Genomic DNA, 115,343 nt, shown 5'->3' with positions numbered 1-115,343 from the left:
GATAGAAAAACGTTACGGCAATCTGCAATTGCAAGCGACAGAAAATGGCGAGCTGGATTTGAACGCGGTAGCGCAGCAAAAGCAAGATGTGGCAAAGCTCCGTCAACAGCATTTCGCCAAACAAACCATTACTGCTTTTTTTGGGGCGCAAGAGGAGTATGACAATTATAGTGTTGAGATGATTAGAATCAACCAAAACGATCAGCTATCTGACGCCCAAAAAGAAGTGGCAAGGCAGGACTATATTAGCCGTATGCCAAACAACTTAGCCAAAGCTAACATCGAGCAACAAGCCAATCTAAATGCGTTGATCAGTCGTACAGAACAGATGAAAGCAAAAGGCGCAACGGCAGAGGAATTATATAAGATGCGTCGTGAGTTGGTAGGTGCGCCAGCCGCGGCAAGATTGGCACAAGTAGATCAAGAAGATGCGAGTTTCGATCAACGTTTCAATCAGTATCAAGCCCAAAAACAGCGTTTGCTCAGCCAAAATGTAGATAGCGCCCAAGCACAAACCGAGCTTAATCAAATTGAGCAGCAATTGTTTGATGAGAGTGAGCGTAAACGTTTAGCGGGTTACGCTGCTCTGCAACAACAGAAAGCAGCCAATACTAATTAAATGTCTGGCGGTTGAATGAAAGATAGTTTTGAGTATGAATGTTTCTATTTTGAGTATGAATGGCTGTAAGAATAAAATAGCTAAAAAAGTATGATCGTAAAAAACGAATAGCAGCTAATGCTTAGTCTCGCAAGACGCATTAGCAAAACAGTTATAAAGTCGAACAAATATCAGAGCAATCGCATACCTAACTTATAAAGACGGGTAAGTATCAAATGTGCATAATGGCGACATTGTTTAGGTTAGCAAATAAAACAATGAACAAATGATAATAAGAGCTACTATTTAGAATAAACAACATTGCCGTTCTTTATTCTAAGTAAAACTACTAGAGGCATTAAGATGAAAAATATGACAAAAATGATGATGGCTGCGACTCTTGCGGTCGGTACACTTGCTGCCGGTTGCCAAACCACTCCTAGCGTGACGGCCCCAGTCGCTCAGCCTGTGACAAATGAGGCGCTACAAGCGTACAACTGGCAGCTCGTCGATGCCAAACGTACCAACGGGGACAAAATCAGCCAGCTATTTATTAATCCAGCCAAACCATTGACGTTAAACTTCTTTAAAGACAACGGCAATAACCGCGTTAGCTTTATGAACACCTGTAACAATATGGGCGCTCAGTACAGTGTTGTGAATGGCAACGTAGAGATCAAAAATGGTATCAGCACGTTGATGGCATGCCCTGAGCCGCAAGCAAGCTTTGATACAGCGACGTTAGCGACTGTACAAGGCAAATACAGCATCAACAAAAATGCCAACAACACACCTATCTTGACCATCAAAAACGACAGTCAAGTAGCTTATTTCAAAGCCATTGCCAAATAATTAGTCCTTACAGATAAGAAGCTGACGCTCGCAGTTTTTTGGATAAAATTTAAGATGCCTCACTAAAAAGTGGGGCATTTTTTTGTCCAAATAAAAGTCCAATGTACGTTACACTAGATAAAACCTTCTAAGCTCGTAACGGGCTTATAGGGAATTCAATACAAATATAAATGCACTACTACTGAGATAAATTTTGCGTAGCCTCTGTCTATGAAATCACAGTAGGCGATAAGAATTTATCCCAGTAGAACATGATGACCGTATGTACTACTTTCATTTTAGATCGACCATATCTCACATTTATCAGCACTCTATTGGACTGTCTCTCATGGTGAAAACTTCTGTATCAAAACCGACTGTGTTAAGAACAAGTACTTTAAAACCGACTATAAACATAATAAGCAGCACGATTGCTGTAGGTACTCTCAGCGTATTAACAGGCTGCCAGACGCTACCGAATACGGAAGCTTCCAACACTGCGCTCAATACGACCAATAATCTACTTACGGCTCGCATGTCTGCCATAGACCGTCAAGGGTACATCGCTTATGTAGAGGAGCAGGGAGTCGGCACAGCCAAAATATCGACGCTCTATAGTATCCGCCCAGATGGTAGCAATCGCCAAATGATTGACCAATTAAATGGCTATATTTATGCACCGACGTGGTCAGCGGATGGTCAAAAGCTCGCTTATAGCAAGCAAGCCCCGCGCCAACATCCAAAGATTCATATTTATGATCGCAACAGCAAAACGCATCAGCTGATTGTGGATAGCGAGGGTAGCAATCTATCAGCGTCGTTTTCACCTGATGGACAAAAACTGCTGTATAGCTCGACGGTTGGCGGCAATGCTGATATCTATGAGAGGCGTTTGAGCGACGGTAGTACCAGACAACTCACTACCTTGCCCAGCACTGAGGTTCAGCCAAGCTACGCCGCCGATGGCAAAAGTTTCGTCTATACCAGTGATAAAGTCCGCGCTGGCCGACCCAGTATCTATCGTTATAGCTTTGCTACAGGTAACGCCGTACCCGTATCGACAGGGAGTTATGCCGCCAGTCCTCAACTTAGCTTTGATGGTCAGCGCATGGCGTACCTCAATGGTCGCAAGGCAGCGGTCATGACGCTCGCCACAGGACAAATTACTAATTTGGCAGAAACTGGACTTGATGAACCAGCACGTTTGTCGCCCTCTGGACAATATGCTGTTTATCCCACACGCAATTCAAATTTGGGCGGGCAAGTCGGCGGACAGAGCGGTGGTAGTTTGGTCATTCACTCATTGTCTGGTAACACCAGCTATGCCATTAGTAGTAAGGCAGGCGGAGTAATGCGATCACCAGTCTGGGGACGATAAAGGCAAAACCTATGTATTATGTAATGAAATGTATATATAATCATTAACAAAGAAACATAAGTTGATTCTATAGTCTTAAGTTTCTGCGGTTGTTTGTTTGAAAATACAGGGTATCAAAATCGTCTAAGCCAATTGTTATAAAACCCCATCATACCAAGCCCCATCATACCGAGTTGTGTCACCGAATCATAAAGACAGTGAATTGGGTGAACAAAAGGAGCGTACGTAACATGCAAGAATCTTTTTTAGTCTTTATTACTAAAATCAGTTTATACCCCACGGTTATTTTTACAGGGCTTGTGATGTTCGTGACGTTATATTGGGTTGTGTCTTTACTTGGTATGACAGACATGGATACCGTAGACATTGGTGAGTCAGGCGGTGATGCTGATATCGCAAACTTATCTTCAACTGGTTTTTTTACGGGCCTCATGCTCAAGTTTGGTCTGTATGGTGTGCCTTTAATTATCATACTAAGTTTAGTTAGTTTAATTGGTTGGGTACTCAGTTATCTATATACCAGCTTTTTACATCAGAATTTTGACTCTGGCCTTTTGTATTATGTCTTTGGTACAGGGGCGCTTATTTTTGTGTTGGTCATATCGATGTGGCTCACGGGCATGATTATTGCGCCTATTCGCAAAAACATCGCCAATATCCCCAAACGCAATGCCGCTAGCAATCTCGGTAAAATCGCCATCGTGCGCACGCTCAGTGTGACAAACGAACATGGCGAAGCCGAACTTAGCGATGGCGGCGCAGGATTGATTTTAAAAATTCGGTCAGAGACGCAAGACAGCTTGCTCAAAAAAGGCGATGAAGTGGTATTGGTAGAGTATATAGCGGCCGCCAATATTTATCGCGTGGCACCTGTTAAAGTTAAAAAATAAATCATAAATTTACGTGCGAAGGTGGCTTTTTATTATCGTTTTTGCGGTATAAGTCATCTGAAACATAGTCGCACGGCATCGCTTTTGACGCATATAAGAGATAAAAAATTAGTGGGTTTATAAGAAAAGTATTAACGGTTTCAAATTTGATTGGAATGTTTTCATTAAAGGAATGAACATGGACATACTCATTATCGTCGGCGTAGTTGTGGTGCTGGCGTTTGTTTTTATTATGGCAGCACTTTTGATGCTCAAAGCCTTTTATATTAAGGTGGATCAGGGCACAGCACTTATTATTAACGGCGTCAATAAAATCGCTGTACGCTTTGATGGTGGCTTTGTGTGGCCAGTCATCAACAAAAAAGAACTCATGAGAATCTCGTTGCTCACTCTAGAGGTGGACAGACGTGGTAAGGAAGGGCTGATTTGCGCTGACAATATGCGTGCGGATATCACTGTTGCATTTTATTTGCGTGTTAACGAAACCGAAGAAGACGTGCTTAAAGTGGCCAAATCGGTTGGGGTGGACAGAGCCTCAGACAAGGTAGCGGTCAACGAGTTATTTAATGCAAAATTCTCAGAAGCACTCAAGACGGTTGGTAAACAGATTGATTTCGTTAAGTTGTTTGAAAACCGCAGCCAGTTCCGTGACAGCATTGTTCAAGAAATAGGTAACGATCTAAACGGCTATATCCTAGAAGATGTGGCGATTGACTACTTGGAACAAACGCCAAAGACATCATTAGATTCAAGTAATATCTTAGATGCTGAAGGTATCAAAAAGATTACGCAGCTAACGGCTTTTCAAAACGTCATTACCAATGAGCTTGAGCGCGACGAAGAGCTGGCGGTCAAAAAGAAAAACGTCGAAACTGTCGAAGCCATGCTCGAGCTGGAGCGTCAACAAGCCGATGCGGAAGCCAAGCAAAAGCGTGAAATCTCGTCAGTGATTGCGAGGGAAACCGCTGAAACGCGTAAGATCGAAGAAGAAGAGCGCAAAAAATCTGAAACCGCCGTCATCATGGTTGAACAAGACTTGGCGATTCAGCGTGAAAACCAACAGCGCGAAATCGAAGTCGCGGGGCAGAATCGCCTGCGTGCCGTGGTCATCGAAGAAGAGAAGGTGACACGTGCTCGTGATTTAGAAATCGTCTCTCGTGAGCGTGAAGTTGACTTACAACGTATCGAAGCTGAACGCGCGATTGAGCTTGAGAAAAAAGAAATCGCCAACGTCATTCGTGAACGCATCGCGGTAGACAAAACCGTCGCCCAAGAAGAAGAGCGTATCAAAGAAGTTCGCGAAGTGAGCGAAGCCGAGCGTTCTAAACAAACGCGCGTACTGGCAGCAGAAGCGGACGCGGAAGAGATCAAAGTGCGTCAGGTGAAAAAAGCGGAAGCAGAAGAGCTGTCTGCCAAGCATAAAGCAGTCGAAATCACCACGCTTGCCAATGCCAATCTGGAAGCCGCGGCAAAAGACTCGGAAGCCAAGATTAGAATGGCAGAAGGCATCAAGGCAGAAGAATCGGCACATGGTTTCGCTGAAGCTGCTATCCAAGAAGCCAAAGCCGCTTCTTTAGAAAAAGAAGGCGTTGCCAAAGCTAATATTATCAAAGCGACTGGCCAGGCTGAGGCACAATCAGAGCGCGAAAAAGGCATGGCAGATGCCGAGATTATCGCAGCACGTGGTGAGTCGAATGCCAAAGCAGAGCGTGACGTTGGCTTGGCAAAAGCCGAAGTTACCCGTGCGCATTTCCAAGCTGAAGCCGATGGTTTGGTCGAAAAATTCAATGCGATGGGTAGCATGAGCAAAGAAGCACGCGAGCACGAAGAGTTCCGTATGGGTCTTGAAACGGCATTGCAAGAAGCCATGGCATCGATTGATGCTGGTAAAGAGATTGCTAAAGAAAACGCTGAAGTCTTAGCAGTCGCGCTCCAAAAAGCCAAGATCGATATCGTGGGCGGTGAAGCGCACTTCTTTGATAACTTTGCCAAGTCCTTGTCGATTGGTAAAGCCATCGATGGCCTCGCTGGCAAGTCAGACACGCTAAGCGGTCTTATCAATACTATGATGGCCAATCAGGTCATGACCAAAGCCAACAAATCGAATGATGATAAGCCTGCTTAAGTGACGTGCGACGGGTATCAATACGCATTTTGCCGCTTAGGTGGCAAGGTGCTGTAGCCAACTCATTAATAGTATTATCAATACAGTCAGTTCGAAATAAGATCGATATGTTAATAGCTATTTGCTTCTGAGGTAAATTTTCATTGCTTGCTGCTAAACAGAGGTGGCGAAAAATTTATTTCAGGAGCGATCATCTTGCTAATACGGTAACGGTTTTAAAATGAATCGACTATAGTAATCGCGAATATTAACGAGTTGGCTAATCTAAGAAAATCCATTGTTATCAAGGTTTTTTTAGATTAGCCCAGCGCTGCTTTTATAAAAGGTTTGTTTAATAACCTAACTCTTCTCCCAAGTTTTATCTTATTTTCCCTATTGCCTAACAATAAAAATGGACGAGCAACGATGGCGGATACGCAAAAACCAACCGATTCGGCTAGCAAAACCACCGACAATCAAGCTGAGCAAACCGATCAGGCGGTGGCCTCAGGCAATGCCTATGAGCTGATCAAAAAACGCCTAACGGAGCAAGGTAGCCGCCTAGAGCAGCAAACGGCCAAGCTCAATCAAGCGCGTCTGGCGGAGTTTGGCAGCACGCAGATGCAAGTCATTGCTCGCACGCGCATTCGTACCGAATACAACTGTGTGGCGCAGGACATGGTACAAGTCGGCGGCTATTTGTTGTTTGGCTACAATGTCTTTATGGGGCTCAAACGTGCAAGTAACATCAAAGACGTGCTGTCGCTGTATCGTTTGGTCGAACCTGCCGACCCGCAAAACGAGCGTGTGGTAAGCGCTGATCATGTTGATGACGGCAATGACCGCAATAATGATGACCATATTAATGAGCAAGGCGCTAAAACGTCTGACGCCAATGACACCAGCGACAGTGTAAGCAGTAATGAGCAAGACTATCGCTTAGAAGAAGTGGATTTAAAGGGTACTTTTTTAGATCAAGACGCCTTTGTCCAAGATTTCAATGAGCTGTATCGCTATTACAAGCAGACGCGCCTGATTCAGCTGACGGTCAAAGACAGCAAACTGCTATTGGCGTTTCAGATTGGTGAGCGTATCACTGACATCCGCGTCTTTCGTTTTGCGTTGGACTTTAGCCAAGGTACGCCAGAGTCAGCGCAAGTCGCTTACGTGGACAATAGAGGCGAGCGCGACATTGAGCTGCCACCTGCTTATGATTTTGACTGGATTGACACCACGCGCGATCAGATGATCAACGGCAAGTACCCGCATATGAATATCTTGGATACGATATTTGTAGAAACCGTGGGCGGTGATTTGACCATTAAGATTGAGAATAACACGCAATCAGGGCAGGGTATTTATAGCGAGCCTGTCAATGATCGCACCCAGTCGCTGACCGATGCTGAGATTGCTTATGCCAAAGTCGGCAGCTTAATCTTACTCAAGATACGGCCTTATCGCGAAGACAGTTATCGTTATTTTGTTTATAACACCTTGACCGAAGCGGTGCTGCGCCTAGATGCCATTGGTCAGTCGTGTGTCCAGCTCCCAGAAGATCATGGCATTATCTTCCCTGGTGGCTATTATTTGCAGACAGGCGAGTACAAGTTGTTCGACGCCAATACGGTGGGTGCTAAAGACTTAAAGTTTAAACGCAAGATTGTCTCGCCAAATGGTGAAGACGTGTTGTTTTTGTTTTATGACATCGGTTTGGGTATCACGGGTCTGTTCCCTTATAACCTGATCAAAAAACAGTTGGCAAATCCCATTTATTGTAACGGAATGGCGCTGGCAGATAGTGGGCGTTTGGTGCTGTTCAATGATCAAAGTGAGCCGTCGCGCATTCACCCGATGCAGATATGGCACACGCCTTACGCTTCACCTGAATACGTCAGTGAGTTGCCAGAGAGCACCAGCTTCTATGGCAAAATCGGCAACAAAGAGTTGGTACGCGGCATCTCCGACCTTTATAGCATCACCCGCTTAATTGACAATCAAAGCGTGTCGCAAAAGCTCTATGAGGAGTTGGCTGACAATACCAGCCGCCTGTTTGATAGCTATTATTGGCTGTCTGAGCCAGATTTGAGCGAGATTGCAGGCAGTATCAAAGCCGTCACTGCCACCGCCGAGCTGGTCATCGACGAGTTTGCCAAAGTTCAAAGCATTCAAAAGCAAACCCAAACCGCTCTTAGTGACGCTGAGACGCAGCAAGATGAGATATTGCGGCAAATACGCGTCACCACTTTTGTGTCAGCGAGCGACTATGTAGAGCAGCTCTCGGCGTTAAGACGACAAAAAGGCCGCTTGGTGGGTTTAGAGGAGCTGCGTTATTTAGACAGTGATAAGTTGCAAGCGCTGCAAACTCAATTAGAAGAGGCAGAGGGCGAGCTTGCCGAAAAAACCGTGCTGTTTTTAAGCGGCGACAAAGCATTATCGAGCTACGAAGAGATTTTGGGGGATGTGAGTGAGCGTTTAAACACAGCGGAAACCAACGCCGAGCTAAAGCCTGTGTTAGACAAAATCGATGAGACGGCGCAAGGTCTAGACTTACTGACCGAACTGCTCGGAACGTTGGACGTGGCTGATGCCACTGTACGCACGCAAATCATCGACGACATCTCGACCATTTATGCCAATTTAAATCAAAGCAAAGCCAAGCTCAATCACAAGCGCAAAAACTTAGGCTCGGCGGAAGCGGTGGCACAGTTTGGTGCGCAGTTTAAGCTCTTGGGTCAGTCGGTTGCCAATGCTTTATCAATTGCCAATACGCCTGAAAAATCAGACGAGCAAATGGCAAAATTGTTGGTGCAATTAGAAGAGCTAGAAAGCCAGTTCGCAGATCCAGAAACCAGTAACGGCGATCAGTTTTTAGCAGATATCATCAGTAAGCGCGAAGAGGTTTATGAAACCTTTGAAAATCATAAACAGCAATTGCTCGATGCCCGCAACCGCAAGGCGCAAAACTTAGGCGATGGCGCACTACGTATGCTTGAGAGTATCAAAAAGCGCACGCAAAGCACGGGTGTCACGGGTTTTACTGAGGAAGACGCATTAAACACGTACTTTGCGGCTGATGGCTTAGTTCAAAAAGTACGTAACATCGCAAAAGAGCTACAAGCAATGGGCTTTAGTGTCAAAGCCGATGACATCGATGCGCGCCTAAAGGCCATTCAGATTGAAAGCTATAAGCGTCTGAAAGACAAGTCGGATTTGTTTGAAGACGGCGGACAAATCATCAAACTTGGCAAGCATCGCTTTTCGGTCAATACTCAGCCGCTAGATTTAACCTTACTCAGTCGTCAGCAGACCGATGGCAAGCGGGTGCTCAACCTGCATCTTACAGGCACAGACTATTACGAAGTGCTCGACAATGCCGAGCTAAACGCCTTGCGACCGTACTGGGAGATGAACATTGCCTCCGAGTCTCACACCATTTACCGCGCCGAATACTTGGCGTATAGCATCATTGAGAGCGCCAAAAATAACCAAGACGGCCTGACTGAAGCTGAGCTGTATCGCGCCTACGACGAAACCGCCAGCACTATCAGCTCTCTCGATAACAATAGCGATATCGATAGCAACAGCCCACTTGCCAAACTGGTCAAAACCTACGCGACTCCGCGCTATCAGCTCGGTTACGAAAAAGGTATCCATGACCATGATGCCGCGCTGTTATTGATGCAAATATTGCCAACGCTGCGAGAGGCGGGCTTATTGATTTATACCCCGCAAGTTCGCGCATTGGCACAGCTCTTCTATTGGCAATTGAGCCTAGTACAAACGCTCGGTTTAGAGCCGCTGCGTCAGCTTGGCTATGATACTTGGTTAAATGAGGCGACACTTATCCGCATAAGCAACTGGCTAGATCGAGCAGTGACTGCAGAGCAATTGCGCCGTACCTTAGGCAGTGACACCGCCAAAGCCTTATTGGTTGAGGACATGACCCACGTCATGCGTGGCTTTGTTGCCGCTTATCATGATGGGCAATTGGACTTAGAAGCGAAGCAGGACAATAGTGTCTTTATACAAAGTAATGTACAGCTTGCGAGTGAGTACTTGGTAAGCGTGATGGGACAGTCAGCGGCGTCCGATGCCGATGTGCATAAAACGCTCAACTGGCAGACCAGTAGGCAGGCCGAGCAGCTGTGCGAGCAATTGAGCAGCACCTTAAACAGTCCTTCAGGCAACCTCAAACAGACGGCGGGTTTTGAGCAATTACAGTCGGCTATCAGTAAGCTTGGCTTGCAACCCAAATCTGCTTATGAGCTATTAGCCACCTGGTTTTATGCGTTACTCGACAGAACCTATAGTAGCAGCGAGCAAGTAGAAAGCACGGACAATGGCGGCGAGCCACTGAGTGAAGCAGAGCTTGCTGAAATCGAAGAAAAAGCGGCGCTACGCAAGCAGCAATTAGACAGCGGTCGCCATTATGTGCCCGAAGCGATTGCTATCTTACTGACGCAGTTAAACGATGCCCAGCGCGATGCCTTAGTACAACGCCTAATCGATGCAGGCGCAAATCTTGAAAAAGGCGGCGCGAAAAAAGACGCAACTAACGCATCGTCCACTTTGTCATTCTCCTCGACGTCCGCGCTAAGCGGTATCAACAATCCGCTCAATCAAGTACAAAGCTTTGAGCGCAGTACGGGCAAAGTGTCACTTGAGATACAAGTACACAATCTACTAGGCGAGCATGAGCGTATTCACCAGCAGACGCTACGTTTTTCTGTCGATGGTTTTTTAAACCGTTTGCATCATCACGACACGCAAGTGATCCCTGCTTATAAGCGCTACCTTGCCATGCGCTCAGAGATTTTGCATGACGCAAAAGACGCCTTGCGACTGGACGAATTTATGCCACGTCCCTTGTCTTCGTTTGTGCGCAACCGCCTGATTAATGAAAGCTACTTGCCGCTCATCGGTGACAATCTTGCCAAGCAAATGGGCACAGTGGGCGATGACAAGCGTACCGACTTGATGGGTATCCTCATGATGATATCGCCCCCAGGTTATGGCAAAACGACCTTGATGGAGTACGTGGCCAACCGTCTTGGCCTCATCTTTATGAAGATTAACTGTCCCTCACTTGGTCACGATGTCACCTCGTTAGATCCCGAAAAAGCGCCCAATGCCACTGCAAGAGAAGAGTTAAATAAAATCAACTTAGCCTTTGAGATGGGCAATAACGTCATGCTCTATCTCGATGATATTCAGCATACACACGCTGAATTTTTACAAAAATTTATCTCGCTCGGTGACGGTACGCGCCGTATCGATGGCGTCTGGCAAGGCAAAACCAAAACCTATGACATGCGCGGCAAAAAGTTCTGCGTGGTCATGGCGGGTAACCCCTATACCGAAAGCGGCGAGGCCTTTAAAGTGCCAGACATGCTCGCCAACCGTGCTGATATCTATAACCTAGGCGATATCATGAGCGGGATGGAAGAGATCTTTGCGCTCAGTTATATCGAAAACGCGTTGACATCTAACGCGGTATTAGCGCCACTTGCCAATCGCGATCTTGCCGATGTCCATCGCTTGATTAAGATGGCGCGGACGGACAATGCCAATGCGATGCAGGCGCAAAGTAGCGATCTGACCTATCCGTATAGCAGCTCAGAGATTAATGAGATTACGGCCATCTTGCGCCATATGTTTGCGGTGCAAGAAGTGATCCTCGATGTCAACCAAGCTTATATCGCGTCTGCCTCACAAGATGATAAGTATCGCGTTGAGCCGATATTTAAGCTACAGGGCAGTTATCGTAATATGAATAAAATGACCGAAAAGTTATCGGCGGTCATGAACGACAGCGAGCTGAACCAACTTATCGACGATCATTATCTGGGTGAGTCGCAGCTCTTGACTCAAGGCGCAGAGAGCAATCTGCTTAAGCTTGGCGAGATGCGCGGAACTTTAACGCAGGAAGAGTCAGAGCGCTGGGCGCAAATCAAAACCGACTTCTTACGCAATAAAGCCATGGGCGGCGAAGATGGCGATACGGGCGCGCGCATCGTCGCGCAATTGGTGGACTTAGCGAATGGCTTCAATACGATTAGTAGCCAGTTTGATAAATACTTAAGCCAAAACGACCCTGAACAAATCGCCCGCTTGCGAGAATCAGGGCAACAAGTGCAGATAGAGGCGCAACTCGAATCACAAAAAATCCTCGCCGATAGCTTTATTAACAATGCCAAAGTCGTCAGTGACAGCATCGATAATGGCTTTGAAAAAAGCATGACGCAGCTGACACAGCTGACACAGCTCTATAAGCATGATCATAAAGCGGAAAGCGAGTACCTCAAACAAAATCAAGAGATGCAAAAACAGCTGATGGTACAGCTGGTCGGCGCGGTTGAGCAATTGGCGCAAAAAATGGCTGAGAGCTTATCGGACAATCAACTTTATCGTGAAAAGAGAGACGCGCAGCAGGCTATAGAGACAGACACGCCTGACGCAAATGTACCTGATATTGCCGAGCAAACCGCGCTCATGGCAAACGCCCTTAAGCAAGCATTAGAGCCGCTGACGATGCGTATGGATGAGAAGCTTGCTATCGATACCAGCACCGATCAATCCGGTAAGCTGATCGTCAATAGTCTCAACCGATTGAATAAAATATTTGACGACTATGATTAATGGCTATGAGTAGCGCCGTTCTACTGGTATAAATTTTCCTCGCTAGCTGTTCGGGGGTGTGACAGAGGCGTGGAAAAATTCAGCACAGTAGAACGGTATTCAGTTTAAAATGAATGGGCTACGATTCGTACTTATGATCAATCAATCGTAGCGACATGTTATTTATGTAGTAAATCAACCAATGAGAAAATGATGGCTCACAAAAAGAAAAACGTCCGCAAAAAAGAATGTCCTGTCTGCGAGCGTGAGTTTAGTTGGACTAAAAAGCTGGATAAAAACTGGGATAGCATGGTCTACTGCTCAGACCAGTGCCGACGGATTAAAAAGTATGAGGGCTTAGAGCATCAGAAGTAGATAGATAAGGGTATAAGGATAAAGACAATGGCACATAAAAAAGTAAACTTACCGCAAAAAACCTGCCCTGTGTGCCAGCGTCCGTTTACGTGGCGCAAGAAATGGGAAAAAGACTGGGAGCAGGTGATTTATTGTTCGGAGCGGTGTCGGCGGGGGAAGGATAAATCGGATTAAGCTAATATTTGTAAACTTTTTCTCACAGTAGGGTTTTTTAGTCTTATGAGACAGCTATTTTCTGCTTTTACCTCATATGTTAGCTATTCTCTAGAGGGTAGCTAAGGTGAGAGGCGTTCCAACATTCGAGCGACCACTTCTAGCCAAGCCCCCAAAGCCTGTTGAGCAGATAAGGATAACTGCTATAATCAGGGCAAAACTGCATCTCAAGACAAAGTCAGCGTCTAAAATTATTTTAGGTGTCTGTCGTATGGCTCATACAGTCTGATAATCAGACAAATCTACAATAATGTGAAAGTAATTATAATGACCGTGTATGGTTTTAGCGACTCGCATCTTTTGAATGTCTGAAAATTTCTGTGTTAATTCTTTAAAGTCACCAAAATTTTTTAAATCATTAGGAAAGTCAGTTGATATAAAGTCATCTTTGTATGACTCCCAACAGCTATCCACGCTACCAGTACCAATGAAATATATCACATTATAATAATTCTCAATATTAGGGCAGTAATCGTAGGTCTTCTTACTATGAGATTGTGTAACAGATTTGTCTCTACCCGCTAATCGAAAAGGCTCGATTAATGCGAATTTGTTATTCATATGCTGAATTATTAAGTCAGCTTCTCCTGCATCTTGACCACTCTGAGTGAGACCTACTCTTTCTTGATCTGTAACTTGCCAGTTTAAATATTCAAACTTTGATTTTAATATTACAGCTAAAAGGTCATTGTATTGATTTTCTAGCTTATAACTGCCATTGGACTGCTTTTCCCTTACAGAGTGGATTTTTTCCATAACCATTTTCAACGACGATATTAAACTCTCTAATACAAACTCGTTTAATTTGTGAAAGCTGTTGTTAGGTAGCACACGAATAATATCTTTCGGTTTTAGCTTTGGCGTTATTCTTAATACTCTTCGAATTTCTCCTTTATCGGCTGAAGGAAGGTTTTCATCAAGAGCCTGTGATAAAAGCTCTGGTATATCTAAAGATTTGTGTTCATAATGCTCTTCAGCATTAATAATGTATTCACGATATTCTATAAAACGTTCATCTTTAGTAAGTCTCTCAATTACAATAGGGATTAAATATTTATTATATCTATTTTCATCCCTAACTAGATCAAAGTGTTTATAAAAATTATCCCTACCTTCGTCTACTTGTCCGTAAACTATACATTTCAGACTATTTATATAGCTTGAAAATTTATGTAAGAACCCATGTTCATTTGAATCCTCAGATAAAGAATTAACATATGCTTCCCATTCAACTGAAGCATTTCTTTTGTCATCAATTGTTTTGTCAGAATTGTATAATATACATCTAAATAAATCTAACCTTGCCCCAATATCGAACGCTTCAGTCTTAGAGATGCTCCTAAGGAGCTCTTCTGCCTTTGTAAAATCATTAAGTTCTTCTATTTGATATACCGCTTCATATACAAATGAAATTAACCTAACATTTTTAAAATTTATATCATTTCTAAAAGAGATAATTTGTTCTAAATCTTTTTCTTTTAGAGCTAGTAATAGCTTAATACGCTTTGCTAGCAATTTTATACGTTCTTCATCATACTGCCTTTCATTATGATGTTGGACTACCTTATCTAAAAATATTCTAGCATAGGTATAGTTGCTTGAAGAATTAACCGCATGAATCATGCTTTGTTCAAGCTCATCAATAAGGCTAACGTGCTTGCTGATGTACTCTTCAATATCTATATCATCGATTTTAGATGAGATGATTTCTACGATCGCAGGATTTTTGATTTTATTTATAGCTTCAAGCATTAATCCTAAGTCAGTAGAGCTTTCGAAAAAATCAGTAATAAAGTCTGTAGCTACCTGCTCACTCATTTCGTTTATAGCATTAAATAGCAAGTCTCTAGAAGTCTTAGAGTAGCGATTATTATTCATTGGGTGAGGAACACGAAATATACTGTTATAAGAGATTTCCTCATCCTTAAAGTTAGTTGCTAATTCAAGAATAAGTCTTTCCAAAGTCTCGTGATATTGGGGATAATCGAAGTCTTTTATTTCTTTATACTCGTTAGAGTTATTGATATAAGCAAGACAACAAATTTTAAAGAATAGTTTGATATTATAAGTTTGGTCGCTATCTCTAAGTGAAAAATCGTTATAAACTAAATTAGAAGTTACGTGCTCTTGTACTTCTGAAAGCGATGAATGATTTTCAATAAGTATAAATACAAGATTCCAATCTATGAGTTCGACGCCTATTTGACCGTTATATAATTTAGCTTGGCCTAAGCGCCTATTTTCATAATTGTTATGATCAGAAATTTCGACTTCTGTACAGGTAAAATACCAGTTTAGATGGTCAATGAACAACTTTGCTACTAATGTGTTTATATCTTCTGATGATTCCGTACCAGAATGTTGTGGGATTACCGTTTCATAACTTAGTCTAGATTTAATCTTGAGTAGGTCAGTCAAGAGCTGGAAAATTGAGTAATCTAAACTAATAAGGTTATGAGTTTTAGATTTGTAATCAACAAAATTATTACTAATTTCTTTGATAAGCTCATCTAAGAAATTTAAGCTAGAATCTATGCTTACTAGAAGTTCCTCCAGTAATAACATTATTTTTTCATACTTGGTTTTATAATAATTAATTGTAGCGTTTGCAGGGATATTGAATAGCTGTTTAGAAAAATAGTTAAGAGTTTTTGATAAAGGTGTTATATCAGCACGAGTGTAATAAAAGACATCTTTATTAAAACATATATTGAATAATGTAATACATAGTTCAGTTTTAAATTCTTCTAGTTTTTCGTCTTTTTCTATTCTTCCGAAGTTACTCATGCAGTTAATTTTATATAATGAGCTATCGTTGATTTCTAGATTATTAATTTCTTTAAATATAAGTGGTATGTAGTTGGTATTATATAGGACTAGTTGTGGAAAATTATCTATGAAGCTATTTTTTAACTTATCGAAAATTATATAAGTCAAATATGGCTTCTCAGTATTTTCCAAATATACTTTAAGTTTGAAATGTTCTAATGAGTTTGTTTGCTCTAAGAATAGCTGAATAATACAATTGTATATTTTTCTATGTTTCTGCCATTCATAACTAGAATGCGTTATATTTTTTATATAATTAATGCTTTCAATAACCTCTATTGTATTCGATGTTGCAATACTATAGTTTGGATAGTTTTCTAAGTCAAAATTTTCATACCTATGTGTCCTTGAGTCAGTTTCATATTTTAACCATTCAATATTACTCATATCTAGATCTTCTTCTTTAGACAAAAGTTCTATAATATGATTTAGAAAGTTACTATCTTCTTTGATAAATTGTATTAAATGAGGTAAATAATATCCAAAATTCAAAAATTGAACCAAGTTTATAAAGTTTAAGACTTGGTTTTCAGTCAGATTGCCATTATTACATAGCTTAAAATAAATATTTATTAGTATGTCTTTAGCAAAATGCTTGATAGGATTTGAATAGTTATCGCCTTCAAATATGAGTTTGTTTTCATTAAGTTCAAATAAATTAGAGTCTATCAGCTTTGTTGCTAACGTTTCATCATTCAATCTGCTAGTCAGTATTTCTCCTTGAGATGGAATAGTAAGTTGATAATCTAATAGGAAACGAATAGCAGTCTGCTGAACCTCTGACAATTGAGCTAATTTTTCATCAATATTAGTATCTTGTCGGTAACTCCATAGAGCAGATGAAATTTGAGTAGCTATATAAACTTGGTTAAAAACAACCCTTATCAAACCCATTGACAGTAATATGTCTTTAGTTAAGCTATTACCAGAATATTCATTATTCTGATTGAACACATCTAATTTATTTTGTAGCATTTCTAGTGAGCGGTCAGGAAAAACCATATCTATAAATATATTTGTTAGTATCTCTACTAAGCCATTTTGAATAGCAAACTCGTAGAATACAATATCATCAGAAGATATATAATCAGGATAAGAATCTTTTTTTTGATAGAAACTTAGGGTTTTTCCAAAAATTTCAAGATTGGTTTTTAGTTTGTACATACTATTCCAACTTTATAAATGTTTTTTATTTTATATAATATCTACAAAACACCATAATAGTAAATAGAAAGATTTCTAATCTTGAAAATATTCTTCGACAATGTATGCCAAGACCTATAATGTCATAATAATGAAAGCAACTCTATTACAACATTAATCCATGGCTTTTTGTTGAAATTTAATCCGTTATCTCACAACAAAAAAACTTTGTATCGAAAGAGCAGTTTAGCAGTAGGAAATTTTCTGCAAATAAGATAGAAGCCAAAAACGTAAAATCCTAGAAATTTGGATTTAACTACTTCTAAGCAGTCTTTATACCCCAATCTTCGTATTCAGCACCAGCCCGTAACTAAACTTACCTACATTTGAGTACTTACGATCAAACCATAAGTGATAAAGCTCCTATCTACCATCCCTCTTCGCAAAAATATTCGCAACCAACGCCCCACTAAAGTTATGCCACACACTAAATATTGCACTCGGTAAGGCTGCGACAGGATTGAAATAAGTCGCGGCAAGGGCAGCGCCCAGACCAGAGTTTTGCATACCCACTTCCACCATAATGGCGCGGCGCTGTCTCTCCGTAAATCCAGACAAGCGCGCGATTACATACCCCAAGGTATATCCCAACATATTATGTAGAGCAACGACGATAAAGACGATGGCACCGCTATCTAAGATGGTCGCTTTAGACACCGCGACCACAGCTGCGATGATAATAGAGATACCCAATACCGACACCATCGGCAATACTTCGGTGACGAATGCGATCTTACTACCCAAAAACTTGTGGAAGATGACGCCCAATAAGATAGGCAAGATGACGATCTTGGTAATGGTCACCATCATACTCGCCAAGTCGATATCGATCAGCTGACCGGCAAATACGTTTAATAAGATAGGCGTCAAAAAGGGCGCAAGTAGGGTAGAGATAGACGTAATCGCCACGCTCAGTGCCACATCCCCTTTGGCTAAGAACGTAATTACATTACTGGACGTGCCACCTGGGCAACAACCGACCAAAATCACGCCAACCGCGATTAAAGGATCAAGGTTAAAGATGACAGTGAGTAAATAAGCAATCAAAGGCATTAAAGTGAACTGTGCTAATAGTCCGACCAACACAGGTTTGGGGCGTTTGACGATCTCTAGGAAGTCTTCGGTTCTAAGCGTCATGCCCATACCAAACATAATGATGCCAAGAATTGGCACAATCAAAAACGCTAGAGACGCAAAAAACTCAGGAAAAACGAATCCTAAAACGGCACTGACCAATGCCCAGATTGCAAACGTTTTGCCAATCCAACTAGAGAGTAATGCAATCTGATTCATAGCCTGTCTCACAACGATAGTAATAAAGTAGACAATAATTTAGCATGGTTATTGGCAGCAAATGATAAAAGTATTTTGTGATACGTGCAGCGATAAGTTTGCTGAGAGCAGATAGAAGAAGGCGCAATAAAAAAGGCTTACCCATCATAAATGAGTAAGCCAAGAGATAATTATAAAATGTCTATCGTTGATACGCTTTAAAGGCGTTGTAACGCTACTAGGATGAATTTTACGCAGCCTCTGTCGGCGTAGGCACAGTAAGCAAGTAAAATTGTACTAGTAGCGCATTTCAATTTATATAGCCATTTTATTTTCAACTGACCATAAGTACCAACCAATTTTTAAAAGTCTACAAATTCGGATTTAGCCACTTCTCAGCCGTTTTTATATCCCAGTCTTTACGCTCAGCATAGCTCTCTAACTGATCGCGGCTGATCTTACCGACGTTGAAGTACTCACTATCAGGATGCGAGTAGTAGAAGCCGCTGACTGAGGACGCAGGCCACATAGCGTAGTTTTCAGTTAGAGTCGTCCCAATCGCATCGACCGTACCAAGCCAATCAAACAGTTTGCCCTTTTCGGTGTGCTCAGGGCAGGCAGGGTAGCCGGGCGCTGGACGGATACCGACGTATTTTTCTTTGATCATCTCATCGTTGGTGAGTGACTCAGTTGGCTGATAGCCCCAATAGTCTTTACGGATTAATTCATGCAAGTGCTCGGCAAAAGCTTCAGCAAGACGGTCGGATAATGCTTGTACCATAATGGCATTATAATCGTCGCCCGCCGCTTTGTACTTTTCCGCCAGTGCTTCTGTACCGACGATAGAGACGGTAAATCCACCCAAATAATCATTATAAGCGTCCGATGGCGAGATGAAGTCTGCCAAGCTAAAGTTCGGCTTGCCGCTGGTTTTGTCGCTTTGCTGACGCAGATGTTCAAACTGATGGGTCGGCTGACCGTTTTGTTGCGGGTCGTTGTCGTAAACGGTGACGGTATCTGCGCCAGTACGGCGAGCTGGCATCAGTTTAAACACGCCTTTAGCAACGATTGATTTTTCCTCAATCATTTTGTGTAGTAAGTCTTCGGCATTACCAAACAAATCGCGCGCTGCTTCGCCAACCACGTCGTCTTGCAGAATTTTAGGGTATTTACCCGTCAGTCCCCAAGAGATGAAGAAAGGCGTCCAGTCGATATAAGGCAGTAGGTTAGTGATGGGGTAATCATCAAATATCACTTGCCCCAGCTTGTTAGGTACAGGCGGTACGTAGTTTTCCCAGTCATATTTGAAGCCAATTTTCACCGACTCGGCATACGTTACCTTTGCGGCTTTTGGTTGGCGCTTAGCGAGGCGCTCACGCACTTTGACATACTCTTCGCGTGTTTCATCGATGAGCGCTTGACGGTGCTCTTTTGACAGCAGCTTGGTGACCACGCCCACTGAGCGCGAGGCATCAGACACATAGATGACGCCATCGTTTTGGTATTGCGGCTCGACCTTGACCGCCGTATGCGCTTTTGACGTGGTCGCACCGCCGATCATCAGTGGTAAGTTCATGCCGCGCTCTTGCATCTGCTTGGCGACGTAGACCATTTCATCAAGACTTGGGGTAATTAAACCGGACAGACCGATGATGTCTACTTTTTCTCTGATAGCCGTATCGAGGATGGTCTCACACGGCACCATCACGCCCAGATCGACGATGTCATAGCCGTTACAGCCAAGTACCACGCCGACAATGTTTTTACCGATATCATGGACGTCGCCCTTGACGGTCGCCATCAGGATTTTACCTTTGACTTCGCCTTCGACTTTTTCCGCTTCGATGTACGGGTTGAGCCACGCAACAGATTGCTTCATCACTCGCGCAGATTTCACCACCTGCGGTAAAAACATTTTACCCGCGCCAAATAGATCACCGACGATGTTCATACCGTCCATTAATGGCCCTTCGATGACCTCCAGCGGTCTAGGATATTTCTCCCACGCTTCTTTGGTGTCGGCTTCAATAAAGGTGGTGATGCCTTTTACCAGCGCATGGGCGATGCGCTCTTCTACCGTGCCTTCACGCCAGCTCATATCGACGGTACTGTCTTTTTTCTTACCGCCGTCTTGATAGTTTTCAGCGACGGTCATGAGTCGCTCAGTGGCATCTTGCCCCGTCTCACCTTGGTTACGATTGAGCATCACGTCTTCGATGGCATCACGCGCCTCAAGAGGGATGTCGTCGTACAATTCAAGCATGGCAGGGTTGACGATACCCATTGTCAGGCCGTTTTTGATCGCATGAAACAAGAATACGGAGTTGATCGCCTCACGAATGGGGTTACCACGGAAACTAAATGAGACGTTGGAGACACCGCCCGACACCATGGCGTTCGGCAGGTTTTCGGTGATCCAGCGCGTGGCGTTGATAAAATCCGCGCCGTAGTTATTGTGCTCAGTGATACCGGTTGCCACTGCAAAAATATTAGGGTCAAAGATAATGTCTTCGGATGGGAAGCCTACTTCATTGACTAAGACGTCGTAGCTACGCTGACAGATTTGAATTTTACGCTCGTAAGTATCGGCCTGACCGTCTTCATCAAATGCCATGACGATAACGGCAGCGCCATAGCGCATACATAACTTGGCGCGCTCAACGAACTCATCGTAGCCTTCTTTTAAGGAGATGGAGTTGACGACACATTTGCCTTGCGTGCGTTTTAGACCTTCTTCGATGATGTCCCATTTCGATGAGTCAATCATCAACGGCACACGGCTGATATCAGGCTCACCCGACACCAAGTTGATGAAATGAATCATCGCCTGCTTGGAGTCAAGCATGCCTTCATCCATGTTGATATCGACGATCTGCGCGCCGCCTTCGACCTGATCGCGAGCGACATCGAGTGCCTCAAGATAGGCTTCGGTTTTAATCAAGCGCAAGAACTTTTTAGAGCCTGTGACGTTGGTACGCTCACCCACGTTGACAAACAAACTCTCAGGCGTGATGGTAAAAGGCTCAAGTCCTGACAGACGGCAGGCAGGTGGAATCTCAGGAATGACACGCGGGGCATAATTCGCCACCATGTTAGCGATTTGGCGAATGTGCTCAGGCGTCGTACCACAGCAGCCACCCACGATGTTTAGGATGCCCGCTTTGGCAAAGCCTTCGAGTAGGGCTGCGGTTTCATCAGCCGTTTCATCATACTCGCCAAACTCATTGGGCAGCCCCGCATTTGGATGCGCGGACACATACGTGTTGGCAATGTTTGACAAAGTTTGAATATGCGGACGCAGCGCATCAGCCCCAAGCGCACAGTTAAAGCCAACGGATAAGGGCTTGGCATGACGAATTGAGTTATAAAAAGCCTCAGCCGTTTGACCAGAGAGCGTGCGACCTGAAGCATCCGTAATCGTCCCCGAAATCATAATTGGTAATTCAAAGCCAATGTCCTCAAACACACCCGTTACCGCAAATATCGCCGCTTTGGCATTTAGCGTATCAAAGATTGTCTCGATCAAGATAAGATCGACACCGCCTTCCATCAATGCCAAGGTCGCTTCTCGGTAATTGAGTACAAGCTCATCAAAGGTTATGTTACGAAATGCAGGATCATTGACATCAGGAGACAGCGAACAAGTGCGTGACGTCGGGCCAATGACGCCCGCCACAAAACGCGGCTTGTCAGGCGTCTTGGCAGTGAACTCATCAGCCGCTTCGCGCGCGAGCTTCGCCGCTGCCTTATTCAGCTCAGGCACCAGATATTCCATGTCGTAGTCGGCCATCGACAGACGCGTTCCATTGAAGCTGTTGGTCTCGATGATATCAGCACCAGCGGTCAGATGATCTTTGTGAATCTCCTTAATCATTTGCGGCTGCGTGAGTACCAGCAGATCGTTATTGCCCCTCACATCTTGGCTGATGTCCGCAAAACGCTCGCCACGATAATCAGATTCTTCCAACTTATAGTTCTGAATCTGCGTGCCCATCGCCCCATCCAACATCAAAATTCTGGACGCCATTTGCTCAGTGATACGCGCACGCGCCGTCAATTGCTGTTCCTTATAAGGAAACACAGCAGGCGGTGTTAGAATAAAGCCATCCGTAGAATGTGATGAGCTAGGAGTGGTATCCGTTTCGGAAGAAGTTTGTGGAGTCATCGTTTGATTCATAGGAGCGCTGCTTATATCGTCAATATTATGAAAGGAAGGTATAGCAAATGGCGTGCGAAATCTTATAAAAGGAACAGGCAAATCCGCATTATTCTAGCATGAAAATCACATAGCATACGCACAGTCCTTATGCTTCTTTGACCGTAAGAAATGCCTTAAAATTACTGAATGACTAACCTGCTATTGAGGCTTTTTTTATAAAAGTTAAGACATAAATGACAATCATTTCGGTTCTTAATTACACAACTTGCGGATCTTGTAAATCAAAGCAAACGGTCACTCATAAAAGACAGACGGTACTTACACCGTTACTACAAAAAATAGCGTAAAAATAAATTTATAAATAATTTTAATATGTTAATTTAATTTCAGAAGGATTGGTTTTTCGTAAGCACTACTTACTAGTGGGTGTGGTTGATTTTATTGGCTTCCTAGCAGTGTCTTTCATACACATCAATGCTGGTAAGTGTTTTAGGAAAAAACAATCTGATCTGTAAGACAATAAGATCGACGTTCAAAAATACTCAATCATTAAGGATAATGTTATGAAACTTACTAAAATTGCCACTATCGGTACACTCGCTATTTCAATCGCTGGTCTAAGTGCTTGTAATAATATGATGCCAAACAAAAGCGCTGATATGAAAGCGCCAATGCATAGTCAGTCTATGGCAAAAATGAACGTGGTACAAGTTGCCCAAAGCAATCCTGACTTCTCAGTATTGGTAGAAGCAATACAAGCTGCTGGCTTAACCAGTGCATTGGCCAATCCAAATGCTAATTACACTGTGTTTGCACCGACCAACGCGGCATTTATGCAAGCGTTAAAAGAAACAGGCATGACTAAAGAACAACTATTCGCCAACAAGCCGATGCTAACCAAAGTCCTAGGCTATCATGTTATCAACGGTGATATGGCAATGTACAAAAAAGACGTGAAGCCAGGTAATGTCATGACACTTAGCAAAGACACGTTAATGGTAACGACCCAAGGTAAGCTGATGGACGAAATGGGCCGTACTACTAATATCGTAAAAACTGACATTGCCGCCAATAACGGTGTAATCCACGTGATTGACAGAGTATTGATGCCTAAATAAGTACTATTTAAAAATACTGTCTGTACTTCTTTATGATGGAGCTGGTATAAGTACCAGCTTTATCTGTCATAAGCCAATAATAAGACGACTGCTATTTAATTAGATTGGTTAAATACTATTATTGCTGCAACCGTCTTATTGTTATTACTATCGACTTACTCTGAATTTTTTTCTAGAAAGCTTTCAGACTGTTGGAATAAACTTCTCAATATCTCTGACAAACCTGTATTTTTTGATACTAAAAGTACAGAAGTGGTTATGAGAAACGCTGTCTTTATCACTATAGTGCTGACTATACAAACTAATTTTAAATCTATACACGTGATTTATACAGTCTCGCTACCTAAGTAAGCAACAATTTAAAATGAATCCGTTAGAATCATAATTATCGGTATAACAGCATTAAAGTCACTGAACTGGGTGGCTGACATTGTTTATCAATACATATCATTTGCTGTTATAGATACTCATTAAGAAGAATAGTCTGCTTAATAAACAATTTAATTCATTATTTATAAGGAAATACTCATGTTGAAGAAGAATTTACTATCAATCGCAGTTGTCACAGCGGCTATGTCACTAGCGGCTTGTAATGACACCGAAACAGTTGCTGATCCTGCTGCAACTGATGCCACTACTGAAGAAGCAGTGGTAGAGCCAGCGGTAGGAACTGCACCAGTGGCTGAAGCTGATCCAGTCGTCGATCCAATGGCTGAAACTGATACTGTGGGAACACAAACGATTGCTGAACTAGCAGCTGGTAATGAAAACCTAACTATCTTGACAGCAGCGCTTCAAGCAGCAGGTCTTGATACCATGCTAATGGAAGACACCAAATATACAGTATTTGCACCAACTGATGATGCCTTTGCTCCAGTACTAGAAAAATTAGGCGTGACTAAAGAAGAGTTGCTAGCTAACACCGAGCTACTCAAAAAAGTACTTCCATATCACGTAGTAGCTATGGAAGTTAAAGCTGCTGATATTCCTTACGGTACTGATATCGAAACTGCCAATGGCGCAACGATTTCTATCAGCGATGCTAACGTCATCACTGATGCTACGGGCGGCACGGCTAACATCACAGGTACTGATATAATGGCAACGAATGGTGTTGTACATACTATCGATGCCGTATTAATGCCTGAGTAAGCTCTTTTTTCAAGTCAGATGTCTATAATAGATTGATACATTAAAGAAGCCTAGCCGATGAGCTGGGCTTTTTTGTGTTTGGATTTTGGCCACATGATAAACGCGTACAAGCCGGTATTTGAATAGTTTCACGTCATACACTACTTTGCAGTGTCTAGCTTTGACCGTCAAAAACATACAAATAAAAAAAGCCCGAGACGGTTGTCTCGGGCTTTTTATATACTACTCAGATGATTACTATCTTAAAGACAATTACTTAGGTTCTTTACGTAGTGGATCAGCTGCCAGTCTTTGTTGCTCTTTTAGATGACGCTCTTCCCAATAAGGTGCGTTTTTGATACCGAACTTAGCTGGATCAAAGCTATAGTGCTCAACACCAGATTTAAGTTGTGCTTCATAGTCTTTAAGCATAGTGAGGGTTGGACGTGCCACAAAGAAGATAACAAGGATACCAACAATATTGAGCCAAGCCATAAGGCCAACACCAATATCACCAATCGCCCAGATATAACCGGCTGAGTTTAGAGCACCGTAAGCAACCATTACCATGATTAAGATTTTTACTAAGAATAAGCCTGTTTTATTAGCACCACGACCGAGAAAGCGTGTCAAGTAAGCCACGTTTACTTCAGCGATGTAGTAGTAAGCCAAAATTGTAGTAAAGGCAAAGAAGAATACAGCGATTGCGATGAATACATTACCAAACGTACCGTATACTGATTCCATTGCCATTTGCGTAAAGGCAGGCGAATTGATTTCGGTAGTAGCGGCTACATTTTGAAGAATGAACTGACCTTCTGGTAAAGTACCCTGAACATTGTACATACCAGTAGATAAAATCATAAATGCAGTAGCAGAACAAACCAGTAGTGTATCAACATATACTGAGAACGCCTGAACTAGACCCTGCTGTGATGGATGCTGAACTTCAGCAGCAGCAGCAGCGTGAGGACCTGTACCTTGTCCAGCTTCGTTTGAGTAAATACCACGTTTGACACCCCAACCGATCGCCGCGCCAAAACCAGCTTGCGCCGTAAAGGCATCACTAATGATCAAACCAAATACATCTGGGATCAAACTGAAGTTGCTGAACATGATAATTAAAGCTAAGGCAATATAACCGATTGCCATAAATGGAACGGCATATTCAGTAAAGGTTGCAATACGCTTAATACCACCAAAAATGATGACACCTAGTACGACTAAGATAATGGCTAAGCCGACCAGACGCATAGAACCGACTTCTAGGCCTGCAACGTTCATGGTAGTACCTTCACCCATAAGTTGCGTGAAAGCACTGAGAACGCCATTTGCCTGTACACCTGGTAAGAACATACCACAAGCTAAGATAGAAGCGATTGCGAAGAGGATACCGTACCATTTTTGACCAAGCGCCCGCTCGAAGTAATAAGCAGGGCCACCACGATATTCGCCAGTGATGACGTCTCTTTCTTTATAGATCTGTGCGAGTGTTGATTCAACATAGGCAGTAGATGCGCCTAAGAATGCCACAACCCACATCCAAAATACCGCACCAGGGCCACCGAAGCCGATAGCAGCAGCAACACCTGCGATGTTACCCATACCCACACGCCCAGCTAAGGCTACTGCCAGTGCTTGGAATGAAGAAATACCATCTGCACTGGATTTACCAGTGAATAGTAGTTTGATCATTTCACCGAACAAACGCACTTGTACGAAGCGCGTCATAATGGAATAAAATAAGCCTGCACCCAAACACAGATAGATCAGTGCGGGGCTCCAGATAATTCCGTTTACTAAGTTAACTAAACCTTCCATATTTATATCCCTAGTACTGTCTCAAAGCGGCTCTGTATGCTAGGAGTAAGCTAACTGGTTAACTTACTTATTTAAGTTAAGCAGTTAAATTAGCTACATCGACTTATATCAGTGAAGTCTCATACGTGCTTAGCCACTAAGAATCGACTGTAGTTGTCCGTATTTATCCGCTTGGCTCTCTGGCAGTATTGACTGCTTACATAGAGCTTATTATCCATAATATTAGTAACAGCTGCATGTACAACACTTTTGCTACCTTCATTACTCTGCTATCTTATTAGGAGGTAATAAATAAGATAAATAATAAGTAGAGCAGCGAATAAAATAGGCGGTTATATTATTAAATACTTGTAGTATTCAACTCACTATGAGCGATACCAGTTGATTACACTGCTGGCGTGGCTGATCAAATCATCGAGCAACTATATAATAGTCAATAGATACTTTTATATAAAAATCAGAAGCTGTCTAATACTAATCAAAATATAAGTCCACTACCAAATGTATTCAAAACGTACAGCTAAGTAACTGCAATTTGCCACATTTTTATCCTAATTACTACAATTTTCTTTGTACCAGCAAAATATTTCTTTCCTTTAATGTAACTAATGTACTGCTGAGTAACCTTTAGAAGAATAGACGTAATAATTGAACCTGTTAAATGGGCACATCAAGCTGAACATAAGTTAGAGCACGTGCCGTATGTCAGTTGCATGTATTGTGCCATGTTTCTTTATATAAGCACTTAAAAGCAAAAGCGTGACGATATTTTGCGGTTGTGTTTTGGTAACGGTGAATTGTAAAAGCGCCTTTATAACGCCATTATTGCAGTATGTCTTGTAGGTGATTATGCGTATGCAATCATATTAGATACAGGTTGAGAGCGCGACTGGCCATTTCTGCCTTTAATCCCTACACCTATAAGACCCTTATATATGCTTTAAAAATTTATGAAAAAATGAGCTACTGGTTATTTAATATTATTAGGAGAAACATCGATGACGCGTCAATCAATTGTAAAACCTCTGTTATTGGCAGCTGTACTAGCAACCTCTACGGTTGGTCTAAGTGGTTGTGGTTATAACAACCTTCAGGCTCAAGACGAGCAGGTCACCGCTTCATGGTCAGAAGTGGTCAACCAATATCAGCGACGCTCTGATTTGGTGCCAAACTTGGTCAAAGTGGTGCAGCAATATGCGACACAAGAACAAGAGGTCTTTACCCAAGTTGCTGAAGCTCGTTCGCGTGCGGGTGGCATTACAGTAACGCCTGAGGTGCTTAATGACCCTGAAGCCATGGAGCGTTATGCAGCAGCTCAAGAGCAGATGACAGGTGCTTTGTCACGTTTAATGGCAGTGTCTGAGCGTTATCCTGAGCTAAAATCGGATGCTTTGTTCCAAGACTTGCAAGCCCAGCTTGAAGGTACTGAAAACCGCATCGCTGTTGCACGTAATCGTTATATTCAAGAAGTACAAGCTTACAATACGTCTGTGCGCCAGTTCCCAACCAATGTCACGGCAAAAGTATTTGGTTTAGATGCCAAGCCGAACTTTAGTGTTGCCAATGAAGAAGCTATCTCGACTGCACCAAGTGTCGACTTCGGTGGTGACAGTAATAGTGCAGCGGCAGCTGAGTAGTTTTGATAGGGTAAGCACAAAAATAGAGCGGTAAGCAGTCATTGCCGCTCTATTTGTTTGGACAATAGGCCAGACTTGTTTTGTAGATATTAAGGTGTTGATGGATATGAATGCCTATTAATTTAGTACAGAGGTCACTTGAGGTGGTATAGATTAGATGAATAATTCAAAAGCAATCTTATCGACATTATTGTTTACACTCAGCATAAGTGGGGCGTCGGTGCTGTATGCTGCGCCTACTGCTGATGTTGAAAATAGTGCAGTGGCTACAGATAACACCTCGACCATGCAAGATCGTAGTGTTGAGGATTTGGTGGCCATTGCCAAAGCTGGTGAATCCAATGAAGCCATCAACGATGCCGTATTGGGCAATGAAGCAATCAATGAAGCCATACTCGGCAACGATGCCATTAATCCAAATGCAGCTGGCAGTGAGGAAGCTGCAACTGGGGCATCAACACCCAGTCGACCTCCTGTACAATCAAGTGCCCCTAGTGTTGATGCGAGTAAACTGATATTAAATGAGCCAGTAATTGATCAGGCAAATGTCTTAAATCCGCAAGAAAAACAACGCCTAGAAGCGCAGCTTAGAAGTATCTATCAGCAAGGTTTGGCTCAAGCGGCGGTCGTCATCGTACCTACGACCAATGGGGTACCTATTTTTGACTATGCCTTACAAGTGGCAGAAAAATGGCAGCTTGGTGACAAAGACATCGACGATGGTTTGTTGATGGTCGTCGCCGTCAATGACCGTGATATGTATGTTTTAACAGGCTATGGACTAGAAGGCGTGCTACCAGATGCTGCCGTCAACCGTATTATTCGTGAAGATATTACTCCGCTATTCAAACAAGACAATTATGGTGCTGGGATTTTGGCAGGGGTGAATGCACTCAAAACCCGTTTGACTGCCGATCCTGAAGTATTAGCGCGCGCCGATGCGCAAGCGGCTGAACGCAGTGATGCTCAGCAAGGATCAGATGAGCTACCAATGCCTGTCTTCTTGTTTGTGATGTCGATGATATTTGGTAGCTTCATTACTAGTATCTTTGGGCGAGTATTTGGTTCTATCCTAACGGCTGGTGGTTTTTTTGCAGGCTCATTGGCACTAGGCGGCGGTTTCTTCATGACATTGATTATGGCAATATTCATATGGATGTTTTTGATTGCACGTGGCGGCGGTGGCGGTAAAGGTGGTGGTGGTAAAGGCGGACGTCGTGGCAGTAGCATGATTTTCCTCCCTGGTATGGGCAGTGGTGGCGGCTTCGGCGGTGGGGGTTTTGGTGGCGGCGGCTTTGGTGGTGGTGGTGGCGGCTTTGGCGGCGGCGGTGCTGGCGGCTCATGGTAGACCCATTCACGAAACGACTGTCAGCAATGACATATTTGAGGAAATAATATAATGTCAGAAAACAATGCTTCAAATCCCAGTTTCGCCCGCTGGTGGCGTCAAGTTTTGTTCGTCCCTGTATTGCACAGTAAGTGGCTCACAGCAGACGCAAAGGCGCGTTTGACGAATAGAGTCACAAGTGCTGAACGAGGGCACCGCGGTGAGGTGTTTTTGATAGTAGAAAATCACCTACCTATTCAAGAAGCTTACTATATCGGCTGCCGCGAACGTGCGATTGATTTGTTTAGTGACTATCATGTTTGGGACACTGAAGAAAACACAGGGGTTTTGGTTTATGTCAATATCTGTGAGCACAAGTTAGAGATAGTGGCCGATCGCGGTATCAGCGCTCATGTTAGCCCAACGGTTTGGCGTGCGATGTGTGAAAAAGCGGTGTCGGGCATTGCCAGTAAAAAAACAGAAGAAAGCGTGGGTGAATTGTTAGAAGAAGTCGGGCAAGTGCTTCGCCAGTATTATCAGCTTGAAGACAATCCGTCAGGCAATGAGTTGTCTAATACGGTGGTATTCTTGAAGTAGATGATGTGATAAGTCATATCTATAAATTCTCTCGTTAATAAGATATATAGATTTTAAAGGTTTGTTTTAGTCTATAGGGTTTTGATAGTAATTCAAATATAATAGTGCCTCTGGAAACAGAGTGCCGCTGTACATATGCGCCGCTTTCACGGATGTACTTTATTTGCCTTACTATGCATTCGTCCTACCAAAAAACCAGTACTGGAACCCTATGATTGATTTGATAAAGAAACTACCAAAAGCTGAACTTCATTTGCATATTGAAGGCTCATTAGAGCCTGAGCTTATGTTCAGATTGGCTAAAAAGAACCATGTAGAGATTCCTTATAAGGATATAGAAGATGTGCGCAAAGCATATAATTTCACCAATCTACAAACCTTTTTAGACATTTATTATGCGGGTGCTAATGTCCTGCTCACAAAAGATGACTTTTATGATTTGACATGGGAATACATTCTCAAGTGTGTCGAAAACAATATCATCCATACTGAGATATTTTTTGATCCGCAAACGCATACGGCAAGAGGAGTTTCTTTCGATGCAGTGATTACTGGTATCAAAGAAGCGCTAGACGATGCCAAGACCCAATACGGCATTACTTCTTGTATTATTATGTGTTTTTTAAGACATTTATCACAAGAAGAGGCATTTGAGACATTAGAGGAAGCCTTAAAGTACCAAGACGATATTATTGGTGTCGGCCTTGATTCCTCAGAGCTTGGCAACCCGCCTTCAAAGTTTAAAGACGTCTTTAAAAAGGCAAGGGAAGCGGGCTTTAAGTTGGTCGCTCATGCTGGCGAAGAAGGGGATTTTTCGTATATCTATGAGGCATTAAACTTGTTGGACATTCATAGGATCGACCATGGTGTACAATCTATAAAAAGCCCAGAGCTCATGCAACGGTTAAAAGAGGAGCAAATGCCACTGACGGTATGTCCGAATTCAAATATTGAACTCAAGGTTTTTGAAACCTATCAAGAGCATAATATTAAAGAGCTTTTGGATTACGGTCTAAATGTCAGTGTCAACTCCGACGACCCTGCGTATTTTAAAGGCTATATGAATCAGAATTTTATCAATCTGCATGAACACCTAGATCTGTCAGAGGCTGATATTGTGGCGTTGGTAAAAAACTCTTTTAGATCAGCATTCATTGATGACGAGTTGAAAAAGGAATATTTAGCGAGAGTTGATCTTGCCTTACAGTAGGATGAATAAAAACTATAGTCAGTTCTAAATAAAATAGATACGTTAATACTGTTATAAATTTTTCTGGCGTGCTGTTGATACAGAGGCTGTGCAACATTCATCCCAATCTCACTGTGTTTCTTTCAAAGTGAATCGATTATAAATGCTAGCAGTTTGATAGTCAGTAAAAAGGCTTAATGGTTGATAGTCGCCATTAAGCCTTTTTTTATGGATTTGTTAAAAGTAGATAATCATAATGCTATTCTATATAGAGCTTAATCTGAATGTTTGTGCCTATGTTTAGAACTGTAATGCAGTCATTTGCGCTATTAGTACTGGCATAACCACCCCTGCTTTTTCTGCCAATGTGATATCAACGATGGTATTCGGTGTTGGATCAGGATTTATTTCTATGACTTTGGCGCCATTCTGCTTTGCCAGTTGTGCCAGCCCTGCCGCAGGATAGACAAGACTTGATGTGCCAATACTGATAAATACCTCACAATGCGCAGCTGCCTCTTCTGCCGTCTGCCATGCTTGTACTGGCAGGGCTTCTCCAAACCACACAATATCTGGCCTAATATAACCATCGCAGTGCGGGCAGGTGAGTAGTAACTCGTCAAAGTTAATAGTATCCTCACTATTCTTTGAGCCTTCTAAGTCGTTTATATAAGGTATGTGGCATTGACTACAACGATTGCGCCAGAGATTACCGTGCAGATGCGTCACTATGCTACCAGCCTGCTCATGTAGATTATCAACATTTTGAGTAATGAGCGTCAGCTGTTGCTGGTTTGAAATTGTGTGCTGCTGCCACTGTGCCAATGCATGATGAGCAGGATTCGGTGTTTTATCCGCCACCAGCTTTCTGCGCCACTGATACCATGACCAAACCAGCTTTGGATCGCGAGCAAAAGCATCTGGTGTCGCCAAATCTTCGGCTTTATAGTTCTCCCATAAGCCCGTCTGCTTGTCCCGAAACGTTGGAATGCCACTTTCTGCTGAAATGCCTGCACCTGTCAAAATACAAATGCGTCGTTTTGATGCCAAGAGTTTGGCGGCATCTTGCACTTGTGCTATTAACGGCGGCGATAATTCTGCTAACATGAACCAACCCTTCCTAATAATGGATACCTTTCTCATGATAGACGGAATTTGGTGGCTTGTCATATTGTTCGCCGTAATCATAGTTTTGTGGTTAGTAGCAAAGTCACGCGGCTCAAAAACAGGTGAAGCAAACACTAAGCAATCAAAAGCACCTGTTCATGATGGCCTATACAAAACTGCGGCTATATTAAAGCAGTATTTCCCTAATTATCGGGTCACCCGGAAGACCAATCATTTATTACTCAGTGAGCAAAACCAAAAGATTGCGATGATTACCATTGATAAAAAGATCGCCATAGGACAGCGCCGATTGGGAGACGTACCTGTGATTAATTATCATCGCGTACCAAGCCGTGCACAGCTGACAGCCAATCTGCAAGATGTCGAGTAGCGTCAAAACCTACTATCCAAATCTAATTGTCAACGGTACGTTGTTAATTATTCAATATAACCACTCTTACTCTTTTATAGCGTTGATAGTAAAGTACGTTTATGCCCAATGGCTAAACCATTTACCTTTAATAAAACGCTATGGAGTAATCACAAATGAACACATCACTGTTAAATAAAATACTAGATACCAAAGCTGGATATGCCGCCTTGGTGCTTCGTGTGCCAGTCGGTTTGATCTTAATGGCTCATGGTGCCCAAAAACTATTTGGCTGGTTTGGTGGTGGCGGACTGGCGGGTACGGCTGAATGGATGAGCAGTATCGGTATTGAGCCTGGTTACTTAATGGCGTTGTTGGCGGGCAGTGCAGAGTTCTTCGGTGGTCTTGCTCTTGTATTTGGGCTGTTGACTCGTCCCGCTGCATTGGTTGCAGCTTTTACTATGTTGGTCGCTATTTTTTCTACCCATATCAGTAATGGATTATTTGTATCGGATGGTGGTTACGAATACGCATTAACCTTAATGGTGGCTTTGATTTCTCTTGCGATACAGGGCGGTGGTTACTTGAGCATAGATAGAGCCTTGTCAGAAAAAACGGACCGCATTTAATAAAGGTAATAAGCGATAAATAAACAGTTTTGCAGTGTCATATCTGTATTTATCGTTATTTTATCGGCCGCCCCATCATAAATAACAAGGTAGAAGCTTATGAGTCTTGAATCAACGTCAATCACGCAGCCTGTGTTCTTTATTCCTCATGGCGGCGGGCCTTGCTTTTTTATGGATTGGCAGCCTGCCGACACTTGGACCGAAATGGCTGAATTTTTAAAAAGTATCCCAACTCGTTTGCCAGAGCAGCCCAGCGCTATTTTAATCATCAGCGGACATTGGCAAACCTCGACATTTAGCATTACTGCTGGCAAGCGGCCAGATCTGATTTATGATTATTATGGGTTTCCTGAGCATACTTATGAGCTGACTTATCCAGCCTCAGGCGAGCCTGCATTGGCTGAACGAGTCAGTCAGCTGCTTAGTGACGCAGGTTTAGACAATGAGCAGGACACTGTCAGGGGATTTGATCATGGTGCATTTATCCCACTAAAAGTGATGTTCCCCAATGCAGACATTCCAGTCATACAGCTGTCATTGCGCCATGATCTTGATCCTAAAACACATCTGATGGCAGGCAAGGCGCTTGCCACTTTACGCCGCGAGGGCGTATTGATCATTGGGAGCGGCATGAGTTTTCATAATATGCGCGGCTATGGGGATGCAAACTTTACCGCGCCTTCAGAGCAGTTTGATGAGTGGTTGACCAAAGCGGTCGAAGCTGATCCAAGTGAGCGATTCACAGCGCTCTCTAATTGGGCACAAGCGCCTCATGCTTTGGATGCTCACAAGTTGGGCGAAGAGGAGCATTTGCTCCCGCTAATGATCGCAGCAGGCGCCGCAGAGAACGATAAAGGTTGTAAAGTGTATTCTCAGCAAGTGCTCAAAACGCAGTTATCTGCTTTTCAATTTGGTTAACTTGTGAAAAGTGAATACGATGGTTGTAGAAGGCGTTAGAAATAATGCTAGGAAAGGGGTAAATACAATGATTGGTGCGCTCGGCGGGAATCGAACCCACGACCCTCGGCTTCGGAGACTGTAAATATAAAATATCTTGTTACAATACTTTACATTATTTTCGGTCTAAATAATCGTATTCGCGTTCTTTTGAAGGGATTTTCATCGGTGGAACTGCCATACCACCAGAAGGAGGCATTGGGTCAGGTCTAGGAACGTGGGTAGGTTGTGGGTCAGGTTCATCATCTATATGGATATGACAATGAGGACAACAATTATCCTCATCATCTTTAGGAGTACATAATCTAACAACTAGACCGCACCACCAAGCAACAGCAGGAACAGTTAAGAAAAACAGAAAAAACTTAAGGAAATACTTTATTTCTTCTAGCCTTTCAAAATTAACATATTCCATAAAGAAACCTAATCTATTAAGTCAACGGCATTCACTAAATGCGAGTAATCAAGGTGAGCATAACGCATTGTACTTTCAATATCGCCATGACCCAACAAATCTTTGACAGTATATATTCCTACACCATTCTGAACAAGCCATGACGCATAGGTATGGCGCAAATCATACATAGTACAATTTACCCCAGCCCTTTTTTTGCATAGCTGAAAACCCTTACTATAACTTTTTACCCTATCACCAGTCCTGTGATTAGTGAAAACGTAATCGCCTATCGCTTGCGCTTGTCTCTCCAATAGCAAGATCAAGGCGGTATTGTTCAAATACTTATACATAGTACGCTTAGATTTACTATAGTAATTCCTAACAACAAACTGCATTTTGTCCAAATGAACGTTCGACCATTTGAGCGTCAACAACTCTATAGGCCTACAGCCTGTCATGGTCAACAAAACGATAAAATCATGCAAATCATTATTGCCAGTATCCAAGGCAGACTTGAGCAACCTTTCATACTGTGATCTATTCAGATAATTAGCGATGTAATCATCTTCGACAAACTTCACATTCTCAAACGGATTATTAATTTTCAATTCATAGTCCTCATTGACCCTGTTAATCGCAGCACGAGCAAACGAACACTCACGATTGATGGTGGCATTGGAGACATGAGCGCGCCTTAACTGCGCATACTGCTTAACGTCTTTTTTTCTCAAATCCTTCAAACGATAGGCATCAAAAAAGCGGAGGTTATCCGCTCTATACTGATACTTATTGTCTGTTAAATGATAGTCCTGATAATACTCAATGACTTGCGATAATAAAGTGAACATAAAAAACCTTAATAAAATGAATAAGGTTCTAGAGTATTGAAGAATCAACTAATGCCTAACGCTTGCCCAAAACGAAAAGATGTTTTGCGCGCTACGGCTACACTTCAAGAACTATGACTGCTCTATAGAAAAAGAGGTTAACTGTGGAAAAAGAAGCATTAAGAAGGGGTAGGTTTTGGTGCAGTAGCAACGGGAGGTGAGGCAACAGAGATAGAATTACCGACTTTGGGCAACATACCTTTTTCCGACAAATACCGAACACAATCATCATAGGAAATATGAAGAAGCAAAGCACCATTGGAATTGTACAAAGAACAACGACCAGCGAATTGCATACCCGACACAGGCACGAGGTTAACATCTTTGATGTAACCACCGCTTAAAGGATCAAAAACACCGTCAGAGGAATCAGGCGTCAAAGCATCAGGCAAGATAGAATCGGAAGGCTTAGGAGAAGAATCAGAAGTGCCCTGGATACTACTATTTTTCATAGGGTTATCGATAACATCAACAGCAGCAAGCGCAGACGCTTTCTTTTCATCACCACCAAACATGGCAGACTTAGAACCACCCATAAGGGACGTAATAAAAATAGTAATGCCAAGCAAAATCAAAATACCAAAACCAAATAACTGCTTATACGGAATACGCTTTTTGTGGGTGTCAATCGTGGTAGATTTATAGAGCTTAAACAAACGATCAGGCGGAGAAAAATAAAACTTCGTCTCACAATTAAACTTGTTCGCCATTGTATTGGGATAGGCACGAGTAGAACCAAACTGATAAACACGGGTCTTTACACCATAAGGCACAGTCAAGTGAAAATGAACACCGATAAGGTCTTTAATCGTGGGGTGTAAAAGGCTGGGGTACTGAGTAATGAACTTAAAATCAAAACCACGATGCCTATGGATCGTTAAATCTTGAATGATAGGCTCATTCCTATTTTTAACTTGGTCAAAAGGCGGAACTAACTGCACTTCGTCAATAACGATAATAGAGCCGTCAGGTGCTTTGCGCCAATCAACAAAACCGTTTTCATCAATCAATTCGGACAAGGAACGAACAAAGGGAGTTTTAAGGGCGTTAATGTTGGAATAGATGGTACGGACAGGAAGAATAAACTTAAACTTCTGCTCACCTTCACGTTCGTTAATACGTTCAATAATCTCATTAAAATAAGAGGCACGTTGATAATAAAAATCAGGGCGTAAGTCGTCAAAATCCTCGAGAAGAAAATCAAAATAGTCGTCAGGCAAAACCTCAATCTCACGCTTTAACGTATGAGCACCGCCAACCTCAAACTCACGATAACCAAAATCAGAACGGAATTTATCAACAAGTGGTAAATTCTGCTTATACAAGGTAATGTTTTTCAACAAATTAACCTGATTATCACGCTCCGCTTTATCAAGCTTTGAAACTGTGAATACGGTTTTTTTAGCGCCTGGTGTGCCTGTAATTAATTCTAACATGACTAAATCCTATGATACGCGCTGCTTAGTGCTCGTCGTCGTCGCCTCCTCCTCACACGTAACGCAGCTGCTTATTTTCCTCTCAACACTAGGTTTCCTGAGTTGAGCGTCATACGTGTAACATATGCACCGAAAATCAAACTAAAAAAGAGGTCAAAACCTGCAATATGGGCAAGAGATAAAATATCGACAGGAATACCACCAAGATTGTTTTTAAAGATATTCAACATCTGTGAAAAAAGAATCATAGATGCGCCAGCAGTAGCTAGCGTAAGACCTGCACCCGATAGAACATCTTTAAGCCAACCCTTGTTAACAGACTTTAAAAGACCTGCAAAACCGCTAAACATCTCTGCGACCTCCAACAATCAAAATAGCCATATAAGAGCCTAAAACAACAAGCACAGGCTTTATGTATGTATCAAGCAAAGGACAAAACTTAGAAAAAGGCATCAAGACAAATTCAAACTGAAAAATACGGAAATCAGCGGTAAAAGCAAGATCATCAGGACAAGAACCACCAAAATTAATGTCCGTATCAACATCTTCAGTATCAGGTTCGGGCAAATCAATCTCTGTATCAGAATTATCAGGTTCTTCCTGATACCAATCCATAAACTCACAAACGGTAGAAGCCCAATCACAAAATGCGGGAAATTCAATACCTGTTTGCTCAGTCTTAACACAAGTGCCTGAAGGCTCTTTGGTGTAACCAGCAGGACAAGAAGGTTCGGGATTTGGGTCAGGCTCAGGATTTGGGTCAGGCTCAGGATTAGTAGTAGGGTCGGGGATTTCTTCGGGGTCGGGCTGTGGGATATCAGACGCCGCATCAAGCGCAGCATCTAACAAACCAGCTTCGAGCATGTCGAGAGCTGTATCATTCATTACTTGCAAAGCAGGGGCGTTACCAGCTTCAGCATCTTTGATGACTTGCTGAGCAACTTGGTCGATTGGTATATAGCTAGGGGCATCGGAAGGCTCAACAGCAAGACAACTAGCATAATTCCCACGATAGAAAACTTTATAAGAACAAGTATCACCAACATTTTGACAAGCTTCACTGGACAAGCCCCAACCTTCTTTTTCAATGTCAACAAAACCATACGGATTGGGCGCAGCATTAGACGCTTGAACAGCAGCAAGAGGGCTAGTGTGAACAGTATTACCAAACGTCGCAGTACATTCTAAAGACAAACCAGTGGCACCACCGTCTTTATACTTAACAGCATTATTTTCGGGGTCAAGAACCCAATCAACAGATTTACCGAGCAAAATTAAAAGAGCGTTAGTGATAGCAATTTGAGGGGCACGTTTAAAAAGAGACTTACCAACGCTGTTAGCATTAGCACCTAACTTAATTGTAGATTTGGCAGTACGGCTGATAGGCTTACCATCAGCCCCAAGCGTAGAAATAGGGTATGTTTTAGCAGCATCAACTTGTACAGTTGATTTATTAATAGAGTCATTAATAATACGCTCACGTTGCCATTGATTAGGCTTACGAAAGTCATTAGGATCAGCAGCGAAAGACGGTACAGAGATAAAAACAAGAACAAAAGACAATAAGAAGGCAAATAAACGCTTAATCATAATAGAAACCTTTTTATTGTTTTTTAGAACGGAGAACACCAACGAAATAAGAAACGTTATCTATAAAAACCCTAACCATGTGAATAAAGACAAGAAAGCAAACAACGAACATGAAAAAGAAAATAGGAAAAAGAGCGTTAATAACTCTAATCATTTCATCATGGGTAACATATTCAATCATCGGAAAACCCCAATCAAAACATAAAAGGCATAAAAGATAAGAAGAATAGGAATCCACCAAAAGATAGAAGCATCAGACGAGGCATCAACAACAGCAAACATAAAAAACTCCTAAAAATTAGGGCTGTGAGAAAACCCACAACCCCAAAGGAAAAATAAGAAAAACTTAGGCGCTATTGGCACCACGCTTCATGTAACGATAACCTGCAAACATAGCAAGCAACGTAGCACCAAGCGTCATAACAGCGACAATAATCAACTTACCAGCATCAAGCTCTGCGGTTAAGTCAGCACCAATCTCAGCCAAAGCAGCATTACTAGCAACAGGCATAGCAGCGGTAACAGCAAAAGCAGAAGCAACGGCAACCCAAGACGCAGGACTAACCTTTTTCTTTTGCTCAACAACAGCAGGGGTATTATTTTCAGACATAACAAACTCCATTACATTGATTTAAGGGCTTTAAACAACATGACAAAACCCAAGATGATAGACAAAATAACACCAACATCATGACCTATAACAACCATCTGCTCTTTGGTTATCGCTAACTCAGAAAGAAAACTATAATTGTCATAGGGCACACATTCCAAATACGCTTGACTTGCTTCGTCGAAAGTTTGACAAACGTACATGAGAATTCCTTAACTAATTTTTCGGTGTGACAGATGCGACAATAGGCTGAACATCAACAACAACCATCTTAGAATTCTTACCACTTGTCACAATCTCCATATCAACTTTTGCTTTGATAGGGAAATCCAAATCTTTTAACTTATTGAAATTACTAGAAGCACCCCAGCTATATTCGCTAGTGGCAAAACCAACCATTTCACCGCTTTGGTCATTCATCTTTGTTTGAACATAAATCTTAGTAGAGTCATAAGAACGACCCTCAAATTCACCAGATGAAGATTTAGCGCCAGTAATAATCATTTCTTGAAACATGGTAATAATCCTTAAATAGGTATCTCGCACCGACTGCGTTGATCTGCCCATGGTGCGTAGGTGGGCGGATTCTTTATAAACTTCTCACATACTTTAAGACGTGGCGGATAATAATCAGCTTTATCAGTGACCAACATATCTAAGATTTTTGTGTCATCAGGGACTAAACAGCCTTTATCATCTTTTTTCACGAACAACTCACGATAGACGGCGAGATAACGACCAGCTTGTGTTTTCCAAATCGCAATAGACTTATCGACAGATATTTCAGATTCTTTTTGTACTGACGGAATACGTGAGACATTTTCAAATATTTCACCATTAGCAGCCTCGACAAGCTCCAAGCAGTACGGATAAGCACCAGCAAAATATTGTGTAGGGCTAATAAGCATCTCTAATTCAAGCAAGTGACCAGTAGAGCCGAACTCAACTTCACTACGAAACCACGGACTTTCAGCATCGCCAAACTTTTTACCTTTTTCATAGCCTCGATAGAGCTTGCCGTTCTCACGTTTGCCTATTTGGAGAGTACGACCAGCGCCTTTATGACGTTTCCAGTCACCTAAATGCTGAACAGTAGGCAGATTATTGGTAAGGGCAAACATACCCTGACTATCAGCATCATCAGCTATTTCAGGCGAGGAATAAGCACCGTTAAAATCATCATGAGCGTAATCAATACGTGTGAGCTTGGAACGGTGTGCGTCATACTTAAGCCAGTTATATAGGTTATATTCCCAATATTCGTTTCCATACTGGCAACCCGTACCCGTTATCATTACTAGGATGGTATTGTTTTGACCACCGAAACAGATATGACCTAGCTTTGCGTCATGGTATCCAATCGTGAAAGCAAATTCATAAAAGTTACGACCAGAGCCGTTATAAGTAATATTTGAGAAGTCACTGCCAAAAATATCTGCTAATTGTGCGGAAATATGAAAGGCAAACTCTTGGGCGTGTGGTTCTTTTTCTTCTCGTGTTAATTGTGGATCGTTAAAAATATTTGAATAAAAATCGCCAATCGTTTCTACACCGAAAACAAAGTTACAAGCGTCAACGATGACTTGTTCAGAGCCACAAGGAATACGGACGGGAATTAATAGATCATTGCCTTTTTTGTCTTTCACTAATAATTGTTGTGTAGAGGCAATTTGATTAATCTTTTCTCTATAGCCAGCAGTGTCATGAATAAGGCCAAGAGATTTTGCTTGTTCCGTCAAGATTGTGCGTAAGTCTGGTTGAGCTTGTGAATCTGACATCCGTAACCCCCGTGTTACTATTGGGGGTTTTGAAACTTCCGTCCCCCCGATATAATTCGTTTTTCTATTGGTCAAATATGTTTAATAGTTCTTGGTTGTGTTCTGAAATAATGTCTGTATATACGTTAATGGTTGATGAAGTTAAGCCATTGGTTAAAGCAACTGATTCAAGATAGGTTAATGTTTGTTGTCCTATGTCTGCTACGTTGCCAGTAGCTATGGTTTCACTTGCTTTTTCAGAGACGAGACGAGCTACCCAATCTATAGCAGCTTGTTCAAAGTCTTTTTTATTAGCGAAATAGTGCATAGTGAAACCTTTTTAGCCTAAGTAATATTGTGTTGTGGGTACTGCCTTTTTACTGGTTGTCTTATAACTTTATAAAGACCGAATAACGTAATATGCAAAGCCATGAATAGATAGAAAGTAAGAGCAATGATAAAAATGAGATAGATTTTGTTTTCTTGTAGAGCTTGGAGCATTGGATCAGAGACTAAAATATTCATGTCATAGAAAGGCTGATAGTTCATAACGATTAATCCGATTTAAAATGAAAAATTAGAATCAATAAAAATACAGAGTAAAGAGGCCAAAAGACCAAGAACAACCATTGTGGAAAAATTCATTGGTATTACTCCCCTCGATCATCAGAAGGGAAAAAGCAGTCATAACATGAACCTAAATCATCACGATAAAATGTAGAGCCACATTCACAGACAGGTACAGATTCTTTTAATAAAGCATGACGAGCAAGGATGCCCCCACCCACTTCATCCAATGGAGAAGTTTCAGGAGGGCAGGGGCAAAAGGCTTTAGGGTAATCCCTAAATATATGGTTTGCTTTGGCAAATTTGAGTAAGTCATCAATAGAAGTGAAAGCTGCTAGATTTTCATAATCACAACGAGCAAGAAAATAATGAAAATGAACCTCTTTGGAAGCGTCATAAGAATGAACTTTGATATAGTCCTCAACTTGGACAGTTACTTCAACGCTTCTGCGATTGCCTTCCAATACAAAAGATTTCATTTTGAACACCCCTGAATAGTGTAAAATCAAAAAATGATACCCATATTTGGGTTATCCCAAAATTGGGACATTAAAAGGCAAAAAAATATAGCCCAAATCACAAACAGATATTATCCCAAAATTGGGATATTGACAAGGGGTGCAAAATGCTTAAGAACATTATAGAAAAAGCAGAAACAAAGGCAGGTAGTCAAAAAGAACTGAGCGAAAGATTCAAAATCAACTACAGAAGATTATGTGATTATAAGGCAGGAAGAAGAACACCAGATGATGCAATAGTTATCAAGATGGCGCAATATATAGGGATAGACCCGATAACAGCATTGTTTGAAAGCAAAGCAGAATACGATATTGATAATGCGGAATTATGGAAATGGTGCGCTCGGCGGGAATCGAACCCACGACCCTCGGCTTCGGAGACCGATACTCTATCCAACTGAGCTACGAGCGCATGATAACAACAATCAGGACGTACTATATTAGTCAACGCGCTGCTTAAACGAGCGTTATAAGCGGCTATGGTGTCGAAAAATAAAGACGGCCTAGTCTAACAAATAAAAATCATAAAGCCAATGAATGAAGCCTGTGATTGATGTTTTTTGAGAAAAAACAGGATAGTCATTAAACAGGCATGGCAATTTACCTGCCTTTTCCCTTATAATGTCAGGGAGAATTCATATTTATAATCACCGATTACAAGTGTGCTGACACGCGGGATGGCTGTTTGCTATTGATGACGAGCGCTCATCAAAGGAGGACAGACAGAATGTCTGAGCCGTGTGGGCCTTTGTATACGTAATAAGAGAACGTGACGAATGAGAAAAGTAGTTATGTTATCGGCAGCTGCCATTCTAGGAATCGCTAGTATCGCGGTGAGCCAAGCTGAAGATATTGCAGGTACTTCTGCTGTAACTGTCGCTAATGTAGCAGAAGGGCAGGACGTTGTAGAGAACCTTCCTGAAAAATTAGGTGACGAACCTAAAGCCGCTGCTGTTACGACAGATGGTGCCGCGCAGGTGGACGGCGCTGCTCCTGCTGATGGAGCTACAGAAGTAGATGGCGAAGCTGCTGAAGAAACAGCCGCTGCAGCGCCTGCTGCTGAAAAAGAACCTATTCCGGAAGATACACCGCAGGTACAAAAGCTGATTGCGCTATATCCTAATTTGATCGCTCGTATTCAGCCTGTTGCCAAAGTTTGTTTTGAAGAAGACGAAGTGTGTGATGTGACTGCACGTGCAGCAGGACCAGCGCCAGGCGATGGCCCACGTGATGGTAAAGCAGTATACAATGCTGTATGTCACACTTGTCATGCGGCAGGTCTACTTGGTTCACCAATCTTAGGTGATGCTGGTGCATGGGGACCACGTATTGCAAAAGGTAAAGACACCTTGTACACGCATGCTATCAATGGTTTCAATGCCATGCCTGCAAAAGGTGGTGCTGATATCCCTGATGAAGAAGTCCAAAATGCGGTAGATTATATGGTTGGTGAAGCAAGCTAGTCTTTAATTATTCTATCACTAAGCTTTCACGACCTAGATCTATAAAGCGCCTATTTCATTTAATGAGATAGGCGCTTTTTTTAGTGATAAGTAATATCAATGTGGTACTTCTGATACGTTACAGTTGAAATTCGCAGACGACAGCCTCACTTTAGGGCATAAGATTATTCCTTCTAGATATCAGGGCGTGTTGAATAGTTATAAATGGCCGTTGCTAAGATGGTCATAGTCGCATGTTCAACACGCCCTGATATTCTATAAACGTTTTATCACATTCATAACAAATAAAGAGGTATTCATGTCTGAAGTACCAGCACTTGCTATCAAGAATTTGTCCAAAACTTATAGCAATGGGTTTTCGGCACTCAAAGATGTCAGTTTAACCGTTCCGCAAGGTGGATTTTTTGCATTACTTGGACCAAATGGTGCTGGTAAATCAACGATGATTGGCATTATTAGCTCGTTGTTTCAGCCCACTACAGGTAGCGTAAAGATTTTTGGCACCGACCTATTAGAAAACCCTTCCATTGCTAAGCAGTACTTAGGAATTGTGCCACAAGAATTTAATTTCAATATGTTCGAAAAAGTTGAAGATATCTTAATCACGCAAGCCGGTTATTTTGGTATTCCTGCCAAAGAAGCACGTCCGCGAGCGAAGAGATTGCTGACAGCACTCGGACTGTGGGATAAGCGTAACAGTAAGGCGCGTGAGCTATCAGGCGGTATGAAACGCCGTTTGATGATTGCGCGTGCCCTCATTCATAAGCCAAAGCTGTTAATTCTGGATGAGCCAACAGCTGGGGTTGATATTGAGCTGCGCCGCTCTATGTGGGAGTTTATGCAGCAGATTAATATTGAAGAAAACACTACGATTATTTTGACCACGCATTATCTTGAAGAGGCCGAGCAGCTGTGCAAGCGCATTGCGATCTTGGATCATGGCGAGATTCGTATCAATACAGAGATGAAGGACTTATTGTCGCAGCTGTCGGTTGAGACCTTTGTCTTTGATTTGAATACACCATTTGTCGGTCAGTTGGCTTTGACTGGGGTAACAGGTGTGTCCCAGCCCGATGACCAGACGCTTGAAGTGACTTTGACAGAAGGTGAGTCGCTAAATAGGGTCTTTAATCAACTGTCTGAGCAAGGCGTCACGGTGGCGAGTATGCGCAACAAAGCCAATCGATTAGAAGAGCTATTTATGCGCTTAGTAGACAAAAACATTCAAAGTACAGACAGTATGAAGGAGGCGGGATTATGAGTCAGCAAATGATGGATCATAATAAAACCATGTCGTGGAGTAAGAAGTGGATCGCTTTTCGTACCATCTGGCTAAAAGAGATTCGCCGGATTTTGCGTATTTGGCCACAGACTTTACTGCCGCCTGTTATCACCATGAGCCTGTATTTTGTGATCTTCGGTAAAATGATCGGTTCGCGTGTGGGTGAGATGGGCGGAGTGCCCTACATGCAGTTTATTGTGCCCGGTTTGATCATGATGTCGATCATCACCAACAGTTATTCTAACGTGGTATCGAGCTTTTTTAGTGCCAAATTCACATCCAGTATTGAAGAGCTTTTGGTATCGCCTGTCTCTAAACACGCTATTTTGATGGGGTATGTCAGTGGTGGTATTTTCCGTGGATTGGCAATTGCTATCATTGTCTCGATAGTGGCGCTATTTTTTACAGAGCTGGGTATTGAGCATTTATTTGTAACGATATTTACCGTTCTTGGCACGTCTATCTTGTTTTCGTTAGGTGGCTTTATTAATGCGGTATTTGCCCGGTCATTTGATGATATTTCTATCATTCCAAGCTTTGTATTGACACCTCTGACGTATTTGGGCGGTGTGTTTTACTCGATGGAAAACCTGTCACCATTTTGGCAAAATATCTCATTGTTGAACCCTATTGTTTATATGGTTAACGCATTCCGTTACGGTATCCTTGGCTACTCTGATGTCAATGTATGGTATTCAATGATCGCCATCTTCGTATTCTGTGCGATATTTTATGTTATCTCTTATCGCTTGCTGGTTAACGGCTCGCGCGTGCGACTGTAATCGCAATATGCCTGATTTGCTGAAAAATGTCGTTTAGCATAGATAGCTTGTAACTGATAGACGGATACCTTTATTATAAAAGCCTAACTTTGTTGGGCTTTTTTTATGGTTAAAATTTTAGTAAGTAGATGGTTGATCTAGAGTCAGGTTGTATACAAGAATTTGAGGGTTCATATTTTAAAATGAATGAAGGCGATACTGCTGCTTATCGAGTGCGCTTTAACTATGTAAAACCAAATCCTGCATCAGAATGGCAAATTACTGTTATGTAATTACAACGGGTTAATAGTGAGAAAGATAAGACTATTAATTGCGAATGTCCCTCATTAACACTATAATTCTCATCTTTTAAGATAAAAGGTAGTTTAAGTCTGCCTTTGTAATTGAGATAAAAAATGACCCAATCCGTCAGCGAACAAATCATTCGACAACAACGTCGCATAGAATCAAAACGCCGATTGGTATTATTGGCACTTGCAGCGGCGTGTTTAGTGGGTTTAGTACTTGATGTGATGACAGGGCCTTCAATGCTACCGATGGGGGACGTCGTTAGATCTTTATTACAGCTAGACAGCTTAGATGATACATCACATACCATTGTTTATGATCTGCGGTTGCCTATTGCGTTCATGGCTTTGCTAGTGGGAGCGTCGCTCGGTGCCGGTGGTGCTGAGATGCAGACGTTACTCAATAACCCAATGGCAAGCCCTTATACGCTAGGACTTGCGGCGGCGGCAGGGTTTGGAGCTTCACTGGTCATTGCGTTTGGTAGTTTCGGTTTGCCACTGCAATATGCCGTGCCTATCGGGGCATTTTCGATGACCATGCTCGCCTCTGCGGTGCTGTTTTTGTTTGCCTCATTGCAACAGTTTGCCGCCTCTACTTTGATATTAGTAGGCATTGCCCTGCTATTTATCTTTCAGTCGCTACTGTCCTTGGTACAATTCACCGCCTCATCTGAAGTCTCACAGCAGATTTTGTTTTGGCTATTTGGTAGTTTAACCAAATCCACTTGGACAAATGTGACGGTGGTCGCCGTCGTAAGTAGTATTTGTATCCTATTACTCATGCGAGACAGTTGGCAATTAACAGCGCTAAGACTAGGTGAAGAGAGAGCGTCAGCACTTGGTGTTAATCTGACTCGTTTACGCATCAAAACCTTGATTTTAGTGGCTATGATGACAGCAACAGCGATTAGTTTTGTTGGGGTAATTGGCTTTATTGGTTTGGTTGCGCCGCATGTCGCAAGGCTGCTCGTTGGTGAAGACCAACGCTACTTTTTGCCTGCAACCATGCTCGCTGGCGCAGCGTTTTTATCATTTTCATCAGTATTATCAAAAGTGATTATCCCAGGAGCCTTGTTTCCGGTTGGGATTGTCACGTCGTTTGTGGGTGTGCCTTTTCTATTTTGGATTATTTGGAGTAAGCGGTGAAAAACTGGATTCGTGGGACAATGGCGTTAAGCTTGATGTTAACAGCTTTAACCGCTCAAGCAGAAGTCAAAACCATCAATGATGTGCTAGGGCGTGACGTACAAGTCGATGTACCTGCTAAGCGGGTCGTGTTGGGGTTTTATTATCCTGACTATATTGCCGCCACAGGGGCCGAAAACTTCGAGCAAGTGGTCGGTATTTCACGAGAGTTTTGGGAAAAATTTAATCCTGGTAGCTGGAATCTATACAACCAAAAACTACCCAATCTAAATGGCATGGGCGATATCGGGAACGTGAATACCGGTACGTTTTCTTTTGAAAAAACCTTGGCAATGAAGCCTGACGTGGTGGTATTAGCCAAATGGCAATATGACACGCTAAAGGCTGAAATGCCGCGTTTTGAAGCAGCAAACATCCCAGTAGTAGTAGTCGATTACAATGACCAGACTGTGCAAAACCACACCAAAAGCACCCAGATTTTTGGTGAATTGGCGGGTACCGAGCAACGTGCCAACCAAGCCGCCCAAGAATATGCTGACGGCATCGCGGACATCCAAAAACGGGTAAAAGCGGCTCAAAGTGCCAAGCCTAAGATCTACATCGAGTTTGGTGATAAAGGTCCGCAAGAGTATAGCTTTACCTTTGGTAAAAATATGTGGGGCGCGATTGCCGATACGGTAGGCGGTGATAACATCAGCAGACCCTTTGTAGAAGACTGGGGCCCCATTAATCCTGAACAAGTCTTGGTAAGTAAACCTGAGGTTATTATTATCTCAGGCACTGAAGTGGGCATGAACCAGCCTGATGCTATGGCAATGGGGATTGATATCCCAGTTGAAGAAGCCCAACGTCGCTTAAAAGGCTTCACCACCCGTAATGGTTGGGAGAACTTGCCAGCAGTGAAAGATAACCGTGTATACGGTATTTACCATGTCGCTTCTCGCTCGCTGTCAGACTTGGCATCAGCGCAATTCATGGCAAAAGCCTTGTATCCTGAGACCTTTGCTGATGTTGACCCTAATAAAACGTATGCAGACTTTCACCAAAAATATCTACCGATTCAGCCCAAAGGCACATTTTTTATTCAATTAGGCTGTAAGGCAAGCGTTTGTGATGACACTGCTAATGACAATATCACAGCATCGACAGCAACGACCGAAGCTGATTCTACAGCTATTGCGTCTGAAAATACGACGTCTGAAAATGTGTCATGGTTCACGAAGCTAACTAACTGGTTTAAAAGTTTGTTTGCTTAATTGGTTTTTGAAAACTTGATAGAAGAAGTCGCTATGCTCAAGCTTGACTGTTTAAACATCCAATATGGTTCGCTCACCGTTGCTCATGCCATTGATGCCCAGTTTGAAGCGGGCAACATTTATACCATTTTGGGTGCGAACGGGGCGGGTAAGTCCAGCTTGCTCAAGGCGATTTTTGGTGAGCTGGCATTTTCTGGCGCTGTCTCTTATCAGGGCACTGCACAGAGAAAAGCCCATCTGAACGCATGGCGAAAACCAATTGCTTATATGCCGCAAGACAGCCACACTGACGCCGAGCTTAATACCCTTGAAGTGGTGCTACTCGGCCGTATGGATGCCTTGACCCGTCATATCAGTGATGAACTATTACACGAAGCAGTAGAATTATTAGAAGAGCTGAATATTTCCCATTTGGCACATCGTCCTATCCGCTTATTGAGTGGCGGACAGCGGCAGCTGGCTATGTTTGCCCAAGCCTTACTTCGTCGTCCTAAGATTTTACTACTGGATGAACCAGTCTCAGCACTTGACATGGCCCATCAAATTAACCTATTGGACAAAGTTAGGCATTACACTAGGCAACATCAGCTGATTTGCATCATGGTCTTGCATGATTTGAGCCTAGCCGCTCAATTTTCGGATGAAGTCATGTTATTATCTGATGGTAAAATTCAAGCTCAAGGTACGCCTAAAGCCGTATTGCAACCCGAGATTTTACGCCAAGTGTATCACGTGGATATTGAGATTCTGACAAGTCATCAAGGTTCACCAGTGATTCATCCGTATCGCAAGCGGCAAGCTAGCGTCTAACTGTTTTTCGGTCAGGCACGCTGCTAACAATCCCTGCCAAAATGACCGCCACAATCCCTAAAATCTCTAACCAGCCAATCCTTTCGCCTACAAAAATGACGCCATAAATTGCCGAAAACACGACCGTTAAATATGATAATGCAGCGACCGTGAATTTTTGCCCCACGTGATAAGCATGAGTCATCGCCAGTTGCGCGAGCAATCCCGTCACACCAATGCCTAAGATGTAAGGTAAACTCTCGCTCGTCAAACGACTCCAACCAAACCAGGTTGCCGCTATGGCTGAAACAACGGTCGCCACTGCCGAAAAGTAAAACACAATCCGCCACGCAGGTTCTCCCCTTAGGGATAATTCTCGCACTTGCAGCAGCGCAAAAGCTGTAAAAATACCGCCACTTAAAGTAATCAAAGTATCCAATAACCTATCGGTGGCGAAGGCCGGTTGTAACATCAGGCAAATACCACCCAGCCCCATCAGCAGAGCGATCCACGTTTTTAACGGCGGTTTTTCTTTGAGCCAAAAGATGGATAGTAAGGCAATAAAAACGACAGAGGTATAGTTCAGCGTCACAGACGTTGCTAGTGGTAAATGGCTTAAGCCATAAAACGCCAATAACAATGCCATTGTGCCTGCCAAGCTACGCTGCATATGACTCCAAAAAAATGGCGTCTTAAGGGTTTGTTTGCGCACAAGTGTCGCGCCAAAAATAGCCAGAGCAGGTAGCAAGGAGCGCCAAAAGGCCAACTCATATTCATTCATGTGCAAGTGAGTCGCGGCATTTTTGACCAAAATGCTCATCATGGCAAATAAGAATGCCGCAATAATCATCCAAGCTGAACCCAAAGGGAATCTTTTTATCATAAGTAGCGACAAGCAAAAAAACGCAATTGTAACACTCCAAGCCTTATACTTTTTGGCTAATTTAGGAAACGAATGATAATGATATTTGGCAATGGTTTGATTACCAAAAGGCGCACACATATAGGTCGTTTGCGGTAAAATAGCGACCTGTTAATACAATTCACATTATTTGGTAATCAAGGCAGTTTATGAGTATTCACGGTATTTTAGGGGAACAAACTACGGACTATCCCACTGAGTATAGCCCAGAGACGTTATATCCGATTGCGCGCAGTATGGGACGTGATGTCATCGGTTGGCACACAGAACAATTGACGCTCGGCGTCGATTGGTGGCAGGCTTTTGAGATGTCGTGGCTCAACACGCAAGGTATCTCGCAAGTCGCTATAGCACGCTTTAGCATTCCTGCCAGCTCGCCATGTATCGTCGAATCAAAATCGCTCAAGCTGTATTTGAACAGCATCAATTTTACTGAGTTTGCCACTTGGGAAGCTGTCAGAGTATTGATTGCCAAAGACTTGTCAGCGTGTGTGCAAGCGGATGTTACAGTTGAGCTGTTTGGCTTAGAGAATGATATATCAAGCCTATTGATTGCCCAGCCTGAAGGCGTTTGTATTGATAATGCCCTAGATGCCCTGTCAGACAGCACAGGCAAAGTTGCGCTATGCGAGCACCCGGATGCGTCCTTGTTGCAGGATCAAACGCAGGTAGATGATAGTAATTTAGAAGGTGGCAAGCCTCAGCCTTATACGTTTTACTCTAATTTGCTACGCAGTAATTGTCCGGTGACCAATCAACCAGATTGGGGTACGCTGGCTGTTTCGATAACGACTGACAAGCCCTTTAGTAATGCCAATATGTTGCGTTATATATTAAGCTTTCGTCAGCACAATGGCTTTCATGAGCAATGCGTGGAGCAGATATTTGCGGATTTGAGTCAATACTACGCGCCAAGTAAGCTCATGGTACGTGCTTGGTATACGCGCCGCGGTGGTATTGATATCAATCCGTGCCGCGTCAGTGACATTGGTTTGATGCCGAAGCCAAGTCGTTTGATTCGTCAATAGATAACTGTAGTAAGGTCAATATAAAAAAGCGCCTATCTCATTTAATGAGGTAGGCGCTTTTCGTTTTATATTCTTTGCTAATAAAGCTATTTACCGCTTACTTTTGCCAATACTTCTTCACGGCTTAGCATTTGCTTCTCTGTCTCACGGCGATTGACGTATTCGTACTTGTCTTCGGCAAGATTGCGATCAGAGACGACGATACGATGCGGGATACCGATCAATTCTAAATCGGCAAACTTCACGCCTGGACGCTCGTTACGATCGTCAAGTAGCACATTGATGCCTTGAGCTTTTAGCTCTTCGTAAAGCGCTGTCGCCCTTTGCATGACCGTCTCTTCTTTTGACTTCATCGGTATGATAGCCACTTCAAAAGGCGCTAGTGAATCAGCGACTGCTGGCGTATTTGGCCACATGATACCGTTCTCATCATTGTTCTGCTCGATGGCAGCGGCAATAATACGGCTAACACCGATACCATAGCAGCCCATCATCAGCGTGACTGGCTTACCATCTTCACCTGATACGGTACAGTTCAACGCTTTTGAGTACTTGTCACCCAACTGGAAGATATGACCCACTTCGATACCGCGTTTGATTTTTAGGCTGCCTTTGCCATCAGGAGAAGGGTCACCTTCTTGCACATTACGCACGTCTACAACGCGAGTGATGCGAGCATCACGCTCCCAGTTCAGGCCAGTAGTGTGTTTGTTCACTTCATTGGCACCAGCCACAAAGTCAGACAAAGCAGCCGCCGAACGATCGACAAATACAGGCATATCTAAATCAACGCCGATATAGCCTTTATGCAAACCTGCAACCTTTAACTCGTCATCAGACGCCAAAGTTAATGGTACATTGGCTTCTTCGATTTTTTCGGCTTTGATGGTATTGAGCTGATGGTCACCGCGTAACACGATGGCAATCAGTTGCGGCTCACCGTCTTCTGTATGACCATGCACGATCAAGGTTTTGACCGTTTGCTCTAAAGGAATGTCTAAATGTTCAGCGACCATTTTACAAGTGGGCATATTTTCTGTTAAGACGTTCTCGCGCTCTTGGCTTGGCGCTTGACGCTCGGCTGTGCTTACCGATTCAGCCAGTTCAACATTGGCTGCATAATCAGAGGTGTCTGAGAAGGCGATGTCGTCTTCGCCGCTGTCTGCCAATACATGGAACTCATGAGAGGCAAAGCCACCGATAGAACCTGTATCAGCCTGTACCGCACGGAAGTCTAGACCCAAACGGGTAAAGATACGCGTATAGGCTTCATACATGTCATGGTAAGTCTGCGCTAGCGATGTTTGGTCAACATGGAACGAGTAGGCATCTTTCATCGTAAATTCACGCGCGCGCATTACACCAAAGCGCGGGCGAATCTCATCACGGAACTTACTTTGAATTTGGAAAAAACTAATCGGTAGCTGTTTATAGCTGCGTAGCTCGCCTTGAGCAAGGTTGGTGATGACTTCTTCATGAGTGGGACCCAATACGAAGTCACGATCATGACGGTCTTTAAAGCGCAATAGCTCAGGACCATAATCGTCAAAACGTCCCGTCGTCTGCCAAAGCTCTGCTGGCTGAGTCATCGGCATGAGCACTTCTTGCGCGCCCACATTTTGCATCTCTTCACGAACAATACGTTCGACTTTTTGTAAGACGCGTAGCCCCATGGGCAGCCAAATATATAACCCAGAAGCAATTTTGCGAATCAGACCGGCACGTACCATCAACTGGCTTGAGGCGATATCGGCATCACTTGGGGTTTCTTTGAGTGTGGCAAATAAAAATTGACTGGCTTTCATAAATAAAGCGTAACCTTATCAACGATAAAAAATAAGAAATAGAAGGATGTTAAGCGTATGGCTAATCGTTTCGTTGCCGCCGCAAGTTTACCGTTATTACTTAGCAATAATCTGGGATATGTCATAGCGACTAAAATGCTTATAAAAAGCACATGAACAAAACCGCTCTATTAAAAGAGGGGTGGATTCTGATTGATGTATCAATATATTTAGTGGTTCATAGACTAACTATTGGTTCAAAGACCTAGTGAATTCATCTATGCCGACATTTTATCAACGCAATCTGACTATGTTAGGTAAAGTTCGTCTGAGACGCAATGATTTTTTATTTTTTCAAAGCGAACCTAGTCTAAAGCGTCAAATAAGAGACTTCTAACCGGATTTTTGCTCAGTTTAACTATAAAGAAAGACCGTTATAAGCAGTCTTGGTCAAAGAAAACAATGAACAATTATGTAAAATATTGGTAGCTATTACTTGAAGTTGAGATGTAAAAACGGCATTAATCTCTTAAATCGTTGTTTTTTCTGCATTTTATAAAAATAAACGTCAAATTTTAAGGTAGCTTATATGAAAAAACCGGATAATCGATCTTCTATTGATCACAATGCGACCAACTCACAAGCAAGAAGACCCATTGCGATGATGTCATGGGTAATATTGCTGATTGGATTAGCAGCGATTGCCTTTGCTATTTATAGTGTTCAAAATATCACCGAAGAAGAACCCATAGAGACCATCACTCGTGAGGGTGTGATCACGCAAATCCAGCAGCTTAACCGCTTGCAGACAGTCGCGTTTAGCGTAGATACCGTAATCACTAGCGAGCGTCCCGGTAGTTGGATGAAGCTTTGGCAAGATGAACAAAAAGGCTTGTTTATCGCTCGTGGTCGCGTAGAGGCGGGGATTGATTTGAGTGCATTGACGCCTGAGATGGTCCAAGTGGTGCAGCCTGAACCGATCAGTGGAGATGATGTTCAAAATACAGAAGCTGCCTCTGCATCGATGATGTCGCAAATCAATATTACCTTGCCGCCTTCAGAGATATTTTCAGTCTATTTGGACGACATTGAAATTTATGACTGGCAGACGGGCGCCTTTGGGTTGATGCAGGTTGATCCTAAGATTTTAGCGCAAGCACAAAGCATGGCAAAAAAAGAAGTGCTTGAACGTGCTTGCCGCGGTGATGTCATGAACATGGCGCTACAAAACGCACAAACACAGTTGCAGCAGTTATTTGCACTCACTGGAGCTACAGTAACGGTCACTACGCAAGGTGCAGGCGCATGCCAGTTGCCCGCAACCACTTCAAAAGCCAGTTAAATGAGCAATTGGTGTTATTGCTTTTTAAACTCTGCAATCGCAAGCTCGCGTGCTGCCTTGTGCTCGACCATCGGCACAGGGTAGTCAAGCTTGGCAAATTTGCCGCCCTTACTCAATGCTTTACGCAGTTTGTCTTCTGAGTGCAAAATACTGGTAGGAACCTCTTTTAATTCAGGTAGCCAAGTCTTGATAAACTCACCATTAGTATCATGATTTTTGGCTTGGCTAAAGGGGTTCATAATGCGAAAGTAGGGCGCAGAGTCTGTGCCGGTAGAGGCGCTCCATTGCCAGCCACCATTGTTAGAAGCAAAATCTCCATCGATAAGCTGCTGCATAAAATAGCGCTCGCCCAATCGCCAATCAATCAATAAATCTTTGGTCAAAAACATGGCAGTCACCATCCTTAGACGATTGTGCATAAAGCCTGTTGCACTGAGACTCCTCATCGCAGCGTCAACCAGTGGCACACCAGTTTTGCCTGAGCACCATGCTTCAAAATCCTCATCATGATATGACCAATTGATATTTTTATCTGTCTCATCTTTATACGCTTGATGACGGATTAGCTCAGGCTTGTCGACTAGAACATGACGATAAAAATCACGCCATGCCAGCTCACTGATCCAGCGATTGATATCGTCATTATCACTATTGTTGTCGCTATCATTGCCGTGCAATGCTTCTTGCGCCTTGTTTGCTTTTAGATAGCAAAGTCTGGGACTGATCGCCCCAATTGTCAGGTAAGCGGACAGTTGACTGGTTGCATGTAGGCTTGGCACATCACGGCTCACATCATAGTTATGAATATCATCAGCGACGAACGCTTCTAGACGCTGGCAAGCAGCCGTCTCTCCAGCAGGATAAGCATCACGTGCTTGTTTAAGCTGTGCTTCCATATCGATATGCTGTAGCGACTCAGAGTCTTGCAGCGACCGTTGATACTCGTCAGTTATCTTTTTGCCAAGAGTTTCTATTTCTTTGACAGTACTTGCACTGTCTTTTGATGCCTTTAAGTCAAGGTTGTTGTTTTTGACCGTTGGTGCTTCATGAGCTTGAATGGTACTGACATCCAAGGTATGACGCCATTTTTTATAAAATGGCGTAAATACTTGATACATGGTGTCGTCGTTGGTGGTAATGCTATTTGGTGGCAAAACACATTGATCGTGCCAGCGGACAAACTCAATGTCGTTGTCTGCAAGCTGTTTGGTGAGTTGTTCGTCACGTCCAATCTCATTGCCTTCGTATTCGTGATTGGCCATGACACAGCTAATGCCATTTGCCGTACAGAATTCGCTTAGCGCATCAATACAGTCAGAAAAATTGGGCGCAACCTGCACGGTTAGTTGGATGTTTAATTGCGTTTGTAAGGTTTGTGCGAGTACGGGCAAGGTACGGGCGATATGATCCATCTGTGCCAAAGACATATCATGCGCTTGCCACTGCTCAGGCGTCAGAAAAAATAGCGCACTGACTTGAGCGTTGTCTTCGTCTGCCCGTTCACAAAGCGCGGTCAAGGCCGTATTATCATGGACTCGTAAGTCACGGCGGAACCACATCAAATAATGCGGCGGACTTACGCGAGTATGCTTATTGTTGTTATTCTTTTGGTCAGCCGTTGCCGTCTTAGACATTCAAGTACCCTTATCTCAATCATAAACAAAATTAGGAATAAAAGTATGCTAGGATAAGTTTTTTGATGCAATGGATTTGCCCCTCAATTAACAAATTGTCATCATAGCCACTTTGTTATAGCTACTTTGTCGCATTTGGCATTATTTAGTTTGACACTGTCATATTTTAGCACTGTCATACTAAGTGTCGTATTCAAGGTTTCAACATGTACGTTAAGTTCTGCGGTTTTACTCAGCTTAGTGATATCCATACAGCAACACAATTGGGTGTGGATGCGGTGGGTTTGGTGTTTTATCCACCAAGCCCGCGCGCTGTGACGCCTATGCAAGCGAAGACACTAAGCGCGGCTGTGCCAGCTTTTGTGAGTGTGGTGGCATTGGTTGTGAATATGCCAAAAGATGAGCTGATTGAGCTGGCAGATACGGTGCCTTTTGATATTATCCAGTTTCATGGTGATGAGACTCCTGAAGAGTGCGAGCAGCTCGCAAGCGCCATTAATAAGCGCTGGATTAAGGCGCTGCGTATCAATGCCGAACAGCACACACTTGATAGCGTTCGCGCTCAGATTGATAAGTTTGCAGCAGCAGGGGCGAGCAGTATTTTATTAGATGCTTATCATCAGCATAAATATGGTGGTACGGGCGCACGCTTTGATTGGAGCTTGATACCAAAGGATAGCTCACTGCCTATTATCTTGGCAGGTGGACTAGACTCGGAAAATGTTGCTGCGACATCAGCGCTGCCTATTTATGCAGTCGATGTCAGCGGCGGTATTGAGCAGGATAAAGGTAAAAAAGACGCTGCTAAAATGCGCGGCTTTATGAAAGCGGTAAAACGTGATCGATGGCAAAACGAGACGCTTAGCGAACTTTCGAATATAGAGTAGCCAGTCCATCCCAATAAAATGACCCACTACTCAACCTATTTCTCCCATATTTATACTAAAAAATATCCCTTATTATATTAGGAATGATCATGAATCATGTTGTGAATAAAGATTTATCTAATACTACGAAAGCCGTCAATACCTTTACCAATCCTGAAAACGTGCAAGACTTTAACCAGTACCCAGATACGAGCGGACATTTTGGTGTACACGGTGGGCGCTTTGTCTCTGAAACCTTGATGGCAGCACTCGAAGAGCTAGAGACGTTATATACCAAAGTGAAAGCCGACCCTGCGTTTTGGGAAGAGTACCACAATGATTTGGTCAATTATGTCGGTCGCCCAACACCGCTATATCATGCCAAGCGTTTGAGTGACGAGATTGGCGGCGCGCAGATTTATTTTAAACGTGAGGATTTGAACCACACGGGCGCGCACAAGGTGAACAACACCATTGGACAAGCATTGCTTGCCAAGATGTGCGGTAAAAAACGCATCATCGCGGAGACAGGTGCAGGACAGCACGGTGTGGCAACTGCTACGATTGCAGCACGTTTAGGACTAGAGTGTATCGTCTATATGGGTGCTGACGATGTCGAGCGTCAGAAGATGAACGTCTATCGTATGCGCTTGCTTGGTGCGACCGTCGTGCCAGTCACGTCAGGTTCTCGTACGCTCAAAGACGCGATGAATGAAGCGATGCGCGACTGGGTCACCAATGTCGATAGCACCTATTATATTATCGGGACAGTGGCAGGCCCGCATCCTTATCCATTATTGGTACGCGATTTCCAAGCGATTATCGGTAAAGAAGCACGTATCCAGCATTTAGAAAAAACAGGCAAATTACCAGATGCCTTGGTCGCCTGTGTCGGTGGTGGCTCAAACGCCATTGGTTTATTCTTTGACTTCCTAAATGATCCTGAAGTCAAAATGTATGGCGTTGAAGCAACTGGTGATGGCATCGAGTCAGGTCGCCATTCAGCGCCATTGGCTGCGGGCCGCATCGGTGTGCTGCACGGCAACCGTACCTACCTGATGGCAGACGATGATGGTCAAATTCAAGAGACGCACTCTATCTCAGCAGGACTTGATTACCCAGGCGTAGGCCCTGAGCACAGTTTCTTAAAAGACATGAACCGTGTCGAATACGTTGGCTGTACGGACAAAGAGTCGCTAGAGGGCTTTCATGAATCCACGCGTAAAGAAGGCATCATCCCTGCGCTAGAATCCGCTCACGCGGTTGCTTATGCATTGAAGCTTGCTAAGACGATGACACCTGATCAAACGATCATTGTTAATATGTCTGGTCGAGGTGATAAGGATCTGCATTCAGTGATGAAAGCGGAAGGGATTGAGCTGTAGTTGTCAGTATTTTGATATGCTATTGCTTCATTACCGATAAGAAAGACCAATAAGAAAAATTGCTTAGGACCCTTTATTTTTGGATATTTTATATTTAATAAAGGGTCAACTAAGCCACTGTATATGAATTAAGAGAATCCTATGACCCGAATTGAAAGCACTTTTGCAACGCTTAAAGCACAAAACAAAAAAGCCCTGATTCCTTATGTGATGGCAGGCGATCCGAATCCTACAATCACTGTAGGCTTGCTGCATGACTTAGTCAAACATGGCGCGGATATGATTGAAGTTGGCTTGCCGTTTTCTGATCCAATGGCAGATGGTCCAGTCGTTGCCTTAGCAGGCGAGCGCGCGTTAGCAGCCGGTACGAGCACCCGTGACGCTTTAAAAATGGTGGCAGAGTTCCGTCAGCAAGACACACGAACACCCATTATCTTGATGGGCTATCTCAATCCGGTTGAGATTATTGGTTATGATAATTTTGTCGCGCTATGTGAGCAGTCAGGCGTCGATGGCATTTTGATGGTGGATCTGCCGCCTGCAGAAGCAGGTAGCTTTACTCAGCATTTGACTGAGCATGCGATGAATGAGATTTTCTTATTGTCACCTACCACTTTGCCGGAGCGCCGTGAGCAAGTACTGACTCATTGCGGCGGCTATATCTATTACGTGTCTTTAAAAGGGGTGACAGGTTCAGCCACCCTCAATACAGACGATGTGGCAACCCAAGTAAAAGCAATTAAAGCCGAGACAGATTTGCCCGTCTGTGTGGGTTTTGGTATCCGTGATGCCGCGTCAGCCAAAGCGATTGGCGCGCATGCAGATGGTGTGATTGTAGGCAGTGCCTTGGTACAGAACTTTGCGGACATAGATGCCAACGATGCCACTGCGGTTGCAAATGCACAGCGAAACATTATGGATAAAATGGATGAGCTGCGCGCGGCTCTTGACAGTTTGAGTGCTTAGCTTCGTTTGAAAGGTATAAGTATTAAAAGATACAATTTTTGGGATGTCGTTATGGCTGAGGTTTTTATTAATAGAGCGTTCAACACTTGGTTGTGTAAGTGGGAACGTTCAAATTTATCAAAATAAAAACCGCTGAGTAGAGTGAGTCATTATTGCTTTTGGGAAAATGTTTATAAAGACAGTGTTAAATGGCTTTGCTAAACTTAGTTTACGTGTGTAAACTAACCTCACCTATAAATTGTTACAGTTGCACAAAAGTGTGCCTTATAACTGCTCATGTTATGACTGTGTGACTCTTAAATCTACTCTTAAGGACAAGTGAATGAGCCAACTTGCCGTAAGCCTTTAATAGTGGCGAATAATATGACTGATACGATAACAAAACCCGATTCTAGTAATAATAATGCAACTGGCCTTGAGCAAAACAGCAATATGGCTGGACAATCATGGTTCAATCGATCAATACCTGGTATCAAGCAACAGCTGACTGCACCATTGACCGCAGTAGAGACCGAACCTTCTACTGAGTGTAGCAGTTGCCATTCAATGATTACCAATACTGCGCTGATTTTTAACTGTTACGTGTGCCCGCACTGCGATCATCATTTGCCGATGAGTGCTCGTGAACGCCTAAACTGGTTACTTGATCAAGTTAATGGGGAGCTTGGGCAAGAGTTTACTGCCAAAGACCCGCTCAGCTTTGTGGATAGTAAGCCATATCCACAGCGCATGGCAGAAGCACAAGAGAAAACGAAAGAGAGTGAAGCACTGATTGTGATGTATGGCAAACTGCGCAATCTCGATGTCGTCACTTGTGCGTTTGATTTCCGCTTTATGGGCGGTTCTATGGGGTCGGTGGTCGGTGATCGGTTTATACAAGCAGCCGAAAAAGCTCTCGAAGATAAAGTGCCTTTGATCTGCTTTGCCGCTTCTGGTGGGGCTCGTATGCAAGAAGGTCTATTGTCCTTAATGCAAATGGCGCGAACAGCTGCTGCTATTGAGCGTTTAAGAATTGCAGGCATCCCTTACATTGTGGTATTGACCAATCCCGTGTATGGCGGTGTGACTGCATCGCTTGCGATGCTTGGTGATATCCACTTGGCAGAGCCAAAAGCGATGATTGGTTTTGCGGGCAAGCGCGTTATCGAGCAAACCGTGCGCGAGACGCTAGAAGAGCCGTTTCAGCGCGCAGAGTTCTTATTGGAGCATGGGGTAGTGGATGAGGTGGTACATCGTCATCAGCTTATCGATACTATTTATCGTCTATTGGCCAAGTTATGCCGTGTACCCAATGTAGACGCTCAATAGGCACATGAGTCTATTTTGTGTATAACGATTTAGCGTTATGCTAATATCTGCCAAATAGGTAAGACCCACGAATAGCATTTATCGTCATATCACGGTAAATGCTATTTTTGCTTTCTGCCAAGCCAGTTATACTGTCTTTGTTTTTTATTCTCAATGTTTATAAGCATCTCTAGATAAAATTGATACGTTAATAATCGCGTGCGACTGGTATAAATTTTTTTGCGTGCTGCTAACACAGAGGCTGCAAAAAACTCATCCCAGTCGCACTGTATCGTTGTTAAATCGAATCGACTATTCTAATGCTTGATGACCAACGTTTATATAGGTTGCGCCCATGTCTGACTCTTTACTCTCTTCTACTCAAACCCCAAATAACGAAGCCAGCTTAACTGAGTGGCTTGATTATATGCAGCAGATACACGTCTCTGCGATAGATATGGGGCTATCGCGAGTACTGCCAGTCGCTGAAGCGTTAGGGGTTGTGCAATCTGCAAAAGACGACGCTTATGTATTTACGGTGGCAGGCACCAATGGCAAAGGCTCAACGACTGCTGTCATCGCGCAAATGTGTCAAGCCGCAGGTTATAAAACAGCACTATATCAATCCCCACATTTAAGTGTGTTCAATGAGCGCGTACGCATCAATGGCGAGATGGTCAGCGATCAGACTTTAATTGAGGCCTTTAATAAAGTAGAAGCAGCGCGCTTACAGTGTGATTTGACGTTGTCATTCTTCGAGATGACGACACTGGCAGCATTGCTCATATTTGCCGAAGCGGATTGCGACGTTTGGGTATTAGAGGTTGGGTTGGGCGGACGTTTAGATGTGGTCAATATCATCGATCCTGATATGGCAGTGATTACCAATATTGGTATCGATCATGTTGATTGGTTGGGTGATAATGTAGAAGCTATTGGCGCAGAAAAAGCAGGGATTTTACGTGAAGGTATCACTTTGGTTTATGGTAGTAAAGACATGCCAAACAGCGTGCTGCAAGCCATTGATACCCATCAAGCGACTTGTTATCAAGTCGGTCAAAATTTTGATTACCGCGACATCGATTCACAGACATGGCAGTACAGTAATGCGTCTGTTACCATGCAGCTACCGCGTCCAGCCCTATCGTTAACGAACACGGCCAATGCTTTATCAGCCGTATTGGCAAGTTCATTAAATGTGGATATGCAAGCCATTGAACAAGCACTGCAAACAGTTAAGTTAGCAGGTCGATTTGATTATCGTGAGGCAAAAGAGCGTCATTGGCTGTTTGATGTGGCACATAATGAACAAGGCGTTGAGTTTCTATTAAAACAGTTGTTGCCATTTTGGCAGCAGCATTTGGTCAATCAAACCAGAGACAGCCAAGCACCTGCAACGATTAAAATGCTATTTTCAATGCTGGGTGATAAAGATATTGATAAAGTCGTACAGCGCTTGACCGAGGCGGGTTTGCCTATTAGTGAATGGTTTATTGCTGAAATTGATTACCCACGTGCAGCAAGCACTGAACAGTTACAAGGCGTCTTAGTGAGCTATATTGATGAGACTCAGATACATGAGTTTGAGCGATTAGCAAATGCAACACAAGCGGTTATCAATGCCAGTCAACCACAAGACTTGATTGTTGTTTGTGGCTCTTTTCATACCATTGGAGAGGCATTAACGGCTCTCGACATATGATAATTTAACTTAAAGCAACAGTGATTTAATGTTAACCTTAGCATGAGCATGGTAGCAGACAGTATGAAAAATATGCTTTATAATCAAAGTGCTTTAGACAGACTCAATAAAGTTTGAGAAACAATGGACGTCATCGACAGTAAGGTCTGCTGATCAACGCTATCTAATCATGTGTTTTTGAGACGATAGCGACGCCACTCAATCAACCATATCACCAACTAAGAGACGTAAACGGATGAATTTTTCGAGACAAGCCTTATTGGGCATTGGGATGATTATAGGCGGTAGCGTGATGCTATACGCGATGGTACAACAAATTGGTGACAATCATAAGCCACACCTACCGTCCGCATTGATAGATAAGCCAAGTAGCGAGCAAGACTCTCTACAGCCATTAACAACGGATATCGAGACCGAAAAACGTATCTTGGCACAAAAACAAAAAGAGCGTGCAGCTCGCGTCGCTGAGCAAGAAAGACGTGCTCAGCAGTTTTTGACAGAACAAGAGGCTGCTGAAGCGCAAGCTTTAGCGAAAGCGCATGCTGAAAGTCAGCAATACGTTGCTAGCACTACACCAGCCGCTGAGGACAGCGATAGTACAGAGTCCGCACAAGGAACCACTCCTTCAGCAACAACAGCGCTGACATCGCCCATAACCCCAGAGGCTTCGCAAATCTCAGAAGCGTCGCAGCAACAAGAAGCCCAGCGACAAGCCGCTCTTAGAGAAAAAGCGGCTGTGGAAAAAGCCGCCGAAACTAAAAGAGAAGCGGAGGTAAAAAGGCAAGCCGAAGCAAAAAAGCAGGCTGAGGTGCAAGCGTTGGCTGAAAGGAATAGAGAAGCTGCAGAAGCGGCTAAAAAAGAACCACCAAAATCACCTTCTGATTATCAAGTCAAAAGAGGGGACGGACTTATTAAGCTGGCAAGACAGTACAATATGCCTGTAGAGGTCTTGGCTCAAGCGAACAATATCTCACCGTCAACCTCACTAAAGCTGGGTCAAAGCATAAAGATTCCATCGCGCAGTCAAGTACAGCGTTTAGAGCGGGAAGCCGCCGCTGCTGAAAAGTCAGCTGAGGCGAAACGTGAAGCCCAGCAGAAACTCAGTGAGGCACGTAAAGAAGTCAAAGAAACCGATGCCAAGGGCAGCTTTGGTGTACAGGTAGCGTTGGCAAATGATCAGGGTAAAGCGGATGAGTTGGCAAAAAAACTCCAAGCCGCAGGTTATCAGGTAAAAACCAGTCCTACCAGTCGCGGCGTCCGAGTCATTGTCGGGCCTGAGCGCGGTAAGATTGCTGCTTTGGCCTTAAAAGATAAGATCAACAGTGATCCTAAGGTCAATACAAGTGGTGCGTGGGTTTTATACTGGCGCTAACATCATATATGAGTTTCGCTAGTGAGGTGGTCTTTTGATCGACTCAAATAATTAATATTTATATAACCAGTTGCCTTATTGCTTTTTTATGATCAAACACGACACTTGCTGTCGTGTTTTTTGCGTTATTGTTTGCCGATTGGCGCAAGCTTAGCTACGATGAGTAGTGATTTTCTTTATTTTTTTTCGTATAACCTGCCAGCCTACAAAGGCTGTTTGGTTGTGACTGACTAACTGATGAATGTCTTAAGTAAGGTTATGACAGATAGCCAGTCACTCTCACATTGTATAAGGTAAAACCATGTCATTTGGCGTTATATTTTTAATCTTGGCCGTCGGTTTCTTGGGGCTGATTGTCTTACCCAAATTGTTAACAAAACGTCAAAGCGTTGAGCCTGAGCCACAGCCTGTCCGCGGTGATGATTTAGCGATTTGGCCATTTGCACCCATGCCTATTATGACTGACACTGAGGTGATATTTTTTAAGAAGTTAAAAAACGCCTTGCCGGAATATCATATCTTTGTTCAAGTTCAACTGTCACGTGTCATTGAAGCCAACAGTGATGAGACGTCCGAGCGCAGCTTTTGGTTCAATCGTATCTGTCGCCAAAGCGTCGATTATGTGATTGTTGATGTGGATGCTCAGACCACGCTGGTTGCCATTGAGCTTGATGACTGGACACACAGTAGCAAAGCCCGCCAAAAAGCGGATGACAAGAAGGACAAAGCTTTGGCGAGTGCAGGCATTCCCATTGTCCGCTTTCATGCGGAGCGTATGCCGAGTGCTGATATGCTCAGATATGAGCTGATGCAGGTAATTGAGACGTATTAATAAAGGCGGCTTTATGACGGTTTATCAATAGCTACTTATGAACAGTCACTAGTGCCTTTTAAAACTTAACTCGAATCCTATCTGGCTGTGAGTGATAAATAACAATTGGTCTATCGCCTTCAAAGTATAGTCCGGTTCTGAGTGGTTCGTCTTTAGAGTAGGTAAGGGGTGGCTGGTATCTGTCATGGTCATCATAAAAGCTGCGTTTGTTAAACCATTCTACATAGCGCGCCTTTCGCAACCTAGTTATGTCAATTGTCGCAAGATTGATCAGATCGTTTTTATCGCACCACTCATGTATTGGGAAATTAGGTTGCAACCAAGTGGGCCAATCATGATGACCAAAACTGGTGGTGTTGATGGGCAAAAAGAACCGTCCTTTAATAATGCCATAACGCTTACCAATTCTGATGCGTCCATGATCCTCGGTATCGACCCAGACGCTACGAAACTGTTTGGTCTGCATGTGAGTCATCTTGCGCTGCAAATTATCATTGGAGTTGATCCCAACCCAATTCTCAGGGGCAAAAGGCGCGGAACCCATAAAGAACTTTATGGCCAGCTCCCAATGCTCGGTAATCTCTTCCTCATGATTGTACAAGATTAAATCCAGCTCACCCGTTGTTTGCTTACCGTTGTATAACTGCACATTATTGGCCAACGTCTCATATGAATGCAGCTTACGCGCGTAGCCATCTTCTAACCAAAATGATAATAACCCTTCAAAGTGAAATCCCAAACGGTTAGGACTGGGTCTTTTCATTAAATAGCGGGTCAGCTCTTGATAAGCGTTGGTTGTGTCCAACTCTTCTAGACGCCCTTGATACGCCTCAAACTGCGCTTGCCAAAAGCCAACGCTATGCACAGCAACTGTATGGGTGTTTTGATGCGGTGCAAAATCTAGCCATGTCGTTAAGACATTGGGACATGCCAGTACGTACGCCAAATCACGGACAAAAGGACGCTGATACGCATTCCAAGGTGTGTCATCTGTCAGGGTAGGATCAGGCGTGGCGAGAGTCTCGGGCATAGGATGAATCACATAATAATAAAGCATTTACCCTAACTGCTCACCTACTAAAAGTCTAGTTATCGTGAGTATCAGTCAGGGCAGTGTACGTGTTGTCGCTATGAAGGAAGGGCGACAGTAATGTGGTAAATATAAACACTGATATCGGGCGGTGATAGTAGGTAAGGCAATAGAATACTGAGCACTGTTCTGAGTAAAAAACGCTGCCACTTTTTTGGTTTGCGGGGTTGGATGTTAGGTAGCTTTTGTGAGTTCTTGTTTGGGTGGGTCATTGTGTGTAGCTCCATGTTGCGCCGTAATAATGTTCGGCGGGTTACATGAAGATTAATGCTAAGGGTATGGTGTGTAGCAATGGACTGTTCTTAAAAAAGGGGTATGATATGAGGGTATGCTCCTCATAGATTTATTAGTTTTAGACAATAAAAAAGCATCGTACTGCTATAAGTTACCTATTTCCTTACGAATTTCACTTATTATAAAGCCTGCTACAAATCCTTCAGCATTCGCTATATGCTTGGCTGCTTGATACGCGCTTACCTTTTTAGTGCTGTCTTCACCGTACTTAAGAGGCGTTAAGTAATACTTAGCTATAGCACTGTCGCTCATATTTTCAATATATCTTAATTGCAATACTTTACCTTCTACTGGCTTATACTGACATAAAGTTGTTATAAGATTTTCAACTCTTAGAGCCTGATCATCAGTTATAAATATGGTAGTACGTGTTTTGCTCCTTTCCCCAACATGTTCCCGTATTAGTCTAGCCATAGGACTAGTATATCCTAGCCCTGTACCATCTGCTAAAACCCAATGTCCCCACGCTGCTAACAAGTTTTGTACTTCTGAATCTAAACAGATTGTCATATCCTAATACCTCATAATTGTATTTTAAGATAGTAAGGGTTGCTCATAAGGTTTAGGCAATAAGCAGTTTCAAAGAAGTAGTATAATGTTATGGGCTGTCATATCAATTTGCTGATATATTGATATGCTCAATGGCTTGTAATTGTTCAGCTAATTCACTTTGCTTTTTCTTAGTATGAGCAGTATTTATTACCATTCTTACACGCTTTCCTAGTGTGCTTTTTGGATTAAGATTAATCTTCTTAGCTATTGCCTCAAACTTACCATTATGTGAAGTGATATGGCTGTCTTTTAATTCATTATCCCAGTAAATACGTTGCCATACCATCAATGCCAGATGTAATTCAGGCGGATAGATGTGCTCACTCATGTTTTGCCAGTCAAAGGGCTGGGCTATGGATACAGATTTAGTGTTTGTTAGTATCGTATTGGCTATGTTTAGTTGCTCTTTGAGTTCGGCTATAGTGGTTTGCGCTTGATCTTGGTCGGTAGTAAGCTGTTTTATCTGCTCTTTAAGATTGTCAATAATTTGTTCATTGGTTTTGGGTTCACCTTGTTCTAATGTGGAGCTGCCCATCATAAAGCTAGTATTAGCTTCCTTCTCCGTTAGTTGACGTTCTAGCTCAGCTATACGCTTTTTGTCTTCCTTAGATAGGTCATTCAGCTCACTAGCTACATGGGTTTTGAGCATATTATCTAACTCTAAATCTTCTAATTTATCAGTTAGATTAAGTACTTTAACGTGTGCTGCTACACCTTCCTCTTTCATTTCTGCCATTTGGTCAGCATAGGTTGGTGTACCGTCATTGAAACCCCTATAGACAAAGTTATTGTTTGCTAGCCATTCCTTAACCTGTTCGGTTGATATTTGTTCTTTTTCATTGATAGGTTTCAAAACATCAGCTTCTATTGCATTTTTCACCATATCTAAATAAGCACAATACATATTACTATTTTGTTCATAGGCTGGGTTTTCGTTAGATAGAAAGCATGCTATATGATGAGGTGTAAATAGGGCGTAGCTGGCTAATATCTTTTGATTTCCTACCAAGCTTAATTCACTTCTACGAGAAATTTCAGCACTTGCCCTTTCTTTTATAGCGTCCATAGCACCTAAATAAAAATCAAATTCATTTTGTGCTGTTCTTTTTTCTTGCTTTATGTCAAAAACAGTTATTAGTTCGTTCCTAGAAAAACGTACGTCGTCAAAGTCAATCTGAGAATACTTAAGCTCATCGAGTTTATCAAGTTCTCCGATAGGAGGGTTCTTGAATAAAAATACTTTATCATGAACTTCATATGCGCTGCTTTGATGTTTAATAATATTTTGAATGGTAAACGGTGAATGTATTTCTATCCATTCTGGAACATCAGCATCACTATGCATCGAGTAAGACTCATAGTTCCTAGTTTGGTGTATGAAAAAATCATCATGTGTGAAATAGGCTTTCATTTTGTCATAACGTATGCTGTTCTGATCAGGATAACCAATATAGCCACTAAATAGGAATACTGGTGTAAGCTGTTCAACATTACTTAACTCCTCAAGGGTTGACCAGTCTATTTTTTCGCCTGTCAATTCAAAAACAAAATCAACGGTTTCTCGCATAGATAGATATGGCTTCACTAGCACAATACACACCTCTACACCCTTAAATCAAAGTTAGATATAAGACAAACCAACCTAAAGGTGTGTGAACGGCTGGCTTTCGAACACTTATCGTGCCTTGCAAGGTTTTTATTATTTCTTCCTCAAATACATCATACAATCCCTAGCCAAATTTAGCACAAAAAAAAGCCAACCATTGAAAATCAATGATTGGCTTTTCTTATTACTACTATGTTTGGTCGGAACGGCAGGAAGTAAAGCAAAGGCTGTATGCCTTGAAATATATAGGTTTTATTGGTTCATATATTAACGATACCAACAATAATACCAACAATAGATTTTAATAATGCCCTTTTTTGGCTGTTTGCTGCTTCATTGAATATTATTTTGTAATTGGTGAACTAGATATATAGTTATTGAAGCTGTTTCTGCAAATCAAGTAATTCTTTTAAGCTATCAATTTCATTTGGATAGCTTTTAGCAAAGTTCATTACGGCTTGTTGATCTGTCAAGTCTAATTGTTCAAGCTCTTTCATTGCAGCTAGATGTTTTTTGTAGGCTTTCTTTTCCTCTCTCGCTTTGCGTATATTTACACCATCTTGATAGGACTTCGCTAAATCTAATTTATTGAAATCAATAACAGCACTACTATAGTCTAAAGGTGCGTTATTAACAGGAGTTACACTATAGGCAGAGCCAGCTACAAGGCAGCCAAGTATAAAAACTGATATCTGTTTCATTGTCTAACGCCTTTTTACTATATGGTTGATAATTTGACTATAACGATATTTGTATAGCTAGGCAAGAGTAATAGTGAGCTTAAAAATATCAATTACATGGGGTTGTTTCTCTAATGACTGCACGCGCTCAATTAATACCGCTCTAATAGGTGCAAATAACGCGCGTTTTCTTTGCATCTGCCAATTCACGCCATTGGCGGTTATCTGCTCAATAGGTTTTTGAGCGTTATAAAAAAGGCGTTCACTTGTCGCAAAACTACCTTTAACCTGCTTTAACTTCTTTTTGAAACGGTTTTTATTTTGCGCGTGTAAATAGAGGCGCTCTTATGTGGTTTGCCTGTTTAATCTCGATTTATAGCCCCCCTTGATACCTGTGCGAAAAGTCCTCTTTTTATGGACTCCGAAAACTAGGCAACGGCAAGGTTCAAGCCAGCATTGCGCGGTGTGTGATTTGGTTTTGAATGTAAGGTTTTATAAGGTTTGCGATATTAGCAATGTACGGTTTTGTACGGTTCTCAATAACAAGTTTTGACAAGTCGGCATGGTCTGCCAACGTTAACAAATGTTAACAGGCAAAGCGGTGCTGTTCACTTTTCGATGTTAGGTTTTGTTAGGTTCTTAATTCCGCATTTGGGGTGCGGAACGTTGGGTTTTATTGGGTAGTGAGTGCTGCCAATAGGCAACATTAATATGAGGTTTTATGAGGTCATAACCCTTGTGGTGATCTTGGGGCGATCCTCACGCGTGTACTGTTCCATAAACTACCCCTTTTAAGGACTCCAAAAACTAGATAAACCCAAAATAAGGAGCATCTATTTCAGCGTTTGTTGGTGGCTGATTTAATTTCGAATGTAAGGTTTTGACAGGTTCTAATGTTTTTGAAAATCATAAATAGCTTATCGCTATGATACGCGTCAATGTTGGTTCGGGCACAAATATTCATACATGGTTTTCATATTGAGATAGTAGAGGCTTAGATATAAAAAAAACTAATGATAAAACCAATATTGTGATAGTTTACTAAGTATCAATACTTTGTTTTTTCTCATATAGTAGAGTCTTTATTAATCAACTATAACGGAATAATATTATGAAAAAATTATTAATAGTACTCTTTACAGTGACATTTGCTTCTAGCGCTTTTGCTCATAGCGGTGGAACTAATTCTGCAGGTTGTCACAATGATACGAAACGTGGTACTTATCACTGCCATTAAGTACTAAACTGCAATTTATTTTTCGTAGTACGGAATTGAATGCGGTATTTTTGAGTCGTAAGGATCTGTTAAGAACCTTGCGGCTTTTCTATATTTTTGAAATAAAAATAAAACCTTAGGGAAATCTTAGGGTTTTTGGACTCCATGAAAAGGGCTTGGCAGTGATTGCCTACGTTGTCCGAAAATTCAAGTTTTATCAGGTGATAGAACCATAATCGGTTTTATCTGTCATGTGATACGGCTATGGCATAGGGTTTCATCTGTACGCCTTGTACTGTCTTCCCATGCGTTAATTATATAATGCTACTAAATGCTGACCTCGTATCATGTGGTATTAAAAGATAGGCTCAAATCTGGGCGTATCTATTTAGGTTTACAGCCCCTTGCTAATTTGACGCTAAAATAACCTCTTAAACTATATCTAGCAAGCGTTTGCGCTTCATTCGTGTTTTAGTGATCCGTAAACACTGGTAAACCTAAATCATGCTTAATACCCCCACCTTTGGGGTTATCTTTGACCCGTTACAGCCCCTTGCTAATTTAGCCCTAAAACTGCCTTATAGCCCATGATTGGTAAGTGTTTGCGCTCCATTCACTTTTTGGCAGTTCGTAGCGGAATAGTTAACTTGAACCACGCTCAATACGCGCAAAATTGCTCATATCTCATTTTTGACGGCTTTACCCTGTTTTGGTGACATCATGGCGCTGTGGGCTAATGGTAGTAAGGTATCACGCTAACGCTTACACCATTGGGGGCTGGTGATCGGTAAAACGTGGTAAAAGTAATGACACTGTTTGGCTGTGTGGTGATCTTCTCCATAAAGGTTTTAAACCTTAACATAACTTAACATGCTGGCAGCCGGCAAACTGGTTTGAATGTTAACAAATGACAACATGCAGCCCGTGTTTATTGAGCGCCTAACCTTAGGTTTCCCCTAGGTTTTTGCAGCCCATAAAAAAGGCAGACGATAAACGGCTGCCTTTGGTGTCAATAATCAAAAACAGTTAAGCTTCTAGTTCTGCCTTAGGGGTTAGGGTAACCTGTAAGCCCATACCATCAATAATCTTTAGCATAGTGTCAAAACGTGGCTTCTCTGCCAGCTCGTTCATACCTTTTGTGCGTGCGACATCGTTTAGTGCTTCGATAAACTCACTAGGTACACCTCCAGCTAATACTTCGTTTAAGTAGGCAATGATTAAAGTTTCATCTGTCAGGTATTCTGCGACATCAAATTGGCTTGTTTTACCTAACTCAATAGACTGGGTTAATACTTTAGCGTTGTCAGTCATTGGTTATTGTCCTTTTGTATTAAGGTTAATTATTTTTGCCGTACCTTATGTTTTTGCATGGGACAGACGGGACAGACGGGACAGCCCTTACGTGGTATGGATTACAGCCGTCCCGTTTATGTTTTTAGCAATGGGACAGACGGGACAGAAAAGCTAAAATGTAAAATCCTGTCCCGTTCGTCCCGTTTTGGTTTTTAACAATGGGACAGCGCAATCCCTTGCTGCATATAGCCTGTCCCGTTCGTCCCGTTTGTCCCGTCCTTTTTCATAGGTTCACAACAAAGTATGTTAGCAGTAACCGCGTAAACAGATGGGCGGTGCTTGCCATTAAATAAAGTATCAGGCGTTTTGTAGATTTTACGGTCACCTTGATTAAGTAGTAACAAGTCGGCTTCCTCTAATACTTGCAATACTTTGCTTTTGCTAAAAGGCGCACATACGCTGTTAAAAGTTTCTTTGGAAAAGTAATAGTCCCCCGTGTCCATATTGCGATAACCTACACGGTTGGGGGTTCTCTCCTCAAAGTCTAAGCGTGTATTTCTATAACAAGGCTGAAAGCGACTTGATCCGTGCTGTTCAATAAACGCCTTGATATGTTCTATGATTTGGCGCTGCTCATGCTCACCATCACGCCCATAGTTATCAAGCCAATTATCTAAGCAAGTCATCACGGCTGCGGTTGCTTGTCCTACTTGCCAGCCTGTTATACCTGCCTGTGTTGCCAGTTCTCCAGCTGCGCCCACGATAGCGAACCGTTTAGCCACTCTATGCGCTTGTGCTGTCAGGTCGCTATATTGACTCATAAAGTCACTGACAAGCTGACCTGCGTTGGCGGTGGTTGCTGTCTTGTCACTGGTGATATGTTCTAGCCATGCTATGCCAGCTGATCCATAGTAAGCGTGTGATAACTCGTTGATCTTATCGGCTTGGGCTTCGCTTGTGTCTGCCAGCACCAAACTATCAAACGTCTTTAACCCTTTGCCAGCATCAGCATTTATATGCGCCACTCTAACCTCAATACCTGCATTGGTTTTCTGTGCTGCTTGTGCCATGAAGTTTTGTAGCGACTCCTCACCATTAGACAAAAAGATAATGCGCCATGTTTTAGCTATGCGATTGTGTCCAGTGGTGGTGCTGCGTCCCTTACCTTGACCATTAGCCAACATATAAACGGTTTTACCTACTATTTTGGGATCACATTCGCTGATTTCATCAAGTGGTAAAAAGCTGTCGTTATGCTCGCTTGCTGTGCCCTCCAGTGCGTTATCAGTGCTACGCCATGTCTTAACGTACCTGTCAGGGTTGCCCCATACGCTAGCAGCCAATTTTAGCGATAGGGACTTACCCATGCTTGATGATCCTAAGAGGTGAAAACCGCCCCCGTCATACTCTAATAACTCCAGTAATTGACCAGCGAACGCGCAAGCAATAGAGAAAACAAAACGGCTTTGTTCGGCAAGTGGTTTGCATAAGTTATCACGCCATTGATCTAACGTGCCTTGCTGCGCTAGTGTGCTGTTTATGGCATTAGCAGACTGATAGACGATAAGCTGCTCACCATCGCTGCCTATTGCTCTGTCAGGTAATACATATTGCTTATCATGCCAGCCCAGCTTATCCACGCATAACGCCCGTTTATGAATAGGGTAGTTTTGAATATAGGTGTCTAAGTAATTGCGCTGTTTGGGGCTGGTGGTAATGTTCAAGCCTTGACTAGCCAGTTCTTTGCGGTATTCCCTTGCATCACCTTGTAGCAGCGATAACGGCATTGACCATGTATGCAATACGCTGTCATCATCGCGCCACTGCAATAACCGCCCCCATGTACCGCTGCTTGTGTCCCGTGTCTTAGCGATAACCTCAATCGGTGAACAAACAAACGCCTTAAACTTAAACCTTATGTTTGCTGGGTCATCATCGTTATACTTCACAAAAAACAGCCCGTCATGGTATAGCTCAAAACGCCCATCACTGTATGTCATCGGTTCATTAAGCTGTGGATCATCGCGCCATTCAGTATAATAGGCAGTGTCTTGTAAATTGATTAGCTGGGTGTCATCAGCTGCCAGTATCGCTTCATAGCTGTCATCTTGTAGCATGGTGACGATATGAGCCACCGTAACCAATGCTTGCGCCTTTACACCTGCCAATAGGTTGATTAAACCCTTATCATCAAGCGTCATAGGTACAGTAACCTGTGATCCGCTGCTCCAGTGCTGCACCATCTTTTTGAGGGACTGCTTTGTTTTTTGAGGGCTGACAATGATTGTCTTGTCCATCAGATGGCTGTAAACATCAATACCGCTATCAGTGTCATTAAAGGCTATGATCTCATTGGCTTTGTTTGGCTCACCAATGACGATAGCGCCATACCCTGTAGGATCAATGACAATGGGCTTTGCTTTACTGTTTGGTGTGTAGAATACCGCGCCTACAATATCGCCTTGTTTATCGGTCAAACGTAAGGCTATCGTGTCAGCTGTCGGTACTAAAGACGCGTCATTTGTAGTAAGATCGTCTGTAATGCTTAACAAGCTATTGGGCGGTAATAGCTCATATAGCTTTGTCAAAGTAGGATCATCTGCCAGCCCTTGCCGTGTGGCTGCATCAAAACTATTTATTACCACTGGAAAGCCTGTGCTAGATGCACGGGCTTTTTCATGGGTGGCTGTTTGTGGTGTGGTGGTCATCTAGTCCCCCTTGCTTGTGACTGTTTCGGCTGGCGCTGCTCTCTATATTTTTTATAGTAGCTTTTGCGCTTGGCGTGCTTACGGCTTTGCTTTGGTGGGTAGGTTTTCATTATTTACCCACCTTGCTATAGCCAGTCATTACTAGGGTGTCGTTAATGCGCTCTAATTTTTCATATAGTAAGCTTGCCCATGTGTCGGTAGCATCATGTGCTAGGCGTGCCAGTGCTGGCGCTGTGTGCGCTTCTATCTTCTCATAGTGTATGAGTGCTAGTAACTGTCCAACATCATATAAGGCAGTAGCAGCCCCGTTAATGTCACAAGCAATATCTGATAAATCATGTGACGACATTAAAATCACTTCGTCATCATCGGCGGTAGTAGTGTCTATTACTGTGCGCTGGCTTGATTGGTTGCCACTGTATAGCGTGGCTATTGCTTGGCGGTTGGCTGGCGTGTCGTGGAATAGTGACGGCTGATAATCGCCTGTTTCTTTGTCGCTTGCTGGGACAAAATAGCCTTGCTTGTCATAGTTAAAATAGCTGCCATCGTGAATAAGTGCCAGTAAGTCACGCTTACCGCGTGGATCATTGATAAGTACAAACGGATTAAGGCTTAATGATAGGCACAGAACGCTGTTACCTGCCTTGAATGGGGCTGGTGTGCTGTTGGTAGTGGTTTGAGTGTTTGAGGTCGTACGGATTGATTTACCCATGATGGATAACTCCTTGCGTTGTTTTTTGAGTGAATGCCACGCTATACGGTAAAAGTATAGGGTGACGGGTCTTACTCTCGGTCACGCAAGCAACCGCCCTGCATATTCGCCTTACGGCTATTTTATTTTGCAGCGTCAACCCGTCATAGTCGGTTAGCAAATAATTTGCTATAGATATGATGGTTTGCCCCCTTGTGGCGCTTAGGTGCGCTTGTGGGGCTGTGCTTGAATGGATAGTGACAGCTTGAGAGGCTGCGCTATTATCAGGCACAAAAAATGCCAATGGATAACGGTATGGCTTACCGCTTGCGTGTTTTCTTGAGAGGTCTATATAGTAACCATTGTTGGTATTGGTTGCAATCGGTTTTGCATTGACTGGCTGGCAAGCGATTAATGACAGTAATAAGCCAATACCTGCCACCCATGCCATGAATATGGTAAAGCTAAGTAGTAAGCCACGTTTATGTGGCTCATTGCGATTGTGTGTCCCGTGGCTGGCTCTTAAACTGGTTCTGTTATCGTTGGTCATTTCTTACGTCCTCCACGTTAAAGGCGATTTCTGCTATGTTTTTCGATAGCTCTTTTAATGACTCCACTTGTCGGCTGCCTGTTGGTAACAAGCTACCTAGCATCTGCGTTTCTATTTCTGCTAATTGGGTCATGGTGTTAATGATGGTCACATTGGCGTGCAAGGTGGTGATAAGCTGATCTATAAAATCATCAGCTATCATTAAAAAACCCTCACCCTTTAACCTGTCTATAACCTCGCTTACTAGGTCATCATTACTCATGGTCTGTTACCTCCGTTTGGTACGGTAATGCGTGCTCACAAAACATGTCACTAACAATACCTGCCAGCTCGCTATTGGTCAGTAGTGCTGCTTTGACTGCCACAAGCACGCCTTGGCTAACATCGTCTTTTGTATTGATAGCATCTAGCGCGGTGGCTAGGTGGTCAGTATCGCGGTAAATGTCCTGTATGCGGTCATTCATAAGCCGTAAGTACAGACTATCTACAGTCACTAGGCGGCTGGCTGGGGTGTCGATTGATATGCTAGGGTGGTTATTCATTTAGTTCACCTCGCTGTTAGATAGTTCGCTTTCAAGTAATGTCTGTTCATCAAGCCAATAGACCGAAAAACGCTTGTCATTGTGCGTGACTATCTCGCTTTGAATGGTTAGCCCTGCGGTTCTTAGGTCGTGAATGCGCTGTGCTAGGCATGTGATTTGATAAAGGCGGTATGCGTCCCAAGTGGTGATCGTTGCCCCTGTCATCAGGTGCGCCCTAACAATATCAATCTGTGTCTTAGGTGCTGGCTGGTTAGTCACTGTGGCGGTAGCGGTGGCTGTAGTAGTCATGGCTCTATACCTCGCTAGTGGTTGAGGTGTGAGAGTTAAGCCATTCGTGTATGTCTGCGTAAGCCCATGCGGTCATAGTAGGGCTTAGCTTCTTGCCAGCTGGGAAACGTCCATCTTTTGACCATTCAAACAAGGTGGTTTTGCTAAAGGGTAGGAATGGTAAAATGTCCTTTGCTCTGCCCATGCCAGTAGTAGGCAGTTGCATAGCTGGACTGTTTGCGGTGGTTGGTTCTGTATCGTGCGAGGTGTCACCAGTAAAAGGAATAACTGGCGTGTTTTGGGTGGGGTGTGTCATGTTCATAGCTCCATGTAGTTTGTTGAGCCGTAAAGGTGTTCTACGGCTTACATGGGCTATGTTATGGGGTGGGTGATTGTAGCTAAATACTTATGCATGCATAAAATGTTGAATGCATGAATAGAGTGTTGAATGCATGCATACGATATTATTTTATGAGAAATTACCTTTATCAGCCTCGCTTAGTAAACGACATACAGTAGGAAATGAGGGTTTTTTGTCTGTATCAACATGCAACTTAATGTAGGTAGCTGCATCGGTATAAGTACTAAATCCTTTATCTTTCATAATTTTAAGGTATTTCTTTTTACGTTCTTTTTTTTCCTCTCTATGGGGTTGCCACCTTGCATCAGACGCTTTTTTACTTCTAGCTGAAATTTCGTCTTCTAGATAATCAGTAATATCAACTTGTACATCAACCATTATTCCACCATACATAACGATTGCTACTTCATGATGTTTGAAAGAAATATCATAAAAGCCAAGATTGTAAGCTAGATATGACAGACTTTTATACATTATAATTCTTAGTACCTCAGCGATATTACAGCTCAATAATCTATGTTGTTCTTCTATTGTAAAATCAGCTAATACACTATTTACTAAAGCATTATTTCCCTTTATATCTAAATCAAATTGCCGCGCTATATTCTTAAATGCAGACATAGCAAAGACATTTAAACTGCATTCACAGTCATAATCACACCCGCAATCAGGGCTACCATTAAACGTATTGTCTTTTTTATAGTCTATTTCACTATTTTGTACGTACCTATTTATAGCTTCATCTATGTTAGTTAAGAAAGTATAGTTATTTTCGCGTTGGGCATCAGTACAATCATTATCAAAGAAGACTAAATTTGCAATTTGTTCATAAGTTGGTTTTGATAAATTAAGTTCAAAAGCTGTATTTAATAATTGATACTTACGCGCTTCATCTTTATACGACACAATTCACACCCCTACACCCTTTAAAAATAGGTGCAAGGCAGTGACAGCATAAGGGTGTGTAAATAGCTGTCGTTCGGGTAATTAGTCCTAGCCTTGCATAGTTGGTGCTAAGCCTTAGCCTAGCTTTTGTTTGTGTTGCTTAAAGTCTGCACGGATCACGTTGTCCAACTTGCCAGCGTAAGCATCATCAATGAAGTTTGCCCATTCATTCATCATCTTGGTTCTGTAGGGTAAATGCTGCGCTCCGTTGTATGCTTTGCTGATCTTGTTCTCTTTTTCATGTGCCAGCTGTAGCTCTATCGCTTCGTGCATGTATTCTTGTTCGTGTAGGGTAGTGCTGGCAAGTCCACGGAAGCCGTGCCCTGTCATACGTCCTTTATAACCCATGCGCCATAGGGCAGTGATAAAAGCATTGGTACTGTATGGCTTACGGGTTGAGGGATTAAAGAAAACGTATTGATCCGAAAACCCTAGCGCCTTGATCTGCTCCAGTAGTGCCATTGTTTGCGGTGCAAGTGGTACTAGGTGCGGTCTATCCATTTTCATTTTGTCGGCTGGTATGCGCCATAACTTAGCTTTATAGTCTATCTCTGACCATTCCATGAAGCGCAATTCTTGAGTACGCACAAACGTATAGCATAAAAACCATAAGCCTAGCTTTACCAGTAGATCACCATCATAGGCGTTAATGTCTTGAAGTAGTTTAGGTAATTGCTGGCTAGTCACACGGCTGTGGTGCTTCACCTTATGCGGTTTTAGTGCTTCGGTTAGGTCTGTGGCTGGGTTATGAGTTACTAAGCCCTCGCGTATGGCTTGTTTGAATATCTGCCCCGTTTGACGCATTGCACGCCTTGCCATATCAGCTGCGCCCCTCGCTTCGATAGCTTTACCGATAGCCAAAACATCAGGCGCGGTTATGTCCTCTATGTTCATGTGACCAATGACGGGCTTAATATCGCGCTGGTACTGTGAGTAGTCACGGCTATAGGTAGTAGGGGCAATATGTGCTTTGCGGTCACCGTGCCAACGCTGGGCTATAGTATTGAACGCCCTTGATCCGTCATTGTCGGCTTGTGTCTTTTTCTTATCGTCTTTTGGGTTGATACCATCAGCTATGAGCCGTTTAATCTCAATATTGCGCTGGCGTGCATTTTGAAGGCTCATTACTGGATAAGTGCCAATAGTGAGGGTTTGCTGTTTGCCTTGCCAGCGGTAGGCGCTGATCCATGACTTCACGCCCGTATAACGCACCCATAATTGCAGCCCGTTACCATCACTGTGTTTATCAGGTCGTTTTGTGGCTATAGAGGTGCTACTAGGTTGTAGCTTGTTGATACCTGTATGGGTTAGGGGCATGGGTCTATCCTTTGTTGGTATTGTCCATGTTGGTATTGCTCGATACCAACAATAATACCAACATTCTATATGGAACGCCATACACCTATAAGATAGTGAAAACCTGAAAAACGCCCAAAATAAAGGGCATACGGTCTGTGACGGTATGCCCTAATATTGTGTTTGGTCGGAACGGCAGGATTTGAACCTGCGACCACTACACCCCCAGTGTAGTGCGCTACCAGACTGCGCTACGCCCCGAATGACTGACTATTTTACGCAAAATTTGGCACATTGCAAGGGCTATTTATAGTAGCCAAAATCTACCATGGCGTTTTGCTTATCATAGCCAGCATGACTACTGATTAACAGATACCCTTAACCCAATAGCTCTTTTAGGATCTGATTGACTTGCTGCGGGTTGGCACTACCGCGACTCGCTTTCATGACCTGTCCGACCAGACCGTTAAAGGCTTTTTCTTTACCGCCGCGATACTCGTCGACCATCGCTTGGTTTTTCGCAATCACGTCTTCTACGATGGCTTTAATAGCGCCTGTATCGGTTTCTTGCTTGAGACCTTTGGCTTCGATGATTTTGTCAGCTGCGTCATCTGCGTCGCCACCTTCGCGATCATATAATGCCGTAAAGACTTTTTTGGCCATTTTACCGGACAGTGTGTCATCATTGATACGTTTGAGCAGTCCTGAGAGCTGCTTGGCACTGATAGGTGCCTCAACGATGTCTGTATCGTCTTTATTGAGGGCACCAAGTAGTTCACCCATGACCCAGTTACCAGCCATTTTGGCATGCGCTTCGCCCACATCGGCGACGACATCTTCGAAGTAATCAGCCAGCTGACGGCTTCCCGTTAGGATGCGAGCGTCATATTCTGATAGACCAAGCGCTTCTTCAAAGCGCGCGCGGCGAGCAACAGGCAGCTCAGGCATCGCCGCTTTAATCTCGTCAACTCTATGCTGTTCAATAACCACAGGCAACAAGTCAGGGTCAGGGAAGTAGCGATAATCGTTGGCATCTTCTTTGGTACGCATGGTACGCGTTTCATCACGCTCTGGATCATAAAGCATCGTGGCTTGGACAACCTTGCCGCCGTCTTCGATAATGTCGATTTGACGCTCGATTTCACGATTGATGGCGCGTTCGATAAAGCGAAACGAGTTTAGGTTTTTTAGCTCAGTACGCGTGCCAAGCTCATCACCAGGCTTACGCACAGAGACGTTACAGTCACAGCGGAACGAGCCTTCTGCCATGACCGCATCCGAGATCCCAAGCCATGTGACCAGCTGGTGAATGGCTTTGATATAAGCAAGCGCTTCATGGGCTGAGCGCATATCTGGCTCTGAGACGATTTCAATCAATGGCGTGCCAGCACGGTTCAAGTCGACACCCGTCATACCGTCGATCGCATCATGTACAGATTTGCCCGCATCTTCTTCTAAATGCGCGCGGGTGATGCCCATGCGTTTCGGATATTCATTCTTCTCACCTTCGTTGACCACGACATCAATATAACCCTTACCAACGATAGGGTTGGCCATTTGGGTGATTTGATAACCTTTCGGTAAGTCAGGGTAGAAGTAGTTTTTGCGATCAAACGTATTGTATAAACCCAGCTCAGCATTGACACCAATACCGAATTTTAGGGCGCGATCAACCACGCCGCTATTTAATACTGGTAACACGCCAGGCAGACCTAAATCTACAAGACTCGCTTGACTGTTTGGCTCATGGCCAAAATCTGTCGGCGCGCTTGAGAATATTTTACTTTCCGTATTAAGCTGACAGTGAATCTCGATGCCGATGACCACTTCATACCCATCGACGAAAAGCTCTTTACGAACGGTATGGTTATCAGTAGTTGCTGTGTTCATTATACCGTCTCCTTTGCGATGGCAGAGTGTTGTAAATGGTGGTCTGTGTGTTGCTGGAATAGGTGCGCGGTAGACAGCAACTCACTTTCGTGCCAATGTTTGCCGATCAACTGCAAGCCGATAGGCAAGCCTTCTGATGTAAAGCCAGCAGGATGACTGAGCGCAGGCAAACCGGCCAAGTTGACAGCGATGGTATAAACATCACCTAAGTACATGGTGGCAGGATCAAGTTCTTCAGCAAGCTTGTAAGCAGCGGTTGGAGCAGTTGGACTGGCAATGACATCACAATCAGTAAAAGCGTCTGCAAAGTTTTCAACGATCAAGCGGCGTATTTTTTGAGCTTTAGTATAATAAGCGTCGAAGTAACCAGCAGAGAGCGCATAAGTGCCTGTCAAAATACGGCGTTGTACTTCAGGGCCAAACCCTTCAGAGCGTGAGCGCGTATAGAGATCGATTAAATCCTTTGGGTTTTCACAACGATACCCAAAACGCACACCATCGAAACGTGACAAATTAGAAGAAGCTTCTGCTGGTGCTAGCATATAGTAAGTGGCAAGGGTGATATCAGGATCGATGATGTTCACTTCTACGATTGTAGCGCCTAGCTCTTCATATTTTTTGAGAGCCGCACGTACCGCTTGTTCAACCTCAGAATCTAAGCCATGACTAAAATATTCTTTTGGCACACCAATACGGAGACCCGCGAAAGGCTTGTCGCCCGCAGCTGCTTCTGCATCTTCAATGTCTTGTATATAGTCAGGGATCTCATGTTTGATAGAGGTTCCATCGAGTGGGTCATGACCGATCATGGGTTGCAGTAGATACGCACAGTCTTTGGCGCTGCGTCCCATGCTACCTGCCTGATCGAGACTTGACGCGTAAGCAATCATACCAAAGCGTGATACGCGGCCATAAGTCGGTTTGATACCAGTCAAACCACAAAACGAAGCGGGCTGACGAATAGAGCCCCCTGTGTCACTACCGGTTGCGACAGGGACGAAGCCTGCGGCAACGGCGGCGGCGCTACCACCTGATGAACCACCAGGGACACGTTCCAGATTCCAAGGGTTTTGCACCGTACCGTAGTAAGAGCTGCTATTGTCTGAGCCCATCGCAAACTCGTCCATATTGAGCTTGCCTAAGCTAATCATTCCCGCTTTTTGAATATTAGAGACGATAGTAGCGTCATAGGGTGAGATAAAGTTATGTAGCATCTTAGAGCCACAAGTGGTCAGCACACCTTGAGTACAAAAGATGTCTTTATGGGCCATAGGTAAGCCTAATAACAGACGATTATCGCCTTGTACTCGCTTCTCGTCCGCCGCTTTTGCTTGTGCGCGTGCTGTCTCAGAGGTATGAGTGATAAAGCTGTTGACCTTACTGTCTAACGCATCGATACGCTTGATATAATGGTCAGTCAACTCAAGGCTGCTAAATTGTTTGTCTTGCAAGCCGGTAATAAGCTGCTCGGTACTTAGTAGATGAAGCTCAGACATAAAGTGTCGTCCGTCAAAGTGTTAATAAAATAAATAAAATGTGATAAAGACCAAAGAGAGATAGCAGCCTATTCAATCACTTGTGGGACAAGATATAAGCCTTCTTCAACAGCAGGTGCGACTGACTGATTGCGCGCACGGTCAATATCATGATTAGCGAAATCAGCACGCAACTCTTGGCAAGTTTCATGAATGTTTGCTAGAGGTTTAACATCTGTCGTATCAACGTTGCTGAGGGTAATCATCATCTTTAATACTTTAGTGATTTCGTCAGCATAACTGTTTGCTGTACTTTCATCGACACCCAAACGGGCAAGGTTAGCAATTTCTAAGATTTCTTCACGGCTGACGGTGCTGTCAGACGTTGATAGTTGTTGTGACATGGTTTCTCCAGTTAAGGACAGTTTTCATTAAGTGTAGGTAATAAATAGTCACTGATATAAACGAACCTTAAGGTATGCAAATATCAGCGTTAAAACAGCCCAACAGTAAAATAAAAGCGTTTATAGAGTTGGTTTATTATAAAGCATCTGACCCAATTTTACAGAGCATGACGCTTGATTGATGCACAATACCAACCAAGCCCTCAGAATTTGCAAAATTAAGCCTATAATTCAAAATTACCGCGTAATTGCTCACCAATTACGTTCTGAAATACGTTACAGTATGCACATGCTATAAAGCAAAATTATCATCTGCCTGTAGAACTTTGTTAGTTATTGAAATAAATGATGTTTCATGAATTTAAATGGTAGCTATTACTATTTCAAACTTTGTAACAACTTTTAGCGTCTAAGACCAAAATCCTGGCTTCCTGATGTAAATATCTGTGTTTTTTTCGAGCTAAATCGGTATAATTTAGCTCAGTTTTGTCATTTCATCATTATTGCTTAGGTTTGACGTGTTGCGATGCTTAACTGTCGCGACAAATAATGTCTATCGACGACCTGCTCAACACTGACGAGTAACACCTCAGTCAATCTCATTCGCCTCATTCGTAAGACGCTGGATACATTAGCCATGAACCTGTTTGGATTTTTATCAAATAATATCGCTATCGACCTCGGTACTGCAAACACCCTTATTTTTATTCCTAACAAAGGCGTCGTACTTGACGAGCCTACGGTGGTTGCGTTACGAAGTAATCGTACCCAAAACCCTACCGTTGCTGCTGTCGGTATCGATGCAAAGCAAATGCTTGGTCGTACGCCTGCTAACATCACAGCCATTCGTCCATTAAAAGATGGCGTGATTGCCGACTTTGAAGTAACACAAAAAATGCTTAAGCATTTTATCGCCAAAGTAAAAGCCAAGCGCTTTATGGCACAGCCTAATGTGGTCGTTTGTGTGCCTTGCAAGTCTACTCTGGTTGAGCGTAAAGCGATTCGTGAGGCGGTATCATCAGCAGGCGCGAGTAAAGTATTACTGCTTGAGGAACCAATGGCGGCAGCAATTGGGGCTGGCATGCCCGTTCATGAAGCCAGTGGGTCTATGGTAGTAGATATCGGCGGCGGCACAACTGAGATTGCAGTTATTGCACTGTCAGGCTGCGTGTATGCCGAGTCGATTCGTATTGGCGGCGATATGTTTGATGAAGCCATCATTACACATGTACGTCGTACGCATGGTTGTGTTATTGGTGAGACGACCGCTGAACGTATCAAAAAAGAAGTCGGCTCTGCCTTGAATGAAGACAGCCAGTTAGAAGTAGAGGTTCGTGGTCGTAGTATGGCAGAAGGAGTGCCAAAGACCTTTATCGTGAACTCAGAAGAAGTGCAAAAAGCATTGAGTGACCCATTAAGCGGTATCATCAGCGCCGTAAAAGCAGCACTTGAGCAAACGCCACCAGAACTGTCATCAGATATCGCTGAGCGTGGTATTGTATTGACAGGTGGCGGCGCACTGTTACGTGACCTAGATAAGTTGATTTCAAGAGAGACTGGTCTGCCTGTGACCGTTGCCGAAGATCCACTGACTTGTGTTAGCCGTGGCGGTGGTATCGCGCTTGATTTCATTAATAACAAAAGCTTAAATATGATTTTTGTCTAAATCGTTTTAGTGGAGCATGGCTCTACTACAATCATATTTGTCATGCTTGCTTGTGGTTGGCATCAGGTATCGGGTTAAAAAGGTATAAAAATAAAGGTAGCCAATTGCGCTGCCTTTAATTACATTAGCAAACGCTAGAACCCAGTAATGGTAACTGATTGTTCTACAATTTATGAGTTAGATAACTTATGATCCCAAGTATTTTTGCCCGCCAGCCGTTAGCACTTCGTAAGACTGCCATTGTATTGATAGCGGCCTTAATACTGATGTGGTTCGATAGCAAAAATCCAGAATGGTTTAATCCAATACGTAGTACCAGTCATGCCGCCATGCAACCTATTTATGAGCTGTCATTATTGCCGAGTTATGCTAAGCATTGGGCAAGTGGCAGTGTGCAGTCTAAAGAAGCGTTACGTCGCGAAAACATGCAGCTAAAATCACAACTGATCCATGCACAAGCCAAGCTTCAGCAGCAAGATTATATCTTGGCACAAAACGCGCGTTTGCAAGGCATCTTATCCACCACCAAGCCTGAGCAGTTCGATCTCAATTTGGCACAAGTCATTGGCACTGATGCTAATTTACTCAGACAAATTGTGGTACTTAATAAGGGTGTTCAAGATGGCGTGCAAGTTGGGCAAACGGTCATTGATGAAAATGGCATATTGGGACAGATCATTAATGTCTATCCCAATACTAGCCGTTTACTTCTCATTACTGATGAACAGCAATCGGTTGCCGTCACGGTAAAACGGACAGGTCAACGTGCCATCGTTACAGGGAAGGGCATACCAACCTCATTAAGTCTTGATTACGTCTTCAAAACCTCAGACGTACGCGTGGGAGATGAGCTAATTTCATCAGGGTTGGGTGGACGTATACCAGCGGGATACCGCGTCGGCCGTATCGCTCATGTTGAAGATGTACAAGCGGCCAACTTTCGAAGCATAGAAGTGACGCCAACAGCGAACTTTATCGACAATGCTTATGTCTTGATTCTTCAAGATAAGCTAGTAAACAAAAATAACATCGGCATCAATAAACGCTGATCAAATAGCAACCTGCTCATAATCACTCGTTAGCCTGTTTCTGTTTACCAACGGCTTTTTAACGGTAGCGTGTGTCTCATTACTGGTTTATCACACTTTAATGGCAGTTGTTCATATTCCTAAGGTAAGTAGTCATGTCGTATCCTGATTCTGAGAATGCAACGGTACTTTTGATTACCACCATTATTCTAAGCTTTATCGTTGCCTCATCGCTCAATATATATCCGCTCAATCCAAGTATGGCATCATTGCGCCCTATGGCGCTAATAATGGTGCTGATCTTTTGGTTGTTATTTCAGCCGCGTTATGTTGGTATCTTTACAGCATTTACCATTGGTCTTATCGCTGATTTATTGATGGATACTCATTTGGGACAGCAAGCTTTTGCGGCTGTGGTCGTCGCTCTTTTCATCAAAATTACCAGCATCTACGTTAGACAATTAAACACTCTCAGTGCATGGCTGATAGCAAGCTTAGGATTGATTGTTTTTCAATTGAGTCTGTGGATACTACAGATGTTCATCCAAGGTGTTTTCGTTGCACAGTTCGCCATATCCTTATTGATAAGTATCATAAGCTGGCCATTGGTACTATTGGCGCTACGAAAATTTGTGCGTTAGCTATTTATACGTTAAAAATTGCTACAACCGTAGTAGTGACAATTGCTAATGACCTATTCCGATTTGCTCATTCCTAAAAGCTGGGTCCTAGAAGTATAGTATAGACACACTTATAAATTTATATATTAAGAGAAGAGTAATGGATATTATTTTAGCTTCTGGTTCGCCGCGTCGTCGTGAGCTACTAGCAAGAGCAAAGCTGGATTTTAGTCTTTTAAGCGTAGATATTGATGAGACGCAACAGCATAATGAGTTGCCAAAAGCCTATATTGAGCGCATGGTAGCGACCAAAGCAAAGGCTGCGATACAAGAGCTGAATACAGCCATCAAAATAGGTGAAGAGCACTTTGCTGAGCAACTTATCATCTTAACCTCAGATACGATTGGTGTGCTGCCAGATGGTCAGACAGTACTTGTAAAGCCAATTGATCGCAATCACGCTTATAGTATGTGGCAGCAGATGTCAGATAACGTTCACGAAGTGTGGACAGCCGTTCAAGCAACAAGGGTATCTTTACTGCCTGCGCTATCTAATGCACCAGACAAAGCATCAAACTATCAGGTTATCCATCAAAAACAAATCACTGAACGCACAGAGGTAAGTTTTATACCGCTAACAGTAGATATGATGAGCGAGTACTGGAATAGTGGTGAACCTGCTGATAAAGCAGGTGGTTATGGTATTCAAGGCTTGGGTGCAGCGTGGGTCAGTCGCATCAATGGCAGCTATACCAATGTCGTTGGATTGCCATTGGCGCAAACATTGGCTCTAATTAAAGAGATGCGCGAAATGAATATAGCATCTGTTAAGCCTTCAAAGATGGATAACTAGTCTGTTGCACATAATGACACGGTAGGATAATGGGCAAGCGCGAGTCGCATTTGTTACACTGTATGGCTAATAGACGATCAACACCTAATAAAGAAGCTGAAAGATAAGAGAATACTATTATGTCCGAAGAGCTGCTGATTAATATCAGTCCAATGGAATCCCGTGTCGCAGTATTGGATAACGGCATCTTGGGCGAAATTTATATTGAGCGTCACCATAAACTGGGTTTGGTTGGCAATATTTATTTAGGCACGGTTGTACGTGTCTTACCCGGTATGCAGGCGGCATTTGTCGATATTGGTCAGTCGCGGACAGCATTTCTACATGTTAATGATATGCAACGTGAGCCTCGACCAGTGGCAGAGACCAAGCCTAAAGCTGGCGAAGATAGTACCAAAGGTAAAAATAAAGACACTGATAAAGACAGTGCGATTCTAGAGGCCTCTACCGACGGTAGGGATTTTGCACCACCTATGGTTAGTACGCAAAGTACTGAGATAATACCTGCTTCTAAAACACTTATTCAGCACCGCTTGCATGAGAGTCAGCGCATTTTAGTACAAGTAACCAAAGATCAGCTAGGTAGCAAAGGCGCTCGTCTGACAACCAACATATCGCTACCATCACGTTACTTGGTTTATCTGCCATCAAGCGAACATATCGGTATATCGCAGCGTATCGATGGGGAAGAAGAGCGCACGCGTTTAAAGACTGAGCTTAGTAGTTTGATGCAAACGGTCAATCTAAAAGGCGGTCTTATTGCTCGTACCGCCGCTGAACGTGTGCCTGTCGACAAGCTAGAAGAAGATATCTACTATCTATTGCAACTGTGGCGTACTATTTGCGCCCGCCGTCAAGAAATAAATCATCATCAAAGCTCAGAGCTAATCTATCAAGAGCTGTCACTACCACTACGATCTATCCGCGATTTGGTACATGCGGATACCGAAAAAGTCATCATTGATAATACGCAAGTCTATGAACAAGTAAGATACTTTGCTAAAGAGTTTGTCCCCTTTGTATACGATCGAATCGTACATTACACCGCAGAGCAGTCGCTATTTGACGTAAATCGTGTCGAAGATGACTTGCGTGACGCCTTAAAGCGCCGTGTTGATCTAAAATCTGGTGGTTATCTGATTATTGATCAAACTGAAGCAATGACTACTATCGATGTCAACACTGGCTCTTTTGTTGGAGGACGTTCGTTAGAGGACACTGTCTACAAAACCAACCTAGAGGCAACTCATGCCATTGCTCGCCAACTACGCCTGCGCAATCTAGGCGGTATTATCATCCTAGATTTTATCGACATGCTTGAGCAACAGCACAAAGACGATGTGCTTGAGAGTTTACAATCGCAGCTTGCACAAGATTATGCGAAAACCAAAATCACTCAAGTGAGCGAGCTTGGCCTAGTTGAGATGACGCGCAAGCGTACTCGTGAGTCGTTAGGGCAGCAGCTATGTGAGCCGTGCTCAACCTGTCAAGGTCGTGGTTTTGTAAAAACTGCAGAGACGGTTTGCTTTGAGATATTCCGCGAAATCATGCGCTGCGCCCGTACTTATAACTCTCCTAAGAAATTCACCGTCGTAGCCCACGCAGCAGTTATTGATTTACTGTTAACTTCAGAATCGGATACAGTGGCAGACTTAGAATATCTATTGGGTAGAGTCATTACTTTTGATGTGGAAAACCTCTATACTCAAGAGCAATATGATATCGTTTTAGACTAATATTTACTGATTTTGGAACAGGCGCAGATAGGGTAGGCATGGGTAAAAAAGCTCATATGTTCCCATTAATATCTGAAATCATTGTAAATATTGCCCTTGCAATGATAAGAATACTATGTATAATATACACCACTGAATTATATATGCGCAGCAAATAAAAAAGCTGGCGCTATGACAGCTAGAGCATCGTTTCTAGCACTATTTCATTATGCCTTTGCTGCTTTCCAATATATAGGAGGGTCGGCGGGGCTTTAAACTATTTTGCTTTTGGCACGCTATAAGTTCGGATAAAGAACTCATTCTGGTTAAGAACAGAAGGCCGCTTGAAGTGAATATTTAACCAAACTGCTTTTGATCATAATCTTGCGAAGCAAGAATGACAAAAGCACATATTAGGAGCTTGCTGGCATGGCTAACCAGAGAATCCGTATCCGTCTTAAGTCTTTTGATCATCGTCTAATTGATCAATCTGCACAAGAGATTGTTGATACTGCAAAGCGCACCGGTGCGCAAGTTTGTGGTCCTGTACCGTTGCCGACTCGCATTGAGCGCTTCAACGTTCTAACCTCACCACACGTTAATAAAGACGCTCGTGACCAGTACGAAATTCGTACTCATAAGCGTATGGTTGACATCGTTCAGCCTACTGATAAAACTGTGGATGCGCTAATGAAGTTAGATTTAGCGGCGGGTGTTGACGTTCAAATTGCTTTGGGTTAATGCACATTACTCACCCAACCCATTAATATAAGATATAAAGAGGTCTAAAATGGCGATCGGTTTAGTCGGTAAAAAATGCGGCATGACTCGTATCTTCACTGAGACAGGCGTATCTATCCCTGTAACAGTAGTTGAGGTCGATGCAAACCGCATTACTCAAGTAAAAAATACTGATGTAGATGGCTATCAAGCTATCCAAATTACCACAGGTACCCGTCGTGACAGCCGCGTAACAGCCGCACAAAAAGGTCACTTCGCTAAAGCTGGCGTTAAAGCTGGCCGCGGTGTTTGGGAATTCCGTGCCAACGAAAGCGATCTTGAAGGTCGTGAGATTGGTGGCGAGATTCTAGCTGACTTGTTCGAACAAGGTCAGATGGTTGATGTTACAGGCCAAAGTAAAGGTAAAGGTTTCCAAGGTCCTGTAAAGCGTCACAACTTTAGCATGCAAGATGCTACTCATGGTAACTCAGTATCTCATCGTGCACATGGTTCAACTGGTCAAAACCAGTCACCAGGTAAAGTATTCAAAGGCAAAAAGATGGCGGGTCAGATGGGTAACAAGCGTGTTACTGTTCAAGGCCTAGAAGTGATTTCGGTTGATGCCGAAAAAGGGTTACTTGTCATTAAGGGTGCTATCCCAGGCGCCACCGGTGGCGATGTCATCGTACGTCCGTCAGTCAAAGCCTAAGCAAGGGGATTAACGTGGATTTAAAAACAGTTACAGGTGCGGCGGTTGAGCTTTCTGATACGGCTTTTGGTCGTGAATTCAACGAAGCATTAGTGCATCAAGTCGTCACCGCATATCTTGCTGGTGCTCGTCAAGGTACACGTGCGCAAAAAACCCGTGCCGAAGTTTCTGGCGGTGGCATTAAGCCATGGCGCCAAAAAGGTACTGGTCGCGCTCGTGCAGGCTCTATTCGTAGCCCTATCTGGCGTTCTGGTGGTCGTGCATTCGCTGCAAAACCGCAAGATTGGTCACAGAAAGTAAACCGTAAAATGTATCGTGGTGCGATGCAGTGCATCCTAGCCGAATTGATTCGCCAAGAGCGTTTGATTTTGGTAGAAGAGTTGAGCGTTTCTGGACCTAAGACCAAAGAGTTGATTGCAAAGTTAAATGAGCTTAATGCACCTCGTGCACTAATCGTCACTAAAGAAGTTGACGAAAACTTATACTTAGCTGCTCGCAACATTCCACACGTCAATGTACTTGGTACAAGTGAAGTGGATCCAGTGAGTTTGATCGCTTTTGATAAAGTGATCATGTCAGTTGAAGCTGCGAAACAATTTGAGGAAGCACTAGCATGAACAACGCAAGACTTTATCAGGTCTTAAGAGGGCCTGTATTCTCAGAAAAATCTCAAATGCTTGGCGACTCACTTGGTGTGCAGGTATTTAAAATTGATTCTAATGCTACTAAGCTTGAAGTCAAGAAAGCAGTTGAGTTGATGTTTGAAGGTGTTGAAGTCACTAAAGTGAACACTTTGAATGTTAAAGGTAAGACAAAGCGTTTTGGTAAAAGCATCGGCCGTCGTAACGACTATAAAAAAGCCTATGTTACCTTAAAAGCTGGTCAAGATGTACAAATGGCTGATGCTGGTGAAGACGTAGCGAATACTACTGCTTCTACTAGTGAAACAGCGAACAACGAATAAGGATTACACTCATGCCTATCGTAAGAGCAAAGCCAACATCACCAGGCCGTCGTTTTGTTGAAAAAGTGGTGCATCCACACCTTTACAAAGGTCGTCCTTATGCAGCGCTTCTCGAATCAAAAAGTAAGTCAGGTGGTCGTAACAATAATGGTCGTATAACTACTCGTCACATTGGCGGTGGTCATAAGCAACATTATCGCATCATCGATTTCAAACGTACTAAAGACAATATTCCAGCAACGGTAGAGCGTATTGAATACGATCCTAACCGTACTGCTCATATTGCATTACTTAAATATGCTGATGGCGAACGTCGTTACATTATCGCTGCTAAGAAACAAGCAGTTGGCGATACAGTAATGTCAGGCGAAACATCTCCAATCCGTCCAGGTAACTGCTTACCACTGAAAAACATCCCATTGGGTACTGTGATTCACAATATCGAACTTAAAATCGGTAAAGGTGCACAGATGGCTCGTTCTGCGGGTGCCAGTGTTCAGTTATTAGGTCGTGATGGTATTTATGCAATTCTTCGTATGCGTTCTGGCGAAACACGCCGTGTACACGTAAATTGCCGTGCGGTTATTGGTGAAGTTTCTAATACTGAAAACAACTTGAAATCACTTGGTAAAGCCGGTGCTTCACGTTGGCGTGGTATTCGTCCTTCAGTTCGTGGTGTCGCTATGAACCCGGTTGATCACCCACATGGTGGTGGTGAAGGTCGTAACAAAGGTCGCCATCCAACCAGCCCTTGGGGTCAGAAGTCTAAAGGACTTAAAACGCGTCACAATAAGCGTACTGACAGTATGATCATCCGCCGCCGCGCCAAGAAGAAATAAAGGAAGAATTTCATGCCTCGTTCATTGAAAAAAGGTCCATTCATAGACGCGCATTTGTTTGCAAAAGTTGAGAATGCATTAGATACCAACTCACGCAAGCCAATTAAGACTTGGTCGCGCCGCTCGATGATTTTGCCACAAATGGTTGGCCTAACCTTATCTGTTCACAACGGCCGTACTCATGTACCGGTTATCGTGAGCGAACAGATGGTTGGTCATAAACTAGGTGAATTTGCCCCGACTCGTACGTATCGTGGTCACGGCATTGACAGAAAAGCTAAGAAATAAGGTGCTTACCATGGAAGTAACTGCAAAATTACGCGGTGCCGCCATTTCGGCACAAAAAGTTAGACTCGTTGCTGATGAAGTTCGCGGCAAATCTATTGAGCGTGCTTTGGATATCCTAACGTATAGTAATAAAAAAGGCGCTGTATTTGTTAAGAAATGCCTTAACTCAGCCATCGCCAATGCCGAACATAATCACGGTTTAGATATTGATGACCTTAAAGTCTCAACCATCTATATCGATGAAGGCATTACGCTAAAACGTATCCTACCACGTGCCAAAGGTCGCGCTGATCGTATCAGCAAGCGTACTTGTCACATCACTATAAAGGTAGGAGAATAAGTTATGGGTCAAAAAGTACATCCAATCGGAATTCGTCTTGGTGTTGTAAAAAAGCATAATGCAAACTGGTATGCTAACCCTAAACAATACTCAGAATACCTCATTAACGACATTCAAGTCCGTGAGTATCTACGCAAGAAGTTAGATAATGCTATGATTAGCAATATCATGATTGAGCGTCCTACTGGTGCTGCTAAAATTACCATAGCCACTGCGCGTCCTGGTATTGTTATCGGTAAGAAAGGCGAAGATATTGAAAGACTTCAAAAAGAATTGACCAAAATTATGGGCGTACCTGCTCAGGTCAATATTGAAGAAATCACTTCACCTGATCTTGATGCACGTTTGGTAGCAGACGGTATCGCAAGCCAGCTTGAGCGTCGTGTTATGTTCCGTCGTGCGATGAAACGCGCTGTACAGAACAGCATGCGTTCTGGTGCTAAAGGTATTAAAGTTGAGTTGTCTGGCCGTCTTGGCGGTGCTGAGATCGCTCGTACTGAATGGTACCGTGAAGGTCGTGTGCCATTGCATACACTTCGTGCTGATATTGACTATGCGTCAGTACGTGCAGAGACAACTTACGGCACTATCGGTGTAAAGGTTTGGATTTTCCGTGGCGAAATCCTTGACGGTATGAACAGTGTTTATAACCCCGTCAACGAAGAGAAGCCTCGTGCGCCAAAACGCCGTGGTCGTGGAAACGGAAACCGTCGAAACTCAGACAGAGGTTAAACTATGTTACAGCCAAAACGTACCAAGTTTCGTAAAATGCACAAAGGTCGTAACACTGGGCTAGCTCATCGTGGAAGCACCGTTGCATTCGGACAAATTGGTCTAAAATCGTTGACTCGTGGTCGTATGACTGCCCGTCAAATTGAAGCAGCACGTCGTACCATCACTCGTAAAATTAAGCGTGGCGGTAAGATTTGGATTCGTGTATTCCCAGACAAACCAATTACTAATAAGCCATTAGAAGTACGTATGGGTAAAGGTAAAGGTCCAGTCGAGTATTGGGTATGCGAAATCAAACCTGGTAAAGTGCTATATGAAATTGAAGGGGTACCAGAAGAGCTTGCACGTGAAGCTTTCACGCTTGCTGCAGCAAAACTGCCCTTTAAAACTACCATTGTTAAGCGGACGATAATGTAATGAAGATCAGTGAATTACGTGATAAATCATTAGAAGAACTGACCCAGTTACTTGATGAAAAGCAACTTGATGCTTTCCGTATTCGTATGGCTAAAGCAACTGGTCAGTTGGGTAATACCCATGAAGTCAGAGGCAATCGTCGCACGATTGCTCAGATTCAGACTTTGATTAACGAGAAACAACGAGGCGACTCATGAGCGATAACAATCAAACAGCTACCAATGCTAGCGTATTGACAGGACGAGTTGTCAGCGACAAGATGGACAAATCCATCACAGTTTTGATTGAGCGTCTGGTTCGTCATCCTTTGTATGGCAAGCAGCTTCGTCGTTCTACAAAAATCAAAGCCCATGATGAGAATAACGTTTGCCAACAAGGTGACCTTGTCCGCATCAAAGAAACGCGTCCAATTTCTAAAACCAAGTCATGGACTCTGGTTGAAGTGGTTGAAAAAGTAGAAAAAATCTAAGTAAATTGCATTAAAAGCCAGAAGCTGTTAAAATAGCCGCCTTTTTAAGGATGCTGATTGCGCCGAGCGTATATCACTCACATTAAGAGTAAGCAGCGGTTATTAATATTAAAATGCCGACTACTCATACTGTGCTAGCGGCAGCAACTGGTTTTTATTGCTCATACGTGTGGAGTAACGCTATGATTCAGGTTGAGTCAATGCTGGAAGTTGCAGATAATAGCGGTGCAAGGCGAGTTCAGTGCATTAAAGTACTGGGTGGTTCTCATCGTCGTTATGCATCAGTTGGCGACATTATTAAAGTAACGGTTAAAGAAGCCATTCCTCGTGGTCGTGTTAAAAAAGGCGACGTGATGAATGCGGTAGTTGTTCGTACCAAAAAAGGCGTTCGTCGTCCTGATGGTTCAGTGTTACGTTTTGATGACAATGCTGCGGTATTGTTGAACCAGAACAAAGCACCTATTGCAACTCGTATTTTTGGACCGGTAACTCGTGAACTACGTGGTGATCAGTTTATGAAAATTGTATCACTAGCACCAGAAGTATTGTGAGGTAATCCATGTCAAAATTACGTAAAGGCGATACAGTTATCGTGATTGCTGGTAAAGATAAAGGCAAGCAAGGTACTGTACAAGCTGTAAAAAACGATCGTATTAAAGTGGAAGGCATTAACATTGTCACAAAACATCAGAAGCCAAATCAGGCAACTGGCGTTGAAGGTGGCATTCTTAAGCAAGAAGCTTTTCTGCATATCTCAAATGTCGCAATATTAAATGCGCAAACCCAAAAAGCTGATCGTATTACTTATCAATTCGGCGAAGACGGCAACAAACAACGCGTCTATCGTTCGAACGGTGAAGTAGTGGCGACTGCGTAAGACACTAAGGGTGTAATGGTAATGGCAAGATTAAAATCTTTATATAACGATGAACTAAAGCAGCAAATCAAAGAAGAACTTGGTTTGGCGAATGTGATGCAAGTGCCTAAAATCACTAAAATCACATTGAACATGGGTGTAGGCGGCGCGTCTCAAGACAAGAAATTACTTGAAGGTGCAGTGGCTGATATGACTGCAATTGCTGGTCAAAAGCCTGTTGTCACTAAAGCGCGTAAATCAGTTGCTGGTTTTAAGATTCGTGAAGAATGGCCAATTGGCTGTAAAGTAACGCTACGCGGTGAGCAAATGTACGAATTTTTAGATCGTCTCGTTGCCATTGCAATTCCTCGTATTCGTGATTTCCGTGGTTTTTCACCTAAAGCCTTTGACGGACGTGGTAACTACTCATTGGGTATTAAAGAGCAAATCGTATTCCCAGAAGTAGATTTTGACAAGATTGACCGTATCCGTGGTATGGATGTGACAATCACCACGTCAGCTCAGTCTGATGAAGAAGGTCGTGCGTTGCTTAAAGCATTCGGCTTCCCATTTAAATAAGGTAAAGACGTTATGGCAAAGAAGAGCATGATTAACCGCGAATTAAAGCGCGAAAAAATGGTTGCTAAATATGCTGAAAAGCGTATTAAGCTAAAAGAAACTATCAGTGATATGAATGCAAGCGACGAGACTCGTATGGAAGCGATGTTAGAGCTACAAGCTCTTCCACGTAACTCATCACCAGTACGTCTACGCAATCGTTGTGCTATCACCGGTCGTCCTCATGGTTACTTCCGCAAGTTTGGCTTGTCACGCAATATGCTGCGTGAGCGTGTCATGCAAGGCGATGTGCCTGGTGTTCGTAAAGCAAGCTGGTAAGGAGTAACTATATGAGTATGCAAGATACCGTTGGGGATATGCTAACCCGTATTCGTAACGCACAAATGGCTAACAAAGTATCGGTAGCAATGCCGAGTTCTAAATTACGTAAATCAATTGCTGATTTGCTGGTTAGCGAAGGTTATGTGGCAAGCGCTGTTGTTACTGAAGAAGACAATAACAAAGCAACCCTATCTATCGAACTAAAATACTTCGAAGGCAAAGCTGTCATCGAAACTATTCAACGTTTTAGCCGTCCTGGTTTACGCCAGCATCGCGGTAAAGACGCTATCCCTACTGTTAAGCAAGGTATGGGTGTTGCTATCGTATCGACCAGCCAAGGTATCATGAGTGATCGTGCTGCACGCGCTGCTGGTATCGGTGGTGAAATCGTCGCATTTGTTGCCTAATTAGCTTTATTGCTTTAGGTAATAAAACGATAAAGTCTATTTGAACCCATTTAAGCTTTTAGAATCTGTCAAGATCCGCTAAAAGCTTTAGGTAAGCTAGACATCTGATGTTAATAAAATTGAATGATGTTTAATGGGTACAATTATGCTAAACTAGCAGGCTTTTTAGCCTGTTAGTTTTTTCGCTAATATAAAGAAGTTAATTTTTTAAGGAATATTCCTATGTCTCGTGTGGCTAAAGCCCCAGTGACGCTACCAAGTGGTGTAAGCGTTACTTTGAACGATCGGCAGGTCGAAGTTAAAGGCAAGAACGGCATTATGTCTTTACGCCTGCATGAATTGGTCGAGCTGAAACAGGAAGATGATGCTATCATTTTCTCACCTACAGTCGATTCGAAAGAAGCCATGATGCACACTGGCACCATGCGCGCTTTGCTTAACAACTATGTTAAAGGCGTGAATGAAGGCTTTGAAAGACGTCTTCAGTTAATTGGTGTTGGTTATCGCGCTCAAGTTGCTGGTAATAAGGTAACCTTAAACGTAGGTTATTCTCATCCAGTAGAATATACGTTGCCTGAAGGTGTGTCAGCTGAAACCCCAACGCAAACTGAAATCATTTTAAAATCAAATGATAAGCAGCAGCTTGGTCAAGCAGCGGCTAACATCCGTGGTTTCCGCCCACCTGAGCCTTATAAAGGTAAAGGTATTCGTTATAGTGACGAGCATGTGATTCGCAAAGAAGCTAAGAAAAAATAAGGTGAGTTCAAATGTTTGATAAAAAAGCAGCTCGTCTGCGTCGAGCTAAGAAAACCCGCGCGCATATCCGTGTCTTAGGCGCTCATCGCTTAACGGTTAATCGCACGCCAAAGCATATTTATGCCCAGATTATCTCTCCGAACGGTGGTGAAGTGATTGCTCAGGCATCTACCTTGGACAGCAGCTTGCGTTCAGGCGCAACTGGCAATGCTGATGCAGCAACGTCTGTAGGCCAAATGATCGCAGAACGCGCAAAAGCAGCTGGTATTACTAAAGTTGCATTTGACCGTAGTGGTTTTAAATATCATGGTCGAGTAAAAGCTTTAGCGGAAGCTGCTCGCGAAAATGGATTGGAGTTTTAATCATGGCTAGAAATGATAAAAATGATAAGAACGAACAGACTGACGGTCTAGTAGAACGCTTGGTTACCGTTGATCGCGTTGCAAAAGTTGTTAAAGGTGGTCGTATTTTCTCTTTCACTGCATTGACTGTAGTGGGTGATGGTAATGGTCGTGTTGGTTTTGGTCGTGGTAAAGCACGTGAAGTGCCAGCTGCTATTCAAAAAGCACTAGAAGCTGCCAAACGCAATATGATTACTGTTGAGCTTAATGATGCAACTTTGTATCATCCGATCAAAGCACGTCATGGCGCAAGTAAAGTCTATATGCAACCTGCATCTGAAGGTACTGGCGTAATCGCTGGTGGCGCAATGCGTGCTGTATTAGAAGTTGCTGGTGTCAAAGATGTTTTGACTAAATGTTATGGTTCTACCAATACTGCTAACGTTGTTCGTGCAACGTTTAACGGTTTACGTGATATGTCAACTCCAGAGAAGATGGCAGCTAAACGTGGTAAATCTGTAGACGAAATCTTGGGTTAACTTAGACTAGGTGAGTTACGATGAAAAAAATGAAAGTCACTCAATTTAAATCGGGTGCCCATCGCCTAAAGAGCCACAAAGCGAGCTTGAAAGGATTGGGTTTACGCCGTATTAATCATACTGTTGAAGTAGAAGATACTCCTTCAACTCGTGGTATGGTCAATCGCGTTAACTACATGGTAAAAGTGGAGGAAGCGTAATGGGACTTAGATTAAATGAATTATCACCAGGTGTTGGCGCAAAGAAAACTGCCCAACGTCGTGGTCGTGGTATCGGTTCAGGTCTTGGTAAGACTGGTGGTCGTGGTGTAAAAGGTCAGAAATCTCGTTCAGGTTCTAGCATTCGCTCAGGATTTGAAGGTGGTCAAATGCCTTTATATCGCCGTCTACCAAAATTTGGTTTTACCAGTAAATTAGCAATGAAGACAGCTGAAGTGCGTTTGTCTGAATTGAATAAAATTGATGGCGATGTAGTTAGCATTGAAACACTTAAAGCTGCTAATCTTATCCGTCATGATATGAAGCGTGCTCGTGTTATGTTGTCAGGCGAAGTTACTAAAGCTTATACTTTTAAAGGTATAAAAGTAACTAAAGGCGCCAAGCAAGCAATCGAAGCTGCTGGTGGTAGCATCGAGGAGTAGTAACGTGTCAAAACAATCAATGTCATCGACTGGTATACCGCTTAATCCATTTGCTTTCATACGCAAGTATGACGAACTATGGACACGATTATTATTCTTAATCGGCGCATTGATTGTTTACCGTTTAGGGTCACATATTCCAGTACCGGGTATTAACCCAGTTAATCTAGCTGATCTGTTTTCGCGCAACGAAAATACCATCTTGAGCATGTTTAACATGTTTTCAGGTGGTGCACTAGAACGTATGTCTATCATGGCACTTGGTATCATGCCATATATTTCAGCATCAATTATTGTACAAATGATGTCTGCAGTATTGCCATCGCTTGAAGCTCTCAAAAAAGAGGGTGAAGCAGGACGACGTAAGTTAAACAAGTATACCCGTCAAGGCACACTTGGTTTAGCACTGGTACAGTCGTTAGGAATGTGTGCGGGCTTAATCAGTCAAAATCTTACCTTATCTAGCGGTCTTACCTTCTATATCCCAGCGGTTACTTCTTTAGTAGCAGGTGCAATGTTCTTAATGTGGCTCGGTGAGCAGATTACAGAACGCGGGGTTGGTAATGGTATTTCAATGCTCATTTTTGCGAGCATTGTGGCTGGTACCCCAGGTATGATTTCGCAATCTATCGAACAGGTCAATCAAGGTCAAATGAACTTGATTGTACTATTTATTTTTGTGTTGCTAGGCATCGCGGTTACTGCAGGCATTGTTTATATTGAACGTGCTCAGCGCCGTGTCCCCGTAAACTATGCACAAAAACAACAACAAGGACGCAAAATTTACGCTCAACAGCAATCACATTTGCCATTGAAGCTTAATATGGCAGGAGTTATTCCCGCTATTTTTGCCAGTTCATTATTGTTGTTTCCAGCAAGTCTAGGGCAGTGGGTTGGTCAATCAACTGATCCTACTTTCACACAAAAGATATTACAAAATATGGCATTGGTGTTGTCTCCAGGGCAACCGCTGTATTTAGTATTGTTTGGTGCGATGATTATTTTCTTCTGTTATTTTTATACGGCATTGGTATTTAGTCCGCGTGAAGTAGCTGAAAACCTTAAACGTAGTGGTGCGTATATTCCAGGTATTCGTCCAGGACAACAAACTCAGCGTTATCTCGATCATGTGTTAAACCGACTGACCTTTATTGGCGCGATGTATATGACGGTTATTTGTTTAATGCCAATGGTCGTCCAGTCATCGTTTGGTGTACCGTTTCAACTCGGTGGTACGTCTTTACTGATTATGGTGGTTGTGGTAATGGATTTCATTTCGCAGATACAAGCGCACTTGATGACTCATCAATATCATGATCAGACGTTAATTCAATCGCCCACTCAACCTTAAATGAGCGGTACGATATTTCAAGGAGCATGCTATGAAAGTTCAAGCATCAGTTAAGAAGATTTGTGGTAGCTGTAAAGTTGTGCGCCGTAAAGGCCGTGTACATATTATTTGTACCGCAGAACCTCGCCACAAGCAACGTCAAGGTTAATATCTAGTAATATAAGGTCATAGACTTTTGTTACTATTTAAATTAATACTTGAAAAATGACGGCGGATGGGATATCATCCGCCACTTGCCGTGTTTATGCAGAATGTTTTAAGTTACTATTTACTAATAGATTTTTAAGTAAGTCAAAACAGCAATAGTAGTTATAAAAATTCTAGCATTAACAGCAACAAATCTGAAAAATAATGCCTTATTGATAAATAACGCTTATTTTTTTTAATGGAGAGAAATAAATGGCTCGTATTGCCGGCGTAAACATTCCGGATAATAAGCATGCTGTTATTTCATTAACTTACATCTTTGGTGTAGGTCGTACCACTGCTCAGAAAATCTTAGAAGCAGTTGGCATTGCCCCTACTACTAAAGTTAGTCAGTTAGATGATACACAGTTAGATGCTATCCGTGCACAAGTTGCAAACTACATGACCGAAGGCGATCTTCGTCGTGAAGTTTCAATGAATATCAAGCGTTTAGTTGATCTTGGTTGTTACCGTGGCATCCGCCATCGTCGTAACCTACCAGTAAGAGGTCAGAACACCAAGAACAACGCTCGTACTCGCAAGGGTCCGACACGTCCTCTCAAAAGATAATTAACTTAGGAAGCTAAAAGATGGCAAAAGACACTCGCAGTCGCAAAAAGGTGACTCGTCGTTCAGTATCGGAGGGCATAGCCCATATCCATGCGTCTTTTAATAACACCATTGTTACGATTACCGATCGTCAGGGTAATGCATTGGCTTGGGCCACTTCAGGTGGACAAGGCTTCCGTGGTTCACGTAAATCTACACCATTCGCAGCTCAGGTTGCAGCTGAAGTCGCTGGTAAAGCGGCTCAAGAATATGGTGTTAAGAATATCGACGTTTTGGTCAAAGGACCAGGACCGGGTCGTGAGTCTGCGGTAAGAGCACTAGGTGCATTGGGTTATAAAGTTAACAGCATCTCTGATGTAACCCCAATCCCACACAATGGTTGCCGTGCGCCGAAAAAGCGCCGCGTCTAATATTAAAGACGAAGCTTTTTATCCCAAAAGCTTATAGGAGACATAAACATGGCCCGTTATATTGGACCAAAACTAAAATTATCACGTCGTGAAGGTACAGACTTAGGTCTTAAGTCTGGCGTTAAACCATACGACGTAAAAACGAAAAAAGCTGGTCGTCCACCAGGTCAACATGGCGTTAGCCGTAATAAGACCTCAGAATATGCTCTACAGTTGCGTGAAAAGCAAAAAGTTAAGCGTATCTATGGTGTATTAGAACGTCAGTTTGCTAATTACTATAAAGAAGCTGCTCGTAAGCGTGGTGCTACTGGTGAGAACCTATTAGCTATGCTAGAGAGCCGTCTAGATAACGTGGTATATCGCATGGGCTTTGGCTCAACTCGCGCTGAAGCACGTCAGCTAGTCAGTCATCGTACTGTTATGGTAAAGAAAGCTGGTCGTGATGAGTTTGTTCGTGTAAACATTCCATCAATTCAGCTTCAAGATGGTGATGTCATCGCTATCCAAGAGAAGTCTCGCGAACAGCTACGTATCAAAAACGCTATTGAACTAGCGACACAACGTGGTATTCCAGAATGGCTAGATGTTGATCACAGCAAACTACAAGGCACGTTTAAAAATGCGCCTGATCGTATTGATCTACCTGCTGAAATCAACGAAAGCTTGATCGTTGAGCTATACTCTAAATAAATAACGTATTGCTCAATGTTATGAAAATGGCATTGGGCTGTTAACGTTAATTAAACCAGTTTAATAAATCGAGGTGACATCATGATGCTAAATGCAACTGAGTTTCTAACGCCGAACGCCATTAATGTGGATACGGTTAATGAAACGATTGCGAAAGTCACGCTCGAACCGTTAGAACGCGGCTTTGGGCATACCCTAGGTAATGCCTTACGTCGCATCTTGTTATCTTCATTACCGGGTGCTGCAGTCATTGAAGCTGAGATTGATGGTGTTGACCATGAATACTCTACGCTTGAAGGGCTACAAGAAGATGTGCTTGACTTGCTTTTGAACCTAAAAGGCTTGGCAATCACGCTTCATGACCAAAATGAAGTATTTTTGACCTTGGATAAACAAGGTCCAGGCACTATTACTGCTGCAGACATCGCGTTGCCGCATAATGTAGACATTATCAATCCAGAATTGGTATTGGGTACATTAAGCGATCGTGGTCATCTTAAGATGCGTTTGCGTGTAGTGATGGGTCGTGGATATGAGCCAGCAAACCAGCGCCGTGAAGATGGTGATACTAAAGCAATTGGACGTTTGAAGCTTGATGCAAGTTTTAGTCCTGTGCTTCGTGTTGCTTATCAGGTTGAGAACGCTCGTGTAGAGCAGCGTACTGATCTTGATCGTCTTATCATTGAGCTTGAAACTAATGGCACTATAGATCCAGAAGAAGCAATTCGTAAAGCAGCCACTATTTTACAACAACAGATTTCTATCTTTGTTGACCTAGAAGCTGAAGAAGCGCCTGAGCCTGTGAAAGAAAAAGAAGAGGTTGATCCGGTGCTATTACGCCCTGTGGACGATCTTGAACTAACGGTTCGCTCAGCCAACTGCTTGAAAGCTGAAAACATTTACTATATCGGTGATTTGGTACAACGTTCAGAGACTGAACTATTAAAAACCCCAAATCTTGGTAAGAAATCATTAACGGAAATCAAAGACGTTTTAGCGTCTAAAGATTTGGAGCTTGGTATGCGCCTAGATAACTGGCCACCAGCTGATTTACGTGTTGATGATCGCTTTTCTTATCGTAGCCGTTAAACTTTAAGGATTTTTGACTATGCGCCATCGTAAGAGTGGAGTCAAGCTGGGTCGTACCGGCAGTCATCGTAAGGCAATGTTTCAGAACATGACCAACTCATTATTTGAGCATGAACTGATCAAAACAACTTTACCAAAAGCGAAAGAGTTACGTCGCGTTGCTGAGCCATTAATCACTATGGCTAAAGAAGACAGCGTTGCTAACCGTCGTTTAGCATTTAGCCGTATGCGTAGTAAAGCTATGGTAGGCAAATTATTTGGTACGTTAGGTCCTCGTTACCAGACGCGTCCAGGTGGTTATTTGCGTATTGTAAAATGCGGTTACCGTGATGGTGACAATGCGCCAATGGCTTATGTAGAATTGGTTGATCGCGACTAATTTTATACTGATATTATAAGTTATAAAAAAGCTCCAATTGAATTGGAGCTTTTTTTTGTTTGATATTTGGTAATATTTTTAGCAACTACAATAATAACGAGTCGACATTAGCAGCACCTTGTCTGATCACTTCGGGTTGGCTACTGGTCATGTCTACAATAGTGGTCAACTTCGTAGTTTTTATACCAGCATTGATTAAACCATCTATTTGATTGCCTAATAATTCTTCAATCTCGAACGGATCATCAAGTATGTCATCTCTGTTTGGTAGTATCAAAGAGCTGGTTAAAATCGGCTCGTCCATGGCTTCCAAAAGTGCTTGAGCGATAGGGTTACTTGGCACTCTAATGCCAATAGTCTTTTTCTTAGCATGGGCAAGTTTTTTTGGCACGTCCTTTGTAGCATTTAGAATAAAAGTAATGGGTGCAGGTGTATGTGCTTTTAGTTGTTTGAATTGTATATTATCTACAGTGGCATAATTGGCAATTTCACTTAGATCACGGCAAAGCAGTGTAAATTGATGTTTGTCGTCAAGTTCTCGAATCTGTTTAAGCTTTTCTAGCGCTTCTTTCGCACCTAAACGACAACCAAAAGCATAACTGGTATCGGTAGGGTAAATGATGAGCTGGTCTCTACGTAGCAAATCAGCAGCTTGCTCAATGAGACGAGGTTGTGGGTTATCTGGGTGAATATAAAGTACTTGCATAATCGTTCCTCATTTTATAATTATTGATTCTTAGTCAGATGAACATAATGTTGTCTATCAAATTAGTCTGCATATATAAGGCTTGTTAGATACACATTAGCTTCATTCAGAAAAACTGATACATCCATCAGTATAGTGCAAAGCGGATGCAGGTTTAGTGGTAAGGCGTTACTGTCCGTAGAAAATCGTTAACGCAAAACAGATGAATAGCATATAGTTAAGACGATACATTTCCTTTAGCGTAGGTTAATTAACAGTCCAAGTGTACTCATCGAAAGTACAAACGCTAAGAAAGGCACGTAATAAAATTTTTGCATCGCGTGGTAGAGTATTTGGTTTTGTAATATATTTTTCAGCTTGTAAGTAGACGTCGTTGGCGAACGTACTACCACTGGTATCGAACGTCGCAAACAAGTTGTCTTGTGAAACTTGAAATTTGCGTCCGCAAGCCAAAGTGAACAGACATTCTAAGGCTTGCGGCTTAATCTCTACGTGCTCAAAAGCTTGCTGCTGAGTCGCAGAACGACCATCTGGTGCGTACCAGTAACCAAAGTCGCTAACAGTCCTACGAGCTTTTCCTGCAACGCACCAGTGACTTATCTCTAGTAAACTCTTAACTATAAATGTACATTACTAAGTTATTGATTGATAAAGAAGTAATTGTAATGATGTAAAATCAGCTTCTTGATAAAAAAATGTACAATATTCCTCATAAAAGGAGATATTGTACATTAAGTGAGTCATTGGAATTATCACTTTTCAAAGCACTAAGAAGCTTATATTAGCCGTGTATATACAATCGAGACATATCAATATTTTATTTTTGATGAATAGATCGGGACTTTTTGTTGGTTCTTCTCTTAGTAGATATTCTTTGTTTTTTCAATAAAATTGGGAAGGCTAGAATATTTACTATAGTTATCATCGGCTGAATAGTAGCCTGATGAATATACTTCACATGACTGCTTTGAAATTTTAAAATTAAGTAAGTATGAATTTGCAATATGTAGTTAATAAACTAATTATCCCTTAACGTAGAAAAATCTGTATGCATTAATGTTTCTAAAGCTATTCTAGCCGTAGGAGGAGGATTCGTAATCATCTCTTGATAATTAACTTCTAAGTTTTTTAGAAACACCTCTGATATCGGTCGACCTGAAAAATCATCAAAGCTAGGTGAAAAATGTATACCTATAGCTTCACACATAGCCTTTTCTAAGCCTTGAGGTCTTGCTTCAACCAATTGAAATAGCTCTTGCTCTTCACTTGTTCTACCACATTCAGTATACCAGTAACCATAGTCATCTAATTTGCGTCGTTTTTGCCCTGCCAAACAGTAATGAGCAATTTCATGTAATAGGCTTCTTGGGTAGTTTTCTTTAAAAAAGATCTTCGCATTTGTATCTGCTTTTGGCGCTTCATAGTAGGGTTCATCTACTCCACCAATTATGGTTAGAGTAGGAAAAAGATGTTCAAATAAAATTTTTAGTTTGTTACACAAATGATCGTCATTCATAGGAATACTTTTAAGGCATCTTAATAGCCGTAATATGAGAAATAAAGCTTTAGAGAGGCTTTATTCATAGATTGTATTTGAGCTAAACAGGAACAAGATTAAGCTATTTATTAGATCTTTTCACTAATCTTATATGTGGAGAATCTGCTAACTCTCTTTGAAGTTCAAAATTCTGTCTTAGAATGTTAAGATAATCTTGCATTATAATGTCATATTCTTCTTTTATCATGTCGTATTTCAAATTAGCTTTGATTTTGAGCTCTTTTTCATGTTTTAACTTAGTAGAAGTATTAGGTTTTTCTTGAGCACGATTTTTGCGTTCTTCTTCCGCTTTTGTTATTGCTTCGCAAAGTTTTGGATATCTCTCATTACGGACATACCCTTTTCCTTTACCTGCCTCTCTACCTACAGCGTCTCTAGTAAACTTAAACCGTGATGACTTTGTATTGACAATTTTGGCTGTACCATCTTGTAGACGATTCAAAGCATCCCAATAAGCCTGTTCTGCCTGGCTAGTTTTCATGTTATTTCTCTTGATTTACTTCTAATACTGAAAGAAGACTGTCTATTTTTTTAATACTCACTTCGTATTCATGATGAACACGCTTTGGAATATCTAAAGTGAGTTGAGACTTATAAAAATCTTTAGTTTGTAGCAAAATACTTTTGGATTCTGGTGAAAACACCGCATTTTCACAGCTAATACAAGCAGATGCCAATACACCAGCACCTTTATCACAAGGTTTAATAGACATACATCCGCCAACTAAAGTAGATCGATAACGAATTTTGCCATTTTTGACTGCTTTCTTAGTACTATTTCTATTATCTAAGAACTTAGGAAGCTTATTCTCTACTTTTCTTTTTTGTAGATTTTTACCAGCTGCACCAGTTAGTGTCACCCTGCTATCTAACAATTCATGCAAATTATCTGACTCTACTCTTGCTTGGGCCTCCTGCCATTCCTTTTGCATAGCTTTGACTTCAGGGCCGTTGCCTAAAATATTTATCGCTCTAGAGTTTGAGTCCGTGTAATAGACTGTCATCATCATGCTTATATGTTTTAGCTGGGATTTAAGAGTAGGATATGAAACATAACCACTAGAAGCAGCATACACGGCTAAGGAGCGTCTAAACTGATGAAAGCCTAAAGGCCAAGGCTTACCTAATTTAATATTATTAGATATTTCATCGCCGTATAAAAATTGACTGACTTCCTTTAAGTCTTGTTCTGAAATTAATAAGTGCTCTGATGACATTATTTTTTGAATGAGGTTGCTATTTAAGGCAGTTGTTGCATAATCAAAATGCGGATGAGGCTTTCCAGATTTCCCATTTTCAATTGAAAAAAACAACGGTAACTTACTCTCATCTTCTGCCACCTGACTCTTATTAGCAGACCAGTTCAAAGCTCCTTGAGTGATAAATTTAGCTGCTTCAAAAGCTTCTTCAACAATTGAACCTGTTACCCATTTTGTAAATCTTGGTACTCCATTACTTTCCAATTTTGTTGTAGTTGACCATACTACAGGTATATTCCCAGTATCGGAATGAATATGTCTTAGCCCGTTGAAAGGGATAGATAGTAATTCATTTTTACGCATACCTGTAAACGCAGCTATAACAAAAGCGCTTTTCATCTGTATTTGACCTAAGCTGATTGTTAAACTTAACCAATTAGCATTCTTGATGATGTTTAAATCTGTTAATTCTGCTAAAATCTTAGTTAGCTTTGTATCTGTCTTCAAAGCAGTTTGCCAATAAAATCTGATTAAGCTTTTTTGTGATTTAGTAAGCTTACTCATAGGTACACTCTGATCTAATCTTAATGCTTCATCTCTTACTTTAGTACGTGCAGAAAAAACATATGAGATCTGCTCAGCGTGCTTATTAAAAACCTGCAAACTTTCAATGGTATCTTTTAGCAGGTTCTGATAAATACGTGAAGGAATGATCATGGTTTGAAGACTTTGAGAAGTCTCAGGGAAAGATTTTCTAGTCTTTCTTAGTTTGCTTGAAAATTCTTTTGAAGGTTGCATGTTACACCAAAAATTACTTTGATTTAAAACAGATGCTGTATCAATAAATCTTTGTATCTTGCCTAAATGCAAACCTATTTGTTTCTCCGTCGAACTATTAGTTACTAGGAAGTCGATTGCACTACTGTCAGTAAATATATTATTAAAGTCAATATTATTGTTTACACAGTAACTAATTAGGAAGGATATAGCGACTATATCACTATTCAATTTTGACATAGAACATCCATTCATCTCACAATTCCAATTGAGAGTAAATACCTTCAAAAACTTAACTGCTGATTTGAATTTTTTGCCGTCGGTATTAATAGATGAGGATAGGTTCCGAATTTTAGTTCTAAAATTAATAGTTCTATGTGAATTGCTAGTAGCACTATAGTCCCAAATATCATCAGAGAATAATGATAAAGCATCTCCACTCTTGGAAAGCGTTACAATCAAACCAGATGATGGGTTTTCGATTAGGTCTTTAGATATTGGTTGTATCTCTTTAACGAGGGGTTCACGCATCATTGTCTTGGTCATAAACTTAAGCTTTTTCTGTTAGATTCTGAGGCTACAGTGAGAAAATTTATATGCTCATCCCAATACTCATTATAAATTTGCATTTTTATTTTTTGTTCAGCATCATCAACGAGTTCAATTACTCTATTATCTTTTCCTTTAAGAATATTGATAATCTCGTCAATTCTAAATAGTGATGGTTCTATAGAGAGAAGATGATATTCAGGATCATCACGAATCATAGAAGACTTTAGTAGAGCCTCCTTCAAACTTAATAGTTTATGTATATCTTCAAAATCTATATGAATTGCAAAAAATTCACAGAACAAACAACTTTCAAATGTAGCACAGGAAGGGTTGGGGGCTTCATTATTAAAGCCCAATGCCTTAACAGGATCATTATCTGATAGGTTAGAACAAGATCCTGCTGGTATTTTCTCCGTATCATAGTTAGTTGAAGTCTTGATAGATATAGTTTGTTCATTAGTTCGATTAGACCTAAGAACTGCGGTAATCATTTTTTCGTGATAATGATTCATCTCTATTGCTTGAGACTCAATATCGATCGAAGTGTAAGATTTAGCTACTGTAGTTAAAGAGTTATTCAACTTCCTAGCTACTAATGACAAATTTCCTTTAGAATGTTTTATGTAGTATTCCGCACATAGGTTTCTAATGTCTCTAGCAGTAACCCTTTTAACCCCTTTAAAAAGTGGAGTATTGTCGTCAATAGAACTGACAGAGCTACGTGCAAAACGCTTTAATTGACGATGTTCTCCAATACGCATAAACAAGTATTCTTGACAGTCTCCAGGAAGATGAAGGTTATCAACCCACTCTCTAAGTTTCAAATACTGTATGAGATAACGTTTTAAGTGAGAAGGAGCGGAAAATTCAATCTGTCTACCTGCTCGATATTTATGTTTTTTAGCAAAAGTTGATAAGCCAAGGTTTTCCAAATTTAAATCAGATATTTTCAAATCAAGTGTGGGTTGTATATTAGCAGCAGTGAAAGAAAGGTAAATGTAATAAAAGCAATATGTACATAGGTTATAAGCATAAATTTTTCTAGAGTCTAAATTCTCATTGATCCATGTATTTCTGTTGTTTATTAATGTGTTTTTATAGAAATCTTTCTTAGTATGCTCACAATTATAATAATTTGATAAAGCATTTTTTACCTCATTAAAGGGTAAGGGTTCACCACTATTGTAGAAGCAATTAGGTAGTTTCTTTATGCCATATTTTCTAGTTGAATCCCAATAATAATCATTACTTGATGATTTTGCTAAAGTAATAGGTATAGGGTAGATTTTATTTAATATGGCGTATGAGAATTCATTAAAGTATGTAATGCAGGTTTGTAAGAAGTTTTTGAAGTCTTCTAATGAGGAGTCTCTTTCTTTACTGTTATGCCCCATATGACGATGCTTGGGAATAATACTAAGTATATCGATATCAGATAAGTTATAAGCGATTTTTATGAAATCTCTTGCAGTATTTAGCTTGTCATAAAGAGTTGTAGTGCTTATAGATTTTGCACCACTTAAACGCGCCTTTTGATAGAGATTAATTTGATAATATTTATAATTAGATGCTAAATCATCTAAAGTAAGAGGCTTAGAGCCTTCAAAATCACAAAAATCAAAAAAATATCTTAAATTATGAAGGTAACCTCGCACCGTTTCATCTCTCAACCCTTTTTGAAGGATTTCCCTAAGGTACCTTCTCAACCATTCTACACGTTCTATAGACAATGTTGATTCATCAACTAGGCCCGTAATATAGCTCTTAGTTTTATCTCGGGAATGACCAGAATCGTTCTCTCTATTGGTATAGCAGACTCTACCAATATCGACTTTAAAGGACACACCATCAGCTCTTGAACCTACAATTACTGTGTATTGAGGATCAACGATATCTTCTATTTGCTTAGTGCTTATCTCAATAAGCTGCCTGTCATTGAAAGAATTAGACATTATATTCGCCCTTATCAAATGTTACGCCGAACGTATCTTGTATATCATTGAATTCTTTTACTTCCGAGTCGAATTTTAGATAGGCCTCAGTGGTTGTTAGGCTTCTATGGTTTAACCTTTGTCTGACATGATCAAATATCTTAGAATCAGGGTATTCCTTAGCTCTAAGGTTTCTTACGATATTCATCCCATAGGTAGCACGCAAATCATGGAATGAAAAATTTTGAAGACTTGGTTCAAATTTTTGAACCTTGGAAATGAATTTTTTTAATTCATTTCTTAAAGATTGGCCGTTTTTAGGTACCATAACGGGCGCTTCAGTGTTCCAAACTGGTTTAGGGTTGTTACGATTACGATCTATAATTTCTCTTTCAGCAGTTAAATAGGGGTTTCCAGTTCGAGTTAAAAACACATAGTTATCGTCAGTATTTGCATAAAAGCTGTTTATATTTTGTCTTCTATGTTCCGCTCTTTCGCAATCTATATATGTTGCTAAATGATCAATTAGGTTACGTGAAAACATTAAGCGGTTTAGTCGCCCACCCTTTGAATCTGTTCTGTATTTATATCCAGTATTTATCACGGCATAATTTGAATCAGCATTTTGTTCTAAGTAGTGGAGAGCAGTTTTGATACAAGCAATAGAGAGAGTGCATACGCTTTGTTGTCTAGCTCCTGTTCCGAGAGCTATTCTTATCATTAGCTCTAACTCTATTGACGCATAGTTTTTATCAAATGCCCTGAAAATAATTTCTTGTTCTTCAGAGCTTAAAGGACGCAGACTGCCTCCATCTCTCAACTTACCTAGTGATGGTAAGGGTTTTCTGCTGCTTCTTAGCTTGAGATCATTTGTAATAACACTAATATTCCTCATTATTCCTACATTATTATGAATAGGTATAGAAACCTTCCTTTCTCTAAAGGGCTTATTCTCTATATCAGACTGAGATACGAATGATTGATGCTGTATATAATTATAGAAATGAGCAACAGAGGACAGAATGTTATTAATGTATTGAGAGCTAAAGTCGTGCTGTTCTATTACAGCCTGTAAAAAAGCTTTGAATTTGCGAGGAACTCTTTGCTGATACTGGGTAGGTAAGTCTAAAAAGTGTTGGTTACTATGTTCTAGGTACTGTAGATAGTATTTTAGGTGGATAGCTCTTGCGGATAACGTTTTCATATTTGAAAGCGCAGGAGTGTCTAGTTGTCCCATGAGATATAGGTTACCTATTTTCCAAGGTAAACCATCTGATTGAATGATAACAGGCATTCTGAAGTGATAATCTGAGTTAGCTAAAGAGCTAAAAGTGTAATCGTAATCATTAGCCTGAGCAGTCTTTGACCAATTTGCATTCTGCAATCTAAACCGTCTTAGATAAATTACTTTTGCATTAGAGTCAAAAAGGTCTTTAAGAGAAGGTTTCATCTCTTTTCTAGTTCACTGAGTTCTTTGGCTTTAAACATAAGCTTTTCTATATATTGAGATAACGAATGGAACTGGTTCTTTGCATCATTTATGGCAAAATTCTTAAGTTCTTTAGGTACCCGGACGTTCATCTGAACCTTCTGATTTGACATGTATTTACCTCTTTAGGGTTTGTTACATAATATGATAGCATTATGCTATCATTGCCGCAAGTTCCTTATGGTAATATTATTTGTTTTAAATTCAATATTCTATTTGGGCTTTAAAATGTCAAAAAATGTGCAGTTTAATTTAAGAATTCCTACTGAATTGAAAGCCCTGATCTCCGATGCCTCAAAAGTTAGTGGACGTTCAATTAATGCCGAGGCACAGTATCGACTAGAAAAATCTTTTGAAGGTCAAGAAGGAAGTTATATCGAAGCTATCGACGATTTAAAGAGTTTTTTTGATGCTCATTTACGTAGCGATCGCTTAAATCTACTATCTGGCAAACTAAATTTCCTCTTGAGTGAAGCTAAGGCAACTGATAGTTTTCATACCCCAAGTATTTCTAGAGTTGCTGAGGCCCTGGGATACAATAGTGTGGGCGTTACTGAGGATTGGTTTGAAGGGCGAAAAGAGCCATCGTTTAACGAATTAGAAAAATTAGCCACATACTTTGGATGCCAAAAGAATTGGCTCGTTCATGATGAAGGAAGGCCTTTCGCAAAAGAAACATTTGAGTTTGGTTATGATATTGAAGAGAATGCTAGAAGCTTATTAAAAGGTAATAATGAAGATGAGGTTAAGTTGGTCTGGTTTGCTCGGAACAATACTGAAAACGGTGAACTAGTTATTATCAAGCATTACGATAGTTGGCATGGTTTGGTTCTAGACTCTCGTGTGCATGTCAGTGACAAAGTAGGTATAGGTGGCTCTGAAGACAGAGCGCTCCTATCCTTAACATTAAAGTATCTTTGTAAGTACCATATCTCAAAGATCAGAGGAGCAATAGTTTCAGAACCAGACTTTAACGAATTAATTTGGGCCAAACAAAATCCGATCAAAGTAATTGATAAGTATCGTCACAATTCTTGGATTGAAGATATTTGGGATAGGTCAATGTATTCAAAGAAAGCTAATAGTTACTGGAAAGGATGGAGTGAGATGTGCATGTCTAATGAACTTTATATTAGTGGACATGAGATTTTATCTAAAATATCTATAAAGTAATTTGAGATAAAATAAGTATGCCATACTAGGGCGTGTCATCAATTAGCATAGATATTTCAGAATAAGCTATACTTAGATCGTATTTAGGAATTTGAGCTCAATGACTATGACAAGACGACATGCCCTACGTGATGACCAATGGGAGAGAATTAAAGACATTCTACCTGGTAAACCAAGTGACGTTGGTGTTACTGCAAAGGATAACCGCTTGTTCGTAGAAGCGGTTCTGTACCGTTACAAGACCGGCATACCTTGGCGTGACCTACCTGAACGCTTTGGCGACTTCAGAGTGATTCATACTCGTTTTAGTCGCTGGTCAAAAAAAGGCGTATGGAAGCAGGTTTTTAATCAACTCTCTGAACAATCCGATGACGAATATGCCATGCTAGATGCCACGATTGTTAAAGCCCACCAGCACAGTGCTGGAAAAAAAGGGATCAAGCCATTGGACGCAGCAAAGGTGGACTGAAGACTAAAATACATACTCGAACAGATGCATTAGGCAATCCTACTGGCTTTTATCTAACAGGTGGGGCAGCTCATGACCTGTGTGGCTCAGATGAATTGCTTGATGTCAGTATTAGCCAAACGTGGCTTGCCGATAAAGCTTACGATGCTGATGCCCGCGTTATTGAACCGATTAAAGCAGTGCAAGGTAATGCAGTTATACCATCTAAGTGTCATCGGCTGCAGCCAAGAGACTTCGATAAAGAGCTTTATAAAGCGAGGCACCTAATAGAGAACTTCTTTGCCAAGATTAAGCAGTATCGTGCGATTGCCACTCGCTATGATAAGTTAGCCAGTCATTTCCTTAGTGCCATTCACTTAGTTTCTTGTGTCGTTTGGCTTAATTGATGACACGCCCTAAAGAAAATCAATAAATATGGACGTGCAAGGTAGCCATTACTCGTGGTAATGCGCCTTTAGCAATGTTGCTTTATTGTAATGAAAATAAGGGCACTATACTAGCGTTATTGCGAGCAAATACTGATGTAAATAATAAGGTAAGTAGTAATAAATAATGCTAAACCAAGGATTTAGCGTCTATGTTAAAAAGGCTATTTAGTAAGATTGAAAAAGACAACGTCCTATTATCAAAGGACGTTGTCTTTTTAATGGGTAGAAATGATGTGGAATTTATCTACATTTAAACGATTAATTTAGCGCGGTTAAGGTTTGCTCAAACGCTGCGCGCCCGATTTCACCCACTTGCTGATTGACCAATTGCCCGTCTTGATAATACAGCAATGCTGGCGGACCAAATAGTTTATAACGCGCTAAGATTGCTTTTGAATCAGCCGTAGTCTCCGTGATATCAAGTCTGACCAATTGCCAATCTTGCATTTGCGCAGGGCGATTATGAAATAAGTTTTTCTCCATAATCCGGCATGCAATACACCATTCGGCGGTGACATCGACCAGCACTTTAGGATTGGCGGCGACAATGGCATCTAACTCAGCAAGCGTAGTAACAGTTTTATCTGTTGCATTACTCATGGCTGGTTGATCAGCAGTCGTCTGCATCACCGGCGCGGCGCTTAATGACGCGAGCGGATGCAAGCTGTCGTCATTGCCCAATGCGGCGCCGACGATTAAACACGTCGCCCAAATACCAGCGATTAAGCCTAGCGCTTGGGTCAGCATCCGACCTTTGCCTAGCCAGCTCCACGCCCACATCGCCACGACCATAAACCACAGCGCCCAAACCATCAGCATCACAGGCGAGATAAAGACGCGTTCAATTAATAACAATGCCACGGCAAAAAGCAACAAAGCAAAGCCCTGCTTGACCCAATTCATCCACTCGCCTGCTTTTGGCATGATTTTACCTTGGGTCGCGCCAATTAAGATAAGCGGCGCCGATAAACCAAAACCGAGCATAAATAAAGCGGCAAAGCCAAGGAGCGGACTTCCAATCGTTGATACAGCAAGCAGCGCCCCAAATAAGGGTGCCGAAACGCATGGCGATACCACGAGCGCCGATAAGAATCCCGCAATTAAACTGCCACCCGTACTACCAAGTTTGCTATCCCCCGCTTGGCTTAGACCCTGCATTTTACTACTGATAAATCTCGGCAGACGAATGCTAAATACGCCCAACATATAAAGGGCTAATAAGACAAAAACGATGGCAAACCCAATTAAAATAATCGGATTTTGTAGCCAACCGATAATGCCTAACGATTCGCCAAATACCGCAATGACCGCGCCTAAAATACCATAAGCGATGGCAACACCAATAGCGTAGCTGGTCGTTAAAATAACACCGCGTTTTACCGTTGGATTGTCTTCACGCGCGACGATATTGGCAACAATCGGTAGCATCGGTAACACGCATGGCGTCAATGCCAAGACCAACCCTGCCAAGAACAATAACACCAATGCCAACCACGGATGCGAAGCTAAGCCAAAAGGGTCACTATTAATGGCGTTATCAACGACAACGGTATTGTTTGTTGCAGTTGTAGCGCTATCGTTTGCTGGCATATTACTTGTGACATTGTCGCCTACAACTTCTTCATCGGCACCAGAGATGGTATTGCTAGTACCAAGCTCTGCATCTAATGCTTCATCATCTAACAAAGCGTAATCAATCACCTCGTCATCTGGCGTAGTTTGCTCTGTAGCAAGACGATCAGTATCAGTCGCCTCTGTAGATGCTTGCGCAGTTTCTGCATTGCTGTTATTGCTCGCAGAAACTGTAGCAGTGCTACTTGAACTATTGGCTGCCGATTGTGACGCAGCAATTTTGACCGTGGTTTTTATTTTCTCCGGTGGATAACAAAGTCCTGCTTTGGCACAGCCTTGCCAACCTATCGTTACAGCGGCATTATTTATCGCCTTGCCATTACTACTGCTCAAAACGGTGCTAGCAACCATATTGGCTTGGTCAAAGACCAATACTTGACCAAAGGTCGGATCATCTATGGAGATAGGCTTTTGGCTAAAGCTAAAAGGTGCAGCGCTCACGCCAGCAGGCAACGTTAGCTTAATTTGGTCTTTATAAACATAGTGCTCAGGCGTAATGTCAAAGTTAATGGCTAAGCGCGTGCCATTATTGACAGGTTTACTACTGCTACTGACCTGAAACGCTTCATCAACAGGCAAAAATTTCGGTTGGGTCGCGCTTTTATCACTGCTAAATAAATCGCCCAATCCTGCCGCTTGCGATGCCACTGGCACGGCCGTCAGCCCAGTCGCTGCTAGCCCTGTCAATAATGAACCCGCGCTGAAAGCGAACGCCAACAGATAAGATTTTTTCGACGATTTATTTTGCGTTAATGACGGAGACTTTTCTGCGCTCTTAAGGGACATGAAGGGCTACCTATTATTTCCAATATTCGAATTGACCAATTCACTGTCTGTATGGACTTGTCTATTTAC

At 42.5% G+C, this 115,343-nt stretch carries 111 protein-coding genes, 2 tRNA genes and 2 pseudogenes (1 of these 115 running past the window's edge); 68 read left to right on the top strand and 47 right to left on the bottom strand.

The annotated features are described in order from the left end of the window. From ACT3TH_RS10520 to ACT3TH_RS10485, 8 genes are all read left to right on the top strand, one after another. A protein-coding gene (locus tag ACT3TH_RS10520; RefSeq protein WP_444755782.1) for a lipase secretion chaperone crosses the window boundary here: on the top strand, window positions 1-619 show its 3' portion. The gene continues 491 nt to the left of window position 1, outside the view; the window shows 619 of its 1,110 coding nt (coding positions 492-1,110); its start codon lies beyond the left edge, outside the window; it ends in the stop codon at window positions 617-619. Between the two features lie 342 nt (window positions 620-961). Beyond that, window positions 962-1,450, top strand: coding sequence for an META domain-containing protein (locus tag ACT3TH_RS10515; protein ID WP_444755781.1), 489 nt, complete (start codon window positions 962-964; stop codon window positions 1,448-1,450). Window positions 1,451-1,778: 328 nt separating this feature from the next. Continuing rightward, entirely contained in the window at window positions 1,779-2,807 is a 1,029-nt protein-coding gene (locus ACT3TH_RS10510; protein WP_444755780.1) for a Xaa-Pro aminopeptidase, read from the top strand. Window positions 2,808-3,037: 230 nt separating this feature from the next. Beyond that, the gene (locus ACT3TH_RS10505; RefSeq protein WP_444755779.1) at window positions 3,038-3,697 is read left to right on the top strand and encodes a hypothetical protein; all 660 of its coding nucleotides are present in this window, start codon (window positions 3,038-3,040) and stop codon (window positions 3,695-3,697) included. 178 nt (window positions 3,698-3,875) lie between these two features. Then, a complete protein-coding gene (locus ACT3TH_RS10500) occupies window positions 3,876-5,822 on the top strand; it encodes a hypothetical protein (protein WP_444755778.1) in 1,947 nt (648 codons plus the stop codon). Between the two features lie 405 nt (window positions 5,823-6,227). After that, a complete protein-coding gene (locus ACT3TH_RS10495) occupies window positions 6,228-12,440 on the top strand; it encodes a DNA repair ATPase (RefSeq protein ID WP_444755777.1) in 6,213 nt (2,070 codons plus the stop codon). Window positions 12,441-12,629: 189 nt separating this feature from the next. Beyond that, a complete protein-coding gene (locus tag ACT3TH_RS10490) occupies window positions 12,630-12,794 on the top strand; it encodes a DUF2256 domain-containing protein (RefSeq protein WP_444755776.1) in 165 nt (54 codons plus the stop codon). Between the two features lie 27 nt (window positions 12,795-12,821). Beyond that, window positions 12,822-12,968 (top strand): DUF2256 domain-containing protein, encoded by a 147-nt coding sequence (locus ACT3TH_RS10485; protein WP_371532732.1) that lies wholly within the window; start codon window positions 12,822-12,824, stop codon window positions 12,966-12,968. Window positions 12,969-13,223: 255 nt separating this feature from the next. On the opposite strand, the gene ACT3TH_RS10480 is transcribed toward ACT3TH_RS10485, so the two are convergent. From ACT3TH_RS10480 to metH, 3 genes are all read right to left on the bottom strand, one after another. Further along, window positions 13,224-17,000, bottom strand: coding sequence for a hypothetical protein (locus ACT3TH_RS10480; protein WP_444755775.1), 3,777 nt, complete (start codon window positions 16,998-17,000; stop codon window positions 13,224-13,226). Between the two features lie 402 nt (window positions 17,001-17,402). Continuing rightward, a complete protein-coding gene (locus ACT3TH_RS10475; protein WP_444755774.1) occupies window positions 17,403-18,332 on the bottom strand; it encodes a bile acid:sodium symporter family protein in 930 nt (309 codons plus the stop codon). Between the two features lie 349 nt (window positions 18,333-18,681). Then, window positions 18,682-22,476 carry a methionine synthase gene (gene metH, locus ACT3TH_RS10470; RefSeq protein ID WP_444755802.1) on the bottom strand — a complete coding sequence of 1,265 codons (3,795 nt, stop codon included), beginning with the start codon at window positions 22,474-22,476 and terminating at the stop codon, window positions 18,682-18,684. Window positions 22,477-23,033: 557 nt separating this feature from the next. On the opposite strand from metH, the gene ACT3TH_RS10465 reads away from it, so the two are divergent. Further along, window positions 23,034-23,588 carry a fasciclin domain-containing protein gene (locus ACT3TH_RS10465; protein WP_444755773.1) on the top strand — a complete coding sequence of 185 codons (555 nt, stop codon included), beginning with the start codon at window positions 23,034-23,036 and terminating at the stop codon, window positions 23,586-23,588. Between the two features lie 528 nt (window positions 23,589-24,116). Then, window positions 24,117-24,740: a fasciclin domain-containing protein gene (locus ACT3TH_RS10460; protein WP_444755772.1), complete on the top strand. Its 624-nt coding sequence runs from the start codon at window positions 24,117-24,119 to the stop codon at window positions 24,738-24,740. Between the two features lie 252 nt (window positions 24,741-24,992). Here the strand turns inward: ACT3TH_RS10460 and ACT3TH_RS10455 are convergent, their stop codons facing one another. Next, complete coding sequence (locus tag ACT3TH_RS10455) at window positions 24,993-26,540, bottom strand: alanine/glycine:cation symporter family protein (RefSeq protein WP_444755771.1); 1,548 nt, start codon at window positions 26,538-26,540, stop codon at window positions 24,993-24,995. A 998-nt stretch (window positions 26,541-27,538) separates the two neighbouring features. On the opposite strand from ACT3TH_RS10455, the gene ACT3TH_RS10450 reads away from it, so the two are divergent. The 4 genes from ACT3TH_RS10450 to ACT3TH_RS10435 all read left to right on the top strand — a co-directional run bounded on the left by ACT3TH_RS10450 (window position 27,539) and on the right by ACT3TH_RS10435 (window position 31,311). Next, window positions 27,539-28,177, top strand: a complete 639-nt coding sequence (locus tag ACT3TH_RS10450) for a LemA family protein (RefSeq protein WP_444755770.1) — start codon at window positions 27,539-27,541, stop codon at window positions 28,175-28,177. Window positions 28,178-28,334: 157 nt separating this feature from the next. Further along, entirely contained in the window at window positions 28,335-29,525 is a 1,191-nt protein-coding gene (locus ACT3TH_RS10445; RefSeq protein WP_444755769.1) for a TPM domain-containing protein, read from the top strand. Window positions 29,526-29,576: 51 nt separating this feature from the next. After that, window positions 29,577-30,101, top strand: a complete 525-nt coding sequence (locus ACT3TH_RS10440; protein ID WP_444755768.1) for a TPM domain-containing protein — start codon at window positions 29,577-29,579, stop codon at window positions 30,099-30,101. 211 nt (window positions 30,102-30,312) lie between these two features. Beyond that, window positions 30,313-31,311: an adenosine deaminase gene (locus ACT3TH_RS10435; protein WP_444755767.1), complete on the top strand. Its 999-nt coding sequence runs from the start codon at window positions 30,313-30,315 to the stop codon at window positions 31,309-31,311. A 279-nt stretch (window positions 31,312-31,590) separates the two neighbouring features. Here ACT3TH_RS10435 and ACT3TH_RS10430 read toward each other — a convergent pair whose 3' ends face one another. Continuing rightward, entirely contained in the window at window positions 31,591-32,397 is an 807-nt protein-coding gene (locus ACT3TH_RS10430; protein ID WP_444755766.1) for an SIR2 family NAD-dependent protein deacylase, read from the bottom strand. A gap of 34 nt (window positions 32,398-32,431) precedes the next feature. Here ACT3TH_RS10430 and ACT3TH_RS10425 point away from each other — a divergent pair, with 34 nt between their 5' ends. The 3 genes from ACT3TH_RS10425 to ACT3TH_RS10415 all read left to right on the top strand — a co-directional run bounded on the left by ACT3TH_RS10425 (window position 32,432) and on the right by ACT3TH_RS10415 (window position 34,314). Continuing rightward, window positions 32,432-32,788, top strand: coding sequence for a hypothetical protein (locus ACT3TH_RS10425; protein WP_444755765.1), 357 nt, complete (start codon window positions 32,432-32,434; stop codon window positions 32,786-32,788). Window positions 32,789-32,943: 155 nt separating this feature from the next. Beyond that, window positions 32,944-33,396 carry a DoxX family protein gene (locus tag ACT3TH_RS10420; protein ID WP_444755764.1) on the top strand — a complete coding sequence of 151 codons (453 nt, stop codon included), beginning with the start codon at window positions 32,944-32,946 and terminating at the stop codon, window positions 33,394-33,396. Window positions 33,397-33,495: 99 nt separating this feature from the next. After that, complete coding sequence (locus ACT3TH_RS10415; RefSeq protein WP_444755763.1) at window positions 33,496-34,314, top strand: DODA-type extradiol aromatic ring-opening family dioxygenase; 819 nt, start codon at window positions 33,496-33,498, stop codon at window positions 34,312-34,314. Between the two features lie 154 nt (window positions 34,315-34,468). Here the strand turns inward: ACT3TH_RS10415 and ACT3TH_RS10410 are convergent, their stop codons facing one another. The 12 genes from ACT3TH_RS10410 to ACT3TH_RS10355 all read right to left on the bottom strand — a co-directional run bounded on the left by ACT3TH_RS10410 (window position 34,469) and on the right by ACT3TH_RS10355 (window position 42,527). Beyond that, window positions 34,469-34,768, bottom strand: a complete 300-nt coding sequence (locus ACT3TH_RS10410; RefSeq protein ID WP_444755762.1) for a hypothetical protein — start codon at window positions 34,766-34,768, stop codon at window positions 34,469-34,471. 8 nt (window positions 34,769-34,776) lie between these two features. Next, window positions 34,777-35,598, bottom strand: a complete 822-nt coding sequence (locus ACT3TH_RS10405; protein WP_444755761.1) for a tyrosine-type recombinase/integrase — start codon at window positions 35,596-35,598, stop codon at window positions 34,777-34,779. A gap of 158 nt (window positions 35,599-35,756) precedes the next feature. Beyond that, on the bottom strand, window positions 35,757-37,073 hold the full coding sequence (locus ACT3TH_RS10400) for a zonular occludens toxin domain-containing protein (RefSeq protein WP_444755760.1): 1,317 nt from the start codon (window positions 37,071-37,073) through the stop codon (window positions 35,757-35,759). 71 nt (window positions 37,074-37,144) lie between these two features. Then, on the bottom strand, window positions 37,145-37,423 hold the full coding sequence (locus ACT3TH_RS10395; protein WP_444755759.1) for a DUF2523 family protein: 279 nt from the start codon (window positions 37,421-37,423) through the stop codon (window positions 37,145-37,147). Then, on the bottom strand, window positions 37,416-38,663 hold the full coding sequence (locus tag ACT3TH_RS10390; protein WP_444755758.1) for a hypothetical protein: 1,248 nt from the start codon (window positions 38,661-38,663) through the stop codon (window positions 37,416-37,418). Before ACT3TH_RS10390 ends, ACT3TH_RS10395 begins: the two co-directional genes overlap by 8 nt. A 346-nt stretch (window positions 38,664-39,009) precedes the next feature. Then, window positions 39,010-39,273, bottom strand: a complete 264-nt coding sequence (locus ACT3TH_RS10385) for a hypothetical protein (RefSeq protein WP_444755757.1) — start codon at window positions 39,271-39,273, stop codon at window positions 39,010-39,012. Window positions 39,274-39,284: 11 nt separating this feature from the next. Beyond that, window positions 39,285-39,476: a hypothetical protein gene (locus tag ACT3TH_RS10380; RefSeq protein ID WP_444755756.1), complete on the bottom strand. Its 192-nt coding sequence runs from the start codon at window positions 39,474-39,476 to the stop codon at window positions 39,285-39,287. A gap of 13 nt (window positions 39,477-39,489) precedes the next feature. Continuing rightward, window positions 39,490-39,789, bottom strand: coding sequence for a hypothetical protein (locus ACT3TH_RS10375; protein WP_444755755.1), 300 nt, complete (start codon window positions 39,787-39,789; stop codon window positions 39,490-39,492). Between the two features lie 11 nt (window positions 39,790-39,800). Next, window positions 39,801-41,051 carry a replication initiation factor domain-containing protein gene (locus ACT3TH_RS10370; RefSeq protein WP_444755754.1) on the bottom strand — a complete coding sequence of 417 codons (1,251 nt, stop codon included), beginning with the start codon at window positions 41,049-41,051 and terminating at the stop codon, window positions 39,801-39,803. A gap of 64 nt (window positions 41,052-41,115) precedes the next feature. Beyond that, window positions 41,116-41,358, bottom strand: a complete 243-nt coding sequence (locus ACT3TH_RS10365) for a hypothetical protein (protein ID WP_444755753.1) — start codon at window positions 41,356-41,358, stop codon at window positions 41,116-41,118. Between the two features lie 322 nt (window positions 41,359-41,680). Beyond that, window positions 41,681-42,076, bottom strand: a complete 396-nt coding sequence (locus ACT3TH_RS10360) for a hypothetical protein (RefSeq protein ID WP_444755752.1) — start codon at window positions 42,074-42,076, stop codon at window positions 41,681-41,683. A 374-nt stretch (window positions 42,077-42,450) separates the two neighbouring features. Continuing rightward, window positions 42,451-42,527: transfer RNA gene (locus tag ACT3TH_RS10355), tRNA-Arg, on the bottom strand. A gap of 364 nt (window positions 42,528-42,891) precedes the next feature. On the opposite strand from ACT3TH_RS10355, the gene ACT3TH_RS10350 reads away from it, so the two are divergent. The 6 genes from ACT3TH_RS10350 (at window position 42,892) to ACT3TH_RS10325 (ending at window position 49,141) form a co-directional block, all read left to right on the top strand. Continuing rightward, on the top strand, window positions 42,892-43,578 hold the full coding sequence (locus tag ACT3TH_RS10350) for a c-type cytochrome (protein ID WP_444755751.1): 687 nt from the start codon (window positions 42,892-42,894) through the stop codon (window positions 43,576-43,578). 298 nt (window positions 43,579-43,876) lie between these two features. Beyond that, window positions 43,877-44,839, top strand: a complete 963-nt coding sequence (locus tag ACT3TH_RS10345; RefSeq protein ID WP_444755750.1) for an ABC transporter ATP-binding protein — start codon at window positions 43,877-43,879, stop codon at window positions 44,837-44,839. Between the two features lie 29 nt (window positions 44,840-44,868). After that, on the top strand, window positions 44,869-45,642 hold the full coding sequence (locus ACT3TH_RS10340) for an ABC transporter permease (protein ID WP_444755801.1): 774 nt from the start codon (window positions 44,869-44,871) through the stop codon (window positions 45,640-45,642). A gap of 395 nt (window positions 45,643-46,037) precedes the next feature. Beyond that, complete coding sequence (locus ACT3TH_RS10335) at window positions 46,038-47,075, top strand: FecCD family ABC transporter permease (protein WP_444755749.1); 1,038 nt, start codon at window positions 46,038-46,040, stop codon at window positions 47,073-47,075. Beyond that, window positions 47,072-48,331 (top strand): ABC transporter substrate-binding protein, encoded by a 1,260-nt coding sequence (locus ACT3TH_RS10330; protein WP_444755748.1) that lies wholly within the window; start codon window positions 47,072-47,074, stop codon window positions 48,329-48,331. The genes ACT3TH_RS10335 and ACT3TH_RS10330 overlap by 4 nt, the downstream gene beginning before the upstream one ends. A gap of 33 nt (window positions 48,332-48,364) precedes the next feature. After that, window positions 48,365-49,141: an ABC transporter ATP-binding protein gene (locus tag ACT3TH_RS10325; RefSeq protein ID WP_444755747.1), complete on the top strand. Its 777-nt coding sequence runs from the start codon at window positions 48,365-48,367 to the stop codon at window positions 49,139-49,141. Here the strand turns inward: ACT3TH_RS10325 and ACT3TH_RS10320 are convergent. Then, a complete protein-coding gene (locus ACT3TH_RS10320) occupies window positions 49,131-50,003 on the bottom strand; it encodes a DMT family transporter (protein WP_444755746.1) in 873 nt (290 codons plus the stop codon). The genes ACT3TH_RS10325 and ACT3TH_RS10320 overlap by 11 nt on opposite strands. 188 nt (window positions 50,004-50,191) lie before the next feature. Here ACT3TH_RS10320 and queF point away from each other — a divergent pair, with 188 nt between their 5' ends. Further along, window positions 50,192-51,070 (top strand): NADPH-dependent 7-cyano-7-deazaguanine reductase QueF, encoded by an 879-nt coding sequence (gene queF / locus ACT3TH_RS10315; protein ID WP_444755745.1) that lies wholly within the window; start codon window positions 50,192-50,194, stop codon window positions 51,068-51,070. A gap of 86 nt (window positions 51,071-51,156) precedes the next feature. Here queF and ACT3TH_RS10310 read toward each other — a convergent pair whose 3' ends face one another. After that, window positions 51,157-52,875, bottom strand: coding sequence for a proline--tRNA ligase (locus ACT3TH_RS10310; RefSeq protein ID WP_444755744.1), 1,719 nt, complete (start codon window positions 52,873-52,875; stop codon window positions 51,157-51,159). A 568-nt stretch (window positions 52,876-53,443) separates the two neighbouring features. On the opposite strand from ACT3TH_RS10310, the gene ACT3TH_RS10305 reads away from it, so the two are divergent. Beyond that, complete coding sequence (locus tag ACT3TH_RS10305; RefSeq protein ID WP_444755743.1) at window positions 53,444-54,196, top strand: DUF4230 domain-containing protein; 753 nt, start codon at window positions 53,444-53,446, stop codon at window positions 54,194-54,196. Window positions 54,197-54,210: 14 nt separating this feature from the next. On the opposite strand, the gene ACT3TH_RS10300 is transcribed toward ACT3TH_RS10305, so the two are convergent. Continuing rightward, on the bottom strand, window positions 54,211-55,830 hold the full coding sequence (locus ACT3TH_RS10300) for a cryptochrome/photolyase family protein (RefSeq protein ID WP_444755742.1): 1,620 nt from the start codon (window positions 55,828-55,830) through the stop codon (window positions 54,211-54,213). Window positions 55,831-56,036: 206 nt separating this feature from the next. On the opposite strand from ACT3TH_RS10300, the gene ACT3TH_RS10295 reads away from it, so the two are divergent. The 7 genes from ACT3TH_RS10295 (at window position 56,037) to ACT3TH_RS10265 (ending at window position 64,240) form a co-directional block, all read left to right on the top strand. Next, window positions 56,037-56,717 (top strand): phosphoribosylanthranilate isomerase, encoded by a 681-nt coding sequence (locus ACT3TH_RS10295; protein WP_444755741.1) that lies wholly within the window; start codon window positions 56,037-56,039, stop codon window positions 56,715-56,717. An 89-nt stretch (window positions 56,718-56,806) separates the two neighbouring features. Then, a complete protein-coding gene (gene trpB / locus ACT3TH_RS10290) occupies window positions 56,807-58,081 on the top strand; it encodes a tryptophan synthase subunit beta (protein WP_444755740.1) in 1,275 nt (424 codons plus the stop codon). A 141-nt stretch (window positions 58,082-58,222) separates the two neighbouring features. Then, window positions 58,223-59,047, top strand: a complete 825-nt coding sequence (gene trpA, locus ACT3TH_RS10285) for a tryptophan synthase subunit alpha (RefSeq protein WP_444755739.1) — start codon at window positions 58,223-58,225, stop codon at window positions 59,045-59,047. A 432-nt stretch (window positions 59,048-59,479) separates the two neighbouring features. Next, a complete protein-coding gene (gene accD, locus ACT3TH_RS10280; protein ID WP_444755800.1) occupies window positions 59,480-60,355 on the top strand; it encodes an acetyl-CoA carboxylase, carboxyltransferase subunit beta in 876 nt (291 codons plus the stop codon). 334 nt (window positions 60,356-60,689) lie between these two features. Continuing rightward, window positions 60,690-62,036, top strand: a complete 1,347-nt coding sequence (gene folC / locus ACT3TH_RS10275; RefSeq protein ID WP_444755738.1) for a bifunctional tetrahydrofolate synthase/dihydrofolate synthase — start codon at window positions 60,690-60,692, stop codon at window positions 62,034-62,036. Window positions 62,037-62,271: 235 nt separating this feature from the next. Then, window positions 62,272-63,408, top strand: coding sequence for a LysM peptidoglycan-binding domain-containing protein (locus ACT3TH_RS10270; protein WP_444755737.1), 1,137 nt, complete (start codon window positions 62,272-62,274; stop codon window positions 63,406-63,408). Window positions 63,409-63,709: 301 nt separating this feature from the next. Further along, window positions 63,710-64,240, top strand: a complete 531-nt coding sequence (locus ACT3TH_RS10265) for a DUF2726 domain-containing protein (protein WP_444755736.1) — start codon at window positions 63,710-63,712, stop codon at window positions 64,238-64,240. A 58-nt stretch (window positions 64,241-64,298) separates the two neighbouring features. Here ACT3TH_RS10265 and ACT3TH_RS10260 read toward each other — a convergent pair whose 3' ends face one another. The 5 genes from ACT3TH_RS10260 to ACT3TH_RS10240 form a co-directional block, all read right to left on the bottom strand. Continuing rightward, on the bottom strand, window positions 64,299-65,270 hold the full coding sequence (locus ACT3TH_RS10260; protein ID WP_444755735.1) for a DUF1853 family protein: 972 nt from the start codon (window positions 65,268-65,270) through the stop codon (window positions 64,299-64,301). Window positions 65,271-65,368: 98 nt separating this feature from the next. Next, window positions 65,369-65,542: a hypothetical protein gene (locus ACT3TH_RS10255; protein WP_444755734.1), complete on the bottom strand. Its 174-nt coding sequence runs from the start codon at window positions 65,540-65,542 to the stop codon at window positions 65,369-65,371. Window positions 65,543-65,708: 166 nt separating this feature from the next. Continuing rightward, window positions 65,709-66,134, bottom strand: a complete 426-nt coding sequence (locus ACT3TH_RS10250) for an antiterminator Q family protein (protein WP_444755733.1) — start codon at window positions 66,132-66,134, stop codon at window positions 65,709-65,711. A gap of 103 nt (window positions 66,135-66,237) precedes the next feature. Next, a complete protein-coding gene (locus ACT3TH_RS10245; protein ID WP_444755732.1) occupies window positions 66,238-67,767 on the bottom strand; it encodes a hypothetical protein in 1,530 nt (509 codons plus the stop codon). A gap of 389 nt (window positions 67,768-68,156) precedes the next feature. Further along, entirely contained in the window at window positions 68,157-68,483 is a 327-nt protein-coding gene (locus tag ACT3TH_RS10240) for a hypothetical protein (protein WP_444755731.1), read from the bottom strand. A 1,090-nt stretch (window positions 68,484-69,573) separates the two neighbouring features. Between ACT3TH_RS10240 and ACT3TH_RS10235 the strand changes: the two genes are divergently transcribed. Then, window positions 69,574-69,699, top strand: a complete 126-nt coding sequence (locus ACT3TH_RS10235; protein WP_444755730.1) for a YHYH domain-containing protein — start codon at window positions 69,574-69,576, stop codon at window positions 69,697-69,699. Window positions 69,700-70,704: 1,005 nt separating this feature from the next. Here ACT3TH_RS10235 and ACT3TH_RS10230 read toward each other — a convergent pair. From ACT3TH_RS10230 to gatC, 14 genes are all read right to left on the bottom strand, one after another. Then, window positions 70,705-70,989, bottom strand: a complete 285-nt coding sequence (locus tag ACT3TH_RS10230) for a helix-turn-helix domain-containing transcriptional regulator (RefSeq protein WP_444755729.1) — start codon at window positions 70,987-70,989, stop codon at window positions 70,705-70,707. Between the two features lie 194 nt (window positions 70,990-71,183). Next, complete coding sequence (locus tag ACT3TH_RS10225) at window positions 71,184-73,679, bottom strand: DUF927 domain-containing protein (protein ID WP_444755728.1); 2,496 nt, start codon at window positions 73,677-73,679, stop codon at window positions 71,184-71,186. Between the two features lie 109 nt (window positions 73,680-73,788). Beyond that, window positions 73,789-74,391: a hypothetical protein gene (locus ACT3TH_RS10220; RefSeq protein ID WP_444755727.1), complete on the bottom strand. Its 603-nt coding sequence runs from the start codon at window positions 74,389-74,391 to the stop codon at window positions 73,789-73,791. Further along, window positions 74,384-74,920, bottom strand: coding sequence for a hypothetical protein (locus ACT3TH_RS10215; protein WP_444755726.1), 537 nt, complete (start codon window positions 74,918-74,920; stop codon window positions 74,384-74,386). Before ACT3TH_RS10215 ends, ACT3TH_RS10220 begins: the two co-directional genes overlap by 8 nt. Then, window positions 74,907-75,182, bottom strand: a complete 276-nt coding sequence (locus ACT3TH_RS10210; protein ID WP_444755725.1) for a hypothetical protein — start codon at window positions 75,180-75,182, stop codon at window positions 74,907-74,909. The genes ACT3TH_RS10215 and ACT3TH_RS10210 overlap by 14 nt, the downstream gene beginning before the upstream one ends. Further along, window positions 75,175-75,462 (bottom strand): hypothetical protein, encoded by a 288-nt coding sequence (locus ACT3TH_RS10205; RefSeq protein WP_444755724.1) that lies wholly within the window; start codon window positions 75,460-75,462, stop codon window positions 75,175-75,177. Before ACT3TH_RS10205 ends, ACT3TH_RS10210 begins: the two co-directional genes overlap by 8 nt. Continuing rightward, window positions 75,463-75,750 (bottom strand): helix-turn-helix domain-containing protein, encoded by a 288-nt coding sequence (locus ACT3TH_RS10200; protein ID WP_444755723.1) that lies wholly within the window; start codon window positions 75,748-75,750, stop codon window positions 75,463-75,465. A gap of 4 nt (window positions 75,751-75,754) precedes the next feature. Continuing rightward, the gene (locus ACT3TH_RS10195) at window positions 75,755-76,045 is read right to left on the bottom strand and encodes a helix-turn-helix transcriptional regulator (protein ID WP_444755722.1); all 291 of its coding nucleotides are present in this window, start codon (window positions 76,043-76,045) and stop codon (window positions 75,755-75,757) included. A gap of 153 nt (window positions 76,046-76,198) precedes the next feature. After that, window positions 76,199-76,996: a hypothetical protein gene (locus ACT3TH_RS10190; protein ID WP_444755721.1), complete on the bottom strand. Its 798-nt coding sequence runs from the start codon at window positions 76,994-76,996 to the stop codon at window positions 76,199-76,201. Between the two features lie 114 nt (window positions 76,997-77,110). Beyond that, complete coding sequence (locus ACT3TH_RS10185; RefSeq protein ID WP_444755720.1) at window positions 77,111-78,352, bottom strand: tyrosine-type recombinase/integrase; 1,242 nt, start codon at window positions 78,350-78,352, stop codon at window positions 77,111-77,113. Between the two features lie 163 nt (window positions 78,353-78,515). Beyond that, window positions 78,516-78,592, bottom strand: a tRNA-Pro gene (locus ACT3TH_RS10180). A 117-nt stretch (window positions 78,593-78,709) separates the two neighbouring features. Beyond that, window positions 78,710-80,221 (bottom strand): Asp-tRNA(Asn)/Glu-tRNA(Gln) amidotransferase subunit GatB, encoded by a 1,512-nt coding sequence (gene gatB, locus ACT3TH_RS10175; protein ID WP_444755719.1) that lies wholly within the window; start codon window positions 80,219-80,221, stop codon window positions 78,710-78,712. Continuing rightward, window positions 80,221-81,717, bottom strand: a complete 1,497-nt coding sequence (gene gatA, locus ACT3TH_RS10170) for an Asp-tRNA(Asn)/Glu-tRNA(Gln) amidotransferase subunit GatA (protein ID WP_444755718.1) — start codon at window positions 81,715-81,717, stop codon at window positions 80,221-80,223. Before gatA ends, gatB begins: the two co-directional genes overlap by 1 nt. A gap of 68 nt (window positions 81,718-81,785) precedes the next feature. Then, on the bottom strand, window positions 81,786-82,100 hold the full coding sequence (gene gatC, locus ACT3TH_RS10165; protein WP_444755717.1) for an Asp-tRNA(Asn)/Glu-tRNA(Gln) amidotransferase subunit GatC: 315 nt from the start codon (window positions 82,098-82,100) through the stop codon (window positions 81,786-81,788). A 637-nt stretch (window positions 82,101-82,737) separates the two neighbouring features. Here gatC and ACT3TH_RS10160 point away from each other — a divergent pair. The 33 genes from ACT3TH_RS10160 (at window position 82,738) to rplQ (ending at window position 102,574) form a co-directional block, all read left to right on the top strand. Then, window positions 82,738-83,766, top strand: a complete 1,029-nt coding sequence (locus tag ACT3TH_RS10160) for a rod shape-determining protein (RefSeq protein WP_084387236.1) — start codon at window positions 82,738-82,740, stop codon at window positions 83,764-83,766. A gap of 188 nt (window positions 83,767-83,954) precedes the next feature. Further along, entirely contained in the window at window positions 83,955-84,815 is an 861-nt protein-coding gene (gene mreC, locus ACT3TH_RS10155; RefSeq protein ID WP_444755716.1) for a rod shape-determining protein MreC, read from the top strand. A 134-nt stretch (window positions 84,816-84,949) separates the two neighbouring features. After that, the gene (mreD, locus tag ACT3TH_RS10150) at window positions 84,950-85,435 is read left to right on the top strand and encodes a rod shape-determining protein MreD (protein ID WP_444755715.1); all 486 of its coding nucleotides are present in this window, start codon (window positions 84,950-84,952) and stop codon (window positions 85,433-85,435) included. 139 nt (window positions 85,436-85,574) lie between these two features. Beyond that, a complete protein-coding gene (locus tag ACT3TH_RS10145; protein WP_444755714.1) occupies window positions 85,575-86,267 on the top strand; it encodes a Maf family protein in 693 nt (230 codons plus the stop codon). 119 nt (window positions 86,268-86,386) lie between these two features. Next, a complete protein-coding gene (locus tag ACT3TH_RS10140) occupies window positions 86,387-88,003 on the top strand; it encodes an Rne/Rng family ribonuclease (RefSeq protein ID WP_444755713.1) in 1,617 nt (538 codons plus the stop codon). Window positions 88,004-88,411: 408 nt separating this feature from the next. Continuing rightward, the gene (gene rpsJ / locus ACT3TH_RS10135) at window positions 88,412-88,723 is read left to right on the top strand and encodes a 30S ribosomal protein S10 (RefSeq protein WP_010196670.1); all 312 of its coding nucleotides are present in this window, start codon (window positions 88,412-88,414) and stop codon (window positions 88,721-88,723) included. 49 nt (window positions 88,724-88,772) lie between these two features. Then, window positions 88,773-89,411, top strand: a complete 639-nt coding sequence (gene rplC, locus ACT3TH_RS10130) for a 50S ribosomal protein L3 (RefSeq protein WP_444755712.1) — start codon at window positions 88,773-88,775, stop codon at window positions 89,409-89,411. A gap of 14 nt (window positions 89,412-89,425) precedes the next feature. After that, on the top strand, window positions 89,426-90,028 hold the full coding sequence (gene rplD / locus ACT3TH_RS10125) for a 50S ribosomal protein L4 (protein WP_444755711.1): 603 nt from the start codon (window positions 89,426-89,428) through the stop codon (window positions 90,026-90,028). Continuing rightward, a complete protein-coding gene (rplW, locus tag ACT3TH_RS10120; RefSeq protein WP_444755710.1) occupies window positions 90,025-90,375 on the top strand; it encodes a 50S ribosomal protein L23 in 351 nt (116 codons plus the stop codon). The genes rplD and rplW overlap by 4 nt, the downstream gene beginning before the upstream one ends. A gap of 11 nt (window positions 90,376-90,386) precedes the next feature. Continuing rightward, window positions 90,387-91,214 carry a 50S ribosomal protein L2 gene (gene rplB / locus ACT3TH_RS10115; RefSeq protein ID WP_444755709.1) on the top strand — a complete coding sequence of 276 codons (828 nt, stop codon included), beginning with the start codon at window positions 90,387-90,389 and terminating at the stop codon, window positions 91,212-91,214. 12 nt (window positions 91,215-91,226) lie between these two features. Then, a complete protein-coding gene (rpsS, locus tag ACT3TH_RS10110; RefSeq protein WP_021813372.1) occupies window positions 91,227-91,502 on the top strand; it encodes a 30S ribosomal protein S19 in 276 nt (91 codons plus the stop codon). Between the two features lie 10 nt (window positions 91,503-91,512). After that, window positions 91,513-91,842 (top strand): 50S ribosomal protein L22, encoded by a 330-nt coding sequence (gene rplV / locus ACT3TH_RS10105; RefSeq protein WP_444755708.1) that lies wholly within the window; start codon window positions 91,513-91,515, stop codon window positions 91,840-91,842. A gap of 3 nt (window positions 91,843-91,845) precedes the next feature. Further along, window positions 91,846-92,574, top strand: a complete 729-nt coding sequence (gene rpsC, locus ACT3TH_RS10100) for a 30S ribosomal protein S3 (protein WP_444755707.1) — start codon at window positions 91,846-91,848, stop codon at window positions 92,572-92,574. A gap of 3 nt (window positions 92,575-92,577) precedes the next feature. Further along, window positions 92,578-92,991 carry a 50S ribosomal protein L16 gene (gene rplP, locus ACT3TH_RS10095; protein ID WP_010196693.1) on the top strand — a complete coding sequence of 138 codons (414 nt, stop codon included), beginning with the start codon at window positions 92,578-92,580 and terminating at the stop codon, window positions 92,989-92,991. Beyond that, on the top strand, window positions 92,991-93,188 hold the full coding sequence (rpmC, locus tag ACT3TH_RS10090; RefSeq protein ID WP_010196696.1) for a 50S ribosomal protein L29: 198 nt from the start codon (window positions 92,991-92,993) through the stop codon (window positions 93,186-93,188). The genes rplP and rpmC overlap by 1 nt, the downstream gene beginning before the upstream one ends. Beyond that, window positions 93,185-93,460, top strand: coding sequence for a 30S ribosomal protein S17 (gene rpsQ / locus ACT3TH_RS10085; RefSeq protein WP_201562651.1), 276 nt, complete (start codon window positions 93,185-93,187; stop codon window positions 93,458-93,460). Before rpmC ends, rpsQ begins: the two co-directional genes overlap by 4 nt. A gap of 182 nt (window positions 93,461-93,642) precedes the next feature. Continuing rightward, the gene (gene rplN, locus ACT3TH_RS10080; RefSeq protein WP_010196702.1) at window positions 93,643-94,011 is read left to right on the top strand and encodes a 50S ribosomal protein L14; all 369 of its coding nucleotides are present in this window, start codon (window positions 93,643-93,645) and stop codon (window positions 94,009-94,011) included. Between the two features lie 8 nt (window positions 94,012-94,019). Continuing rightward, window positions 94,020-94,337, top strand: coding sequence for a 50S ribosomal protein L24 (gene rplX, locus ACT3TH_RS10075; RefSeq protein ID WP_010196703.1), 318 nt, complete (start codon window positions 94,020-94,022; stop codon window positions 94,335-94,337). 21 nt (window positions 94,338-94,358) lie between these two features. Next, the gene (gene rplE / locus ACT3TH_RS10070; protein WP_101204865.1) at window positions 94,359-94,895 is read left to right on the top strand and encodes a 50S ribosomal protein L5; all 537 of its coding nucleotides are present in this window, start codon (window positions 94,359-94,361) and stop codon (window positions 94,893-94,895) included. A 12-nt stretch (window positions 94,896-94,907) separates the two neighbouring features. After that, window positions 94,908-95,213, top strand: coding sequence for a 30S ribosomal protein S14 (rpsN, locus tag ACT3TH_RS10065; protein WP_062843941.1), 306 nt, complete (start codon window positions 94,908-94,910; stop codon window positions 95,211-95,213). Between the two features lie 11 nt (window positions 95,214-95,224). Beyond that, window positions 95,225-95,623, top strand: coding sequence for a 30S ribosomal protein S8 (gene rpsH / locus ACT3TH_RS10060; protein ID WP_192523471.1), 399 nt, complete (start codon window positions 95,225-95,227; stop codon window positions 95,621-95,623). 222 nt (window positions 95,624-95,845) lie between these two features. Further along, a complete protein-coding gene (gene rplF / locus ACT3TH_RS10055) occupies window positions 95,846-96,379 on the top strand; it encodes a 50S ribosomal protein L6 (RefSeq protein WP_444755706.1) in 534 nt (177 codons plus the stop codon). 11 nt (window positions 96,380-96,390) lie between these two features. Then, a complete protein-coding gene (gene rplR / locus ACT3TH_RS10050; RefSeq protein WP_444755705.1) occupies window positions 96,391-96,741 on the top strand; it encodes a 50S ribosomal protein L18 in 351 nt (116 codons plus the stop codon). Between the two features lie 2 nt (window positions 96,742-96,743). Beyond that, window positions 96,744-97,259, top strand: coding sequence for a 30S ribosomal protein S5 (gene rpsE / locus ACT3TH_RS10045; protein WP_010196711.1), 516 nt, complete (start codon window positions 96,744-96,746; stop codon window positions 97,257-97,259). Between the two features lie 20 nt (window positions 97,260-97,279). Further along, on the top strand, window positions 97,280-97,459 hold the full coding sequence (gene rpmD / locus ACT3TH_RS10040) for a 50S ribosomal protein L30 (RefSeq protein WP_010196714.1): 180 nt from the start codon (window positions 97,280-97,282) through the stop codon (window positions 97,457-97,459). Then, window positions 97,459-97,899 (top strand): 50S ribosomal protein L15, encoded by a 441-nt coding sequence (gene rplO, locus ACT3TH_RS10035; RefSeq protein WP_444755704.1) that lies wholly within the window; start codon window positions 97,459-97,461, stop codon window positions 97,897-97,899. The genes rpmD and rplO overlap by 1 nt, the downstream gene beginning before the upstream one ends. Window positions 97,900-97,918: 19 nt before the next feature. Continuing rightward, a complete protein-coding gene (gene secY, locus ACT3TH_RS10030) occupies window positions 97,919-99,250 on the top strand; it encodes a preprotein translocase subunit SecY (RefSeq protein ID WP_192523479.1) in 1,332 nt (443 codons plus the stop codon). A gap of 31 nt (window positions 99,251-99,281) precedes the next feature. Next, window positions 99,282-99,398, top strand: coding sequence for a 50S ribosomal protein L36 (gene rpmJ, locus ACT3TH_RS10025; protein WP_010196721.1), 117 nt, complete (start codon window positions 99,282-99,284; stop codon window positions 99,396-99,398). Window positions 99,399-99,649: 251 nt separating this feature from the next. Then, window positions 99,650-100,006: a 30S ribosomal protein S13 gene (gene rpsM, locus ACT3TH_RS10020; RefSeq protein WP_021813384.1), complete on the top strand. Its 357-nt coding sequence runs from the start codon at window positions 99,650-99,652 to the stop codon at window positions 100,004-100,006. 20 nt (window positions 100,007-100,026) lie between these two features. Continuing rightward, window positions 100,027-100,416 (top strand): 30S ribosomal protein S11, encoded by a 390-nt coding sequence (rpsK, locus tag ACT3TH_RS10015; RefSeq protein WP_045454458.1) that lies wholly within the window; start codon window positions 100,027-100,029, stop codon window positions 100,414-100,416. A 48-nt stretch (window positions 100,417-100,464) separates the two neighbouring features. After that, window positions 100,465-101,106 carry a 30S ribosomal protein S4 gene (rpsD, locus tag ACT3TH_RS10010; protein ID WP_021813385.1) on the top strand — a complete coding sequence of 214 codons (642 nt, stop codon included), beginning with the start codon at window positions 100,465-100,467 and terminating at the stop codon, window positions 101,104-101,106. Window positions 101,107-101,187: 81 nt separating this feature from the next. Beyond that, on the top strand, window positions 101,188-102,195 hold the full coding sequence (locus tag ACT3TH_RS10005; protein ID WP_021813386.1) for a DNA-directed RNA polymerase subunit alpha: 1,008 nt from the start codon (window positions 101,188-101,190) through the stop codon (window positions 102,193-102,195). A gap of 19 nt (window positions 102,196-102,214) precedes the next feature. Then, entirely contained in the window at window positions 102,215-102,574 is a 360-nt protein-coding gene (gene rplQ, locus ACT3TH_RS10000; protein ID WP_021813387.1) for a 50S ribosomal protein L17, read from the top strand. 85 nt (window positions 102,575-102,659) lie between these two features. Here rplQ and ACT3TH_RS09995 read toward each other — a convergent pair whose 3' ends face one another. From ACT3TH_RS09995 to ACT3TH_RS09965, 7 genes and pseudogenes are all read right to left on the bottom strand, one after another. Then, on the bottom strand, window positions 102,660-103,280 hold the full coding sequence (locus ACT3TH_RS09995; protein WP_444755703.1) for an L-threonylcarbamoyladenylate synthase: 621 nt from the start codon (window positions 103,278-103,280) through the stop codon (window positions 102,660-102,662). A gap of 246 nt (window positions 103,281-103,526) precedes the next feature. Further along, a pseudogene (locus ACT3TH_RS09990) lies at window positions 103,527-103,904 on the bottom strand (elongation factor P hydroxylase); the annotation flags it as partial. 394 nt (window positions 103,905-104,298) lie between these two features. Further along, entirely contained in the window at window positions 104,299-104,796 is a 498-nt protein-coding gene (locus ACT3TH_RS09985; RefSeq protein WP_057758727.1) for an elongation factor P hydroxylase, read from the bottom strand. 103 nt (window positions 104,797-104,899) lie between these two features. Further along, window positions 104,900-105,319, bottom strand: a complete 420-nt coding sequence (locus tag ACT3TH_RS09980) for a hypothetical protein (protein ID WP_444755702.1) — start codon at window positions 105,317-105,319, stop codon at window positions 104,900-104,902. A 1-nt stretch (window position 105,320) separates the two neighbouring features. Then, window positions 105,321-107,360, bottom strand: a complete 2,040-nt coding sequence (locus ACT3TH_RS09975; protein ID WP_057758731.1) for a hypothetical protein — start codon at window positions 107,358-107,360, stop codon at window positions 105,321-105,323. Next, complete coding sequence (locus ACT3TH_RS09970; protein ID WP_057758733.1) at window positions 107,357-109,318, bottom strand: hypothetical protein; 1,962 nt, start codon at window positions 109,316-109,318, stop codon at window positions 107,357-107,359. Before ACT3TH_RS09970 ends, ACT3TH_RS09975 begins: the two co-directional genes overlap by 4 nt. Then, window positions 109,311-110,747 (bottom strand): tyrosine-type recombinase/integrase, encoded by a 1,437-nt coding sequence (locus tag ACT3TH_RS09965; protein WP_057758735.1) that lies wholly within the window; start codon window positions 110,745-110,747, stop codon window positions 109,311-109,313. Before ACT3TH_RS09965 ends, ACT3TH_RS09970 begins: the two co-directional genes overlap by 8 nt. 267 nt (window positions 110,748-111,014) lie before the next feature. Between ACT3TH_RS09965 and ACT3TH_RS09960 the strand changes: the two genes are divergently transcribed. Together ACT3TH_RS09960 and ACT3TH_RS09955 are read left to right on the top strand one after the other, a co-directional pair. After that, complete coding sequence (locus ACT3TH_RS09960; RefSeq protein WP_057758737.1) at window positions 111,015-111,959, top strand: Arc family DNA-binding protein; 945 nt, start codon at window positions 111,015-111,017, stop codon at window positions 111,957-111,959. 106 nt (window positions 111,960-112,065) lie between these two features. Beyond that, window positions 112,066-112,814: pseudogene (locus tag ACT3TH_RS09955) on the top strand (IS5 family transposase). 300 nt (window positions 112,815-113,114) lie between these two features. Here the strand turns inward: ACT3TH_RS09955 and ACT3TH_RS09950 are convergent. After that, the gene (locus tag ACT3TH_RS09950; protein WP_057758740.1) at window positions 113,115-115,274 is read right to left on the bottom strand and encodes a cytochrome c biogenesis protein CcdA; all 2,160 of its coding nucleotides are present in this window, start codon (window positions 115,272-115,274) and stop codon (window positions 113,115-113,117) included. Window positions 115,275-115,343: the final 69 nt, after the last annotated feature.

The organism is Psychrobacter sp. AOP22-C1-C5 (genome assembly GCF_052378885.1).
Lineage (GTDB): Bacteria > Pseudomonadota > Gammaproteobacteria > Pseudomonadales > Moraxellaceae > Psychrobacter.
The sequence above is the reverse complement of the archived record's forward strand: the minus strand, read 5'-3'. Positions and strand labels throughout refer to the sequence as shown.

Bases quoted from the DNA above. Each gene is read 5' to 3' on its own strand.
- ACT3TH_RS10250 (WP_444755733.1), bottom strand. From the start codon at position 66,134: ATGACAATCTGTTTAGATTCAGAAGTACAAAACTTGTTAGCAGCGTGG.
- ACT3TH_RS10410 (WP_444755762.1), bottom strand. From the start codon at position 34,768: ATGGAATATGTTAATTTTGAAAGGCTAGAAGAAATAAAGTATTTCCTT.
- ACT3TH_RS10235 (WP_444755730.1), top strand. From the start codon at position 69,574: ATGAAAAAATTATTAATAGTACTCTTTACAGTGACATTTGCTTCTAGC.
- ACT3TH_RS10300 (WP_444755742.1), bottom strand. From the start codon at position 55,830: ATGTCTAAGACGGCAACGGCTGACCAAAAGAATAACAACAATAAGCAT.
- ACT3TH_RS10310 (WP_444755744.1), bottom strand. From the start codon at position 52,875: ATGAAAGCCAGTCAATTTTTATTTGCCACACTCAAAGAAACCCCAAGT.
- ACT3TH_RS10425 (WP_444755765.1), top strand. From the start codon at position 32,432: ATGATAGACGGAATTTGGTGGCTTGTCATATTGTTCGCCGTAATCATA.
- ACT3TH_RS10220 (WP_444755727.1), bottom strand. From the start codon at position 74,391: ATGGGTAAATCAATCCGTACGACCTCAAACACTCAAACCACTACCAAC.
- ACT3TH_RS10465 (WP_444755773.1), top strand. From the start codon at position 23,034: ATGAAACTTACTAAAATTGCCACTATCGGTACACTCGCTATTTCAATC.
- accD (WP_444755800.1), top strand. From the start codon at position 59,480: ATGGCTGGACAATCATGGTTCAATCGATCAATACCTGGTATCAAGCAA.
- metH (WP_444755802.1), bottom strand. From the start codon at position 22,476: ATGACTCCACAAACTTCTTCCGAAACGGATACCACTCCTAGCTCATCA.
- ACT3TH_RS10210 (WP_444755725.1), bottom strand. From the start codon at position 75,182: ATGAGTAATGATGACCTAGTAAGCGAGGTTATAGACAGGTTAAAGGGT.
- secY (WP_192523479.1), top strand. From the start codon at position 97,919: ATGTCATCGACTGGTATACCGCTTAATCCATTTGCTTTCATACGCAAG.
- rplQ (WP_021813387.1), top strand. From the start codon at position 102,215: ATGCGCCATCGTAAGAGTGGAGTCAAGCTGGGTCGTACCGGCAGTCAT.
- gatA (WP_444755718.1), bottom strand. From the start codon at position 81,717: ATGTCTGAGCTTCATCTACTAAGTACCGAGCAGCTTATTACCGGCTTG.
- ACT3TH_RS10345 (WP_444755750.1), top strand. From the start codon at position 43,877: ATGTCTGAAGTACCAGCACTTGCTATCAAGAATTTGTCCAAAACTTAT.
- ACT3TH_RS10005 (WP_021813386.1), top strand. From the start codon at position 101,188: ATGATGCTAAATGCAACTGAGTTTCTAACGCCGAACGCCATTAATGTG.
- mreC (WP_444755716.1), top strand. From the start codon at position 83,955: ATGATCCCAAGTATTTTTGCCCGCCAGCCGTTAGCACTTCGTAAGACT.
- ACT3TH_RS10295 (WP_444755741.1), top strand. From the start codon at position 56,037: ATGTACGTTAAGTTCTGCGGTTTTACTCAGCTTAGTGATATCCATACA.
- ACT3TH_RS10195 (WP_444755722.1), bottom strand. From the start codon at position 76,045: ATGACACACCCCACCCAAAACACGCCAGTTATTCCTTTTACTGGTGAC.
- gatC (WP_444755717.1), bottom strand. From the start codon at position 82,100: ATGTCACAACAACTATCAACGTCTGACAGCACCGTCAGCCGTGAAGAA.
- ACT3TH_RS10430 (WP_444755766.1), bottom strand. From the start codon at position 32,397: ATGTTAGCAGAATTATCGCCGCCGTTAATAGCACAAGTGCAAGATGCC.
- rplC (WP_444755712.1), top strand. From the start codon at position 88,773: ATGGCGATCGGTTTAGTCGGTAAAAAATGCGGCATGACTCGTATCTTC.
- ACT3TH_RS10240 (WP_444755731.1), bottom strand. From the start codon at position 68,483: ATGAAACAGATATCAGTTTTTATACTTGGCTGCCTTGTAGCTGGCTCT.
- ACT3TH_RS10420 (WP_444755764.1), top strand. From the start codon at position 32,944: ATGAACACATCACTGTTAAATAAAATACTAGATACCAAAGCTGGATAT.
- ACT3TH_RS10390 (WP_444755758.1), bottom strand. From the start codon at position 38,663: ATGATTAAGCGTTTATTTGCCTTCTTATTGTCTTTTGTTCTTGTTTTT.
- rpsK (WP_045454458.1), top strand. From the start codon at position 100,027: ATGGCAAAAGACACTCGCAGTCGCAAAAAGGTGACTCGTCGTTCAGTA.
- ACT3TH_RS10385 (WP_444755757.1), bottom strand. From the start codon at position 39,273: ATGTCTGAAAATAATACCCCTGCTGTTGTTGAGCAAAAGAAAAAGGTT.
- ACT3TH_RS10380 (WP_444755756.1), bottom strand. From the start codon at position 39,476: ATGTACGTTTGTCAAACTTTCGACGAAGCAAGTCAAGCGTATTTGGAA.
- ACT3TH_RS10505 (WP_444755779.1), top strand. From the start codon at position 3,038: ATGCAAGAATCTTTTTTAGTCTTTATTACTAAAATCAGTTTATACCCC.
- ACT3TH_RS10450 (WP_444755770.1), top strand. From the start codon at position 27,539: ATGACGCGTCAATCAATTGTAAAACCTCTGTTATTGGCAGCTGTACTA.
- ACT3TH_RS10160 (WP_084387236.1), top strand. From the start codon at position 82,738: ATGAACCTGTTTGGATTTTTATCAAATAATATCGCTATCGACCTCGGT.
- rplR (WP_444755705.1), top strand. From the start codon at position 96,391: ATGTTTGATAAAAAAGCAGCTCGTCTGCGTCGAGCTAAGAAAACCCGC.
- rpsN (WP_062843941.1), top strand. From the start codon at position 94,908: ATGGCAAAGAAGAGCATGATTAACCGCGAATTAAAGCGCGAAAAAATG.
- ACT3TH_RS09960 (WP_057758737.1), top strand. From the start codon at position 111,015: ATGTCAAAAAATGTGCAGTTTAATTTAAGAATTCCTACTGAATTGAAA.
- rpsE (WP_010196711.1), top strand. From the start codon at position 96,744: ATGGCTAGAAATGATAAAAATGATAAGAACGAACAGACTGACGGTCTA.
- ACT3TH_RS10405 (WP_444755761.1), bottom strand. From the start codon at position 35,598: ATGTTCACTTTATTATCGCAAGTCATTGAGTATTATCAGGACTATCAT.
- ACT3TH_RS10395 (WP_444755759.1), bottom strand. From the start codon at position 37,423: ATGTTTAGCGGTTTTGCAGGTCTTTTAAAGTCTGTTAACAAGGGTTGG.
- ACT3TH_RS09970 (WP_057758733.1), bottom strand. From the start codon at position 109,318: ATGTCTAATTCTTTCAATGACAGGCAGCTTATTGAGATAAGCACTAAG.
- rplF (WP_444755706.1), top strand. From the start codon at position 95,846: ATGTCTCGTGTGGCTAAAGCCCCAGTGACGCTACCAAGTGGTGTAAGC.
- rplP (WP_010196693.1), top strand. From the start codon at position 92,578: ATGTTACAGCCAAAACGTACCAAGTTTCGTAAAATGCACAAAGGTCGT.
- ACT3TH_RS10350 (WP_444755751.1), top strand. From the start codon at position 42,892: ATGAGAAAAGTAGTTATGTTATCGGCAGCTGCCATTCTAGGAATCGCT.
- ACT3TH_RS10445 (WP_444755769.1), top strand. From the start codon at position 28,335: ATGAATAATTCAAAAGCAATCTTATCGACATTATTGTTTACACTCAGC.
- ACT3TH_RS10515 (WP_444755781.1), top strand. From the start codon at position 962: ATGAAAAATATGACAAAAATGATGATGGCTGCGACTCTTGCGGTCGGT.
- rpmD (WP_010196714.1), top strand. From the start codon at position 97,280: ATGAAAAAAATGAAAGTCACTCAATTTAAATCGGGTGCCCATCGCCTA.
- rpsJ (WP_010196670.1), top strand. From the start codon at position 88,412: ATGGCTAACCAGAGAATCCGTATCCGTCTTAAGTCTTTTGATCATCGT.
- ACT3TH_RS10325 (WP_444755747.1), top strand. From the start codon at position 48,365: ATGCTCAAGCTTGACTGTTTAAACATCCAATATGGTTCGCTCACCGTT.
- ACT3TH_RS10320 (WP_444755746.1), bottom strand. From the start codon at position 50,003: ATGATAAAAAGATTCCCTTTGGGTTCAGCTTGGATGATTATTGCGGCA.
- trpB (WP_444755740.1), top strand. From the start codon at position 56,807: ATGAATCATGTTGTGAATAAAGATTTATCTAATACTACGAAAGCCGTC.
- rpsD (WP_021813385.1), top strand. From the start codon at position 100,465: ATGGCCCGTTATATTGGACCAAAACTAAAATTATCACGTCGTGAAGGT.
- ACT3TH_RS10365 (WP_444755753.1), bottom strand. From the start codon at position 41,358: ATGCACTATTTCGCTAATAAAAAAGACTTTGAACAAGCTGCTATAGAT.
- ACT3TH_RS10335 (WP_444755749.1), top strand. From the start codon at position 46,038: ATGACCCAATCCGTCAGCGAACAAATCATTCGACAACAACGTCGCATA.
- ACT3TH_RS09995 (WP_444755703.1), bottom strand. From the start codon at position 103,280: ATGCAAGTACTTTATATTCACCCAGATAACCCACAACCTCGTCTCATT.
- ACT3TH_RS09985 (WP_057758727.1), bottom strand. From the start codon at position 104,796: ATGAATGACGATCATTTGTGTAACAAACTAAAAATTTTATTTGAACAT.
- rplN (WP_010196702.1), top strand. From the start codon at position 93,643: ATGATTCAGGTTGAGTCAATGCTGGAAGTTGCAGATAATAGCGGTGCA.
- ACT3TH_RS09950 (WP_057758740.1), bottom strand. From the start codon at position 115,274: ATGTCCCTTAAGAGCGCAGAAAAGTCTCCGTCATTAACGCAAAATAAA.
- rplO (WP_444755704.1), top strand. From the start codon at position 97,459: ATGGGACTTAGATTAAATGAATTATCACCAGGTGTTGGCGCAAAGAAA.
- ACT3TH_RS10205 (WP_444755724.1), bottom strand. From the start codon at position 75,462: ATGAATAACCACCCTAGCATATCAATCGACACCCCAGCCAGCCGCCTA.
- folC (WP_444755738.1), top strand. From the start codon at position 60,690: ATGTCTGACTCTTTACTCTCTTCTACTCAAACCCCAAATAACGAAGCC.
- ACT3TH_RS10255 (WP_444755734.1), bottom strand. From the start codon at position 65,542: ATGACCCACCCAAACAAGAACTCACAAAAGCTACCTAACATCCAACCC.
- ACT3TH_RS10440 (WP_444755768.1), top strand. From the start codon at position 29,577: ATGTCAGAAAACAATGCTTCAAATCCCAGTTTCGCCCGCTGGTGGCGT.
- ACT3TH_RS10265 (WP_444755736.1), top strand. From the start codon at position 63,710: ATGTCATTTGGCGTTATATTTTTAATCTTGGCCGTCGGTTTCTTGGGG.
- rpsH (WP_192523471.1), top strand. From the start codon at position 95,225: ATGAGTATGCAAGATACCGTTGGGGATATGCTAACCCGTATTCGTAAC.
- ACT3TH_RS10270 (WP_444755737.1), top strand. From the start codon at position 62,272: ATGAATTTTTCGAGACAAGCCTTATTGGGCATTGGGATGATTATAGGC.
- ACT3TH_RS10400 (WP_444755760.1), bottom strand. From the start codon at position 37,073: ATGTTAGAATTAATTACAGGCACACCAGGCGCTAAAAAAACCGTATTC.
- ACT3TH_RS10480 (WP_444755775.1), bottom strand. From the start codon at position 17,000: ATGTACAAACTAAAAACCAATCTTGAAATTTTTGGAAAAACCCTAAGT.
- ACT3TH_RS10200 (WP_444755723.1), bottom strand. From the start codon at position 75,750: ATGACTACTACAGCCACCGCTACCGCCACAGTGACTAACCAGCCAGCA.
- rplB (WP_444755709.1), top strand. From the start codon at position 90,387: ATGCCTATCGTAAGAGCAAAGCCAACATCACCAGGCCGTCGTTTTGTT.
- ACT3TH_RS10455 (WP_444755771.1), bottom strand. From the start codon at position 26,540: ATGGAAGGTTTAGTTAACTTAGTAAACGGAATTATCTGGAGCCCCGCA.
- ACT3TH_RS10185 (WP_444755720.1), bottom strand. From the start codon at position 78,352: ATGCCCCTAACCCATACAGGTATCAACAAGCTACAACCTAGTAGCACC.
- ACT3TH_RS10360 (WP_444755752.1), bottom strand. From the start codon at position 42,076: ATGAAATCTTTTGTATTGGAAGGCAATCGCAGAAGCGTTGAAGTAACT.
- rpsC (WP_444755707.1), top strand. From the start codon at position 91,846: ATGGGTCAAAAAGTACATCCAATCGGAATTCGTCTTGGTGTTGTAAAA.
- ACT3TH_RS09965 (WP_057758735.1), bottom strand. From the start codon at position 110,747: ATGAAACCTTCTCTTAAAGACCTTTTTGACTCTAATGCAAAAGTAATT.
- ACT3TH_RS10305 (WP_444755743.1), top strand. From the start codon at position 53,444: ATGAAAAAACCGGATAATCGATCTTCTATTGATCACAATGCGACCAAC.
- ACT3TH_RS10485 (WP_371532732.1), top strand. From the start codon at position 12,822: ATGGCACATAAAAAAGTAAACTTACCGCAAAAAACCTGCCCTGTGTGC.
- ACT3TH_RS10500 (WP_444755778.1), top strand. From the start codon at position 3,876: ATGGACATACTCATTATCGTCGGCGTAGTTGTGGTGCTGGCGTTTGTT.
- mreD (WP_444755715.1), top strand. From the start codon at position 84,950: ATGTCGTATCCTGATTCTGAGAATGCAACGGTACTTTTGATTACCACC.
- ACT3TH_RS10475 (WP_444755774.1), bottom strand. From the start codon at position 18,332: ATGAATCAGATTGCATTACTCTCTAGTTGGATTGGCAAAACGTTTGCA.
- ACT3TH_RS10225 (WP_444755728.1), bottom strand. From the start codon at position 73,679: ATGACCACCACACCACAAACAGCCACCCATGAAAAAGCCCGTGCATCT.
- rpmC (WP_010196696.1), top strand. From the start codon at position 92,991: ATGAAGATCAGTGAATTACGTGATAAATCATTAGAAGAACTGACCCAG.
- rpsQ (WP_201562651.1), top strand. From the start codon at position 93,185: ATGAGCGATAACAATCAAACAGCTACCAATGCTAGCGTATTGACAGGA.
- rplW (WP_444755710.1), top strand. From the start codon at position 90,025: ATGAACAACGCAAGACTTTATCAGGTCTTAAGAGGGCCTGTATTCTCA.
- ACT3TH_RS10215 (WP_444755726.1), bottom strand. From the start codon at position 74,920: ATGACCAACGATAACAGAACCAGTTTAAGAGCCAGCCACGGGACACAC.
- rplX (WP_010196703.1), top strand. From the start codon at position 94,020: ATGTCAAAATTACGTAAAGGCGATACAGTTATCGTGATTGCTGGTAAA.
- ACT3TH_RS10510 (WP_444755780.1), top strand. From the start codon at position 1,779: ATGGTGAAAACTTCTGTATCAAAACCGACTGTGTTAAGAACAAGTACT.
- ACT3TH_RS10490 (WP_444755776.1), top strand. From the start codon at position 12,630: ATGATGGCTCACAAAAAGAAAAACGTCCGCAAAAAAGAATGTCCTGTC.
- rpmJ (WP_010196721.1), top strand. From the start codon at position 99,282: ATGAAAGTTCAAGCATCAGTTAAGAAGATTTGTGGTAGCTGTAAAGTT.
- ACT3TH_RS10145 (WP_444755714.1), top strand. From the start codon at position 85,575: ATGGATATTATTTTAGCTTCTGGTTCGCCGCGTCGTCGTGAGCTACTA.
- trpA (WP_444755739.1), top strand. From the start codon at position 58,223: ATGACCCGAATTGAAAGCACTTTTGCAACGCTTAAAGCACAAAACAAA.
- queF (WP_444755745.1), top strand. From the start codon at position 50,192: ATGAGTATTCACGGTATTTTAGGGGAACAAACTACGGACTATCCCACT.
- ACT3TH_RS10230 (WP_444755729.1), bottom strand. From the start codon at position 70,989: ATGACTGACAACGCTAAAGTATTAACCCAGTCTATTGAGTTAGGTAAA.
- ACT3TH_RS10260 (WP_444755735.1), bottom strand. From the start codon at position 65,270: ATGCCCGAGACTCTCGCCACGCCTGATCCTACCCTGACAGATGACACA.
- ACT3TH_RS10375 (WP_444755755.1), bottom strand. From the start codon at position 39,789: ATGTTTCAAGAAATGATTATTACTGGCGCTAAATCTTCATCTGGTGAA.
- ACT3TH_RS10495 (WP_444755777.1), top strand. From the start codon at position 6,228: ATGGCGGATACGCAAAAACCAACCGATTCGGCTAGCAAAACCACCGAC.
- ACT3TH_RS10370 (WP_444755754.1), bottom strand. From the start codon at position 41,051: ATGTCAGATTCACAAGCTCAACCAGACTTACGCACAATCTTGACGGAA.
- ACT3TH_RS09975 (WP_057758731.1), bottom strand. From the start codon at position 107,360: ATGACCAAGACAATGATGCGTGAACCCCTCGTTAAAGAGATACAACCA.
- ACT3TH_RS09980 (WP_444755702.1), bottom strand. From the start codon at position 105,319: ATGAAAACTAGCCAGGCAGAACAGGCTTATTGGGATGCTTTGAATCGT.
- rpsS (WP_021813372.1), top strand. From the start codon at position 91,227: ATGCCTCGTTCATTGAAAAAAGGTCCATTCATAGACGCGCATTTGTTT.
- ACT3TH_RS10435 (WP_444755767.1), top strand. From the start codon at position 30,313: ATGATTGATTTGATAAAGAAACTACCAAAAGCTGAACTTCATTTGCAT.
- gatB (WP_444755719.1), bottom strand. From the start codon at position 80,221: ATGAACACAGCAACTACTGATAACCATACCGTTCGTAAAGAGCTTTTC.
- ACT3TH_RS10415 (WP_444755763.1), top strand. From the start codon at position 33,496: ATGAGTCTTGAATCAACGTCAATCACGCAGCCTGTGTTCTTTATTCCT.
- rplV (WP_444755708.1), top strand. From the start codon at position 91,513: ATGGAAGTAACTGCAAAATTACGCGGTGCCGCCATTTCGGCACAAAAA.
- rplE (WP_101204865.1), top strand. From the start codon at position 94,359: ATGGCAAGATTAAAATCTTTATATAACGATGAACTAAAGCAGCAAATC.
- ACT3TH_RS10460 (WP_444755772.1), top strand. From the start codon at position 24,117: ATGTTGAAGAAGAATTTACTATCAATCGCAGTTGTCACAGCGGCTATG.
- rpsM (WP_021813384.1), top strand. From the start codon at position 99,650: ATGGCTCGTATTGCCGGCGTAAACATTCCGGATAATAAGCATGCTGTT.
- ACT3TH_RS10340 (WP_444755801.1), top strand. From the start codon at position 44,869: ATGTCGTGGAGTAAGAAGTGGATCGCTTTTCGTACCATCTGGCTAAAA.
- ACT3TH_RS10140 (WP_444755713.1), top strand. From the start codon at position 86,387: ATGTCCGAAGAGCTGCTGATTAATATCAGTCCAATGGAATCCCGTGTC.